The following is a 109,714-nucleotide window of genomic DNA, read 5'->3' as shown; positions in this document are numbered from 1 at the left end:
GAGCGCCTCGCGGGTGTTGGGCCCTAGGAGCCCGTCGATCCGGCCCGGCGCATGGCCGAGCCGCGCCAGCACCGCTTGGCCGGCCGCGATTCGCTGCCGGCGCGAGGGCCAGCCGCGCCAGGGCATCGGCTCTCCCTCGAGCGCAGCCTGTGTGGCCGTCTGGGTCAGCGGCCCCGCATCGCCGTCGATGGCGCCGCGGTAGAGCCCCGCGGCCGACAAGAGCCGCTGGATGTCGGAAGTCGTCACGTCTTTCTCCATATGCAAAAGCCCCGCGCGAGGGCGGGGCGTGGGTGGTCGGCCTGGTGGGATTTTCAGAGGAGGGTCGCGATCCGCTCGCGGTTCGAGACGAGGAGCTCCTGCGCCTCGGTGCTGCCCGAAGCGGAGACCGAATAGCTTAGCCGCACCGGCTCGAGGTGGAACCGGCCGAAGAGCGCCCGGATCTCGGGCGTGTCATTGATGGACATGAGGAAGGCGCCCTTCAGGCCGCCGAGGATCTCGGCGATCCGCGCGAACTGCGCCCGGTCGAAGATCCCGCGACCGTAGTCGTTCTCGCCGCCGAAGTAGGGCGGGTCGAGATAGAAGAGCGTCTCGGCCGTGTCATAGCGCGGGATGAGATCCGCCCAGTCGAGGCTCTCGAAGACCACGCCGTCGAGCCGCTCGTGGGCGGCGTCGAGCACCGGCTCGAGGCGCGCCAGCGAGAAGCGCGGCCCGTGCCCGGCCGAGACGCCGAAGACCCCGTCGAGCTTGCCGCCGAAGCTCAGCCGCTGGAGGTAGAGGAACCGGGCGGCCCGCTCGAGGTCGGTGAGCGTGGCGGGGTCGGTGACCCGCAGCCGATCGAACTCGCGCCGGCTGCAGATCTGGAAGCGCATGATCTCGAGAAGCTGCGGGTAATGGCGCTGCAGAATCCGGAAGAGGTTGATGATCTCGCCGTTGCGGTCGTTCATCACCTCGAGGCGCGGCCGGAAGCGGCGGCGGAGGAAGATCCCGCCCATGCCGACAAAGGGCTCGACATAGGCGCGGTGGGGGATGGCCTCGATCCGCTCGAGGATGAGCGGGTGGAGACGTTTCTTGCCGCCGAGCCACGGGGCCACCGGGGCGGCGGGAGGTACTTGTTTCATTTGGTGATTCTGCCTCACAAGGCGCCTGCCCTCGCGAGGGGTGGCAGGCAGTCTGAAAGGCGACGGACAGGCTGGCGCGGTTGTAGGTGAGACTTTGGCCGCGTGGTTCGGGCTGTTCGCGCAGCCCGGCCCCTGCCAGAGGGGCGCTGCGGGCGCGCTGTCGCGCGACCGTATTTTCACTACACACCTATATTGATTGCTGCCTTTTGCGTGTGTATATTTAATCGCGTGAGCGACGGCATCGAACTCGAATGGGACGAAGACAAACGGCAGGCCACGCTGGCAGACCGTGGCCTCGATTTCGCCGACGTCGCTCTGATCGACTGGGATGCCGCGCTGACCCTCGAGGACACGCGGCGGCCCTACCCGGAGACCCGCTACATCACCGTCGCGCCCATCCGCGACCGTCTTTGCGTTGTGGCCTGGTGCTGGCGGGGCGACGTGCTTCGCGTGATCAGCCTGCGCAAGGCGAACGCCCGAGAGGAGAGGAAGTATGGCTAAGGTGACACCCTACATCGGCGACGACGACGAAGTCCGCGAGCTGGACGACCACTTCTTCGCCAACGCGCGCCGCGGCCGGCCGCCGAAGCCGAGCGAGCAGAAGAAGGTGCGCATGAACCTGATGATCGATCCCGAGCTCGCCTCCAGGCTGGACGGGATGCCGAACAAGAGCGCCTTCGTGAATGAGGCGCTGCGGAAGGCGCTCGCGCCCTGATCGTGGTGAGGGGCAGCCTCGGATCGCCTCCGTTACCCCGCACTCCTTCCCCGCCAGAGCCGCTCCAGCATCGCCGTCGTCCCGCGCGGGCCGAGATAGGCCAGCATCGCCACGAGCCCCATGGCGGCGCGGCCGTCTAGGTTGAGGTACGAGCTCAGCGCTTCGCCCACGAAGGCCATGGCGACGAGGGCGGGGATCTCCCAGAGGAGCTCGCGGCCGAAGAAGGCGCGGCGGCGGGCGCGGACCTCGCCCGTGTGATACATGAGCCGCCCCATGGCGGCCGCGATCAGCGTGGCGATGGCCCCGCCCCAGAGCGCCGTGATGGTGTCGATCAGTCCCTTTTCCGGCATCGCGCCGCTCCTGTTCTGCGCGCCTCGCGCGGGTCTCGGCCCGGCCGGGGGTGGCCGGGTCGTGTCATGATGATCGGGAGGGCGGGAGCGCCTTAGGCAGGCGGGCCTGCGGGCCTGACGATCCCGGCGGGGGCGCCCAGCCGCCTCAGCACGTCGCGCAACGGCCGACGACAGGCGGCCCAGGCGGCGCGGTCGGCCGGCGTGTCAGCGACTCGCGTTGAACCGGACCGGGCTCACAGCGTCACCTGCGCGGCTTCGATGAACAGCCGATCGGTCTCCTCCGGCGAGAGGCCGAGGAGAAAGGCGAGCGTGTCCATCGTCTCCGATCCCCGGACGAGCACCGTCGCGCCGCGCAGCGCCGCCCGCATCGCCCATGGGTAGGCGGCGTCCTCCGCGATGGCCATCGCACGGGCCCACTTCTCCTCGCCGACCACGATCATGACCTGCAGCAGGCTGATCTCGGCCGGCCCCCGCGCGCGGGCCTCGGCCTGCGCCTTGATGTCCCGGGCCTTCATGAGCCTGCTGTAATCGATGGTTGCGGTCGTCATCATTGCTCTCCTCCTGCTCATGGATCAGCCCTCCGCGGACGGCGGGAGATAGGGCGGGATCGGGATATCCTGATCCTCGACCTCGATCGTGCCCGGGTTCGGCAAGGAGATGTCCCCGTAATAGCCGTGGGGGAACACCACCTCGAACTCGAGCACGCCGTTGACGCGGGTGACGTTGCTGGTCACCCAGGTGTTGTCCATCGCGTCCCAGGGGAGCACGTCTCCCTCCTCGACGTCGCTGAAGTCGTAGACCATGTCATTGCAGGTCAGGGTGTCTCCCTGAACCCGGAACAGGGTCAGCTCATACATCCGCCGAAGCGGGACCATGCGAATGCGCATCATGGCGGGTTACCTCCAGCGACCGGTGACGAGAAGATCGACGACCTGCGTCGCGGCGTAGGACGTCGGCGACAGAAGCATGTAGGCGGCGACGTTCGAGGCCCCCGGCCGGCCGAGCAGCGAGATCACGGAGCCGCCCCGGCAGCCGCCCGTCACGCAATGCCCGTTCAGGGCCCCACTCGCGAACTCGACGGGAAGCGTCACCGTCTGCCATTCGGTGCGATAGAGGGGCCCATGCGGAGTGGTCGGACCCGGAACCCCGGTCTGGACCAGGCGGCAAAGCTGCGTCCCATCCGCAAAGCGAACATACTCGGCGCCAGCCGTCTCGCCCTTTTCGATGATGCCGCCGCGCGGAAGTCCGGAAGACCAGCTCACGGCGCCCACGATATTGCGCTGGTCGTAGGTCAGGAACCAGTCTCCCCAAGTGGTGTCCTTGGAGCGGCACCAGTGCCCGGTGTCGCTGGCCGTCTGCGGGTAGGCGATCTGCACCGCGCGGCTGGCCCCGTGCTGGATGTGCTGCAGGGTGCCCACGGTCATGCCGCCGGGGCGGTTCAGCGTGGTCCCTGTGACCCGATAGAAGCCGGTGGTCGTGATCTGGTCCACGTCGTTTCCGGGCGCGGTGCGCGCCGTGCCGCCGAGGCCATAGTCCCCGACCTTGAGGAGGCGCCCCGGCGTGGTGTCGAGATCGGTCTGGGTCACGGCCGTGCCGGACATGAGCCCCTGCAGCTCCATGCCGGAGGGCGTGAACCGCGCCCGTTCCGTCCCCTGACAGGTGACGCCGAGCTCGTTCTCGGCCGCGAGGAAGAAGCCCGTGTTCGAGCCCACCTCCCCGTTGAAGGTGAGGCCCGGGAAGGTCTGCGTCCCGTCCGGAACGCTGAACGGCACCAGCGCGGCCGCGCGGCCGGAGCCGACCCGGAACCGCTCCTCGCCCCCGGCCGCGATCCCGAGGAGGTCCGCCGAGGCCCGGAAGATCCCGGTGTCGAGGTCGCCCGCGAAGGTGAGGCCGGGGGTGGCCGCCGCCCCGCCGGGCAGCACGGCCGGGAGGGTGGACTGGAAGTGGGAGGTGGAGAAGAAGCCGCGCGTGGCCCCGCCCGTGACGAACTGCAGGACATCCGCCCCGTCGCTGCGGATCCCGGTGTTCGGATCGGTCTCGAACGAGATCCCCGGGGCGGCCGCCGTCCCGAGCGGCGCCCGGAGCGGCACGGTCGAAGTGAGCGCGAGGGCCGAGACCGTGAGCCGGAGGACGCCGCCGGCCGCGATCCCCAGCGCATTGCTGCCCGGCCGGAAGAGCCCGGTGTCGCGATCGTCCCGCCAGAAGAGGCCGGGGGCTGCGGCGGTGCCGTCGCCGAAGCCCGCGCCGGTGAGATAGGGCAGAAGTTCGTTCAGCTCGGCCACGAAGGCGGGGAACCAGCCCAGGAAGGCGTCGGCATTGTCGTTGAAGGTGCCGGGGTTGCCGCTGTTCGGCGGCGTCGGCGGGGGAGAGAAGAAGTCCATGGGATGCTCCCTTGCGTCAGGCGAGGCTCTCGACCTCGGCGCGGCCGTCGCAGATGGCATGGCCGAGGGTAAGGTCGTAATCGCGGAGGATGCCGGCGACGGTGGTGCCCCAGACGTCGGCCCCTTCGCCCGCGTAGAAGACGGCGAGCCGGCTCGAGACCCGCTCCATGATCGACTGGACGCGGGCCGCGCCCTCGAGCGGGACCTGGAAGGCGAGCGAGACGGTGCGGGTGACGGGGCGCGGCACGATATAGAGCCCGCCCCATTCGTCGCGCTGCTTCACGGAATAGTCGACGAGACCGAGGCCGGTGCCGGCCACCGTGGTGCCGACCGGCGTGTCGCGGCCCATCACGATCTCGCCCACGCGGGTGACGGCGCCCCCCGTTACCGTGATGTCGAGCGTGGCCCCGGCCGGCAGCGGAGCCGCGACGATCACGTTCGGCGTGAAGGCGAACTCGGTGAAGACATATTCCCAGAAGGTGCCCACCGGATCGCGCGCCACGAGATCGACCGTCCGGTCGTGGATCGTGGCCCCTGCGGGCGTGGTGACCGTCACCCGGATCGAAGCCGCATCGAGGTTGAAGAAGGCGATGCGGTTCAGCGTGCGCGGCAGCCGGATGGAATAGGTGATCGTGGGGCCGCCGACCGTCTGGCCGCCGATCCGCTCGTCGAAGGCGCGCCAGCGGTTGGTGGCCCCGATCCGGAGCCACCAGCTGCCGAGCGCATCCCCCGCCGGATCGTGGCCCTGGTTGCCGTCGGCCACGCTCTCCCAGACGCCGTGATCCGCCACCACGCGCGCGCCCCGGGCGTAGGTCTGGCCTGCGCTCCAGGCGGGATGGTCGTCCTCGGGGATATTGCTCGCGAGAAGCGCCGCCGGCGTCACCGGGGTCGGCAGGATGATCCGCATCAGACGGCCTCCGTCGGGTCGATCCGCACCCCCACCGTGCCGATCCGGCGCAGGTCCTTGGCGGTGGCGGTGGAGGCCTCGGCGCCCTTGCGGGCCCAGACCTTCATCTCGGCCAGCTCGCGCGCCATCTCGGCATTCTGGGCGCGCAGCTGCACCAATTCCGCCTGCAGGTCGCGCACCGCCCCGGCCACCTCGGAGGCGCCCATGGCGGCGCCGCCGAGGATGTCGGCGGTCCGCCCCGCACTATGGATGCGGCTCGGGCCGGTGGCCTCGAGCTCAGGCCCGAGTTCGCCCACGAGACGCAGGCCCCCCGCATGCAGGCCGCCCGCGGCGAAGCCGGGGACATCGAGGCCGATGGCCGACCAGTCGAACACCTCCGGCTTGAAGGGCCGCAGGCCCGCGAGGATCGCCTCGCGGCCGTGGTTGCGGTAGTGGATGGTCGGATCGTAGCCGAACTCATCGGCCGCCACGTCCGGATAGAGCCGCAGGTAGTCGGCGGTATCGAGCGGGATCCGGCCCTTCCGCTGCTGGAAGATGCCCCAGAGGTAGTCCTTCAGGCTCCCCGGCAGCCGGCGGATCGTCTCGATCCCGTCGGTGGTCGAGAAGCCCTCAATGGCCCGCATCACCTGCCCGATTGTCTTGCCGTCGGTCGAGATCCCGGCCTTGGCGGCCATCGCCATGATCTGCTTGTCCGTGGCGAGGATGTCGCCGGCCGCATTGGTCGCGAGGCCTCCGGCGAAGGCCGAGAGAGCCGCCCCCTGTCCCCTCTTCGTCGCGGCGGCCGTCTCTGCCCGCACGGCGGACGCCAGATCGCCGAGCGCGGTGCGCAGCGCCGACATGGGGGCCGTGATCGCCCCCCGCGTGGTGGTCTCGAACCAGCTCGAGAAGCCGGTCGAGGGATCGAAGGCGAAGCTCCCGCCCAGCGTGATCCGGCCGCCCTTGGCGCCGAGGGCCTTGAGGAGTTCCGCCATGCCGAGATCGGAGGCGGGCCGGTCCATCACCAGCGCGAGCCGGCGCACCGACTGCGCCACGCGGACGGCGGCGAGCGTGCGCAGATCCTCGGGCAGCGCGTCGGCCTTCGCCAGATAGGTGATGCGCGCGAGATGGTCGGAAGACTGCTTCGCCGCGATCCAGACCAGATCGGGCGAGAGATCCATCCGCCGCAGCACCATGTCGAGCGAGACCTCGACCCCGCTCGTGGCACTCTTCAGGATGCGGCGCAGGTCGGCCGGAATGTCCGCCGTCGCCGTCAGCCCCACGGTCACATCGATCCGCTCGCGGAGCGCGGCGAAGGAGATCTCCTTCGCCGCAGCGATGGCGCTCTCGAGCGAGCCCAGCTGCGCATTCAGCGCCGTAATCTGCTCGGGCTTCAGCGCCTCGCCGCCGGTCAGATAGTCCCGCACCTCGGTCAGGAGATCGACCTGCTCCTGATAGAGCGTGGCCAGCACATCCTCCTTCGCCCCCTCGAGGCCGGTCACGCCCTGCAGGAGCTGCAGGTCCGAAAGGACCCGCGCCTGCGCGCGCGCCACATCCACCGCGGACCTGGCCTGCCCGCGCACCGCTTCGATATAGGCCGAGGCCGCGCCGGAGACGGCTTTGGCGGCGTCCTGATCGCCCGCCATCGCGCTCGCGAGCATCGTCTGATAGCGCGCCTGCGACTGGGCCGCGGCCACCGCGGGCGAGATCAGCTCAGACGCGGCCGAGCGCAGGTCGCCGATAGTGTCGCGCAGAGACAGCGTGACCTGATACCAGCCCTTCGCCGCCGCGGCCGCCGCCCGCTGCGCCTCGGCCGCGCCGGAGATCATCCCGTCGAGATCCGTGGCGATGGTGCCCACGAGCCCCGCCAGCCCGGCCGAGAGGCTCGCCACGCTCGGCAGGATCTGATCCATGACGCCGGCCATGCTCACGAGGGCCGCGTAAAGCTCCCGACCCCGCTCGGTGGTAAGATCCTGCGCCTCGACCAGCCGGCGATACTCCGCCCGGGTCTGCGGAAGGGCCACACCCATCCGGGCCAGCGCCTCGGTCGCCTGCCGGGTCGCGGTCTCCATCCGCTCGGCCTCGCTGTAAAAGGCCTGATAATAGGAGGAGGTGGCGGAGACGAGCCCGTCGAGCCCGCCGAAGAGCGCGGCCAGATCCGAGGCCATGCCGGCCGTCACCATGTCCACCGCCCGGAAGCTGTGCCCCAGCGTGTCCATGACGCCGTTGACGCCGGACATGGCCGCGCTCAGCCGCTGCAGGGCCTCGACGAAGCTCTCGCCCTCCTTCACCAGAGCGGCGAGCTCGGGGCGGGTCGAGACCAGTGTATTGCCCGCGATCAGGTCGGCCAGGTCGCCCTGCTGCTTCCGACCCAAGAACGCGGAGAGAATCTTGTCGCCGAGGGATCCCTTGAGCCCGCTCACCACCGCATAGGACGTGCCCTCCGCGATCCGCTTCTCGAGGTCCTTGATCGCCTGGTCGTTCCGGCCGACATAGCCGAAGGCGCGCGCCGCGAAGTCGTCGCCGAGCTCGGTCAGCTTCTCCTGCAGCTTCGCCCCGATCTCCTCGTCGGAGAGGCCCTTGGTCGAGAACCTGACCGAGGCCGCAAAGCCCTTGAAGGCCTCGGCCCCGATGCCCAGCGTGTCCGCCACATCCATGACCGAGGCCTGCATCTGGCTCACGGCCTTGACGATGGGGCCGGCCACCGCGCCATCCGCGAGGCCGTAGCTCGTGCTCCGCGACTTCGACAGCCCGCCGAACCGGGACTTCTCGACCTTCCGGTAGCTCTCGACCATCGCATTCAGCTCGCGCACGGTGACGCGCAGCCCTGCATCGAGGAGCTTCGTCTTCGAGCCGAAGAAGGAGAAGGCCGCTGCCACGGCGGCAATGGGGCCCAGAATGGCGCCCGCCGCCTGCGCGAACCCGACGAGGCCGCTCGTGGCCATGCTCAGAGACTGGCCGATATAGGCAAAGCCCCCCGACAAGCCGCCCGAGAAGAAGTTCCCGAGCGAGCCCAGAGCCCCGCTGCCGAAGGCGCTGAACGCATTGCCAATGCTGCCCAGGAACCGGCCCCCGCCGCCGAAGAGGCTGCCCAGCATCCCGAGGCCGCCGCCCATGCCCGGCACCCCCGCCGCCGCGGCCGCGGTGCCGGCGAGGCCGCCGGAGCCGAGCCCCATCCCGATGATAATCCGGTTGCGCGCCGCCGTGGCGATCATCTCGGCCAGCATGCCCTTGAAACTCCCGAGGACGCTGCCCACGAAGCCCTTGAAGTCCTTGAACCCGCCGGCGACGAAGTCGCCCCAGGCCGTGGCCACGTCGCCGATGAGCGGGATGCCGTCGCCGAGCTCCTTGTTCAGCTCGCCGATGGCGCGCCGATGCTCGTCCGCCGAGAGCAGGCCCTTCTTCGAGAGCTCTCCGAGCTTCGCGATCTCCTCGCGGTACTTCTGCACCGGCGTCTTCAGCCGCTCCTTCCACGCCTTTGCGGCCGTGACGAGATCGGAGAGCTTCTGCTTGGCACCGCCCGCTGCGCCGCCGAGGTCCGACACGCCCTCGCCGAGGTCGGAGACGGAAGGCGCCGCCCCGTCCGCGGCCTCCCCGGTGCCCGTCACCGCGGAGCGCAGCTCGGCCGCGGCAGCGGCGGCGGCGTCGAAGCCCTCCGAGGCGAGCGCTTGGGCCTCCTCCTTCAGCGCCTTCGCCTCGTCGCGCGCGGCCTCGGCCGCCGAGGTCAGGGCATGGACCCCGGAGCCCGCCATGATCGCCATGTTGCCCACATCGAGCGCCGCGTCGCCCATGCCGGGGATCGCGGCCATCCCCTGCGACAGGTCGCGCAGGAAGTCGGTCCATTTGCGGGCGACGGCGGCGATCATGGTCAGAAAGCCCCCCTCGACCGTCTTCCAGACCGCGTCGAGCGCCGGGCCGAGGGCGGAGGCGCTGGTCTTGATGCCCTCCCAGACGCCGCGGGCGACCCGGCCCATGATCTCCATGGCGCTCCCGAGGCCGCCCACCGCCTTGACCACGCGCAGCGTCTGGTACGCGAGCTCGCCCACGGCCACGACGGCGATCCCGAGGCCGGTGCGGATCAGGGCCGCGCGGGTGGCGACGAGGCCCGCGACGAACGCCCAGGCCGCGCGGGTGGCGACGATGAGGGCCGGGGTCATCGAGACAGCCAGCGCCGCCGCAGCCGTCGCGGTATAGACCGCCAGCCGGTCGATGTTGCCGGCCACCGCGCCCGCGACCGAACCGATCCCGTCGATCACGCCGCGCAGGAGACCGCCCTCGCGCATGGAGGTGGTGAAGGCCACAGCCATGGCCTCGACCGCGGGGGCGAGCTCGGCCGCGATCCGGTCGCGGGCGGCCGAGACCGCCGTGGCCATCTGCCCGAGCGCCAGGTGCGCATCGCGGAGCGCCGCCACCGCGTCGTCGCTGAGGATCGCGCCGAGGTCGGCCGCCTGGTCCCCGAGCCGCTCCATCTCGGCGCCGTTGTTCCGCAGGAGCGGCAGGAGGAGGGTCGCGTCGTTCGCGATGGCCTCCATGTAGAAGGTCATCTGCGCCTGCGAGACGCCCGCCTTCTCGAGGCTCGAGACATAGAGCTGCAGCGCCTGCGGCCCGGAGAGGTTGCGGAACTCCTTCGCCGTGACGCCGACCTTCGGGGCGATCTTCTCGAAGAAGTCCTTCATCTCGCCGCCGCCGGTCGAGAGGAAGTCGCCCACCTTGTCGTTCACGTCCTTCAGGATGTCGGCGAGCTTCTCCTGCTCGATGCCGACGCTCTTCGAGGCCGCAGACCAGCGCTGCAGCATCTGCGGCGTGGTGTTCGCGACCTGCGCCAGCCGCGAGATCTCGTTCGCCGCCCGGGCGGTCGGCACGACGATGCCCGTCATGGCGGCGCCGACCGTGGCGCCGATGGCCGAGAGCGCGCCGAACGCCTTCGCCGCCGCCCCGAGCGAGGACTGCGCCTTCTTCAGGCCCTTCTGGAACTCTGCGCTGTCGAGGCCGAGGTTGACCCGGAGTGCGCCGATGACTGCCGACATGGGAAGCCTCCTCATGGAGAAGGCCGCCCGGAGGCGGCCTGGTCAGTTGCGATTGCGGGCGCTGGTCCGGCGGCGGGCCGCGCCATGCTGGGGTCAACCCGGGGATCACCCGCGCCCTCTGAGTGCCATCCCGATGAGCAAGCCGCGCACCCGCTCGTGGTCGGTATCCCAGCCGGCGTCCGACTGCTGCGGGGGAGGCGCTGACGCCTCTGCCGGCGGCTTGTAGTCCGGCATCCTGCCCGGCTGGTGGAAGGCGAAGGCCACGAGGGTCGCGAGCTCGTGCTGCAGCACGCGCCGGTCCTCGATCTCGCGCCGGCGCCGTTTATAGTCGCCCTCGAGCACCCCCAGGACCTCGCGCGGGGTGAGCCGCCAGAACGGCTCATACTCCTGCCCGGCAGCGAGCCACCGGGCGAGGAGGGCCTCGATCAGGCCGCGGCCGGCTTTGCTTTGGGCTTTGCCGGCGCTTGGGCGTTTCCCTCGGCGTCCCCGGTCTCGGCCTCGGCCTTGGCCGCCTCGGGGAAGGCGGCGCGGATCGCATCGCCCAGGAGCCGCGAGGCCTCGGCCAGCCCGATCTCGTCGATCAGGTCGCCCGCTGCATCCTCGCTCAGCCCCTCGTGGCCCAGGCCGGCCCAGATCAGGCGCCGGAGCCGCAGCATGTCGCCCTGCGACGCCTCGCCCTGCATCGCCACGATGGCATCGACGAGGGTCTCCCCGGCCCGCTCCTGATAGCGGACCTGGGCGTTGGTGGTGAGCCGGAGGAAGCGCGCGCGCCCCTCGGCCTCGAACGGGATCGCGCCACGGATCATGTTCATGCCTCCGTCCCCCGCGTCCAGGTCGGGGCGCCGGTCCCGCGGATGTTGAGGTTGATGCCGACCGGCGCGCCGAGATCGCCCGCCTCGAGCTGCGGCACCGGGAAGCCGCGGAACTCGAACACGTCGCCCGTGCTCTGGTCCGGGGCGGGCTTCATCGTCACGCGGTAGTAAATCGGGTGCGCGGCCTCCTGATCGGCGATCATGGCGGCATAGCCCGCCGAGGTGTAGCCCATCGGGATGGTGATCTGGCCGATGTCCTTCAGCCCCTTGATATACTCGCGGTAGCCGCCCTCGCTGTCGAGCGAGGTCACATCCTGATAATCCTGCTCGACGGCAGGCACGGCGATCCCCTTGGCTTCCGGGATCGCGCTCCATGTGGCGCCATCGGTGGAGCGCTCCACCTCGGCCCCGTAGGCGATGATCTGTTTCGAGGCCATCCGGCCCTCCTATGCTGAGTAGATGGTGAGAAAGTCGAGCGAGACCCGGAAGGGCCGCCCGGTGTCGTCGCCCGGCTCGCGGAGATCGCGCGCGCCGTCGAGGAAGACACCCTGGAACCCGCCGCCGCTGTGGCCGTGGAGCACGGCGCGCACGGCGCGGGAAAGCTGTTTGGCTGCGCCGTAGCTCCCGGCGTAGCAGTCGATCTGGACGCGGGCCTGCTGCAGCCCGTCCGGCCCGCGGAGGGTCAGCCCCTCGCGGTCGCTCACCGTGCTGAGCACCAGCGCCGGCAGCGGCTCGCCCTGCGGATGGCGGCCGAAGTTCACGCGGGTCTGCACATGCGCCGTCACCCCGCCGGAGGCCAGCAGGAGCGCACGGAGGGCTTCTTCCATGTCAGCCTCCTGCGGCTTTCGCAGCGGCCCGGGCCGCGCGCTTCTCGGCGCGGACGACGGCCTTCGAGACCTGCTGCCAGAGATCGGCGCGGAGGCGCTCGAGGAGGGCCTCGCGGTCCTGATCCCAGGCCGGGCGGAGAAAGGGCTGCGGCGCCATGTGGATGTTGCCGAACTCCTGATTGTGCGCGCTCGGCAGCGGCCCCGCGCCCACGAACATCTCGACGCTGGCCCGGTCGTCGCGGAACATGCGGCGGTGCCGCTTCGCCTGCCGCCTGCTGAGGCGCGTCCCGACCGTGATCGACGGCGCCAGCGTGCGGGTGTCGCCGACCGGGGCCTTGCTCTGAGCCAGATCGGCCAAGGGCTGGGCCGCCGTCTTGAGCGCCCGCCGCAGGGCCGCCTTGCCCGCGGCCTTCGACAGCTTCGCAAGCTGGGCCTCAAGCTGGCGGAGGCCTGTGACGGAGACGGTGACGCTCATCGGTCGGTCCTCGCGAAACAGGTCAGTTCGAGAAAGCGGCGGCCGGCGCCGCCTTCCTTGATGCCGGAGATCTCGAAGCTGCGGCCTTCGGAGAGGAGCCGGTCCTTCGGCGTGAGGCTCCTCGCGAAGGCGGTGCGGTGGAGCGTGAAGCGGGTGGTGACGCTGGCCGCCACCTCGCCGGCGCTCCAGCGCTCGCCGTCGCTCAGGTCTGCCTTCGCCGCCCAGATCGGGGTGCCATGGTCGGCCCAGACCTCGACCGAGGCGAAGCCGTCGTCGGCGAGCGTGGCGCGCTGGATCTGCACCCGGCGGTCGAAGCGCGGGGCTCTCATTCCGACACCATCGGCCGGGCGTAGCGGGCCTGACGGATCAGGCGCTGGATGCCGAAGGAGAGCGGCGGGGCGCTCTCGGCTGGGCCGATCCCGGCGTCGTGCCATTCCTTGGCGAGCAGGATCACCGCCTGGCAGAGGCCGCGCGGGATCCGGGCCGGATCCTCGTGGCCGCAGAGCGCGGTGAGGCTGACGGCCCCGTCCGCCGCGGGCCGCTCGAGCACGGGCTCGGTGGCGCCGCGCACGAGGCGGGCGGCGGCGGGGTCGGAGATCTCCACAAGCTCGATCACCGGCGCGATGGGCAGATACCAGCGCGACCAGCGCCCGGCCGGGGTCTCGAAAGCCACGAGCCGGGGCATGAGGGGGCGGCGGGCGGCGGTCTCGACCACCTCGGTGGCGGCGGCGAGGAGCTCGGCGATCAGGAGATCGTCGTCGGGCCCGTCGAGATGGACCGCCCGCTTGAAGGCCTCGACCGGGACCGCGAGCGCCGGGGGCTCGATCACGCGCATGGGGTCACTTCCGCCGGCCCTGCACCGGCAGGTCGGCTGCGGGGGCCTTCGGCGCGGTGTCCACCGGGGTCTCGAGCGCGGCCACGGCGGCCTCGAAGCTCGGGGCAGGGGTCGCCGGTTCAACAGGCGGCGCGGCCGACGCGATAGGTGCCGCGTCTGCCGGCCGATACGGCACGGCATGGACGCCGATCAGGCCCGCGGCCGTTGCGGGGTCGAAGCCCGCGGTCTCGCCGCGGTTGTAGCGGTTCCAGGGGCGGATGAAGGTCACGATGGTCTTCATGGATCTCTCCGGGGGAAAGGGGGGATGCGCCGGCCCGCGCTCGGGCCGGCTGTGTGTCAGAGCGTCCAGCCGGAGGCATTGAAGCCGGCGAAGGCCTCGTCATGCGCCGGCGCGAAGTCGTGCTCCGAGATCGCCCGCATGAGGGTCAGGTCGTTCTGGAAGGCCGAGACGGTCGCTCCGTTGCCGTCGACGAAGGAGGCGTCGGTCGAGGAGCCCACCACCAGCGCCATGCTGTCGCCGATCATCGCCTCGTCGAAGTCCCCGAAGTAGATCTCGGTCTCGTCGCCGCCCGCGCCGAGGTTGTCGGGGATCTGCGAGCTCGTCCGGATCGGGAAGCCCATGAGCTGGGCCGAGGCCCCGATGGAGGGAAAGAGCGGGTTCCCGTTCGCGTCCTTCAGGCTCGCGAGCCAGTTCTTCGTCGAGGCCCGCATGATCCAGCCCGGCGAGACCATGCCCACGTCGGCATCCTCGACGAGCGAGACCGCGCGCCGGATCGCCGCCTCCGCCGCGGCCGGCGTGGCCGCCACCGGAGCGGCGGACCAGTTCGCGGGCAGCATCCAGTGCCGCAGCCCCTTCGGCGTGTCGGCGCTGCCGTCGCCGCGCAGGAACGCGAGATCCTCGCGCAGCGCCATCACCTTCAGGAGGTCGTCGCGCACGAGCTGCGCCATCGCCACGCCCGAGTGCCGCAGGAGCGAGTTGCCGATGGGGACCATGCCCACGAGTTTCTTGAAGCTCTGGTCGATCTTGTCGAAGCTGGGCTGGCTCGGCGCGATGGCGGCATTCTCGGCGGCATAGGCGGCGACGGCCGAGCCCACCTGCTTGGCGTGTCGCATCTCGCCCGCGGGCATCGGCAGGGTGCGGGCGCCCGAGGCGCGCACGACGACGCGGGCACGCAGCATCTCGATCAGCTCGGCCGCCTGCGGCCGCGGGATGGTGACGCCGCCCGCGCCTTCGCTCGCCCCCGAGAGAGCGGCCGAGATCGCGCCATGGCCCTCGGCCTCGAGGAGGCGGGCGGCCTTGTCCCGGTCGCCCTTGGTGCGGGCGAGGGCCTGGACCATGAAGCCCGCCGCCACGCCGCGATGCGCCGGATCGGTGGCAACGGCCGGCACGGCCTCGGCGCCGGCGGCACTTGCCCCGCTCCCGGCGCCCGCGCCGTCGCCCTGCGCCGCTGCGGCCTGCGCGGCCTCGACGGCCGCCGCGCGCGTCACGGCGGCATCGGCCCGGGCAAAGGCGGCTTCCGCGGCAGCAAAGGCCGCGGTCTCGGCCTCGAGCGCGGCCGCGTCCGGTGCCTCGGCCGCCTCGAGCGCACCGATGCGGGCGGCCACCGCGGCCATCGTGTCGGCCGCGGCCTTCCGGGCGCGGCGCAGGTCGTCGAGGTTCTGTCGTGCCATGGGATCCTCTCTTGGCAGGGCTGCATCCGCGCAGCCGAACGGCCCCGCCACGGGCGGGGGATGGGAAGGGGTGAAGGGGCTGGCCGCAGCCGGCCTGTTCCGGCTGGTTCGGCTCAGTTCAGAGGTGGCGTGAGGTGCCGACCGTTGCCGGTGAATGGTGTGAGCGGCGACTGGCTCGGGTGACCGCCGGCCCGAGACGCCATGCCTTTCTTCGGCTGCGACACGTTTGGAGCATAACCTATGGACGCGAACAGCAAGGAATCGATCATGAGCGTGCCTGTGTCCAAAGCAGAACTTCTGGACGCCATTTCAGTGACATTCGATAAGCTGATGCTCGAGCTTGGCCGAGTGCCGGCGGAACGCAGCCGCGTGGCTTCGCTGGAGGGACATGCCGCCGGGACATGGATGAGCCCCGCCGATCTGGTAGCCTATCTGCTGGGCTGGAACGAACTCGTCATGAAGTGGCTGGATCGGGATGATCGTGGCGAGACGGTGGAGTTTCCCGAAAGCGGCTTCAAATGGAACGAGCTCGGCTTGCTGGCCCAGAAGTTCTACGCGGACTATCGGCATCTCGAGTGGCAAGATCTGCTGAGCCGTCTCCAGGCGGTAAATGTTCGATTGGTCGAGACCATTTCGTCCCGAACCGACGCTGAGCTCTATGGCGGCGCCTGGTATGGCAAATGGACCAAGGGGCGGATGATCCAGTTCAACACTTCAGCACCCTATGCCAACGCGCGAGGGCGTATCAGAAAGTGGTTGAAGGCCGGATGTTGAGCGATGCCGCCACGCCCCTACGGCAGTCCCGGAGTTCGTTGCACGCGGTTCTGTCTGCCGGTCAGCTCCGGGCGAGCGCTGCCGCCGCCGCGGCACGGGCGGCGAAGGCGCGGCCGGGGCTGCGGGGCTTCGGCGCGGTACGGGCGGTGAGGCGGGCGTAGAAGGCGGCGCGGGTCTCGGTGCGGTCGACGAGGCCACGGCGGATGGCCTCGGGCGCGCGGAAGGTGGCGCCGCCGTCCTGCGGATCGTCGGTGACGCTGAGCCGCGCCGCGAGCTCGGCCGCGGGAATGGCGCGGCCGGCGGAGACGGCGGCGTGGAAGGCGGCCTCGGCCTCGTCGAGGCTGCGCTGGAGCTCGGCGCGGCCGGCCTCGGTCGAGGCGTCCGGGCGCTTGGCGCGGGCGTGGCGGGAGCTCATCTCGAAGATCTGCGCACCGTTGGCACCCGGCTGGACATGGGCCGCAGCGGTCAGCGCCACGCCGATGGAACCCGCGACGGCGCCGGGCGTCATCACGATCTCCGAGGCTTGGGAGGCGAGCCAATAGGCGGCGGAGGCCGCGAGCGGCGAGACGAGCGCATGGACCGGCTTCACGGTGGCCGCCGCGGCGATGGCCTCGGCCGCGGCCTCGATCCCGCAGACGAGGCCGCCCGGGCTGTCGATCTCGAGCACGATGGCGGCGGCATCCTCGCTGGCGGCGAGGTGGGTCAGCGTCTCGGCCAGACCGTGGTAGGTGGCCCAGCCGAACCAGCGCTCGTACTGCGCCATGTTCGGCGTGAGGATCCCGCGCACCGGCACCACGGCGAGACCGCGCGCGACGGTAAAGCGGTCGGGGACGCTCGGGCCGGCCGTTGGAGCACGGGCCGCCGCGGCGGGATCGGCCGCAGATTCCGGGATCGTGAGGGCGAGGAGGGGCGCCGCGAGATCCTCGGCCAGCGCCATGGGCTGCAGGGGGCCGAAGAGGCTGGCGAGCATGCGGGTCATGGGTCTCTCTCCTCGCTGCGGGTCATGTTCGGGGCCGGGTTCAGCCGGTCGCCGCCCTCGATGGGGTCGTAGCCGTCGATGCGCCGGGCCTCGTTCGGGGTCAGGATCGGGCCGCCCACCGCCTTGGCGAGGGCCTCGTAGCGCTCGCGCGTCGTGGGGCGCAGGAGGGCCCCGAAGTCATGTTTCAGGTAGAATCCGGCCCGGCGCTCGGCCTCGGTGAGGACGCCGAGTGCGAGCTGGTCCTCGACCTGCTTCGCCCAATGCAGGAGGCAGTCGGTCAGGTAATCGATGGCCTGCTGCTCGCCGTTTGCCTTCACGCCATATTCCATCATCTGCAGCTTCGCCGGCGGCACCCGGTAGATCGCCGCGATCTGCTCGCGGTCGAACTTGCGGCTCCCGAGGAGCTCCTGATCGGCCGCCTTCATGTCGAGCGTCTGCACATCCTCGCCCTCGCCGAGGATCGGGAAGCCCTCGACCTCCGGCGCGCGGAGGGCCGCGGCCACCCGGCGGGCGCTTCGGACGCGGGCCTCGTCATCCTCGTAATCGTCGCGGAGCCGGATCACGGCGCGGGCGGTCACGCCCGAGGCCGCGCGGGCCGCCGACTCCTGGCCCGCCAGCGCGAGGCCCACGCTCTCGGCCGCGACCTCGAGCGGGCTGCGCCCGGTCCAGCCGTCCTCGGCCATGTAGCGCAGATGGATCATGGCGCGGGCGGGCGCGCGGCGGCGGAGGCCCGCGCCGTCCTCGAAGTCGTAGAACCGGTCTCGGCCGGCGCGGAGCACGCTGCAGCCGGACTGGCGCACCAGATCGATCAGCTCGAGCTCGCCGGCCCCGTCGCGCGGCGCCCAGGCGAAGGCGTTGCCGCGGAGCGTGAAGGCATAGCCGAGCGCAAACCGCACCACCGAGGCCGCCACGCCCGGCGCCGCCTCGACATTCAGGAGATAGGGCGCCGCATGGTCCCGCACCCGGACCTCGCGGCCGTCGCCGGTGCGCTGGAAGAGCTTCAGCGGGACCTTGGCGAGATCGCCCGCGATGACGGCGCAGCAGGCATAGACCGTGGCATGGCGCTGCGCGACCTCGGCCGAGACGCGGGGCAGGGTGCGGATCCGGCTCGCCCCGCCCGAGCTCCAGCCCACTTCCTGCAGCCACGGCTTCGGCGCCGCCGTGCCGCTCACTTCGGCCGAGGCCTGCGGCGCCGTCACCGGCGGCTCGGTGCGGACGGAGGCGCCCGCCATTCGCGAAGCGCCAAATCGGGGCCATCTGCTCATGCCGGTCCTTCCTTCCGCCCGGCGATCCCGCGGGGAGCGCCTGCTCTTTGCTTTCGTGATGTTGGTGACCGCCGCAGGGGCTCGAAACGCACTGTCCGCTCCGAGCCTCATTGCAGGCGGTCACCCGGTCATTCTCCGCGAAGCCAAGCCCTGTTTTCAGGAACGGTCTCGAACCTCAGCGCATCGTCCGGTATGACTACCCACGTCTGGGCACTTCGCAGGAAGACGTGATGGCTGGGTCGCAGCCAGGATGAATTGTCCAATGTTCCGGGCTTAAGACTGATCTGGCCGGGGCTTCGGTCTGCCTGATGATGGATACGGGTCCCACAATCCGGACAGAACGAATTGGTGAAGACCTGCCCGCTGTCCGCCACACGCCTGAAGGTTTTGAGTGTTCCCTTCGTCAGCGAGAAACTCTCAGCAGGAATTCGCATCGCCATGCCAAAGGCGCTTCCCGACTGGGTCTGGCAGATCGTGCAGTGACACGCATAAACAACTATCGGCGCGGCGCTGACCGTATATCGGATTGCGCCACATTCGCAGCCGCCGTGATAGGGAGGGTTCAACCGTTTACTCCTCGATACCTTGTTCAAGGCATGCTCACATAGGCAGTCAACGGCAGCAATGTCCGCAACACCGATCCCGGGAAGAGTGATCCCGGAGATGTCGCCAGAAGTCGTGGCCGTCACTTCCGTCCCGAGGGCCGCCCTCCACGCAGCGCGAGCGGATCGCCCGCTCACGCCGTCTCCACTTCCCGGGCGCGGCGGCGGCCTTCGGCGGCTTCGGCGCGGCCGAGGGCCATGATCGCGGCCACCGCCGGGTCAATCCGGCCCTTCGAGCGCGCCTTGTTCGGCTTGATGTTCTCGGCCGCATCCTCGTCGCGGTGGACGTTCCCCACCGCCCAGGCCAGCACCGGATTGCCCGCGTGGCGGATCCGGCCCTTCGCCACCGCCTCCTCGAAGCGCTTCATCGGCGAGGACATCGAGCCGTAGCCCTGCCCGTGCTCGACCAGCGGAAAGCGCCGCTTCAGGAGCTCCTTCGCCATGTACTTCATGCCCCAGCGGTCGTAGGCGAGCTCGCGCAGGTCGAACCGGGCGCGGATCGTCTCGAGCCGCTCGATCACCTGATCCTCGTCGATCACCCCGCCCGAATGGACCTCGAGCCAGCCCGCATCGCGCCAGGCGACATACTCGCGCTTCTCCTTCTGCGCCCGCGCGATGAAGCCCTTCGGCCCCTCGGGCAGGAAGGAATAGGCCAGCAGGTAGATCTGGCCGTCCTTCGGCACCGCGACCGAGATCGCGGTGAGGTCGGTGGTCTTCGAGAGATCGAGGCCGACCCAGGCCGGCAGGCCGTAGAGCGACCGCGGATCGAAGGGCTCGGCGCCCTGGTCCCAGACGTCGCGCGCGATCCAGGTCTGGGCGCCTTCGGTCCAGAGGTTCATGTGCAGCCGGCGGAAGTTCGGCATCTTGCCCGAGATCACCGTGGCCTCGCGGTACATCTCGCCGAACCGCTCCTCGGAGAAGGCCACGCCGAGGTTCGGGTTCGCCATCTTCCAGAACCGGGGATCGCCCACGTCGCACTCCTGCGGGGGCTCGGCCACATAGGCGAAGAAGCTGTCGTCGCTGACGGTGCCGCGCACCACCTCCTCGGCATAGTCTCGCATCTCGCCGCAGAGGCTCGCGCGGTCGGCGCCGGCGGTGGTGATCGCCCAGTCGATGGGCTGGGCGCGGGCGATCATCGAGTTCGTCAGCACCTCGGCGAGCTCGCGGTCGGTCCAGCGGTGGACCTCGTCGCGGGCGGCGAAGTGCGGGTTGATCCCGTCCGAGCTGTTGCCGTCGCGCGAGAGGCAGGCGATCAGCCCCTCGGTCGCCGGCACCTCGATGGAGGTCCGCCAGACCTGCATCAGCGCCGAGAGATGCGGCGAGGCGCGGATCATGCGCTTGAGCTCGCGGAAGAGGAGCCCGGCCTGGTCGCGCGTGGTGGCGGCGCAGTAGCCCTGCGGCGCGGCCTCGCGGTCGAAGAGCGCGGTGAAGAGGGCGGGCACCGCCGTGTCGGTGGTCTTGCCGTTCTTCTTGGCCACCTGATGATAGGTGGTGCGGAAGCGCCGGAGGCCCCCCTCCTTCTTCCAGCCGAAGACCGAACCGTGGCGGAAGGCCTGCCAGGGGCGGAGCGTGAGCGGGCGCCCGGCGAGCGGCCCCGTGGTGTGCTGGATCAGCTCGGCGAAGTTGAGGATCCGGCTCGCAGCCTTGCAGTCGAACCAGAGGCCGCGGTCGCGCCCGGTCTCGAGGTCGGTCAGATGGCGCAGGCAGGCGAGGCGCACGAGCTCGCCTGCGGTCTCGCGGCCCTCGACCACATCGAGCGCATAGCGCGAGACCGGATGGTCAATCGGCTCCATCGAGGGTCTTCAGGATCTCGTCGAAGAGGTCGCCCTGTCCGGTGACGCGGACGCGGGCCTCGTCGACGGGGGTGAGGCCGAAGCGGGCGGCGAGCTGGTTCATGACGGCGATGGCATCCTGACGCTGGCCCCAGACGGCGCGCTTCTTCTGCTGGCGGCCGTTGCGGGTCTCGACCTCGTACCAGCTGCCGAAGGCCGCGATGTCGCCGGTGAAGCGGATGACATCGGCTACGGCCTCGCAATAGACCGCGAACGGATCCTCGAAGGCAGGCTCGAGGCGTTTCTTCGTGACGAGCACCGGGGCAAGACGCTCCCAGACGTCGCGCCCTTCCGCGCTCATCCACTCCGGCGCCTCCGGCACGGGCGCCGCGAGGTCGCCCTTCATCGGGATGACGTTCGAGACCTTCGGCTTCTGCCCGCGCATCGTGACTGTCCTCGTTTCAAGGGACCGCGCCCGCGCCGGCCCGATCACCGCCGCAACCGCGGCCGGATCGGGGGCGCCGGGATCGGCGGTCCATCATGTCTGTTGTGCGCCGCGCGGAGCGGGGGCTCGCGGCCATCGGCTCGTCGTGGATCCGCCGGGGCGAGGGCAGGGCGCCGGTCTCCCGGTGCCTCTCACCCCTCTGCCCGGTGGGCTTTTTTTTGCCAATTCGCCGTGCACGAAAAGGAAGGTTCGAGCGCCGGTTACCTGGCCGACCCCTCCGATTTTGCGATGCCCCCCGGTGGGTGGAAGACCTCGCGCGCGGTCTTGCGGCTGTGGCAGGGTCGGCAGAGCGGCTGCCAGTTCGCCCGGTCCCACATCAGCCCGGGATCGCCGCGGTGCGGCCGGATGTGGTCGACCTCGGCCGCCGCCACCACGAGCCCGAGCCCGGCGCAGTCGGCGCAGAGCGGATGGGCCGCGAGGAACCGCGCCCGCGCCCGCCGCCAGCGGCCGGTGGCATAGAAGGCCGCACCCGCCTGCGCGGCCGCGCCGGCCTTGGCTCGAGCCTTGCGCGCCCGTGCCTTCGCCTCCGCCTCGGCGGCATGGTCGGGGCAGTGCGCCTGGCCGGTCGGCGCGAGCTCCTCGCAGCCCGGTGCGCAGCAGAGTTTGCGGATCAAGGGGAGGCTCCAAAGCGAAGCGCCCGGAGAGCTGGGTGCTCGCCGGGCGCTTGTCTTCGATGATGGCAATCTGCCGACTTGAACGTGACAGGTCAAGCTCTTCTCAGCGCCATGCCTCAGAGAGCGCGTCCAGGCCTCGCTGAAGGCGGTCGAGGTGGCGTGCCTCCTCCCGCGCATTGCTCCATGAGCCGAGGCTGCGGAGCGACTGGTCGTCCAGAACGACATGCTGGATGACCGGCCGTGCGAAGGTCGGGATCTCCTCCCACATGCGGAAGAACTTGCGGCGCCGGTCCACCTGGGCCACCTGCGGATCCTGATCTCCGCTCGTATCGACGCGGACGATGGCCGCCAGCGGATCGCGCGCGGGCAGGCCCGAGGCCGCTTCGAAGAGCTCGGCCGCGATGTTCGCCTGCTCCACCGAAAGCTTGCCCTGCCGGTGATAGCGCCCGACCCAGGTCTCCCGCCGCGTGCGGATCACCCGGTTCGGGTTGCTCGCCTTGCCGGTCCTCGGATCGACCTCGGCCGCCTCCTCGATCCGCTTGCCCGCGATCTGCGCGGGCGTCAGCGGCCCCAGATCCCACGGCGCGAGCTTCAGGCTCACCAGCTTCGCCTTCATCGCCTTCCGGCCCTTCGCGCCCCTCATGCGGCACCCCTGTCCTTGTTCTTGTTGCTTTTGCTGTCCGCTCGTCCGCACCGGCTCTGCCCGCCGCATGTCCACCGCGCCACCGATCATGCCGCCGCCCCTTCCTTGCGGCCGCGCCCGGCATCCACCAGCGCGCGGGCCTGGGCCCGGTCGCGGAGATAGAGCTCGAGCCAGTCGCGATCCTCCCGGCTCGCGGTCTCCCGGTCGATCCGGTCGCGGATGAGCTCGCAGCGCCGGGCATTGTCCTGCGCCTGATCCCGGATCTCGCGCAGATCCATCGCGAGCGGCGGCCTCGGGTGCTTCAGCAGCCAGCGGTAGAGCTCCACCAGATGCCCGCCGGCCTCGGCCTTCGGTCCCTCGACCGAGGCGAGCCAGCTCGAGACCAGCCGCCGCTCCGCCGGCGGCGGCTCCTCGATGGCGCGCGCGAACTGCCGGATGAGCACCTCGGACGGCCAGACCCCGTCCGCCGCGCTGTCGATCAGCACCTCGGCGAGCGTCATCAGGTTCTCCGCGCCCATGTAGCCCAGCTGCTCGCAGAGCCGCGCCATCGCCGCCTCATGCGCCGCGGCGGCCGTGCCGCGCCGCCTCACCATCCCGGCCTGCTCCAGCCGGTCCACCACCAGCGCCTTCACCCGCGCCCGCTCCTCTGCCTTCGTCATGGCCATCCCTTTCTCAGCCAGCCACGCCTGCCGTCTCGCCACCGCCCGATCTTCTCACCCCTGCAGAAGGGATGTTTTGTCAGGTTCTGTTTTGTCGGGTCCGGTCCTGTTCTGTCCTGTGGGGCAATTACAGTTCCGGCCCTGAAAATTGCTGTAAATGACTGTAAGGATTGCAGTCGATTACAGTCGGTTACAGCTGTAACTCATTGGACCTGCACGAGCTTGGGCCCCCCGCGCGTGGCCTCGAAGGCCGCGCGCACATTGTCCGTCGTGATGTAGAGATCGCGCTCGCCGAGCCAGTCCGCGATGGCGATCACCACGTCCGGGCTCTCGGCCGCGCGCGAGCATTTGATCTCGATGAGCTTCTTCTTCACCCGCGTCCGCGCCACGGCCTTCGAGCCCTCGGTCCGCGCCTGATCGCGCCCGCGCTTTCGGCGGTGCATGTCGCGGGCGATGCCTGCGATCATCACATGGCCGAGCCGGCGGTTGCCGGGCGCCTCCTCCTGGTTCGAGATATGCGTCTCGCGCCAGCCGTAGAGCGCGCCCTCGCGCGCCGCGCGCCAGCTCTCGAGATCCGCGCCGTAGCCCGCGAGGCGGGCGAGCTCGAGATCGTCGTCGGGCAGGGTCCCGGCAGGGTCCTGCCGGAAGGCCTCGCACCAGAGGAGGAGCGCCGTGCCGATGTCGGCGCGCCGGTTCTCGGCCAGCGCCCGGGCGACGAAGCGGGAGGTGAGGAGGCGGTTGATGTGGAGCGGCACCCATTCGTGGCTCGAGAGCGTGTCGCCGAAGGCCAGCGGATATTCCCAGAAGTCGCCGACGATCACGGTCGCAGGCTCGGTCTCGGTCTCGGTCAGTCGTTCATGCGGCACGGGCACCTCCCGCGCGGCATTCGAAGCGCTCGGGCTTCGTCATGGCAGGCCTCCATAGATGAAGACGGGCACCTGGGCGGCGAGGGCGCTCTGGACCTCGTGGCGGATGCCGGTGGATTGCGCCCAGCCGCGGATCTCGGGGACCACGACGGCGGCGCAGACGGTGAGAAGGGGGCGGCACCAGTCCTCCCAGAGGACGGGAGCGAATGGGTCGATCCGGAGCCGGGGGAACATGGTGGCGTGGAGCGCGGCCGCCGACAGCACCACCGGCGAGATCGCCGTGACGCCGACCTCCAGGAGCCGCGCGACCTCGCGCGCCGCCTCAGCCATGGCCGCTTCGGACTGATCCCGCGACCAGCGCCCGTCCGGGCCGACTGCACGCAAGCTGTACGGTGAGGCGAGATACACCGGCCGGCCCCAGCGCGCGTGCCGCGCGACGAGGGCCGGGGTCGCGCCCCAGCGCAGGAGATCCGCACGGCCCGCGGGATGGCGCCGCAGCGCGGCCCACCCGTTCGATCGAAAAGCGCCGGAGGCCGCAGCCCCCGGCGAAGTGGCCGCGTCCTGTACAGGCAAGGGCGCGGCGGCGGTCACAGAAGGCTCCCGAGGGCCGTCGCGAGGATCGCAGATCCGGCGAGGGCGGAGGGCACGAGCCACCAGCCCGAAGGCATCCGATAAGGGCCGTGGGCGCGGGGCGTGCCATCGTCGCGATAGGTTTCCTCCGCCTCGTCGCAAGGGGCGTCCTGCGGAAAGTGTTGGGAAAGTTTTCCCAAGCGCTTCCGGGCGTGAGCCGCCCAGAAGTCCGCCACCGCACCGAGGTGGATGGCTGCGGTGATTTCGGCCACGAGGACCTTGCGCATGATCGTGATCATTCCTGTGCCTGTAGGGTTGTCGCCGCCTCTGCGGGGAAGTTCTGGTAGGCGAGGCCGACGACGAACCCGCTGGGGGAATGGCTGCCGTCCCACCATTTGCGGGCCGTCGATCCATCGACACCGAAGGTCATGGCCGCATGCTCGGGACTGTCGAAGTTCTCGCGCACGAAGCGAGACCAGCGCGCCGCGAAGAAGGCGCGATAGGTCATCGCCTCCCGTTTGGCGGAAGACTTTCCGGGGGACTTTCCTGACATGGTTGCTCCATCCTGAACCCGACCAAAGGCTTTCGATGACGAAGCGATTTCATGAAGGGGAAGGGGGGAGGCGGAATACATCACGCCGCGTCCCCTTCGATTTGCAGGAGGGCTTGGTCATGATCGGCGACACAAACGTCCGAGTTCGCAGCCATGAAGGCGCGCAGGCGATCCACGACCTTCATGGTCGGGCTGGACTTGCCGTCCTTCCAATCCTGCCATTGTCCCCACTTCGCGTTGATGGCCTCGCGCAACAGCTTCTGCGGACTGATCCCGCACGCCGTGCAATGGGCTTCGATGTCTGAGATGAGCTGTTCCATGGCGGCGAATATGGGGGAACTCCCCCACATAATCAAGGGGAACTTCCCCATGGATCGGAGCGAGGGTATGGGGCACTTTCCCCATATGCAGAAGAAGACCCTGGACGCCTTCGTGCGTGGCCTGCAGATCGTCATGGAGGCTGAGGGCATCAAGATGAAGCCGCTCTCGGTGGCTGCAGGCATGGGCGAGTCCGGAGTGCGAGATCTGATCCGCAACGAGTCGTCGCCCAAGGTCGCCAACGCCTACGCCTTGGCCAGAGAGCTTGGGCGAACGGTGGATGAGATCATCCAGATCGGCATGACGGGAGATCTGAATGCGCGCCCGGATCGCGCGCCCATTGCGGTCGCCGGGTGCGTGGGTGCGGGTGCGCGGGTCGATCTCCTGGACGCCTACGAGAAGGGCGATGGCATGTATCACGTCGCCCGCCCCCCGCAGCTGAAGCCGCACGGCATAGTCGCGGTGGAGGTTAAGGGCGATAGCATGATGCCGCTTTACCGCCCTGGGTCCGTGCTTTTCTACACGCGTGCCGCTGCCGAGGGCGTGCCGATCGAGGCACTCAACACGCCTTGTGTCTGCGAGGATACGGACGGAAGGGCTTGGCTCAAGGTAGTCAAGGTGGGCAGTCAGGAGGGCACTTTCAGCCTCCTGTCGCTCAACCCGGATGCGGACAACATGCATGGCGTCCGGTTGAAGTGGGCAGCGCCAGTGCTCATGACGCTATCGCCCGACTATGTGGAGCGGGTTTACGTCTGACGGCGCTTAGTCGTCATGCTGTCTGCTTCGCTCAGTGGTAAGGCGCACTTAACTGCCCGCCCCGCCTCCGCGGGTTTCCGGAGTGCTGGAGTTTCGCTGCGTCCTGTATCCCCCGGTGGTGCGGCCGAGGGCGAGACCCACACGATTCTGCTCGCATGTGGGGGTAAATCCCCACATCAGCGTTGACATGGGGAAACTCCCCCAATAGCTTCTCGTCAGACGGTCGATCCTTGGCCGTTCATTTGATGGGAGACTGCCCATGATCCTCCAGCCGCTGGCCTGGACCGGCCCGCTCACCAACGCCAGTGCGCGCCTATCCCCCTCTGGCAACCAATGCCATATCGCGGAGGCCCGGCCATGACCGCCACCGCCATCCGCTACCCGGCCTCTGCGCCGGTTGCCCGTTTCGCCCTTCTCGACCTGACCGAGCCCCAGCTGCGCCTGCTGCTCTCCGCGGCCGAGGCGGGGCTCCCGCAACTCGACACTGCCGATGACGAGACCGCGGCCGAGGTCAATACCATCCTCGGCCAGGCGCGGGAGGCGCTCGAAGCATGAGCCAGATCCTGCCCCTCACGCCCCGCGATCTGAATGCCGCGCGCCATCGTGCCGAGTACGCGCCCACGCCCGAGATGCGCGAGGCCGCCAGCCGCCTGCTGACGGATCACGAGCTGGCCGTCGCCATGGGCCGCACGCTCGCGAGGGCCCGGCCGCGACCCGCCTTCCGGACGAGCAGGCCAAGCCCGCTCGGGCCGAACCTGACCGGCTTCCTCGTCGGGGCGCTCGCGCTCCTGGGCTTCCTGTTTGTCGCCACCGTGCTCTGGGCCCATGTCACCGACGTGACCGAGGCCATGCGCCAGCAGGCCAGCGCCATGCGGAGCATGTGATGGAGGCCGCCCCGCAACCCGCGCCGCGCTCCGGGCCCGTTCCGGTCGAGAGCCTCGGCGCGGCCGATCTCGACCGCATGGCGGCCGCCATCGACAGCGGCCGCATCCGGAAACCGCCGATGAAGGAGACGCCCGCCGACCGCGCCGTGGCCGAGGCCGCCTATCAGGTCGCGGCCGACGAGCTGCGCCAGTTCATCGAACGCTTCGAGCAGCTCGAGGCCGAGAAGAAGGAGATCGGCGGCCAGCAGAAGGAGCTGATGGCCGAGGCCAAGGGCAGGGGCTACGCGCCGAAGATCCTCAGGATGATCGTGGCGCTCCGCAAGCGCACCCCCGACGACCTCGCCGAGGAGGAGACGCTCCTCGATCTCTACAAGGCCGCGCTCGGCATGGCCTGACCCATCCCGGCGCGGCGGGCGATCCGCGCAGCTTCCGTTCAACTTGCCCGCCGCCTCTGCGGCTTGGGCCCTTTCTCCCGAACCTGCGGAGCAGTCCCATGAAGAGCAAATCCTCCATCCTGTCCGCATGGCGGCAGGTCCTGTCGGAGACGGCGCGGTATCTTCCGTTCGGCGGTGCCATGCCCGAGGACCGGCCGGGCCTCTATCGCCGTGTCGCGCGAGATTGCGGCGTGCCCATCGAGGCAGTGCGCCGGGCCGTGGAGGCCTCCGGTGGCTGAGCCCCTGCGCATCCTGATCGGCTGCGAGACCTCGGGCGTGATGCGCCGGGCCTTTGCTGCCCGCGGGCATGACGTCTGGTCCTGCGACCTCCTGGCGGCAGAGGACCGCTCGAACCGCCACATCGTCGGCGATGTGCGCGACCATCTGACCGACGGCTGGGATCTGCTGATCGTGGCGCACCCGCCCTGCACGCGGCTCTGCAACAGCGGCGTCCGGTGGCTGCATGAGCCCTCGAAGCGCCTCCCCGAGACCTATGCTGCGGCAGAGCGGGAGGCTTTCGCCCGGATGGGTCGCGAGGAGCGGCTGGCCTTCCTGTGGGCTGACCTCGACCGCGGGGCTGCGCTGTTTGCGGCCTGCTGGCAGGCGCCGGCGCCGCGCGTGGCCGTCGAGAACCCGGTGATGAACCCGCACGCCCGGGCCCGCCTGCCTGCCGACCTGCCACGGCCGCAGACGGTGCAACCCTGGTGGTTCGGCGAGCCCTTCTTCAAGGCGACGAGCTTCTATCTGCGCGGCCTGCCGCGGCTCGCCGCCACCAACCGGCTGACGCCGCCCCGGCCCGGGACGCCCGAGCACAAGAGCTGGTCGGCCGTCCACCGCGCGCCGCCGGGGCCCGACCGCTGGAAATTCCGCAGCCGCACCTTCGAGGGCGTGGCCGAAGCCTGCGCCGACCAGTGGGGCGGGTGGGCCGAGGGGGAGGCTGCGGCATGTGGGTGAGACTGCCGAACGCGAACGAGGAACACGAGGAGGTCTAGGACATGCGATCAGCCACCGTCACGAAGACCGCGATCAGCCGGGCCATTGCCGCTTGGAAGGAATGCGGGCTGAAGGTCGGGGGGATGGAGATCACCAAGGACGGCACCATCCGCATCACGGCGGCAATGGACGAACCGGCGCCCGTGGCTCAGCGTGGTGGGCCGAAGCAGTGGCCGACCAGGTGATCGACGTGAAGCACAACTTCCCGGGCCTCCTGCGCGAGAAGCTCCCGTCCGGGGCCATCCGTTTCCGTGTCCGGGCCGAGGGCAACAAGCGGCTCCGCACCGCCATTCCGGTGGGGCCCGACCATGCTGACTTCTATCACCACTATACGGCCGCCCGAGAGGGGCGGCGCTGGGAGGGGCCGCCGCCCGAGAGCAGCGCAGTCGCCCATTCCATCCAGTGGCTGGTGGACAAGTATCTCGCGCACCTCGGGCGGCTGGTTGACGCCGGACAGGCCTCGAAGCTGACGCTCCAGCAGCGGCGATCCCAGCTGCGCAGGCTCTGCGCCATGACCACCGACGACGGCGGCGGGATCTACGGCGAATATGACATGTGCGCGCCGCGGAGCGCCTTCATCGCTGCCCGGGACCAGTGGCGCGACAAGCCCGGCGAGGCGAACAACCTCATCAAGTCCGTCTCGGCCATGTATCGCTGGGCGATCGAGGAGGCGGAGCTCCTCGCCGAGAACCCGGTCAAGGGCATCAAGAAGCTCGCCATGAAGGGGGAGGGGGCGGCCCCCTGGACGCCCGAGGATCTGAAGAAGTTCCGGGACAGGCATCCTCTTGGCACCAAGGCGCATCTGTGGCTCACGCTGCAGATGTTCACGGCCTGCCGGATCGACGACGCGCGCAAGCTCGGCCGCCGGCACGAGGTTGAGAGGGCAGGGGAGCTGTGGCTGGACTTCCAGCCCAGCAAGAAGGGAAGCGCGCCGGTGTCGATCCCGATGATGGCGCCCCTTTTGCGGGCCGTCCGGGCGCAGAAGGTGCAGGGGGCGACCTATCTTCTCACAGACTACGGCAAGCCCTTCAGCACGGCCGAGAGCCTGCGCAACCGCGTCCGGAAATGGTGCGCGGCGGCCGGCATTGAAGGGAAGTCCTCGCACGGCATCCGGAAGGCCGTGGCCGAGCTCCTGGCGGAGGCCGGCTGCAGCCAGCACCAGATCATGGCGATCATGGCGCACACCCAGGCGAAGACGTCGGAGATCTACACTAAGGGCGCGCAGCGGCGGGTACTGGCGGCCGATGCCTTGGCCGCTCTCAGCGACATGGAGTGGTGATCGGGGAGACGACCCGGCCCCTTGCGCCAGGCGATGGTGCTGCTTGGAGACCATGGCCCTGTGGGCACAATGTGACCTGTTGAACAGCTGCCCCCGAAGGACTGCTGTCTGCTAAGCGCAGGGAGCGGACGTCGCGGATTGGAAGGCCGCCCTGTGCGACCCGATGCACCCGGCCCGGACCGGTCGTTCGCCGAACAGGGCGTCGCTGCGGCGCGGCTACCCGGAAGCGGCCTTTGGTCGATGCTTCCGCCAGCGACTTATGGCGAGCCGGTCGTAGACAATAGAACCTGATCGTATAGGCTTGAACAGGGAGCATCGATTAAAGGATGATCAACTTTGGCCAAAAGTTTGCTAAGCGTCACGTTGAGGGCTATGAAGGCCGCGGAGAGAAACCGTGTTCGTCACGCAAAAGCTGCCGAGCGTCGTGACCTCGCCGAGCGGAGAGAGGTGGCACGACAGGCGAAGGATTATGCAGCCAAGGTTCGCAAAGCAGAGATCGCGGATGAGCGCGATCGGAAAGCTTACGAGAAGGCCGTAAGGGCTGCGCATGCCGCAGCCCAGCAAGCCGAGGTCGACCGAATGAATTCGGAGATCGACGCGGTCTTCGACGAGCTGGAAGGGCTTCTGGCTGCCACGATCAACGTTGACGACCATATAGATCTCGAGAAGCTTCGAAAGCCTTTGGATACGCCATTCGACATGCCCGACTTGGAGATTCCGTTAGTCGCGCCGAGACGGCCAAATTATCCACCCGAGCCTAAATATGTTGAACCGGCTAAGCCTAAAGGTTTCTTCGGCAAGAAGCGGAAGCTTGAGGAGGCGCGCGCAATAGCGCAGCAAGCTTACGAGATGCAAAAGGCGGAATGGGGCCGACGGATTTCGGCCTTAGAAGACCGATATGCAAACGAGTTGGCTGCCCATGAACAGGCAGAGGCCAGAAGAGTTGAGACCCTGGCCGCAGAGAAACATCGGTTTCGACAAGAACTGGAGGACCACAATAAGTCTATCGACCAGTTCATTACGAACCTATCATATGGAGACGCTGAGGCGGTTCAGGAGTACATCTCGCTGGTCGTAGAGAATTCCACCTATCCGATCACTTCATAGTCACGCATGAATTCTCGTTCGCGCCTGAGACAGCCGAGCTTCGGATGCGCGTGACGATCCCGGCCCCAGACAGCTTCCCAGCAATTAAGGCGTACAAATACGTAAGGACGTCCGATGAGATACGCGATGTCCCGATGTCCCAAGCTGAGATCAATAAAAGGTACTCCAGCGTCTTACATCAGGTCGCGATCAGGTCGCTCCACGAGGTGTTCGAGGCGGACAGGCGCGGGCTTATCCGAACGATCTCGCTCGAGGTCGGCACGAAGGCACGGCATCCTGCGACGGGACGGCTCGATTTCCTTCCTTTCGTGGGCGTCAGCGCCGAGCGTGACAGTTTCACGGAGTTCGATCTTTCTGGCCTCGTCCCGCTCGCAACTTTGAAACATCTCGGTGCTGCGATCTCCAGAGACCCCGTCGCCCTCGTCGCCGCCGACGTGACTGGCGTGCGCAAGTCATGACGGACGGGCGGACGTTCAATCCACCGCCGGGGTGGCCCAAGCCGCCTAAGGGGTGGACGCCACCCAAGGACTGGAAGCCCGACCCAAACTGGCCTGCCATGCCTGAGGGATGGGTACTCTGGGTATCCGACGCTGGCGACACGCCTCAGGCGGCGCCAGTGATGGAGAGGATTAATGATTCGACTGAACCGGAAGCTCCACACGACGAACTCTTCGCATTGAAGGCCGAGTTGGCGAGGCTACGGGCGCAATTGGCGGCCAATCCATCGACGGAAACCATCTCTTTCGATGACCAGAAGATCCTGCAGGATATCGGTATTTACCGATACCATCATCCCCTCGAGAACGCCGCAGGATATAGAGCCGAACTCGAACGGATCGAGATTGAGGTGGCCAAGGTCGTGCGGGAGCAAGAGGCCATCGAGGTCTCGTCTACGTTTACGTTCGAGAACTCACTGGCGGCGGGCCGGAAGCTGTCGAACGACCTCGGGAAGCTGATGCTTCGTGCCTACAACGCCGAATGCGATAACTGCATCCGTTCACTTCGTACCGGGAATGCCGAAGTCGCCAAAAAGCGGATAGAAGCGTCGCGCCAGGCGATCGCGAAGCTGGGCAAGATCATGGAGATGCAGATCAGCGCGCGATACCACGATCTCCGAGTGCGGGAGATCGAACTGACGGCCGACTGGCTAATGAAGAAGCAGGAAGAGAAGGAAGCGGAAAGGGAAAACAGGGCTAGACTTCGCGAGGAGAAACGCGTGGAAAGGGAGTTCGCTGAGGAGAGAGAGAGGCTGGCCAAGGAGAAGCAGCACCTCGAGAACGCCATTGAGGCCCTTCGGGAAAAGGGAGAGAGAAACCCTGACCTAGAGGCGAACCTTTTGGCGTTGGAGGAAGCCATAAAGCAAAACGAATATCGGCTGGCAAATATCAGGTCCGGCTATGTTTACGTCATCTCGAACCGGGGGGCATTCGGCACCAACGTCGTCAAGATCGGTTTAACAAGACGGCTTGAACCGAATGATCGCATCTCGGAGCTCGGCGGCGCATCCGTTCCCTTTCGATTCGATGTTCATGCCCTTTTCTTTTCCGAAGACGCCGTGTCATTAGAGAATGAGCTTCATAACCACTTTCGCGACAGAGCTCTGAATGCAGTGAATGCCCGCAAGGAGTTCTTCTTTGCGACACCTGCCGAGGTTCGTGACGTCCTCATGGACAAGGTCGGAAGTCTTCTCGAGTTCTCGGAGGTAGGAGAAGCGCTGGAATTTCATCAGTCAAGAAAATATTGGCCGGAACGACCGGAAGAACTGAAATAGATAATGGCTCTGGGCTGAAAGTCCTGGAAGGCATGAATCTAAATCATATGGCCGCTCGTGCCGTGTATGGTAGTCTGCATGTATGTAAACCCTAAAAAGTGGCGCCTTCGAATGGCTGCTTCTGCGCTTGGCGCACCTCAAGTGCCGGATGCCGCGAATGTCAGGTCTCCGCCCGGTCATGCCTACACCGGACCTCGCGCTGCGCTCCGCACGACCGACTGCTCAGGGCTGAAGCGGTCATCATGCTTCGAGCCTCATGGATCTCCCGAGCCCTGTACGCTGCGCGGGGCGGCCGAAGAGGCGCCGCCTTCTCGACCTGCGCATGGTCCGGTCTCGCCCACCTTGAGGGTGCGGACCGTGTCCTCAAGGGAGCCGCTCGATTGGCCGGAACCTCGCGTCTGCCGCTACAAGTGTCCCACGGTCCCGAAAAATGGGACACCCTCCGTTGTTTTGGCAGGACAGAATGCTGGAATGGTAGGCCCGGAGGGACTCGAACCCCCAACCAAGGCGTTATGAGCGCCCTGCTCTGACCATTGAGCTACAGGCCCGGATGGAGTCCGGTTAAGGCCTCGCCGCAGGCGGGTCAAGCGTGCTTCGCGTTGCGAAGCCAGCGGAGATCGTCTAGAGCGGCCGCAGGCAGCTGCAGGGATGAAAGATGGCCGAACAGCAGAAGGGTCTGACCTACGCAGACGCAGGCGTGGACATCGACGCCGGCAACGCGCTCGTCGAGCGGATCAAGCCCGCCGCACGGCGCACGGCGCGTCCCGGCACAGTCTCGGGCCTGGGTGGGTTCGGCGCGCTCTTCGACCTGAAGGCCGCGGGCTACCGTGACCCGGTGCTGGTGGCGGCCACGGACGGGGTGGGAACCAAGCTGCGCATCGCCATCGACACGGGCGAAGTGGATACGATCGGCATCGACCTCGTGGCCATGTGCGTGAACGACCTCGTCTGCCAAGGGGCAGAGCCGCTTTTCTTCCTCGACTATTTCGCCACGGGCAAGCTCGAGCTGGATCAGGCGGCCCGCATCATCGAAGGCATTGCCGAAGGATGCGCGGCCTCGGGATGCGCCCTCATCGGGGGGGAGACCGCCGAGATGCCGGGCATGTACCACAAGGGGGACTTCGACCTTGCGGGCTTCGCCGTGGGCGCAATGGAGCGTGGCGCGGACCTGCCGCGAGGGGTCGCGGCGGGCGACGTGCTGCTCGGGCTCGCATCCAACGGGGTCCATTCCAACGGCTATTCCTTCGTGCGCAAGGTCGTCGAACTCTCGGGGCTCGCCTGGGATGCGCCGTCGCCGTTCGGCGGGGACAGCCTGGGGCGGGCGCTGCTGGCGCCGACGCGGCTCTATGTGACGCAGGCTCTGGCCGCCGTCCGCGCGGGCGGCGTCCATGCGCTGGCCCACATCACGGGCGGCGGGCTCACCGAGAACCTGCCGCGGGTGCTGCCCGAGGGGCTGGGCGCGCGCATCGACCTCGGCGCGTGGGACCTGCCGCCGGTGTTCCGCTGGCTCGCCGAGACCGCCGCGATGGCCGAGCCGGAGCTTCTCAAGACGTTCAACTGCGGCATCGGCATGATTGTGGTGGTTGCCGCCGACCGCGCCGACGCGATCGCGGCCCTGCTTGAGGCCGAGGGCGAGACCGTCACGCGCATCGGCGAAGTGATCCCCGGCCAGGGTGTGAGCTACGACGGCCGCCTGCTGTGAAACGTGTCGCCGTCCTGATCTCGGGCGGAGGCTCGAACATGCTGGCTCTCGTGCGCAGCATGGTGGGGGATCATCCGGCGCGGCCGGTTCTGGTGGCCTCGAACGACCCCGAGGCGGGGGGGCTTGCCCGGGCCGCGGCACTCGGCGTGCCGGTTGCGGCGGTGGATCACCGGCCGTTCCGGGGCGACCGCGCCGCCTTCGAGGCGGCCCTGCTCGAGCCGATCCTCGCGGCCGACGCGGACATTCTGTGTCTTGCCGGCTTCATGCGCGTGCTGACGGCCGATTTCGTCGCGCGTTTCGAGGGGCGGATGCTGAACATCCATCCCTCGTTGCTGCCCAAGTATCAGGGGTTGCACACGCACCGGCGGGCGCTCGAGGCCGGCGACACCGAGGCGGGCTGCACCGTGCATGAGGTGACGGCCGCGCTGGACGACGGGCCGATCCTCGGACAGGCGCGGGTGCCGGTGCTGGCCGGGGATACGCCCGACAGCCTGGCCGCCCGGGTGCTTGCGCGCGAACATGTGCTTTATCCGGCCGTTCTGCGCCGTTTTGCATCGGGCGACCGCACGCCGATCTGGCTGGCCTGACCCAAGCGCCCATCGGTCTTTCCTTTTCTCCTCACGGCGCCTATAGCGGAAGGCGCGGGACGAACCCGTGTGAACCCCGAGACGCGGGATCTGGATGAAGACGATCACCACCACCGAGGCGCTGGCCGCCTTCTGCGAGGCCGCCAAGGCCGCCCCCTATGTCACGATCGACACGGAGTTCCTGCGCGAACGCACCTACTGGTCCAAGCTCTGCCTGATCCAGATGGCGCTTCCCGGCAAGACTGGCGAGGCGGTTCTCGTCGATCCGGTCGAGGCGCCCGACATGTCGCTCGAACCGCTCTACGACCTGTTCCGGCACGAGCCGACGGTCAAGGTGTTCCACGCAGCCCGGCAGGATCTCGAGATCTTCTTCGTCGAAGGCAGGGTTTTCCCCACGCCGCTGTTCGATACGCAGGTGGCCGCGATGGTCTGCGGCTTTGGCGAGCAGGTGGGCTATGAGACGCTGGTCAAGAAGATCGCGCGCGAGCAGCTGGACAAGACCTCGCGCTTCACCGACTGGTCGCGCCGGCCGCTGAGCGACGCGCAGAAGACCTATGCCATTGCCGACGTGACGCATCTGCGGGTGATCTACGAGTGGCTCTCGGCCCAGATCGAGAAGAACGGCCGGCAGCGGTGGGTCGAGGAAGAGCTGGCGATCCTCACCGACCCCGAGACCTACACCGTCCGCCCCGAGGAAGCCTGGCTGCGGATCAAGACCCGCACCACCTCGGGCCGCTTCCTTGCGGTGGTCAAGGAGCTTGCGCGCTTCCGCGAGGAATATGCGCAGAAGAACAACGTTCCGCGCTCGCGGGTGCTCAAGGACGATGCCCTTCTCGAGATCGCCTCGACGCGGCCGACGAATGTCGAGGAACTGGGTCGCTCGCGGCTCTTGCTGCGCGAGGGCCGGCGGGGGGATATCGCGGACGGGATCCTCGCTGCGGTCAAGGCGGGGATGGAGGTGAAGGCCGAGGATCTTCCCAAGCCCGACCTGTCCCGCGAGCAGCTTCAGGTGAACCCGGCCCTGGCCGATCTGCTGCGGGTGCTGCTGAAGGCCAAGTCGGAGAGCCTTGGTGTGGCGGCCCGGCTGATTGCCTCGGCCTCGGATCTCGACGCCATCGCGGCGGGCGAGCGCGACCTGCCGACGCTCAAGGGTTGGCGGCTGGAAGCCTTCGGCGCCGATGCGCTGCGGCTCTGCCGGGGTGAGATCGCGCTTTCGGCCAAGGGCAACGATGTGCGGGTGGTCAAGCTCTGACAGGTTGCGCGGCGGCCGGGTGGCCGCCGCGGCACCTCAGCGGCGGCTGGTGAGGGCGTTGCCGGCGGCCACGACCGTTATCTGGTTGATCGAGCGGAGCTGGTAGGCCGACAGGAACGCGCCCACCGTCACCTCGCGCGAGGCCTGGGTCGAGACGGCCGCGGGGCCCGGCGGGGGCAGGGCTCGGAACTCGTAGGTGATCACGCCATCCTGAACCGGCCGCGCGACAAGCTCGGCGTCCCAGTAGCCCTGGGTGGGCGGCAGACCCACCGCACGGATCACGGCGCCGCCCCGGTTCGGCTCCACATCAAGCGAGACGACCTGCGCCATCAGCGGGCGCGCGTCCTGCGCCGGACCCGAAGGGGCCGCGGGGGCCAGGGTCGCGGGTGCGGCCTCGGAACCGCCGAACCAGTTCAGCGGATTGAGCCGCGAGCCGCAGGCCCCGAGTGCCAGGACCAGCGCGAGCCCCACGAGCAGCGGTCGTCTCATTCCTTCATCCCCCGCATCTTTTCCTGCCCATTGGCTAGCCTATGCGGCGGGCTTTGAAAAGCACGGGCGCACAGGGCTGGACCTGACGCGGCTCGGTGATTACCTCTGGCGGCAGGAACGGAGAAGACCATGGCCACGCAAGCCTTCGAAGACATCGCCGAGACGTTCGACTTCCTGGACGACTGGGAGGATCGATACCGCCATGTGATCGAGCTTGGGAAGGCGATGCCCCCGCTGGACGAGGCGTTCAAGGTGCCCTCGACCAAGGTGGAGGGGTGCGCGAGCCAGGTCTGGATCCGGCCGGTGATCAAGGGAGAGGGCGGGGCGGCGCGCTTCGACTTTCACGGCGACAGCGATGCGATGATCGTGCGCGGCCTGATCGCCGTGCTGCACGCGCTTTATTCCGGTCTCACGGTGGCCGAGGTGGGGAAGGTCGATGCCGCGCACGAATTGACGCGGCTCGGGCTCGACCAGCATCTTTCGTCGCAACGGTCCAATGGACTGCGCGCGATGGTCGAGCGGATCCGCCGCGTCTCGGCCGAGGCGGCGGCGGCCTGACGGTGCCCGCCGCCCTGCGCCGTCAGTACTGGCCGACCTTGGTGACGTCCGGCGCGAAGGCGAGATAACCCGCAATCGCCTCGAGCCCTTCCCTGGGCGATTCGTAGGACCAGGCCGCGTCCTTCAGCGTGCCGTTGACGCCCACGATCGAGTAATAGCTCGCCTCGCCCTTGAAGGGGCAGGCGGTGGTCTTGTCGCTCTTGTCGAACATGACCATCGCCACATCCTCGCGCGGGAAATAGATCACCGGGTCGCGGCTGCCCTCGGTCAGTTCGATCGCGTTGAGGGTTTCGCCCAGAACAGCCGAGTCCGTCCGAATGACCCACTTGCCCTCGGCCTTGCGCAGGTGAATGTGATCGTTCATCGGAAAGTCCCTCACTGTGCTGCAATGCAGCAAATCATGCCGCCGCGTCAGCCGCGGGGCAAGAGGTCAAAGAGGCGCAGCCGCCGCCCCCAGCCACGCCCGCGCCGGGGGTGAGAGGCGCGATCCGATCCTTTCGAGAACATCCGCATGGTAGGCATCCAGCCATTCCCGCTCGGGCAGCGAGAGACGGTGGGGCAGGATCAGCCGCCGGTCGAACGGCACGAAGGTCAGGGTTTCGAACGACAGCTGCCGGCGATGATCGCCAAGCGCCGGCGCTTCCTCGACGACGATCAGGTTTTCCAGCCGGATGCCGAAGGCGCCCTCGCGGTAGTAGCCCGGCTCGTTCGAGAGGATCATGCCCGGCTCGAGCGGCACCTCCGAGATGCGGGCAATCCGCTGCGGTCCCTCGTGGACCGAGAGGAAGGCGCCGACGCCGTGGCCGGTGCCATGATCGTAGTCCTGTCCCGCAAGCCACAGCGGGTAACGCGCCAGCGCATCAAGGTCGCGCCCGGCGAGACCTTTCGGCCAGCGCGCGCGGCTGATGGCGATCAGGCCCTGCAGCACCCGCGTGTAGCACTCGCGCGCCTCCTCGCCGGGGTCGCCCACGGCAATGGTGCGGGTGATGTCGGTCGTGCCATCGGCATATTGCGCACCCGAATCGACGAGCAGCAGCTCGTCCCGCTGCACGGGGCGGTTCGAGCCCTCGGTCACGCGGTAATGCATGATCGCGCCGTTGGGCCCTGCGCCGCAGATCGTGTCGAAGCTGATGTCGTGGAGCGCGTTGGTTGCCCGGCGGAAGCCCTCGAGCGCGGTCACCACGGCGATTTCCGTGAGGCCGCCCTTTGGCGCCTCGGCGTCGAGCCAGCAGAGGAACTCGACCATCGCGGCCCCGTCGCGCAGGTGGGCGTCGCGCATGCCGGCAATCTCGGCCGGGGTCTTGCAGGCCTTTGGCAGCCGGCAGGGATCGTCGCCGTCGGCCACCTCGATCCCGGCATCCTGCAGCTCGAGCGTCACGGCCAGCGGGGCGGTCTTGCGATCCACCTGAACCGGGCCGCCGAGCGTGCGCAGGGCCGGCACGAAGGCCTGCGGCGGGCGCAGGGTCACACCCTGGCCCAGATGCACGAGGGTTGCCTCGTCGAACTTCGCGGCGTCGGCAAAGAGCGTCACGCGGGCGTCGTCATGCAGCACGGCAAAGGCGTGCAGCACCGGATTGCGCGGCACATCGGCGCCCCGGATGTTCAGCAGCCAGCAGATCGAGTCCGGCAGCGTCAGGACCGCGGCCTTGCGCCCGGCGAGGCCAAGCGCAGCCGCGAGGCGTTGGCGCTTGGCCTCGCCCGTCTCGCCTGCGAGGGCGTCGGGATGGGCAAAGGCGCGCCCCATCGGTGCCTCGGGCTGGTCGGCCCAGAGCCGGTCGAGCGGGTTCTCCACCGCGCGCAGGCTGATGTCGGAGCCCGCCAGCGCCGCCTCGAGCCGCGAGATCTCATCGGCCGTATGGAGCCAGGGATCGAAGCCGATCGTGCCTTGGGAAAGATTTTCACGCAGCCAGTCACCCGGCTGCACCTCGGGCCAGGGAACGGGCGTGAAATGGCCGGGATCCACCTGATGCTTCACCTGAACCCGGTAGCGGCCGTCGATGAAGACGCCCGCGAGGTCGGGCAGCACGATGCAGAAGCCGGCCGATCCGGTAAAGCCCGTCAGCCACTGGAGACGCTCGTCCCGGGCGGCCACATATTCGCCCTGATGGGCATCCGAGCGTGGAACGATGAACCCCGTCAGCCCGTCGGCCGCCAGCGCCGCGCGCAGCGCCGCAAGCCGGGCCGGCCCCTGGGCCGGGGAGGAAGTCGCATGGAACGTCTGGAACATCAGGCCACCCGCCGTTTGCCGATGCGCTTCTTCGGATCGGCGTCGAAAAGGGAGGCGAGCTGCTCGGTCATGGCGCCCGCCAGTTGCTCCACATCCGTGATCGTGACGGCGTGGGCATAGTAGCGCGTCACGTCATGGCCGATGCCGATGGCGATAAGCTCTACCTGCCGCTTGCGCTCGACCATCGAGATCACGTCGCGGAGGTGTTTTTCAAGATAGCTCGCCGGGTTCACCGACAGGGTGGAATCATCCACCGGCGCCCCGTCCGAGATCACCATCAGGATCTTGCGCGCCTCGGGGCGGTGGCTCAGGCGGCGGTGCGCCCATTCCAGCGCCTCGCCGTCGATGTTCTCCTTGAGGAGCCCTTCCTTCATCATCAATCCGAGATTTTCCCGCGCACGCCGCCAGGGCGCGTCGGCGCCCTTGTAGATGATGTGGCGCAGATCGTTGAGCCGACCGGGCTGCTGCGGCCTTGCGGCGGCGAGCCACTTCTCGCGGCTCTGCCCGCCCTTCCAGGCGCGGGTGGTGAAGCCCAGGATCTCGACCTTGACCTGACAGCGTTCCAGCGTCCGCGCCAGCACATCGGCGCAGATCGCGGCGATCGAGATCGGCCGGCCGCGCATCGAGCCCGAGTTGTCCAGCAGCAGCGTCACGCAGGTGTCGCGGAACTCGGTGTCCTTCTCGACCTTGAAGGAGAGCGGCGTGGTGGGGTTGGCCACCACCCGCGCAAGGCGGCCGGCGTCGAGGATGCCCTCCTCGCGGTCGAACTCCCAGCTGCGGTTCTGCTGCGCCTGCAACCGGCGCTGGAGCTTGTTGGCAAGGCGGCTGACCGCGCCCTTCAGCGGTTCGAGCTGCTGGTCGAGATAGGCGCGCAGCCGCTCGAGTTCGGCGGGCTCGGCCAGATCCTCGGCGCGGATCTCCTCGTCGAAGTCGGTGGCGAAGACCGTATAGGCGGGGTCGGCCTCGGAGTGCGGGGCAGGGGGAGGCGGCTCGAGCGGCGCCTCGCCGTCGGGCATCTCCACCTCTTCGCCCTGATCGGCGTCGGGCTGGTCCTCCATCGAGACCTGCGCCTGACTGGGATCCTGCTGTTCCTCCTGGCTCCGCTCGGGCTGCGCTTCCTGCGACTCGTCGGAGTCGTCCTCGCCCTGGCTCTGCGACTCGTCCTCGTCGGTCTCCGCGTCCTCGCCCGCGTCGTCCTGCTCGTCCGTGTCCGGATCGTCGCCGAGTTGGTCGCCGTAGCCCAGATCGGAGATCACCTTGCGGGCCAGTCGTGCAAAGGCCGCCTGATCGGCCAGCACCTCGTCGAGGTTCTGGAGCGTCCCGCCCGCCTGCTGCTCGATGAAGCCGCGCCACAGCTCCATCACATTGTCGGCGCCGCCGGGCAGGGTGCGCCCCGTCGCCAGATGGCGCACAAGATAGCCCGCCGCCGTGGCGAGCGGCGCATCCGCGGCCTGCGTGATCTGGCCATAGCCCTTGCGCTCGGCCTCGTGGCCGATCCGGGCGTCGATGTTGCCCGCGGTGCCCGGCATGGTGCGGGCGCCCACCGCCTCGCAACGGGCCGCCTCCATCGCCTCGTAGATCTCGCGCGCCATCTGGCCCTGCGGCAGGTAGCGGGCCGAGATTGCATCATCATGATACCGGCGGCGCAGCGCGAAGGCGTCGGCCGTGCCGCGGGCGAGCATCACCTCGTCGCGCGTCATCCGGCGGCTGACCTGCGGCAGGCGCATCCCCTCGCGGTTCATCCCCGCGGGATCGACCGAGAAGGTCACCGTCATGTCCGGGTCGTCGGCGAGCGTCTTGGTCGCCTCGGCGAGGGCCTTCTTGAACGGATCGGCGGGATTGTCGGTGGGCTTGCTCATGCCTCAGATAAAGCACCCGCGCGGGATGCCGACAAGGGGAGTCAGCGGAAGAGCTTCCACCGCTCGGCCCGTTCGAGCGCAAGCGTCAGGCGGTAGCGGTCCATGGCGAGGGCGACGGCCTCGGGATGCTCGCGCTCGAGCCGGGCCAGTGCGCGCAGCGGAGCCGTGGCCCGCATCCGCGCCAGCAGGCCCGCGACAAGAGCCGCAAGCAGCCCCGCGGCCAGCGCCATCAGGGCCGAGCCCGCCGCCATCCACAGGGCGGCCGCGGCCACGATGCCGGCCGCTGCCGCCAGAAGGCGCGCCTGCCGGCGCAGGGTTTCCAGGCGGCCGTGAAGCTCGGCCAGGCGTGCGGCGACCGCGGCCTGATCCATGTCAGCAGAAGAGCTTGTAGCGGGAGGCGCGCTCGGTCGCCATCACCATCCGGTATCGTTCGAGCGCCGCCGGATAAAGGTCTGGCTGCTCGGCCGCAAGGCGCGTCAGCCGCCGGCGGGCCGCGATCAGCGCGATGCCGGCGCTGGCCGATCCAAGGGAGGTGCCGACAAGTGCCAGCGCAAGCGCAGTGCCGACGCCTCCGAAGAGGAGAAGCCCCAGCCCCGCACCGGCCAGAGCCAGCAGCGGAACGAGCGTCAGGATCTGGCGCCTGGCGCGCGCGCGCGCCGCCTCGCCGTCCGCGATGCGCCCGGCCAGCGCCGCAACGCTCATTTCATCGCCATCGAGGCGGCGCTTTCCGGCAGTTCCTCGTTGAAGCAGCGCTGGTAGAACTCGGCCACGGTCTGCCGCTCGAGCTCATCGCACTTGTTGAGGAAGGTCAGCCGGAAGGCGTAGCCCATGTTGCGGAAGATCTCGGCGTTCTGCGCCCAGGAGATCACGGTCCGCGGGCTCATCACCGTCGAGAGGTCGCCGTTCATGAAGGCGGTGCGCGTGAGGTCGGCCACCGTCACCATCTGGCTGATCTGCCGGCGGCCCTTCTCGGTGTTGTAATGGGGGTTCTTCGACAGGACGATCGCCACCTCGGCGTCGTGGCTGAGGTAGTTCAGCGTGGCCACCAGCGACCAGCGGTCCATCTGGCCCTGGTTGATCTGCTGGGTGCCGTGATAGAGGCCGGTCGTGTCGCCGAGGCCGACCGTGTTGGCGGTCGCGAACAGCCGGAAGGACGGGTGAGGGGTGATCACCTCGTTCTGGTCCAGCAGCGTCAGCTTGCCGTCGGTTTCCAGCACCCGCTGGATCACGAACATCACGTCGGCGCGGCCGGCGTCATATTCGTCGAAGACGATGGCGCAGGGGTTGCGCAGCGCCCAGGGGAGGATGCCCTCCTGGAAGGTGGTGACCTGCTTGCCGTCCACCAGCTTGATCGCGTCCTTGCCGATCAGGTCGATGCGGCTGACGTGGCTGTCGAGGTTCACCCGCACGCAGGGCCAGTTCAGCCGGCTCGCCACCTGCTCGATGTGGGTGGATTTTCCGGTGCCGTGGTAGCCCTGGATCATCACCCGGCGGTTGTAGGCAAAGCCCGCAAGGATCGCGAGCGTGGTGTCGGGATCGAACTTGTAGGTGGGGTCCAGATCCGGCACGCGGTCGGCGCGCTCGGCGAAGCCCTTCACCTTCATGTCGGTGTCGATGCCGAAGGTCTCGCGAACGGAAATTTCCTCAGTGGGTTTCACAGTCATGTCCAGCATTCCGTCCGCCTTGTTTCCACTTCGGGCGCCCGCTCGCGGCGCACCCGGCCTTTGATGAAACATATCGAGAGGGCCTGCAAGGGGAAGGGCCCGCCGCGCAGGGCCTTCGGCCGGCAGCGGCGCCAGGCCGATGGTTGCCGGTGCGGCTGCGGGCAGGCATCGCGTCATCCTGCCCGCGCCGCGAATGGCCGCCTCACTCGCGGAAGTAGCGGCTGTCCTTGATCTGGTCCCACGCCCAGACGACTTCCTGCAGCCGCTCCTCGTCGGCGCGGTTGCCGCCGTTCATGTCGGGGTGCAGGTCCTTGACGAGGCTCTTGTATTGCTTGCGGATCTCGAGCTTGGTCCAGGTATCGCGCGCATCGAGGATCTCGAGCGCCTTGCGCTCGGTCGGCGGCAGCTTGCGCGTCGCGGTGCTGGCGACCTTGCCGGGGTTCTGCGTGGCCTTCTCGCCAAGGATCTCCATCGGGTCGTTCACGCCGAGCCGCGACCAGACGCGGCCCTCGTCGGGGCGCTTGCCGAAGGGCTGGGTCTCGCGCCCCCAGAGCCGGTCCTTCTCGAGGATGCGATTGATCTCTTCTTCGCCCGAACCCTGGAAGAAGTTCCACTTGAGGTTGTATTCGCGGACGTGGTCCTTGCAGAACCAGAAGAACTCGTCGAGCAGGTCGGGCGACTTGGGCGCGCGGTAGATGCCCGCTTCGGAACAGCCGGGATATTCGCACTGCCGGTTCGAGGTCTCGAAGGCACCCGACATGCCCCGCCGCCCGGTCTTGCGCCGCTTCTTGTCCGAGGAGACCCGGATGTCGAATTCGAAGGGGGGGCGGTTCGTCATTTCTTCTGCCTTTCCGACTCGGAGGCGTGAGTTTAGGGCTTTGTGCGCCGGATTGAAGAGGGGAAGGCACAGGATGGGCGTCGTCGAGGAAATTCGTGATCGGCTGGAGGCGGCCTTCGCCCCGCATGAGCTTGAGGTGACGGACGAAAGCGAGAAGCATCGGGGGCACGCCGGCTGGCGCGAGGGTGGCGAGACACACTTTCACGTGAGGATGCGCGCGGGCGCGATGGCGGCCAGGAGCCGGCTTGAACGGCACCGGGCGGTGCATGCGGCGCTCGGGCAGGATCTGGTCGGGCGCATTCATGCGCTGGCGCTCGATCTGGACGGCTGACAAAGCCGTCCTCGGGCGGCGCACGCCTGTCAGGCGGCCCGCGCGGGGCCGCCGTGGCATGGATATTTGAGCCAGAGTGAATGGAGGAGGGCGCGCCCGCCCGGAAAGGGAGCGCGCCCTGCCGGTCAGGCGCGGCTCACCTGCGGCGTGCGCTCGGCCTTCACCTGGAGGCGGCGGTCGTGAAGCACGGGCTCGGTGTAGCCCGAAGGCTGCTCGCGGCCCTTGAAGACCAGATCGCAGGCCGCCTGGAAGGCCGCACCGTCGAAATCCGGCGCCATGGGGCGATAGGCGGGGTCTCCGGCGTTCTGCGCATCCACGACGGCCGCCATCTTTTTCAGCGCCGCCAGTACCTGCTCTTCCGAGACAACCCCGTGGTGCAGCCAGTTCACCAGCGCCTGGCTCGAGATCCGGCAGGTCGCGCGGTCTTCCATCAGGCCCACGTCGTTGATGTCGGGCACTTTCGAGCAGCCCACGCCCTGATCGACCCAGCGGACGACATAGCCCAGGATGCCCTGGGCGTTGTTCTCGATCTCCTGCCGCAGCTCGGCATCCGACCAGTTCACGCCCTCGGCCACGGGCAGGGTGAGCAGGTCGGCGAGGCTGCCGCGGGGGCCACCGGCCGCGATCTCCTCTTGCCGCGCCTTCACATCCACGCGGTGATAGTGGGTGGCGTGGAGCGTCGCCGCCGTGGGCGAGGGCACCCAGGCGCAATTGGCGCCCGCACGGGGATGAGCGATCTTGGTCGCGAGCATCTCGGCCATCCGGTCGGGCATGGCCCACATGCCCTTGCCGATCTGAGCCCGGCCGCGCAGCCCGCAGGCAAGGCCGATGTCCACGTTCCGGTCCTCGTAGGACGCGATCCAGCGCGAGGCCTTCATGTCGCCCTTCTTCACCATCGGGCCCGCCTCCATGCCGGTCACGATCTCGTCCCCGGTCCGGTCGAGGAAGCCCGTGTTGATGAAGGCCACCCGGTGCCTCGCCGCGCGGATGCATTCCTTGAGGTTGACCGACGTCCGGCGTTCCTCATCCATGATGCCGAGCTTGACGCTGTAGCGCGGCAGGCCGAGCGCCTCCTCGACCCGGGTGAAGATCTCGTCGGCGAAGGCCACTTCCTCAGGCCCGTGCATCTTGGGCTTCACCACATAGACAGAGCCGGTCACCGAGTTTCGCGGCCCTGCGGTCTTGCGCAGGTCATGGATGGCGCAGAGGGTCGTGGCGAAGGCGTCGAGCATCCCCTCGAAGATCTCCTCGCCCGCCTCGTCCAGCACGGCGGGCGTGGTCATCAGATGGCCCACGTTCCGCACCAGCATCAGCGCCCGGCCCTTGAGCGTGATCGTGCCGCCATCGGGCGCCGTGAAGGACAGGTCCGGCGCCAGCTCCCGCACGAACATGCGCCCGGCCTTCGAGATCGCCTCGCGCAGGTCGCCGCGCATCAGGCCCAGCCAGTTGCCGTAGGCCAGTGCCTTGTCCTCGCCATCGACGGCCGCGACGGAATCCTCGCAATCCATGATGGCCGACAGCGCGGACTCCATCCGGATGTCGGCCACACCCGCCCGGTCCGTCGCCCCGATCCGGTGCCCACGGTCGATGTCGAGGATCAGATGCAGCCCGTTGTTCGCGAGGAGGATCGCGCTCGGTGCCCCGGCCGGCCCCGCGTAGCCGGCGAATTGCGCAGGCTCCTTCAGCGCGGGCACGAGAGCCCCGTTCGCGATCCGGTAGCTCTCGACCTCGGCATGACTGTCCTCGGCGAGCGGCGCCACCTCGTCCAGGAACTGCCGCCCCCAGGCGATCACGCGCGCGCCCTGCTCGGCATCGAACTCACCGGCAGGCGGCGCATCCCCAAGCGCGTCCGTGCCGTAGAGCGCATCATAGAGCGAGCCCCAGCGCGCGTTGGCCGCATTCAGCGCGTAGCGGGCGTTCATCACCGGCACGACCAGCTGCGGACCTGCAACCTCGGCGATCTCGGGATCGACGTTGCCGGTCTCGATCGTGAAATCCGGTCCCTCCGGCACCAGATAGCCGATGTTGCGCAGGAAGGCCGTGTAGTCCTCGAGGCTCGTGCGCTGGCCACGCCGATCCCGATGCCAGGCATCGATCCGCGCCTGCAGATCGGCCCGACGGTCAAGAAGCGCGCGGTTTCCGGGCCCCAGTTCGCGCACCATCCGGGCGAGCCCCCCCCAGAAGGCGTCCTCGCCGACACCCGTGCCCGGCAGGGCCTCGCGCGCCACGAACTCGGCAAGGCGCGTGTCCACCTGCAACCCGTGCTTCTCGATCCGGTCGGTCAAGGCCCTGCTCCCGCTGTTGACAATCTGTCGCAGCATTACGGACAAAGCTGCCGGCATTCAACCATCTGGTCATGAAAGATGACCAATCTTCCCGGCGGCCTCAAAGATCCAGATAAAGCTGCCCCGGGTCGGTTCCGCGCCGCCCGCGTGTGCCTCGAACCGCCCGCATGTCCGACGGTTCCAGCCGATCCGGCATAGACAGGACGAGGCGGCGACGAGCCTCGCGGATGGCCGTCGCCGGATCGACAAGCGGCTCGGGGTAGCGCCGCCCGAGAAGCTGCCGCGCGCCTTCCCAGCGCCAGGGCGCCTGCAGGAACAGGTCGGGCACGTCGGCCAGCTCCGGCAGCCAGCGGCGGGTGAAGGCACCCTCCGGGTCGAGCGCCGCGGCCAGTCCCAGGGGATCCACGGGACGGGCACGCGCCGCCCGCCGCACCCGCGCCCAGTGGACGGCAGGGGCATGGTCCGTCAGGCCCGCTGCAATGACCACACCCGCCGTCCGCTCGCACAGACGCAGATGGTGCATCGCGGCCGAGACCAGCAGGCCGCGTAGCCGCGCCGGCAGCCAGCCGGTCGCCGAGAGGGCCCGGGCGGCCGCATCCACAAACGGCAGCCCGGTCTCACCCAGACGAAGCGCCTCCCGCCGCGCCGCTCCCGAGGCGATCCCGTCCTTCATTCTGGCGAAAATATCCTCGGGGGGAGCCGCCCCTTCCGGGGCGGCCGGGGGGCAGACAGCCCCCCGCGCGACATCGGCCTGCGCAAGCGCCGCCCGAAAGGCGCCGAGACTGCGCGTCCAATCCGGCCCGGCCTCTTCCATCCGCGCCGTCACGGCCGCGCGCACTTCGACTCTCGACAGCGTGCCGGTCGCGAGATGCGGCGACAGGCGCGAGCAGATCCGCTCGGCCCCCAGCGGCCGGTCGCGCCCGTCCCGGTAGTGCTCGCCCCGCCGTTCGAGGAAACTCTGCAACAACAGCCGTCCCTGCATCCGCCCGCCCGGCTGGCGGTGCGGACAGCGGTCCTCGGCGATCCTGAGGGCCCGGGCCGGGGGGATCGGCCCCGGCTCGACCCCCGGCAGCGGAGTGAGCGTTGCAGGCGCACCGGGCCCCGGTGCGAGGGCCGTGAACTCCACCCCCGCGGCCGCCGCCCAGGCCTGAGCCCGTCGATCAAGCGCATGGCAGGCGGGATCCTCGATGCAGAGAATGCGTCCGATCCGGTGCAGACGGCAGAGCGTCTCGAGCACGGTCAGGGGATCGCCCACACGCAGGGCGAGGGGCGCGCCAAGCGCCGCAAGCGCCTCGCGCAGGTCCTGCAGGCACTCGGCCCGAAAGGCCCATTGCCGCCCCGATCGAGCCGGATCCGCCCATTCCGCCGGATCGACGATGACGAGGGGCAGCGCAGGCCCGTCCGCACGGGCCAGCGCCGGGTGATCCGTCACCCGCAGGTCGTTGCGAAACCATACCAGAACATTCATGGAACATGGCTTAGCGGATCGGGCGGGAAGGGCAAGGGGCTCGTGGTCTCAGGCTTCGTGGCGTGACGGGCGGCCATCCTGTGCGGTGCCGCCCACCGCACCTTCCCGGAGCGTCATCGCCCTGATACCAGGCTTTGCGATGAAGGTGCGACCTCCCGCGATCCGGCGCGGCGGGCCTTGCGCGCGGCGCGGCGCGGGCTAGGCTGAAGGTCCAGGAGAAGATCATGACCGACACGCCGATCCGCCTCGCCGACTACCGCCCCCCCAGCCATCTCGTCGACTCCGTCTCGCTCGTCTTCCGTCTCGCGCCGGGCGAGACGCGCGTCCTGTCCGAGATCCGGTTCCGGCCGAACCCCGCCCTGCCGGGGCGGCACGACCTGCGCCTCGATGGCGAAGGGCTGAAGCTCGTCTCGGCTGCGGTCGATGGCGCGCCCGTCACGGCCTCTCCCGACGCAACCGGCCTCACCCTGCCTGCCGGCAGCCTGCCCGGGGGCGCCTTCACCTTCACGGCCGAGGTCGAGATCGACCCGGCCGCCAATACCGCGCTCGAAGGGCTCTACATGTCGAACGGCATGTATTGCACGCAATGCGAGGCCGAGGGCTTTCGCAAGATCACCTTCTATCCCGACCGGCCCGACGTGATGGCGCCGTTCCGCGTGCGGATCGAGAGCGACCTGCCGGTGCTGCTGTCGAACGGCAACGAGGTGGCCTCGGGTCCCGGCTGGGCGGAGTGGCACGATCCCTGGCCAAAACCCTCCTATCTCTTCGCGCTCGTGGCGGGCGATCTGGTGGCCCACAGCGCGGGCTATACCACCATGTCGGGCCGTGACGTGGCCCTGAACATCTGGGTCCGGCCGGGCGACGAGGCCCGCTGCGGCTATGCGATGGACAGCCTGATCCGCTCGATGACATGGGACGAGGAGGTCTATGGCCGCGAATACGACCTCGACGTGTTCAACATCGTGGCGGTCGATGATTTCAACATGGGCGCGATGGAGAACAAGGGGCTCAACATCTTCAACTCGAAGTATGTGCTGGCCCTGCCCGAGACCGCGACCGACGACGATTTCGCCCGGATCGAGGCGATCATCGCGCACGAATATTTCCACAACTGGACGGGCAACCGGGTCACCTGCCGCGACTGGTTCCAGCTGTGCCTGAAGGAAGGCCTGACGGTCTTCCGCGACCAGCAGTTCAGTTCGGACATGCGCTCGGCCGCCGTGAAGCGGATCGAGGATGTGCTGACGCTGCGCGCGCGCCAGTTCCGTGAGGATGACGGGCCGCTCGCCCACCCCGTCCGCCCCGAGGACTATATCGAGATCAACAACTTCTACACCGCCACCGTCTATGAGAAGGGCGCCGAGGTGATCGGGATGCTCAAGCGCCTCGTGGGCGATGAGGCCTATGACCGCGCGCTCGACCTCTATTTCCAGCGGCACGACGGGCAGGCGGCCACCATCGAGGACTGGCTGACGGTGTTCGAGGATGCCACGGGCCGGGATCTCTCGCAGTTCAAGCTCTGGTATTCCGAGGCCGGGACGCCGCGCCTCAAGGTCTCGGACCGGTTCGAGGCGGGCCGCTACACGCTGGAGTTCGAGCAGGTGAACCCGCCGACCCCGGACCAGCCGGTGAAGCGCCCCAAGGTCATCCCGATCGCGGTGGGCCTTCTGAACCCGAACGGCGACGAGGTGGTGCCGACGACCGTTCTCGAGATGACCGAGCCGCGCCAGAGCTTCACCTTCGACGGGCTCGCGAGCCGCCCCGTTCCGTCGATCCTGCGCGGTTTCTCGGCGCCCGTGGTGCTGGAGCGCGAGACCTCGCCCGAGGAGCGCGCCTTCCTGCTCGCGCATGACACCGACCCGTTCAACAAGTGGGAGGCCGGCCGCGCGCTCGCCAAGGACGTGCTGGCGCGCATGGTGACCGAGGGGGCGCAGCCGGGGCCGGACTGGCTCGATGCGCTGGCGCGGGTGGCGGTGGATGATGCGCTCGACCCCGCCTTCCGGGCTCTGTCCCTGCGTCTGCCGGGCGAGGATGACATGGCGCACACGCTCCATTCGGCCGGTCATGTGCCCGATCCGGCGCGCATCCATGCCGCGCGCGAGCGGATGGCCGAGGCGCTGGCCCAGCGGCTCGAGCCGCAGTTGGGGGCGTTGATCGACGCGCTGGCCGAACCCGGACCCTTCTCGCCCGAGGCGCGGGCGGCGGGACGGCGGGCGCTGCGGCTGGCGGCGCTGGGGCTCGTGACCCGGCGCGACGGGGGGGCGCGCGCCGAGGCCGCCTTCCGTGCGGCCAACAACATGACCGAAGAGGTCGGCGCGCTGGCCTGCCTGCTCGAGATCGGCCGGGGGCAGGAGGAGCTGGGCCTTTTCGAGACGCGGTGGAGCCGTGACCGTCTGGTGATGGACAAGTGGTTCGCCCTGCAGATCCTCCATGCGGCGCCCGACCAGACGGGCGCGACGGTCGAGCGGCTGACGACCCATCCCGCCTTCGAATGGAAGAATCCGAACCGCTTCCGCTCGGTCATCGGGGCGCTTTCGGCCAATCACGCGGGCTTTCACCATGCGTCGGGCGCCGGATACCGGCTGCTTGCGGACTGGCTGATCCGGCTCGATCCGCTGAACCCGCAGACGGCGGCACGCATGTCCACCGCCTTCGAGACGCGGGCGCGCTACGATGCGGATCGGCAGGCCATGATGGTGGCCGAACTCGACCGCATTCTTGCCGCGCCCAGCCTCAGCCGGGATCTGGGCGAGATGGCCGGGCGGATGAGGCGCGGGTGAGGAGGGGAACCTTGGCCCGAAACAGGCGTTCTGACCGGCGGATGACTGCCGAGTGCGAAGGCGCGCAAAGGCCGGCGCTTGCCGGTCAGAACGACTCAGCCTCATGTCATGCGAGAGCAGGAGGCCATTGGTATCGCTCATGATGCAGTCCCGAATCGATCCGCTCATCGAGGAGCGTGCGCCGTGGCTCTTTTCCGGCCGCCCGCACCATGACTTGTGCCGGCGTCTGCTGACGCGGGTCCTGAGCTACGATCGCACCGTCCAGATCGGCGAGACGTTGAAGGACGACCCCGCACCCGAGATCATGCGCCGCGTGGCCGCGATGATCGCGCGCGATGTCGAGGTGTCCGGGCTCGAGAACCTGCCGCGCAACGGGCCGGCGCTGGTGGTCTGCAACCATCCCACGGGGATTGCCGACGGGATCATCCTGCACCGCGCACTGGCGCCCCTGCGGCCTGACCTCTTCTTCTACGCCAACCGCGACATCCTCCGCGTGCTGCCGCAGATGGAGGAGATGATCTGCCCGGTCGAATGGCGTCCCGAAAAGCGCAGCCACCAGAAGACGCGCGAGACGATGGATTACACCCGCCGCGCCATCGAGACGGGGCGACTCGGGGTGATCTTTCCGTCGGGGCGGCTGGCGAAGCGCACCGGACTCAAGCTGATGGAGCGGCCGTGGATGGCCTCGGCCGCGATGATCGCGCGCAAGTTCGACCTGCCCGTGGTGCCGGTGAACATCCGGGCCCGCAACTCGACGCTCTTCTACCTCTTTGACCTGATCCACCCGACGCTGCGCGACATCACGCTGTTCCATGAGGTGCTGAACAAGCACCGCCAGCCGTTCCGCATCACCATGGGCCGCCCCATCCCCGCCGAGCGTCTGCCGGCGAAGTCCGAGGACGGGATCGAGATGCTGCGCGAGGCGACGCTGGCGCTGGGCGGGCAGCATTCGCCCGCGGTCAGCATCCTGCAGATGACCAGCCTGCGCGGCGCCCTGCGCTACGCACGGGGCTAGGCACCGCTGCGGCATCCCCTTGCGCGGCGGCGCGGGATGGCGTTCAACTCGGCGCCATGACCGCACCGCGCTACACCCCGCTCGTCGAGAGCCTGCCCTCCACCGTCCCCTTCGTTGGCCCCGAAACGCAGGAGCGTGCGCGCGGCCGGCCCTTCCGCGCCCGGCTCGGCGCGAACGAGAGCCTCTTCGGGCCGTCCCCGCGGGCCGTGGCGGCGATGACGCTCGCCGCGTCCGAGGTCTGGATGTATGGCGACCCCGAGATGCATGAGTTGCGGGGCGCGATCGCGGCGCATCATGGGGTGGCGCCGGATCAGGTGATGGTGGGCGAGGGGATCGACGGCCTCCTTGGCCTGCTGGTCCGGCTGATCGTGGCGCCCGGAGATGCGGTGGTGACCTCTGACGGGGCCTATCCGACCTTCGCCTTCCACGTCACGGGCTTTGGCGGGAGGCTGCACAAGGTTCCCTATCGCGGCGATCACGAGGATCCCGAGGCTCTCGTGGCCCGCGCCCGTGAGGTCGGGGCGAAGATCCTCTACCTTGCGAACCCGGACAATCCGATGGGCTCGCACCATCCCGCCGCCGCCATCCGCGCGATGATCGACAACCTGCCCGAGGGGACGCTCCTTGCGCTCGACGAAGCCTATGTGGAGCTTGCGCCCGACGGGACGGCCCCGGACATCGACCCCGAGGATCCGCGGGTCATCCGGTTCCGCACCTTCTCGAAAGGATATGGGCTGGCGGGCCTGCGGGTGGGCTATGCGATCGGCGCGCGCAGCCTGATCGCCGCCTTCGACAAGGTGCGCAACCATTTCGGTGTTGGGCGGATCGCCCAGGCCGGTGCGCTGGCCGCCATCACCGATCAGGACTGGCTGGTGCAGGTGAGGACGCAGGTAGCCCTCTCACGCGACGAGATCGGCCGGATCGCACGGTCCTGCGGGCTGGCGCCGCTGCCCTCGGCCACGAACTTCGTCACGATCGATTGCGGACGGGACGGAGCCCACGCGCGTGCCATTCTCCGCGCATTGGCGGATCGGGACATCTTCGTGCGGATGCCCTTCGTGGCACCCCACGACCGCTGCATCCGCGTGAGTTGCGGCCAGCCCGAGGATCTGGCCGCCCTGGCCGAGGCCCTGCCGGAAGCGCTCAGCGCGGCAGGATGAGGACGCCGGGCGCCTATTCGGCCGCCAGCCCGCCGCGTGCCGGGCCAAGCGAAGGCGCATGTCCCTCCGGGGCCTGAGCGGTCAGCCCTCGCTGGCCCTCGTCCGCGCCGGGCCGGAGGCTCGAGGCGAGCGCGGACGGGGCCGGCGTTCCTTCGGGGCGGAAGAAGGCCGGCAGGTCCGCCGGAAGCCGGTCCGTTGTCTGGGCCTCCTCGACCACCCGGCGGAAGATGAGCAGGTTCTGGTAGGTGGTCGTCTTGCCCGTGAAGCCGACCCGTTCCTCGCAGGGGAGCGTCTCGGCGCGCAGATAGTCCCAGCCGTCGCGGCCAAGCTCGTTCATCATCTGCGTGAGCGCATGGGCAAAGCGGTCGGTGGGCGTCCTGGCCCCCTTCACCTTCTCGCCTTTGCGCGGCGCGGGGACGACCTTGTATTCGAATCGGGGCATGATCTGGAATCTCGCTTGCTGGGGCGAGAATCTAGGGCGGATCCGGCGAGCGCCAAGAGGCAGGGCAGGCGGGGCCACCCTGCCGCGCGGGGAACAGCCGATCCGCCTCGGTCAACCCGCGTCGCCCCGCCGAATCCCTTACAGGCCGAGCTTCTGCGCCACGATCTGATTGACGGCCGCGGGATTGGCCTTGCCGCCGGTGGCCTTGATGACCTGGCCGACGAACCAGCCCGCCAGCTTGGGGTTGGCCTTGGCCTTCTCGACCTGCGCGGGATTGGCCGCGATGATCTCGTCCACCGCGGTTTCGATGGCGCCGGTGTCGGTCACCTGCTTCATGCCGCGGGCCGCCGCCACCTCGGCCGGATCGCCGCCTTCGGTCCAGAGGATCTCGAACAGGTCCTTGGCCATCTTGCCCGAGATTTCGCCCGTGGCGATCAGGTCCAGCACGCCGCCGAGCTGTGCGGCACTCACCGGCGCCTCGGCAATCGTCAGGCCCTGCTTGTTCAGCCGGCCGAACAGTTCGTTGATGACCCAGTTCGCCGCCTGCTTGCCGTCGCGCCCCTTCGCCACCGCCTCGAAGAAGGCGGCCGCTTCCAGTTCGGAGGTCAGCACGTTGGCGTCGTAATCCGTCACGCCGTAATCGCTCATGAAGCGGGCCTTCTTGGCGTCCGGCAGCTCGGGCATCGAGGTCGCGATCTCGTCCACCCACGCCTGCTCGATCTCGAGCGGCAGGAGGTCCGGGTCGGGGAAATAGCGGTAATCGTGCGCCTCTTCCTTCGAGCGCATCGAGCGCGTCTCGCCCTTGTCGGGATCGTAGAGGCGGGTTTCCTGCACCACCTTGCCGCCGTCCTCGAGAATGGCGATCTGGCGCCGCGCCTCATACTCGATCGCCTGCTGGATGAACCGCATCGAGTTCATGTTCTTGATCTCGCAGCGGGTTCCCAGATGCGAGAAGTCCTGCGTCGCCTGATAGCGCTCGTAGTCGCCGGGGCGGCAGACCGAGACGTTCACGTCCGCCCGCAGGTTGCCGTTCTGCATGTTGCCGTCGCAGGTGCCGAGGTAGCGCAGGATCTGGCGGAGTTTCGCCACATAGGCCGCCGCCTCTTCGGGGCCGCGGATGTCGGGGCGGCTGACGATCTCCATCAGGGCCACGCCCGTGCGGTTGAAGTCCACGAAGGAGAGATTCGGGTCCATGTCGTGGATCGACTTGCCGGCGTCCTGCTCGAGGTGGATGCGCTCGATCCGCACGAGGCGGGCGACGCCCGGGCCCATCTCGACCAGCACCTCGCCCTCGCCCACGATCGGGTGGTAGAGCTGGCTGATCTGGTAGCCCTGCGGCAGGTCGGGGTAGAAGTAGTTCTTGCGGTCGAAGGCCGAGACCAGGTTGATCTGCGCCTTGAGGCCGAGGCCGGTGCGCACCGCCTGCGCCACGCAGAAGTCGTTGATCACCGGCAGCATCCCCGGCATCGCGCAATCGACGAAGGACACGTTCGAGTTCGGCTCGGCCCCGAAGGTGGTCGAGGCGCCCGAGAAGAGCTTGGCGTTCGACGAGACCTGGGCATGGATCTCCATGCCGATCACCAGTTCCCAGTCGTGCTTGGCCCCGGCGATCACCTTGGGCTTCGGGGTCTCATAGGTCAGGTCGAGCATGGGGCACCTCCGGTCGCTGGGCGTTTCTAGGCGGGGAACTGCCAGAGGGCAAGGGAGGGGGTGGCGAAGTCTCGCCGACATCAATTGGGCTGGGTTGCCCGAATCCGCTGGTGCCGGGCACAAACCGCGGGCCGCAACGTGAGGCGGTGCAACTCTGAGGTTGACGGATGAAGATCCGGATGGTCCTGATCGGTCTGCTGCTCGCCCTGCCGGTTTCCTGTGGCGAAGCGCGGCCCACTTCGGAAGCGCGGAACTTCCTGCCCGCCATGCGGTGGGACCACCGCCCCGAAGCGAAGATCTGGACCGAGCGGACGCTGCTCGCCGTCGAACAGCGCGACGACTTCCTGACCGACATCGTGCCGCAGGACATCGGAACCTGGTGCCCCGGCTATCCCGATGCCACGCCCGAGGAGCGTCGCGCCTTCTGGACCGGCATCCTCTCGGCGCTGGCCAAGCATGAGAGCACCTGGAACCCCGTGGCCTCGGGCGGGGGCGGGCGCTGGATCGGCCTGACGCAGATCGCGCCCCAGACCGCCCGCGCCTACGGCTGCCGGGCCCAGAGCGCGGGCGAGTTGAAGGACGGGGCGCTGAACCTGTCCTGCGCGGTGCGGATCGCGGCCAGGCAGGTGGGACGCGACGGAATGGTGGCGGGGAATGGCCGCAAGGGCCTTGGGCGCGACTGGGCGCCGTTCCGCAGCGCCTCGAAGCGGGCCGAGATGGCCGCATGGACGCGCTCGCAGCCCTACTGCCAGGTGCGGAGCTGAGGTCCGGCGGCGGGGGGCTGTCTGCCCCCCGGGCCGCGGCATGCCGCGGCCTCCCCCCGAGGATATTTCTTCCAGAGCGAAAGCAGGGGCGGCGCGGGCCGTTCCTGCCGTAGAGGGTGGCGCCCGGAGGCGCCAACGGTCAGTCGATTTCGGACAGGCGGGCGAGGGCCGCGGACAGTTTCGCCGCCTCTTCCTCGCCCTGTTCAAGCCGGGTGCGGGCCTCGTCCACCACCTCTTCCGGCGCGGAGGCGACGAAGGCGGGATTGCCGAGGCGCCCACGCAGGCCGCCGAGATCCTTCTCGAGCTTTTCGAGCGTCCTGGCGAGGCGGGTGCGTTCGGCGGCGATGTCGATCACGCCCTCGAGCGGAATGGCGAAGCTGCCGCCTTCGACGGCAATGGTCAGTGCCCCTTTGGGTGCCGTCGCAGTCTCGGTGAAACCCTCGAGGCGGGCAAGGCGCAGGATGAGGGCTTCGTTGCGGGCCAGGGCCGCATGTCCGGCCTCGTCCAGCGCCAGTTGCAGCACCGGCAGCTTGAGCCCCGCCGGCACGCGCACCTGCGCCCGGGCCGAGCGGATCTCTTCGATGAGCGAGATCACCCAGCTCATCTCGCGATCGGCCGCGGGATCGACCAGTTCGGCGCCGAAGGACGGCCAGTCGGTGTGGACCAGCATCTTCGAGCGGCTGCCGGTGGTGGCCCACAGCTCCTCGGTCACGAAGGGCATGATCGGGTGCAGCAGGATCATGCACTGGTCGAGCACCCAGGCCATCGTGGCGCGTGTCTCGGCGGCCGCCTCGGTGTCGAAGAGCGGCTTGGAAAACTCGACATACCAGTCGCAGACCTTGCCCCAGACGAAGGCATAGAGCGCATTGGCCGCCACGTCGAACCGATAGGCCGCCAGTGCCGCGTCCACGTCTTCGCGCACGCGCCCCGTTTCGCCGATGATCCAGCGGTTCACGGTGGCGGTGGCCTGCGGCGGGGCGGCCTGGGTTGCGTGACCCTCCCACACGCCGTTCATCTCGGCGAAGCGGCAGGCGTTCCAGAGCTTGGTGCCGAAGTTGCGGTAGCCCTGGATGCGCGCGGTGGACAGCTTGAGGTCGCGGCCCATGGCGGCCATCGCCGTCAGGGTAAAGCGCACGGCATCGGCGCCGAACTCGTCGATCAGTTCCAGCGGGTCAAGCACGTTGCCGAGCGACTTCGACATCTTCTTGCCCTTCTCGTCCCGCACGAGGGCGTGGACATAGACGGTCTTGAAGGGGACCTCGTTCACCACGGCAAGCTGCATCATCATCATCCGGGCGACCCAGAAGAAGATGATGTCAAAGCCGGTGATCAGCACGTTGGTCGGGAAATAGCGGCGGAGTTCGTCCGTATCCTCGGGCCAGCCCAGCGTGCCGATCGGCCAGAGGCCGGAGGAGAACCAGGTGTCGAGCACGTCCGGGTCGCGCCAGACCGGATAGACGAGATGCGTCGGGTCCTCGCTCACGTTGTAGTCGGCGAGCGCCTGCGCCAGCCGGTCGACGGCCTCGGCGCGGCTCGCGACCTCGACCACGCGCGCATGGTTCAGCGGCGCCGGCAGCGAGGCGAGATCGTCGAGGAACTTCTCGGACACCGCGTCGAAGTCGAAGGCGCAATGATGCGTGGGCTCGGCATGGTTGAAGGCGCCGTCTTCCAGCAGTTCGAAGATCTCGACCTCGTCGAGCGTGTCATCGCCGTCGTCGTCGAAGCGGGCGGGCCAGATGTCGAGGCCATACCAGACCGGGATCTGGTGGCCCCACCAGAGCTGGCGCGAGATGCACCAGGGCTCGATGTTCTCGAGCCAGTGGAAGTAGGTCTTGGCGTCGCGCTCGGGCAGGATCTCGGTCCGGCCGTCGCGCACGGCGTCGATGGCGGGCTGGACGATCCTGGCCGTGTCCACGAACCACTGGTCGGTCAGCATCGGCTCGATCGCGACCTTCGAGCGGTCGCCGTGCGGGACCATGTGCTTGTCCTGGTCGATGCCGTCGAGCCAGCCCTGCTCCTCGGCCAGCGCCACGATGCGCTTGCGCGCCTCGTAACGGTCGAGGCCATCCAGCGCCAGCGCCTCCTCGGACGGCGTGCAGCCTTCGAGGAAGTCGGCGTTCTCGGCGAGGAACATGGCCGCGCGGCCGCTCATCACGTTGATCGCGCGCAGCCCGGTGCGGCTTCCCACGCCCCAGTCGTTGAAGTCGTGCGCGGGCGTGATCTTTACCGCGCCGGTGCCCTTGGAGGGATCGGCGTAATCGTCGGCCACGATCGGGATGCGGCGGCCGACCAGCGGCAGGATGACCTCCTTGCCGATCAGGTGGGCGTAACGTTCGTCGGCGGGGTTCACCGCGATGCCGGTGTCGCCCAGCATCGTCTCGGGGCGGGTGGTGGCGACGGTCAGATAGTCGCGCTCCTCCCACTCGGTCGCGCGGCCCTCCTCGTCGAAGGCGACCGGGTGGCGGTAGGTCGCGCCATCGGCCAGCGGGTAGCGCAGGCGCCACATGCTGCCGTTCACCTCGACCTGCTCGACTTCCAGATCCGAAATCGCCGTCTCGAAGTGGGGATCCCAGTTCACCAGCCGCTTGCCGCGGTAGATGAAGCCCTTTTCGTAGAGGTCCACGAACACCTTCAGCACGGCGCGCTGGAAGTTGGCATCCATCGTGAAGGCGTTGCGCGACCAGTCGCACGAGGCGCCGAGGCGCTTGAGCTGGTTGACGATCGTGCCGCCCGACTGCTCCTTCCACTCCCAGACCTTCGACAGGAACGCCTCGCGGCCCATCTCGCGGCGGCCCGGCTGGCCGGCTTTCGCGAGTTCCCGCTCGACCACCATCTGGGTGGCGATGCCGGCATGGTCCTGCCCCGGCTGCCAGAGCGTGTCGAAGCCACGCATCCGGTGCCAGCGCGTCAGGATGTCCTGCAGCGTGTTGTTGAAGGCGTGACCCATGTGCAGCGACCCCGTCACGTTCGGCGGCGGGATCATGATGCAGAAGGTCTCGGGCCGCGAGGCATTGGCGCCCGCGCGGAAGGCGCCCGCCTTCTCCCACGTGTCGTAAAGCCGGGCCTCGGCCTCGGCGGCGTTGAAGGTCTTGTCCATCGGCATGTCGGGCCTCGCAATTCGTTGCGCCCGGTCTATCCAAGCCGCGGCCCGAGGCCAAGCCTCATCGCACCCGCGCTCACACCGCGCGGTCGATCCGGGTCGAGAGGTGGATCAGGCTCTCCGAGCTTCGGACCCCCGTCATCGCCCCCACCTCGTCGAGCACCTGATCGAGGACCTGCGTCGAGGGCGCCGCGATCTGGAGGAGGAGGTCGAACCGGCCGGAGGTGGTGAAGACGCGCTCGACCTCGGCGATGGCCTTGAGCCGGGTCAGGATCGCGGCCTGTGTCCGCGGCTCGATCGTGAGCAGGACCGAGGCCCGCAGCCGCCCCTGCCGGGCCTGTTCGCCCAGCTTGAGCGTGTAGCCCGCGATCACGCCCGAGGTCTCGAGCCGCTCCAGCCGGGCCTGAATGGTCGAGCGGGCGACCTTCAACCGGCGGGCGAGAGTCGCCACCGAGGTCCGTGCGTCGGCACCGAGGATGCCGAGAATGTTGCGGTCCAGCTCGTCCATGCATAATGCCCGAAGTTTTCGTCATTATGCCGACATATCGCTGCATATCAACACTTTTGATCGGTGGATTTGTGCCCCAAATGAGGCATCCTTTGTTGCAGGAAAAGGGCGGCTCATACGCACCTGGCCTGGTTTGTCGAAACCGCGCAGGTGCCTCCCACTCCCCCCATGTAACGCGGGCAGAGGGCTTGCGTCTTGTTGGCCGAAAGGAACGCCGATGGGACTCTCGAAGACGATCTGGACAAACCCCGCCGAATATCTCCGCGCGATCTCTCCCGAGGCGCCGGTGCTGTTCTTCTCGCCGTCGATCCTGCAGGCGACGGCGCGGCGTTTCATCGACGGCTTTCCGGGCATGGTGACCTATGCCGTCAAGTCGAACCCGGAAGAGGTGGTGATCGAGAACCTCGCCGCGGCCGGGATCCGCGGCTATGATGTGGCGTCGCCGCACGAGATCCGCATGATCCGCCGGATCGCCCCGGATGCGGCGCTGCATTACAACAACCCGGTCCGGTCGCGCGCGGAAATCGCCGTGGCCGTCGAGATGGGCGTGAAAAGCTGGTCGGTCGACTCGAAGTCCGAGCTGGCCAAGCTGATCGAGCTGGTTCCGGCCGAGGGCTGCGAGATCTCGGTGCGCTTCAAGTTGCCGGTCTCGGGTGCGGCCTACAATTTCGGCGCCAAGTTCGGCGCCACGGTGGAGCTGGCGATCGAGCTGCTGAAGACGGTGGCCGAGGCGGGCTTCATCCCCTCGATGACCTTCCATCCGGGCACGCAATGCACCGATCCGGCGGCGTGGGAGACCTATATCCGCACGGCGGCCGAGATCGCGCGTGAGGCCGGCGTCACCATCGCCCGGCTGAACGTGGGCGGGGGCTTCCCCTCGCACCGGCTGAACGGGGTCGAGCCCGAGCTTGAGGCGATCTTCCACCTGATCGACCGCGTGGCCGACGAGGCCTTCGGCGCCGACCGTCCGCTCCTTGTGTGCGAGCCGGGCCGGGGCATCTGCGCTGACGCCTTCACCCTCGCCACGCGCATCAAGGCGGTGCGGGACGATGCCCATGTGTTCCTCAATGACGGGGTCTATGGCTCGCTCACCGAACTGCCGCTGATCGGCGTGATCGACCGGGTGTCGGTGCTGACCCCCGAGGGCCGCCGCCGCGAGGGCGAGACGCGCGACCGCATCATCTTCGGGCCGACCTGTGACTCGGTGGACCGTCTGCCGGGCGAACTGCCGCTGTCGGTCGATGTCGCGGAAGGCGACTTTCTGGTGTTCCAGGGCATGGGCGCCTACTCCACGGCCACCAACACCCGGTTCAACGGCTTCGGCGAACTGAGTATGGCGACCGTCCTTTCGCTCAAATTGTAAATCATTCACCCCTCGGTGATATTTTGAGGCCCGGTCGGAACCTTCCGCCCGGGCTTTTTCTTCATCCTCCATGTAACAGTGGGTGGGCTACATGTCGGCGCTCGACCAGTTGACTCAGTGCGAGGGCGGAACCGCGGTCGAACCGGAGGTTGCGGCATGTCGCTGATCAAGAGTATCCGTCACTGGCTGCGGACCCATCCAACCGTCACGACAGAGCCGGCCACACCGCCTGGGCGCGGTGCCCGCAGGGGGCCGGTGGATCATGTGATCCTGCTTGACGGCACCTGTTCCTCGCTCGAGCCGGGCCACGAGACCAACGTCGGACTGATCTTCAAACTGCTGCGCCAGGGACGTCGCTCGGTCCATCGCACGATCTATTACGAGCCCGGCCTGCAATGGTGCGGCTGGCTCAGGATCGGCGACCTCGTGCAGGGCAGGGGTCTCAACCGCCAGATCCGCCGCGCCTATGGCTATCTCGCCTCGCACTATCAGCCGGGCGATCGGATCTTCCTCTTCGGCTATTCGCGCGGGGCCTATGCCGTGCGCTCGCTGGCGGGCGTGATCGACCGGGTCGGGCTGCTGCGCCGCGAAGAGGCGACCGAGCGCAATGTCCAGCTGGCCTGGCGCCATTACGAGCAGGGCAGCATCCGACCCCATGCCCGAGCCTTTTCGCGCCGCTACTGTCATCCGCGGGTCGAGATCGAGGTGGTGGGCATCTTCGACACCGTGAAGGCCCTCGGGTTGCGGCTGCCGCTGCTGTGGCGGCTGACCGAGGACCGGCACGCCTTCCACAGCCACAGGCTGGGCCGGACGGTGCGCCACGGCTTTCACGCGCTGGCCATGGACGAGACCCGCACGGTCTTCGAGCCGGTGCTCTGGGACTATCCCTACCACGGCCAGATCGTCGAGCAGGCCTGGTTCCGCGGTGGCCACGGTGACATCGGCGGCCAGCTCAACGGCGGTCGGCATGGCTCGCGCCTGCTGTCCAACATCCCGCTGGTCTGGATGCTCGAGCGTGCCGCCCATTGTGGATTGCAACTTCCGGAGAGCTGGCGCGCCGAGTTTCCCTGCGACGCCAGCGCCCCTATGACGAGCCTCTATGCCGGCTGGGGCAAGCTCTTCCTGTGGCGGCAGCGCCGGTCGCAGTTGTGCTGTCCGACGGAATATCTCCACCCGACAGCCCTGCGGCCCGATTGCGCCCCCCGCAAGTGGCGGCTCCGGCTGGGCCCGGCCGAGGCGGGAGAGCCGACGCAGGGATAGGCGCCCGGCAAAGCGGAACGGCGGCCCCCGAGGAGCCGCCGTTCGTTCATGTCCCGATCAGCGGTGGCGCAGATCGACGTAGTCGCGGGTCTTCTCGCCCTTGTAGAGCTGGCGCGGGCGGCCGATCTTCTGCGTGGGATCGCCGATCATCTCCTTCCACTGCGAGATCCAGCCAACCGTCCGCGAGATCGCGAAGATCGGCGTGAACATCGAGGTCGGGAAGCCCATCGCGTCGAGGATGATCCCCGAGTAGAAATCCACGTTCGGATAGAGCTTCTTCGAGACGAAATACTCGTCCTCCAGCGCGATGCGCTCGAGTTCCTTGGCGACCTGCAGCGTCGGGTTGTTCTCGATGCCCAGCAGACCCAGCACCTCGTCGGCGCTTTCCTTCATCACCTTGGCGCGCGGGTCGAAGTTCTTGTAGACCCGGTGGCCGAAGCCCATCAGGCGGAACGGATCGTCCTTGTCCTTGGCGCGCCGGATGTATTCCGGGATTCGGTCCACAGTGCCAATCTCGCGCAGCATTTCAAGGCAGGCCTGGTTCGCGCCGCCATGCGCGGGCCCCCAGAGGCAGGCGATGCCGGCCGCGATGCAGGCGAAGGGGTTCGCACCCGACGAGCCCGCCAGACGCACCGTCGAGGTCGAGGCGTTCTGCTCGTGATCGGCATGGAGCATCATGATCCGGTCCATCGCCTTGGCGAGGACGGGGTTCACCGTGTAGGACTCGGCCGGCACCGCAAAGCACATATGCAGGAAGTTGCCGGCGTAATCGAGATGGTTCTGCGGGTAGTTGAAGGGCTGGCCGATCGAATATTTGTAGGCCATCGCCGCGATCGTCGGCAGCTTGGCGATCATGCGGATCGCCGCGACCTCACGCTGCCACGGATCGTTGATGTCGAGCGAGTCGTGATAGAAGGCCGACATGGCGCCCACCACGCCCACCATCGTCGCCATCGGGTGGCTGTCGCGACGGAAGCCGCGGAAGAAGTAGTGGATCTGCTCGTGCAGCATCGTGTGCCGCGTGATCCGGTATTCGAAGTCGGCCGCCTGTGCGGCGTTCGGCAGCTCTCCGTAGAGAAGGAGGTAGCAGACTTCCAGATAGTGCGACCGCTCGGCCAGCTGCTCGATCGGGTAGCCGCGATAGAGAAGCTCGCCCTTGTCGCCGTCGATGTAGGTGATCGTGCTTTCGCAGGCCGCCGTCGAGGTGAAGCCCGGATCGTAGGTGAAAACGTCAGCTTCCGCGTAGAGCTTGCGGATGTCGAGAACGTCCGGCCCAAGGGTGGGCGAGTGGATCGGCAGGTCGATGACCTTCTCTCCGATCGTGAGCTTTGCGGATTTCGTCATGCTTCTCCCTCTCTCGTTCGGGCCGGCGTCGCGCGGAATGGCGCGAGGCCGATAGGATCCGGTTCCGTTGAGGACCGGGATGCGGCGAAGAGGGGAGGGCGGCTCCGTCAGGCCGCCGCGGCATCCTCCAGCCGCGCAATCGTCTCGTCCCGACCGATGACCAGCATCATGTCGAAGACGCTGGGCGTCACCGTGCGCCCGGCAAGGGCGGCGCGCAAGGGGCCGGCCAGTTTGCCGAAGCCCATTCCCTTCTCGCCCGCGAAGGCGGTCAGGGCGGCCTCCAGCTCCTGCTTCGACCAGCTAGCAGTTTGCAGGATCGGCGTCAATTCGCGCAGTATACCACGGGATACCGCATCGAGCGCCTTTGCCGCAGCGTCATCCGCCGCGATCGGCCGCGACTCGAGGGCGAATCGGGCCTTTTCAAGCAGTTCCGGGAAGGTCTTGGCCCGGTCCTTCAGCGCGTAAAGAGCCGCCGAAAGCCGCCCTGCCTGCAGGTCGGTCAAGGCGGGTTTCCGCGCCGCAGCAAGATATGCCTCTATTTCATGCATCGCAGCCGCATCATCCATGACCGCGATATGCTGGCCGCAGACATTCTCCAGCTTCTTGAAGTCGAGTCGGGCGGGCGAACGTCCGATTCCCTCCAGGTCGAACCACGCCATCGCCTGCTCGGAGGTGAAGAACTCGTCGTCGCCATGCGCCCAGCCGAGACGGGTCAGGTAGTTGCGCATCCCGGCGGCGGGATAGCCCATCGCCTGATATTCCTCGACGCCGAGCGCCCCGTGCCGCTTCGACAGCTTCTTGCCGTCCGGCCCGTGGATCAGCGGGATATGGGCCCAGATCGGCACCTCCCAGCCCATCGCCTCATAGACCATTGTCTGCCGCGCGGCGTTGTTCAGGTGGTCGTCGCCCCGGATCACATGGGTCACGCCCATGTCGTGATCGTCCACCACCACCGCCAGCATGTAGGTCGGCGTCCCGTCCGAGCGCAGCACCACCATGTCGTCGAGCGTCTCGTTCTGGAAGCGCACCGTGCCCTGCACCCGATCCGCGATGACCGTCTCGCCGGTCCGCGGCGCCTTCATGCGGATCACATAGGGCGCATCGGGATGGGTGGAGGGATCGGCCTCCCGCCAGGGGCTGCGGAACAGGGTCGAACGGCCCTCGGCCCGCGCGGCCTCGCGGAAGGCCTCGATCTCGTCCTGGGTCGAGAAGCACTTGTAGGCCGCGCCCCGTGCCAGCATCTCGCGCGCCACCTCGGCGTGGCGATCCTTGCGGGCGAACTGGCTGACCACCTCGCCGTCCCAGTCGAGGCCCAGCCAGGTCAGCCCGCGCAGGATCGCGTCCGTCGCCTCCGGGGTCGAGCGTTCGCGGTCGGTGTCCTCGATGCGCAGCAGGAAGGTGCCCTTGCGACCGCGGGCGAAGAGCCAGTTGAACAGCGCCGTCCGGGCGCCGCCGATGTGCAGATAGCCGGTCGGCGACGGGGCGAAACGGGTGACGACAGGCTTTTCGGACGCGGCGGACATGGGTGGATTAACCTTTCTGAAACCATCAGGCGCTCAGGATCGGGCCTGTCTAGGCAATCACGGATCGGGAAACAAGGTGCGCGCATTGGCGCTTCCGCTCGTGGCTCTGGCCGAAGCGCGGGGCTTCCTGTTCCCCTTCGTGCCGGTGTTCCTCGGGATCGGGATCGGGATCTGGTTCGTGCCGTCGGCCGAGCCGGGATGGCCCGCCTATGCGCTGGCGCTGGCCTTGGCCCTCCTTGGCCTCCTCGGCCGCTGGAAGGCGCCCGAACTCCTCCATCCTCCGATCGTGGCGCTGGCCTGTATCGCGGCGGGGTTCCTCGCGGCCGGCCTCAGGGCCGCTGTGCTGGCGGCACCGATCCTCGGCTTTCACTATTACGGCGCGATCGAGGGGCGGGTGCTGTCCATCGACCGCTCGCAGACCGACGCGCTGCGCCTGACGCTCGACCGTCTGGTGCTGGAACGGACCCCGCCCGAGCGCACGCCCGAGCGGGTGAGGGTGACCGTTCATGGCCTGCAGCCCTTCGAGCCGAAGCCCGGCATGGTCGTGATGATGACCGGCCATCTCGACGCGCCGCTGCCCCCGGCCGAGCCCGGCGGCTTCGACTTCCGCCGCATGGCCTTCTTCGACCGGCTGGGTGCGGTGGGCTACACGCGGACGCCCGTCGTGATGCTCGAGCCGGCGGCGCGCGGCGACAGCCTCGTGAACCGGCTGCGTGTGGCGGTCCGCATCGGCGTGCAGGATCGCTTTCCGGGCGAGGCCGGCGCCTTTTCCGCCGCGGTGCTGACCGGCGACTACGCCGGCATCAGCGCCGCCACGATGGAGGATCTGCGGCTGTCGGGGCTGGCGCATATCCTCGCGATCTCGGGCCTGAACATGAGCCTTCTCGCGGGCTTTGTCTTCGGGCTCGTGCGGCACGGGCTGGCCCTTGTTCCGCCGCTCGCCCTGCGCCTGCCGACGAAGAAGATCGCGGCGTGCGTGGCCTTCCTCGCCACCGGCTTCTACCTGCTGATGTCGGGGGGGAACGTGCCCACGCTGCGCGCCTTCGTGATGATTGCCGTCATGCTGGCGGCGATCCTTGCCGACCGGAGGGCGCTGTCGATGCGCAGTTTTGCCCTGGCGGCCAGCGTGATCCTGCTCTGGCAGCCCGAGGCCCTGCTCGAGGCCGGCTTCCAGATGTCCTTCGCCGCCACGGCGGGCCTGATCTGGGGCTTCAACGCGCTGCGCGAACGGGTCCATCCCCGCACGATGTCGCGCTTCGTGGCGCCGGTGTTCCTGCTGTTCGTCTCGTCGGTGATCGGCGGTGTCACGACCGGCCCCTACGCGGCGGCCCACTTCAACCGGATCGCGACCTACGGGCTGATGGGCAACCTGATCGCCGTGCCGATGATGGAGCTGCTGGTGATGCCCGCGGCCGGGGTTGCGGCGCTGCTTGCCCCCTTCGGCGCGTCGTTCCCGGCGCTCTGGGCGATGGAGCTTGGCGCGCGCTGGATCCTCTGGGTGGCGCATTGGGTGGCGGCGCTGCCCGGCTCGGTCGGGGCAGTGGCCTCGCCGGGGCCGTGGGTGCTGCCGATCCTGACGCTCGGAGGGCTCTGGCTCATGCTCTGGCGGGGGAGGGCGCGCCATGCAGGGCTGGTCGGCATGGCGGGGGCCTTCCTGCTCTGGGCGCAGGCGGACCGGCCGCCGCTCCTCGTCTCGTCGGATGGGGCGCTGGTCGGCCTTCTGGGCCCCGAGGGCCGGGCGCTGTCGTCGGCACGGGGGGGGGGCTTTGCCGCGCGAAGCTGGCTTGAGAACGACGGCGATCTGGCGGATCAGCCGGCCGCCGCCGCGCGACCGGGATTTGACGGACCTCGCGGCGCGCGGCGCTTCTCGATGGCCGGGATCGAGGGGGTGGCCCTCAAGGGAAAGGGAGCGGCCGATCGGATGCCCGAGGCCTGCGCCACGGCGCAGCTGGTGATCCTCGCGGCGCGGCACGAGGGGCCGGTTCCTCCGGGCTGTCAGCTGATCGACCAGTCCGTGCTGGCCCGCACCGGCGCGCTGGCCATCTGGCCGGAGGCCGAGGGGCTGCGCATGGTGCCCGCGCGCGCCGACCGGAGGCTCTGGAGCGGCCGCCCCTGAGCCGCGGTGCGCCGTCAGTAGCTGCGGATCAGCCCCACGAGCCTGCCCTGAACCTTGACCATGTGGTCGGGATAGACCTGCGTCTCGTAGGAGGCGTTGGCGGGCTCGAGCGCGATCATGCCGCCGCGGCGACGGAAGCGTTTCAGCGTCGCCTCATGATCCGCGACCAGCGCCACCACGATGTCGCCATTGTCCGCCGTCTGCTGCTCGCGGATCACGACGATGTCGCCGTCGTTGATCCCGGCCTCGATCATCGAATCGCCGCGGACTTCCAGCGCGTAGTGCTGCCCGCGGCCCGACAGCATCATGCTCGGCACCGTGACCGACTGCGCCCCGTCCGTGATGGCCTCGATCGGCAGGCCCGCCGCGATCCGGCCCATCAGGGGCAGATCGAGCGCGTTCGCCGTTTCCACCGGGCGCGCGCCCCGAGGAGGCTCCGTCCGGTCGCCCTCGATCACACGGGGGGCAAAGCCCGCCCGCTCCATCGCCTCGGGCAGCTTCACGATCTCGATCGCGCGGGCGCGGTGGGCAAGGCGGCGGATGAAGCCACGCTCTTCCAGCGCGGTGATCAGCCGATGGATGCCGGACTTCGACCGCAGGTCGAGCGCATCCTTCATCTCGTCGAACGAGGGCGGCACGCCGTCGCGGTCCATCCGTGTCTTGATGAAGTCCAGCAGTTCCATCTGCTTGCGTGTCAGCACGGCGGCAACCTCCGTCGAAGGGTTCACCGCATGTTCTGCCCGCGTTCCCGCTTTGTGTCAAGCGTTCAGGGAAATGTAATCCATCGCCTCGCCCGGCTCGCGCGCCGGGTCATCCACCGGCCGCACGAGCAGCGCATCCGCCTGGGCCAGCAGCCGCAGCAGCGCGCTGTCCTGCGAGCCGAAGGGCTCGATCAGCGGCAGCCCCTCGCGCGGGGTCAGGCGCGCGCGCATGTAATGCGCGCGGGCGGGATTTGGCGGCAAGGCAACCGCAAGTTCCGCCCTTCGCATGGGTGCCGGACCAGCCGGCAGCCCCAGCATCGCGCGCAGCATCGGCAACAGGAAGAGATGCGCGCAGACGATGGACGAGACCGGATTGCCCGGCAGCCCCAGCATCGGCACGTCCCGCAGGCGGCCCGCCATCAGCGGCTTTCCGGGGCGCATGGCGATCTTGTAGAAGGCGCGCTCCAGCCCCATCTCGGCCGCCACCTTGCCCACGAGATCGTGGTCGCCCACCGAGGCGCCGCCGATCGTCACGATCAGGTCGGCGTCCGAGGCGAGATCCAGCACGGTGCGCAGCTCGTCCTCGGTGTCGCGCGCGATGGGCAGAAGCCGCCCCTCGGCGCCCTCGGCTTCGACCAGGGCCTTCAGCGCGAAGCTGTTCGAGGCGATGATCTGATCGGGGCGCGGCACCTCGCCGGGCATCACCAGCTCGTCGCCGGTGGCGATCAGGGCCACCACCGGGCGGCGCGTCACCGTGACCTCGGGAATGTTCATCGCGGCCAGAAGCGCCAGGTCGTTCGGCCGCAGGCGCCGGGGCGACAGGCTGTCACCGGCGCGGAAGTCCTGACCCTTCGGCCGGATATGCGCGCCGCCCGTGGCCGCCGAGGCCAGACGGATCACGCCCGCCTCGACCGTCACATCCTCCTGCAACACCACGCGGGTCGCCTCGGGTGGAACGGGCGCGCCCGTGAAGATCCGCACCGCCTGTCCGGGCTCGAGCCCGCCCTGCCAACCGTGGCCCGCCGCGGCCTCGCCCACCACGGCGAAGGTCGCGCCCGCCGGCGGATCGCCGATCACCGCATATCCGTCCATGGCCGAGGCATCGAAGGGCGGCTGATCGCGCGTCGCCACCGCCGGCCGCGCCATCACGCGCCCCGAGGCCGAGGCCAGCGGCACCTTCTCGACCGGCAACGGAGAGGCGAGCGCCAGCGCCCGCTCGAGGGCCTCCTCGACCCGGATCATGGCGTGGCCTCGAACCGGCCCGACTTGCCGCCATCCTTGAGCAGCAGGCGGATGCCGGTGATCTCCATGCCCTTCTCGACCGCCTTCACCATGTCGTAGATCGTGAGGCAGGCGACCGAGACGGCGGTCAGGGCCTCCATCTCGACGCCGGTCTGGCCGCCGGTCCGGACGGTGGCCTCGACCACGATGCCCGGAAGGCCCGGGTCGGGCGTCAGGTCCAGCGCAACCTTGGTGATCGGCAGCGGGTGGCAGAGCGGGATCAGGTCGGCGGTGCGCTTCGCCGCCATGATCCCGGCAAGCCGTGCGACACCCAGCACATCGCCCTTGTCCGCCCGGCCCTCGGTCACGAGGGCGAGCGTCGCCGCGCTCATCCGCACTTCGCCGCGGGCCACGGCCACGCGGGCCGTCACCGGCTTGTCGGACACATCCACCATATGCGCGCGGCCGGCCTCATCGAAGTGGCTCAGCCCGGCCATCAGATGCCGCCTTGCGAGGTGAGCGGCGCCGCGAGGATGGCGCGGGTGGCCGCCTCGACATCCTGTTGCCGCATCAGGCTTTCCCCGATCAGGAAGCAGCGGGCGCCGTAGCGGGCGAGGTCGGCAAGGTCGTCGGGCGTGTAAAGCCCGCTCTCGGAGACGATCAGCCGGTCCTCGGGCACGCGTCGCGCCAGATCGCGCGTCACGTCAAGCGAGACCTCGAACGTGTCGAGGTTGCGGTTGTTGATGCCGATGAGCCGCGATTTCAGATGTTCCGCCCGCGCGAGTTCCTCGCGCGAATGAACTTCGACCAGCACATCCATGCCCCACTGGCTCGCCGCCGCCTCGAGTTCGAGCGCCTGGCTGTCGCTGACGCTTGCCATGATGATGAGGATGCAGTCGGCCCCGAGCGCGCGGGCCTCCGCCACCTGATAGGTGTCGTAGATGAAGTCCTTGCGCAGGCAGGGCAGCTTGACCGCGTCATGGGCCTGACGCAGGAACTCGTCCGCTCCCTGGAACGACGGGCCGTCGGTTAGGACCGAGAGGCAGGTGGCGCCGCCCGCCTCATAGGCGCGGGCCAGCGCGGGCACGTCGAAATCCTCGCGGATGAGGCCCTTCGAGGGGCTGGCCTTCTTGATCTCGGCGATCAGCCCGTAGCCGGTCGCGGCGGCCGCCGAGAGGGCCCGGGCGAAGCCTCGGGGCGCAGGCGCGGCGCGGGCCGCATCCTCGACCGCGACCAGCGGCCTTTCGGCCTTGCGGGCCTCGATCTCTTCCAGTTTGTAAGCCTTGATGCGGTCGAGAATGGTGCTCATCGCCGGCCGGTCCCCCTTTGTCTCTTGGCCGTCAGGCGGCGTTCGTCAGCCGGACCAGCAGGGCGACCTTCGCCTTGGCGGCACCGGACAGGATGCTTTCGGTGGCGATCTCTACCCCTTCCACGAGGGTAGCGGCCCGATCAGCCACCACGAGCGCCGCCGCCGCGTTCAGCAGCACCGCGTCGCGATAGGCGCCGGGCGCGCCCTCGAGCAGCGCGCGGAAGGCCTGCGCATTCTCGGCCGGCGTGCCGCCCACGATCTCCTCGAACGGGTGGACGGGAACGCCCGCCTCCTCGGGGTGCAGATCGAACTCGCGGATCTGCCCGCCCTCGAGCGCGGCCACCTTCGAGGCGGCCGAGATCGCCAGCTCGTCCGTGCCGTCGCCGCCATGCACGAGCCACGCCTTCTCGGATCCGAGCGCGGCCAGAACCTCGGCCATGGGCCGGATGAGGTCGGGGGAGAAGGCGCCGGTCAGCTGCCGCTTCACGCCCGCCGGATTGGTCAGCGGCCCGAGGATGTTGAAGATCGTCCGCGTGCCCAGCTCAGCCCGCACCGGCCCCACATGGCGCATCGCCGGATGGTGCATCGGCGCCATCATGAAGCCGATCCCGGCCTCCATCAGGCATTCTTCGACCCGCTCGGGGCCGATCATCACATTGAGCCCCATCTCGGTCAGCGCATCCGCGGCGCCCGACTTGGACGAGAGGTTGCGGTTGCCGTGCTTGGCGACCGGCACGCCCGCGCCCGCCACGACGAAGGCGGTCGCGGTGGAGATGTTCAGCGTGCCCTTGCCGTCGCCCCCGGTGCCCACGATGTCGATGGCCCCGTGGGGCGCGCGGACCTTGTGGCACTTGGCGCGCATGACGGTGGCCGCTGCGGCATATTCATCCACCGTCTCGCCGCGGGTGCGCAGCGCCATCAGAAGGCCCCCCATCTGCGCGGGGGTGGCCTCGCCCTCGAACAGGCATTCGAAGGCGAACTCCGCCTCCTCGCGGGTGAGGGGGCGGGTGGCCGCGGTGCCGATCAGCGGCTTCAGCCGGTCGCTCATGCCGCCACCCGGGCGCTGTCGAGGAAGGTGCGCAGCATCTGGTGGCCATGCTCGGACGCGATGCTTTCGGGGTGGAACTGCACGCCCTCGATCGGCAGGGTCTTGTGGCGAAGCCCCATGATCGTGCCATCCTCGAGCCATGCGGTGACCTCGAGGCAGTCGGGCAGGCTGTCGCGCTCGACGATCAGGCTGTGGTAGCGCGTGGCGAGGAAGGGCGAAGGCAGGCCGGCGAAGACGCCTTTGCCCTCGTGGTGCATCGCGCCCATCTTGCCGTGCACGATCTCGTGGCAGCGCACCACCTTGCCGCCGAAGGCCTGGCCGATGGTCTGGTGTCCGAGACAGACGCCCAGGAGCGGGATCTTCGCCTCGGCCGCGGCGGCGGTCAGCGGCAGGCAGATCCCCGCGGCCTCGGGGTCGCACGGGCCGGGGGAGAGCACGATGGCCTCGGGCCGGAGCGCCATGACGGCCTGCACGTCGAGCGCATCGTTGCGCCGCACATCGACCTCGGCCCCGAGTTCCCCCAGATAATGCACGAGGTTGTAGGTGAAGCTGTCGTAGTTGTCGATGAGAAGCAGCATCTTGCGGCACCCCGAGGCGATGTGGAGGATAGGGGGTGAACCCTTGCGACGGTCGCGTTATACATGGGACGACGGGCGCAGGGGCGTCAAGGGGATGAACGGCGCGGGAAACGCGCGAAATGCCCCATGAAGGCCCGGAACGGGCCGGCGCGAGGGGCAGTGGGCAGGAGTGGCCAGATGAGCCGGGGTTTCCTTTCGGGCGTGTTGATGGGCGGCATCGTGGGCAGCGTGGGCCTCGCCGTCGCCTCGCAGATGGCGCGGCCTCCGGGCACGACCTGGCCCTCCGTCAAGGCCGAGCCCGCGACGGTGGCCGCGGATGTCTCCTCCTCCTCGGATCGCGCCGCCGTGGCGGACGCCGCCGGAGGAGCCGATCCGGCTTCCGTGCCGATGGCGGCCGGGGCCGTGCCCGCGGGCCCCGCCACGGATCTCGTGCCGCCCGCCGGATCCGAGTTCGCCCGGCCTCTGCCCGACGCGCCGCCGGTCCTGCCGGCGGCCGACCGGGCACCGTCGCGCAGCGAGATGTTGCCCGTGGCCGTCCCGGACGTGCCCGACACCTCGTCGCCCGACACCCGCACCGCTTCCCGGCCGCAGTCGGTGCCGCTCGAACCCGCGGTTCCGGTCGCCCCGGCGGGCGAGGCCGCAGCGCCCGCGCGTCCCGCCACGAGCCTTGCCGCTCCGGTCCGCCTCGAGGGGACGGCGCAGCCGGGCGTGCCCGCCGCCGAGGCCGATCCCGCCGCGGCCGAGTTGCCGCCGCCTCCGCCCCTGACGCCGGAAGAGGAGGCGATGCTGGCGGAAGCCGCAGGGATCACCGATCCCGCGCGCCCGCGGATGATCGAGGCCGACCCGCCGCGCACGACCGCAGACGGCTCGCGCCTGCCGCGCATCGGCGACCCCGATCCCACGACCCAGGCGACGGTTGCGCCCGAGACCGACCTGCCGCCGATCCGGCGCTACGCGCGGCCCTTCGAGAACCCGATGCAGAAGCCGCTGTTCGCGGTTCTCCTGCGCGACACGGGCGGGCCTGCCCTGGACCGCGAGGCGCTGGCCGGCCTGCCGTTCCCGGTGACCTTCGTCATCGACCCGCAGGAGCCCGGCGCGACCACCGCGGCCGCCATGTATCGCGCGGCCGGGCACGAGGTGCTGATGCTCGCCACGGGCCTGCCCGAGGGCGCGACGGCTGCGGATGCCGAGGTGATGCTCGAATCCGCCGCGCTTGCGGTGCCGGAGGCGGTCGGGATGATCGACCTGCCTTCGGGCGGCTTTCAGGAGGCCCGGACGCTGGCGACGCAGGTCGTCGGCATCCTCGAGGCGCAGGGCCGGGGGCTCGTGACCCACGACCGCGGCCTCAACGCCGCCGATCAGGTGGCCCGGCGCCAGAGCCTCCCGGCGGCGGTCGTGTTCCGCAGCCTCGATGCCGAGGGGGCGAACGCGGCCGAGATCCGCCGCGTGCTCGACCGTGCCGCCTTCAAGGCGGCGCAGGAGGGCCGGGTGGCGGTCTATGGCGACACAAGGCCCGAGACGGTGCAGGGCCTGCTGGAATGGACGGTCGAGGGGCGGGCGGATGCGGTGGCGCTGGCGCCGGTCACCGCCCTGATGCGGTAAGCGCGCTGCGCGGGCCCAGTAAGCTCTTGAGCAGACTGCGGGAACGGCCCTGAAGGCCGCCCCCGCATGGTCTCAGCCGTTGCCGTGTCGGCGGGCGAAGAGGCCCGCATCCTCGGCGGCGCGCCGCAGCGCCATGGCCTTGTTCACCGTCTCCTGATACTCGGCCTCGGGGTCGCTGTCATAGACCACGCCGCCGCCCGACTGGATGTAGAGCGTCTCGTCCTTCAGAACGGCGGTGCGCAGCGCGATGCAGAAATCCATCTCGCCATTGGCCGCGAAATAGCCGACGCCCCCGCCATAGACGCCGCGCTTTTCCGGCTCCAGCTCGTCGATGATCTCCATCGCGCGGACCTTCGGCGCGCCCGAGACGGTGCCCGCGGGAAGGCCCGCCAGCAGCGCCGACAGCGCGTCCTGCCCCTCGGCGATCTCGCCCACCACGTTCGAGACAATGTGCATGACGTGGCTGTAGCGCTCGATGATGAACTTTTCGGTCGGCCGCACCGTGCCCACCTTCGCCACACGGCCGACGTCGTTGCGGCCCAGATCCAGCAGCATCAGATGCTCGGCCAGCTCCTTCTGGTCGGCGAGCAGGTCGGCCTCCAGCGCGCGATCCTCTTCGGGGGTCGCGCCGCGCTTGCGGGTGCCGGCGATCGGGCGGATCGTCACCTCGCCGTCGCGCAGCCGCACGAGGATCTCGGGGCTGGCGCCCACCACCTGGAAGCCGCCGAAGTTGAAGAAGAACATGAAGGGCGAGGGGTTGGTCTTGCGCAAGGAGCGGTAGAGCGCGAAGGGCGGCAGGCGGAACTCCTGCGCCCAGCGTTGCGAGGGGACCACCTGGAAGATGTCGCCCGCGCGGATGTAGTCCTTGGCGGTCTCGACGGCGGCCTTGTAGCCCTCGTGCGTGAAGTTCGACCGCATCTCGCCGACCTGCGCCACCTCGCCGAAGTCGCGCTGCGTGGGCGGCGCGCGGTCGAGATCGCGCAGCGCATCCATCACCCGCTCGGCCGCCTGCGCATAGGCCGCCCGCGCCGACAGGCCCGACGAGACCCAGGCGGGCGCCACCACCGTCACCTCGCCCTTCACCCCGTCCAGCACCGCCACGACCGAGGGCCGCATCAGCACCGCATCGGGCAGGCCCAGCGGATCGGGGTTCACCCCCGGCAGATGCTCGACCAGCCGGATCATGTCATAGCCGAGATAGCCGAAGAGGCCGGCGGCGATCGGCGGCAGGTCGGCCGGCATGTCGATGCGGCTTTCGGCGATCAGCGCCCGCAGCGTGTCGAGCGGATGGCCCTCGAGCGGCTGGAACGCCTGCCGGTCAAAGCGCGCCTCGCGGTTGATGCGGCTGTGCTGCCCGTGGCACTGCCAGATCAGGTCGGGCTTCATGCCGACCACCGAATAGCGGCCGCGGATCTCGCCGCCGGTCACGGATTCCAGCATGAAGGTGTCCGTCCGCGCCTCGGCCAGCTTCAGCATCAGTGACACCGGCGTGTCGAGATCCGCCGTCAGCCGCGCATGGACAAGCTGGTTCTGCCCGGCGTTCCAGCCGCGCTCGAAGGTTTCGAAGGAGGTCACGAGCGGCACGGGGGCACCTTACTGGAACTGGGCCTGAACCGCCGAGATCGCGGCGTCATTCAGCGTGATGCCGGCCTCCTGCATCAGGCTGTTGGAAAAGAGCGCAAGCGCATCCTGCGACAGCGCCTGTTCGATCTGGGCCGACAGCGAGGCCTTGAGCGCCCGGGCCGCCTCGTCGTCGCCGGCGGCGGGCTCGACCGTGTCGAGCCGGAGGACGCCGGCAAAGCCCGGCCCGTCGATGGCCCGCAGCGCGCCCTCCTCCATCCCGAAGGCGGTGGTGACGAGGGTGTCGGGCACGTTCTCGACAAAGCCGTCGCGCGTCATCGGGCCCAGATCCTCGACCGGACCGAAGCTGCCGAGGTCCGTGCCTTCCTCGGCCGCCGTGGCGATCTCGGCGGCACGGGCGGCCAGCGCCTTGTCGAGGGCGTCGGCGCGCACGGCCTCGGCCACCTCGTCGCGCACCTCCTCGAAGGGTTTCAGCTGCGGCGGCACCACCTCGTCGAGGCGCATGGCCAGAAGCCCGCCGTCGTTGAGCTGGACCGTCTCGGGGAAGTCGTCCGGCTGCAGCGCATCGGCGGCGGTGCGGAACGCCTCGTAGCCCGCGATGTCCGAATCGAGCCCCGGCGCATATTCGACGGTGGCGATCTTCATCCCGGCCTCGGTGCCCAGCTCTTCCAGCGTGGCACCGGCGGCGAGCAGGTCGTCGATCTGGTCGCGGCGGCCCGAGATGGCGCGGGCGGCGGCGTCCTGCTGATATTCGGCGAGAAGGTCGTCGCGCACCGCCTCGAACGGGGTCTCCTGCGCCGCGATCACCCCGTTCACCCGAAAGAGGGCGGGGCCCAGCCCGGTCTCGACCGGGCCCGCGACCCCCGGCTCGGTGAGGGCGAAGACCGCCTCCGCTGCCGCGCCCAGCTCGTCGCGGGTGACATCGCCCATGTCGATGTCGATCAATTCGAGCCCCCGTTCGGAAACGAGGGTCTCGAACGACGTTCCCTCGTCGATCCGGGCGCGGGCCTCGGCCGCGGCCTCGGGCGTGGAGAAGGCCAGCCGTTCGACCAGCCGGCGCTCGGGTTGCACGAATTCGCCCAGACGCTGGTCATAGAGCCGGCGCAGCGCCTCTTCCTCGACCGGAAGGGTCGGGGCCACCTCCTGCGGCAGCAGGGCGGCGTAGGTGATGCGCTTGCGTTCCGGGGCGGTGAAATCGGCCGGATGCGCCTCATACCACGCCTGAAGCTCGTCCTCGGTGGGTTCGGGCAGCGGCGCGCCGAGGTTGGCCTCCTGCACCCGCAGCAGGCTGAAGCTGCGCCGCTCGGCGATGTAGGCGTGCAGCGTGTCAACCAGCGCCGCGGGCGCCACGAAGCCGCCCCCCACCGCGCCCTGCAGAAGCGAGCGCGAGATATCCTCGCGCAGGCCGTTCTCGAACTCGGATTCGGAAAGGTTGTTCTGGCGCAGCACCAGCCGGTAGGTCTCGCGGTCGAACTGCCCCGAGGGACCGTGGAAGGAGTCCGAGCCGGTGATCTCCTCGGCCACCCGCGCATCGCCCACCGACAGGCCGACACGGTCGGCTTCGTTGGACAGCGCGGCCTGCGTCACGAGGCGGCGGCGCACCTGCTGGTCGAGCCCGAACGCCCGCGCCATTTCCATCGTGACCGGCTGGTTGATCTGCGCCCCGAGGGCCCGCATCTCCTGCTGAAGCGCGCGGGCATAGTCGGCGGTGGTGATGTCGCGGTCGCCGACGCTGCCGACGGTGCTGAGCCCGCCGCCGAAATTGGTCACGCCAAAGCCGCCGAGGCCCACGGCCATCAGGGCGACGAGGCCCCAGAACACGATCTGCGTGCCCTTCTTCTTCGGCTTGTGGTGCTCGATCGACGTCAGTCTCGACATGGCATTCTTCCGGTTTGGGCGGTTGCGACTGTCTAGGGCCTGGGCGGCGCCGGGGCAAGGTGCAGAGGGCCGCACGAGGCGGGCCCGCGCGACGCGCTTCACGCAATCCTGACCGTTCGGCCGGCCCTGCGCCGGAGCGATGCTTGCTGCGGCCCATGGCGGCGGCTAGGCTTTCGGCGGAACGATCGGAGGTGTCGATGCGCTGGCTGATCCGTCTGGTGGCTGTGCTCTTCGGGCTCGTGGCCCTGTTTCTCGTGGCGCTGGTGCTCGTGCCGCGCGACCGGCTGGCCGAGCTGGCCGCCCGCCAGTTCGAGGCCGCGACCGGCCGCGCCATGACCATCTCCGGCGAGGTGCGCCCCTCGGTCTGGCCGAAGCTCGGCGTGCGCACCGGCCCGGTGACCATTGCGAATGCCCCCTGGGCTGCGGGCGAGCCGTTGCTCGAGGCGCGCGCGCTCGAGATCGGGCTCGATACGCTCGCCCTGATGGGCGGCAGCTGGCGGATCAGCCGGGTCGCGCTGGACGAGCCGGTGATCCGTCTCGAGCGCGATGCGGAGGGGCGGGCGAACTGGGACCTGTCGCGCCCGGCGGCGGCCGATCCTGCGCCCGAGGCCGATCCCGCGCCCGCCACTGCCGCGGGATCGGCCGTGTCCCCCTTCACGCTCGACGAGGGCATCGTGACGGGCGGGCGGGTTCTCTGGATCGATCACGGCACCGGGCGACGGGGGGACATCTCCGGCGTGCAGGCGCGGGTGACCCTGCCGGAATCGGGCGGACCGGCCGATCTCACCCTCTCGGGGCAGGCGAATGGCCGGGGCTTTGCCGTCGAAGGCCGGCTCGAGGAGGCGGGCAGCGCACTGGCCGGCCGGGTGGCGCCGTTGCGCCTGTCGCTCGCCACGGGCAGCGCCCGGATCACCTTCGAGGGCGAGGCCGGCAGCGCGCCGCCGATGGCCGACGGGCGGATCGACGCGGCCCTGGGCGATCTGGGCGATCTGGCGGCCCTCTTCGGCCGGCCCCGCCCCGAGCTGCCGGAAGGGCTGGGCCGCCGTCAGCTCGATATCGCGGGCCGGCTCACGCTGGCCGAGGGAGGGACGCTTCATCTGCGCGATGGCCGGGTGACCGCGGACGGCAACCGGCTGGCCGTCGAAGCCGACATGACCCCCGGCGGCGATCGCCCGAAGCTCGAGGCGAATGTGCGGGCCGAGGCGCTCGAGCTTGCCGGCCTCTCGACACCGGCCGCAGCCGCGGGCCCGCCCGGCGACGACCGGCAAGGCTGGTCGCGCACCCCGATCGACGCGAGCGCGCTGTCGGCGGTGGATCTCGGTCTGGCCCTCTCGGCGGGCAGCATCGACCTCGGCCGGCTCAGGCTGGGCGCCACCAAGGCGATCCTGACGCTCGACCGGGCGCGGCTGGTGGTGGATCTGCGCGAGGTGGCCGCCTACGGCGGCAGTCTCGCGGGCGAACTGGTGGTGAACGGGCGCCAAGGCCTCTCGCTCGCGGCCGACCTGACGCTGTCGGGCCTGCAGACCGAGCCCCTCCTGGCCGATCTGGCGGAGTTCGATCGGCTGGCGACGCAAGGGGACGTGCGGCTGAAGCTGCTCGCCGCGGGCCCGCATCAGGAGGCCCTGATGCAGAGCCTGTCGGGCACCGGCTCGATCCGCTTCGGCAAGGGCGAGTTCCGCGGGCTCGATGTGGCGCGGATGGTGCGCACGCTCGATGCGGGCTCGGTGGGCGAGGGGACGCGCACGATCTTCGACAAGCTCGGCGCGAGCTTCACCGTGGAAAAGGGCGTGCTGCGCAATGAGGATCTGGCCCTCGAGGCGCCGCTGATGCGGGCAACGGGCGCGGGATCGGTGGGGATCGGCGACCGGACGCTTGACTACCGGCTGCTTCCGACGCTCCTGCCGCGCGAGGACGGAACGGGCGGGGTGAGCGTTCCGGTGATCATCGCCGGGCCCTGGGCGGGCCCGCGCACCCGGCTCGACCTCGATGCGCTGGTGCGCCAGCCGGTCGGGCAGCAGGTGAAGGAGCGGATGTCCGAGGAGGCGGCCGAGCGTCTGGGCGTCGTTCCGCAGGACGGCGAGAGCCTCGAGGAGGCCGCCAAGCGCCGCGCCCGCGAGTCGCTCCAGAACGAGGCCGGGCGGGCGCTGAACAGGTTGCTCGGCGGGAACTGAGGCCGGTGTCGCGTGCCGTGGGCGGACAGGCTGCTCACGGCGCGGGGCCGGGCTCTCAGCGCCGACGGTCGCGGCGGGCGCTCATCGGCTGGAACGCGACGCCGACATGGGCTTCGCAATAGGGCTTGCCGGGCGAGGAGGGCAGGCCGCAGAACCAGAAGTCCTCGGTGGCCGGGTCGCCGATCGGCCATTTGCAGGTCCGCTCGGTCAGCTCCATCAGCGTGAGCCGGCGGGCGCGCTTTTCCACCTCGCGGACCGAAGCCAGCGCCTCGGGGCTGATCTCGTTGGCCGAAGGCTGCGGCGGCAGGGGCTGGCCCGCGGTCACCAGAGGCTTGCGCAGCGGCACCGGGGCCACCGGCGCAACCGGAGCCGGGCGTTCCGGCGCCGGGCGCGGGTCGGCGCTGCGGGGCGGATCGGCCGGACGTGCCGGTTCGGGGCGCGGGGCCGCCGGGGCCGGGCTCGCGGCGGTCGTGCCGGTGGCGGGCGCGACCTCCTCCTCGATCTCGTCGCGGCTTCCGTTGCCGCCCACACGGTTCGACAGGCCCAGCCGGTGCACCTTGCCGATCACCGCGTTGCGCGTGACGCCCCCGAGCTCCTTGGCGATCTGGCTGGCGCTCTGGCCCTCGGCCCACATTCGCTTCAGGGTCTCGACGCGCTCGTCGGTCCAGGACATGCCGCAACTCCGCTTGAGGGTGGACCCGACGCCGGGCGCCGGGCTTCCGCCGCTCCCCGCCTGTGGGGAGGAAGGGCGAGATTTACACCCGCCCCGGCCGTGTTTCAAGCCGCTCCGGCGCCGCGGCGGGCAGGGCCGGGCCCGCGCCCATCCAGCAGGCGTGCGCGAGGGATGGACAGCCGGCACGGATCGCGATAGGAGCACGGCCATGACAAGCCGGACCTGCACCCCCGCCGCCCGACGTTGACGCTTTCAAGCGTCCGGTCGCGCCTGCGCGCAGCCTCTGCCTGTCCTGCCTTCCTTCCTGACACATCACGTTGACTTGGGGCGCCTCCTCTGGCACCCCTGTGGCTTTCCTGGGGACCCTTGCCGATGATCTCTGCCGTCCTGCCGACCTACAACCGTGCGCCCCTCGCATTCGTGACGGGCGAGGGCTCGTGGCTCACCGCCGAGGACGGCAGCCGATATCTGGATCTCGGCGCAGGGATCGCGGTGAACGCGCTGGGCCACGCCCATCCCGCGCTGGTCGAGACGCTCACGGCGCAGGCCGGCAGGCTCTGGCATGTCTCGAACCTCTACCGCATCCCCGAGCAGGAGCGGCTGGCCGAGAAGCTGGTCGAGGCCACCTTCGCCGACACGGTCTTCTTCACCAACTCGGGCACCGAGGCCGCGGAACTCGCGATCAAGATGGTGCGCAAATACTGGTCCGCAAAGGGCCAGCCCGACCGGATCGAGATCCTCTGCTTCGAGGGCGCCTTCCATGGCCGCTCGACCGGCGCCATCGCGGCGGCGGGCTCCGAGAAGATGACCAAGGGATACGGGCCGCTGATGCCGGGTTTCCGGCAACTGCCCTTCGGCGACCATGAGGCGCTGCGCGCGGCGATCTCGGACAAGACGGCGGCCGTGATGATCGAGCCGGTGCAGGGCGAGGGCGGCATCCGCGTCCTGCCCGACGTCTGCCTGAAAGGCCTGCGCGACGCCTGCGATTCCGTGGGCGCGCTTCTGGTGTTCGACGAGGTGCAGTGCGGCATGGGGCGCACCGGCAAGCTCTTCGCCCACGAATGGGCAGGGATCGAGCCCGACATCATGATGGTGGCCAAGGGCATCGGCGGCGGCTTTCCGCTGGGGGCCGTGCTGGCCAAGGAAGAAGCCGCCGCGCCCATGACGGTAGGCACCCACGGCTCGACCTACGGGGGCAATCCGCTCGGCTGCGCGGTGGGCGCCAAGGTGATGGAGATCATCGCCGACCCGGCCTTCCTCGCCGAGGTGAACCGCAAGGGCGCGCTCTTCCGCCAGAAGCTCGAGGGGCTGGTGGCGGCCCATCCTCAGATCTTCGAAGAGGTGCGGGGCGCGGGCCTGATGCTCGGCCTGAAGTGCCGGGCGCCGAACACGGATCTGGTGCAGGCGGCCTATGGCCAGCATCTGCTGACCGTGCCCGCGGCCGACAACGTGGTGCGGCTGTTGCCGGCGCTGACCATCCCCGACGAGGACATCGCCGAAGCGGTGGCGCGTCTCGACCGGGCCGCGGGGGCACTGGAAGCCGATGCGGCCTGACCCCTGCCTCAGGGCCGATCCGCGCCGACGAGGCGGCTTGCTCTTCGGTCGCGCATGAACATCCGGCGGGAGGCGGTGCCCGAGGCCCGCACCCGAGACAGAAGGCCCTTTCCCGTGAACCACTTCCTCGACATCCACAAGACCGACACCGACGCCCTCCGGCAGATGATGGACAGCGCCCACGCGATGAAGGCGGCGCGTCAGGGCCGGCCCAAGGGCCAGCTCGACGACGACCAGCCGCTCGCCGGCCGCATGGTGGCGCTGATCTTCGAGAAGCCCTCGACCCGCACCCGCGTCTCGTTCGACGTGGGCGTGCGGCAGATGGGCGGGCAGACCATGGTGCTCTCGGGCAAGGAGATGCAGCTCGGCCACGGTGAGACCATCGCCGACACGGCGCGCGTGCTCTCGCGCTATGTCGATCTCATCATGATCCGCACCTTCGAGGAGGCGACGCTGCTCGAGATGGCCGAGCACGCCACGGTGCCGGTGATCAACGGGCTCACGAACCGCACGCACCCCTGCCAGATCATGGCCGACGTGATGACCTACGAGGAGCACCGCGGCTCGATCTCGGGGCGCAAGGTGGTCTGGGCGGGCGACGGCAACAATGTCTGCGCCTCGTTCCTGCATGCGGCGGGCCAGTTCGGCTTCGACTTCACCTTCACCGGCCCGCCCACGCTCGACCCCGAGGCCGAGTTCGTGGGCTATGCCCGCGAGAAGGGCCGGCGCGTCTCGATCGAGCGCGATCCGGCACGCGCGGTCGAGGGGGCCGATCTCGTGGTGACGGACACCTGGGTGTCGATGCACGATCCGCAGTCCGCGCGCGAGCGGCGGCACAACCAGCTCAGGCCCTATCAGGTGAACGAGGCGCTGATGGCGAAGGCGCGGCCCGATGCGCTGTTCATGCACTGCCTGCCCGCGCATCGCGACGACGAGGCCACGAGCGCGGTGATGGATGGGCCGCATTCGGTGATCTTCGACGAGGCCGAGAACCGGCTTCATGCGCAGAAGGCCATCATGCGCTGGTGCCTCGGAACCTGATGCGGGGGGGCTGGCCTGGCCATGGCCGGGCCTCGCCCGAAAACCGGGCCCCGGCTCGTGTCGGGACGGACGGTCCTTCGCCATCCCCCGCGGTCTTGCGCGGGCGTGCCGTTCAGGCGTCCTGTTCGGTGGCGGGCCGGACGCGACACCTCCAGCTCGAGACGCGGTATTTCGGGTGGTCGAGCACCCATTTCGCAAGCTCGGGCGGCGCGCGCAGCAGGCAGGCCCGCGGGCTGAGATCATCGCTGTAATAGAGGCTGCGCTTCTCGCAGGCCTCGGGGGCGGCACTGAGGCAGGCCACGAAGGCAAGTTCGATCATGTTGACCTCTTCACAAGGTTGGCAGGGTCCTCCCTGAACACCGCTGATACCGCATGAACCCCTTCGAACCGCTCAAGCGCAGTGCTTTGCGAGACTGCAAGACGGACTTCGGGCGAACAACGTGCAGAAACCTGCATGGTTGCCACATTCTTTCGTATCGGGAGATCCGCCAGAGCCGCGCCCGCGCGAATCCCTCGGGCCGAAGGTGAGGGCGGGCGGATCGCGCGTCCAGTCCCCTTTCCGCTCGGGCAGGCGAATATGCTTCGGACGGGTGGACCTCACGGCGCGGGCCGTCCCCGCCTGCCGCAGCGCGGCGATTGACACGCCCCGGAGGGTCCGCCACAAATTCCTGCGAGAATTTTCGGGAGGTCTCCATGAAGAAGGTCTATGACAGCGCGTCCGCCGCGCTGGACGGGCTGCTGTTCGACGGGATGCTGATCGCGGCCGGCGGGTTCGGTCTGTGTGGCATTCCCGAGCTGCTGATCCAGGCGATCCGCGACGCGGGCACCCGGGATCTGACCATCGCGTCGAACAATGCGGGCGTGGACGGCTTCGGTCTGGGCGTGCTGCTCGAGACGCGGCAGGTGAAGAAGATGATCTCCTCCTACGTCGGCGAGAATGCCGAGTTCATGCGCCAGTATCTCTCGGGCGAGCTGGAACTGGAGTTCAACCCGCAGGGCACGCTCGCCGAGCGGATGCGGGCCGGCGGCGCGGGCATTCCGGGCTTCTACACGAAGACGGGCGTGGGCACCGTGATCGCCGAGGGCAAGGAGCACAAGGAGTTCGACGGCGAGACCTACATCCTGGAACGCGGGATCGTGGCGGACCTGTCGATCGTGAAGGCCTGGAAGGCCGACCCGTCGGGCAACCTCGTCTTCCGCAAGACGGCGCGCAACTTCAACCCGCCGGCGGCCACCTGCGGCAAGGTCTGCGTGGTCGAGGTCGAGGAGATCGTCCCGCTGGGCAGCCTCGAGCCGGACTCGATCCATCTGCCGGGGATCTATGTGCACCGCCTGATCCAGGGGCAGCACGAGAAACGCATCGAACAGCGCACCGTCCGCAAGCGCGCCTGAGGGGGAGAGAGATCATGGGCTGGGACCGCAACCAGATGGCGGCACGCGCCGCGCAGGAGCTTCAGGACGGCTGGTATGTCAACCTCGGGATCGGCATCCCGACGCTGGTGGCCAACTACATCCCCGAAGGGATCGAGGTGACGCTGCAATCCGAGAACGGTATGCTCGGCATGGGCCCCTTCCCCTTCGAGGGCGAGGAGGATGCCGACCTGATCAACGCCGGCAAGCAGACCATCACCGAACTGCCGAAGACCGCCTATTTCGACAGCGCCCAGAGCTTCGCGATGATCCGCGGCGGCAAGATCGCCATGGCGATTCTCGGCGCGATGGAGGTGGCCGAGAACGGAGACCTTGCGAACTGGATGATCCCCGGCAAGCTCGTGAAGGGCATGGGTGGGGCGATGGACCTTGTGGCGGGCGTGCAGCGCGTGGTGGTGGTCATGGACCACACCTCCAAGCACGGCGAGTCGAAGGTGCTGAAGCAATGCACCCTGCCGCTCACCGGCAAGGGCGTCGTGAACCGCATCGTGACGAACCTCGGCGTGCTCGACGTGGTGCCGGGTGGGCTGCGGATCGTGGAATGTGCCGACGGCGTGACGGAAGACGAAATCCGCGCGGCGACGGAAGCCACCATCGTCGCCTGACGGCGCGGCTCCTCCGTCCGCGCGGCCGGAGGGGCGGCACCTCTTGTCGTGCGGTTGGGGAGGGACCGCGCATCCAGCGGCGCATGGCCTGCGGCATCTTCTCCCTACCTCCGGGCGAGGGGGCAGGTTAGGATTTCTCCATGCAACTCATCGATCCAAACCACCCGTTCTTCCGCCCCGCCTGGCGTCGCTGGGTCACCGGGATCTTCCCCATCGCCTGGTCGGCCGTCGAGCTGTTCGCGCTGGGAAGCCCCGTGTGGGCCGTGATCTTCCTCCTCCTCGGGATCTACGCCTTCTGGGTTCTGGTCATCAAGGGGCCGGACGCCGCCTGATCCGGCGGCTCGGTTCCCTGGGCGCAGCGGCCGGGCTGTTCCTGGCCCATGACCGCTGTCCGCAGGCGTGTGCCTCCCCGGTCTGAGCCGTCGCGTCGGCCCGGATCATGCCCGCTCGGCGCGTCTCAGGTGCCGCGCGGCTTGGCCCGCAGCGTAGGCTCGGCCACCGTCGGGTCCTCGGGCCAGGGATGGCGCGGGTAGCGACCGCGCATGTCGCGGCGGACATCCGCATAGGAACTTGCCCAGAAGCCCGGAAGATCCATCGTCACCTGCACCGGCCGCTGGCCCGGTGACAGCAGGGTGATCCGCAAGGGCAGCCTTCTGGGGCCCACCGTCGGGTGCACCGTCACGCCGAACATCTCCTGCAGCCGGATCTCGATTCCCGGCGCCTCTCCCTCGTAGTCGATCGGCACCTTGCGCCCGAGCGGTGTCTCGAAATGCGCGGGCGCCAGCCGGTCGAGAAGCTGCACCCCCTCCCAGCCGAGGAGGGCGCGCAGCGGCTCGGTCAGGTCAAGGGCGCGAAGCTCGGCCTCGGTGCGGCGGGTGCCGAGGTAGGGCAGCAGCCACTCGGGGTCGGCCAGCAGCGCCGCGTCCGACGTGTCGGGCATTTCGGCCCCCTCGGCGCGCAGGAGGGCGATGCGGGCGCGCAGCCTGCGGGCGGGCTCGCTCCAGGGCAGGCCGATCTGGCGCAGCCCCTCGAAGGCCGCGCGGGCCAGCGCCTCGGGGGGCACTTCGGGCCAGGTCCGGTCGTCGAGCACCAGCGCGCCGAAGGTTTCCTGCCGCCGCGCCACGACGCGGCCTTCGCGGCGCGACCAGTCGCAGACCGTGCGCCAGCGGATCTGTGGCGCAAAGAGCTGGCGCAGCTCGGATTCCGGGATCGGCGCCGCCTGCCGCACCTTCGCCTCGCGCGCGTCGCCGTCGAGATCGGTCGCCACGATCAGCCGCGCGCCCGAGAGCGGCAGGCCCGGTTCCATCGCCGCGCCCTTGCCGCCCGATAGCACCCAGCGCGGCGCCTCGCCCTTGCGCCTCAGGCCGACCCGGTCGGGATAGGCCAGCGCCGCCATCTGCCCCACAGACAGACCCGCGTCGGGCGTCGCCACCGCGCGGGAGAGCCGGCGGGCCTCGTCCCGGACGCGGGCGAGGGCCGTGCGGTTCACCTCGTGCGGATGCTCGTCCGGGAACCGCTTCGGATCGGCCAGCGCCGCCAGACGCAGCGCAAGATCGGGCGGCCCCTTCACCGGGTCACGGTCGGCCATCAGCGCGGCAAGCGGCGCGGCGGAGGGCCCCGCCACCGTCAGCATGTGGCCCAGCCGGGGATGGAGCGGCAGACGCGCCAGCCGCTTGCCATGGGCGGTGATCCGGCCATCCTCCAGCGCGCCCAGCCGCTCGAGCAGCCCGCGCGCCTCGGCCAGCACGCCGGGATGGGGCGGCGTCAGGAACGGCAGGTCGGCGCTGCCCCAGACCGCCAGCTCGAGCGCAAGCCCGGTCAGATCCGCCGCCTCGATCTCGGCCGGCGGGAAGGCCGCCAGTGCCCCTTCCTCGCCCCGCGTCCACATCCGGTAGCAGATGCCCTCGGCCACACGGCCCGCGCGGCCGCGGCGCTGGTCGGCCTCGGCCCGCGTCACCCGCTCGGTCACCAGCCGCGACATGCCGGAACTCGGATCGAACCGCGCCCGCCGCGCGCGGCCGGCATCGACCACCACCCGCACGCCGGGAATGGTCAGCGAGGTCTCGGCGATCGAGGTGGCCAGCACGATCCGACGCTCCGGGCCTGGCTCGAGCGCCGCGCGCTGGGCCGCGAAGTCGAGCGCACCAAAGAGCGGCGCCACGCGCACCCCCGGCAGGTCGAGCATGCCCTGCACGCGCCGGATCTCGCCCTCGCCCGGCAGGAAGACGAGGATGTCGCCCTCGGTCTCGACTGCGGCCCGTCGCACCAGGGCCGCCACCTCGGGCTCGAGCCGCGCACCGGGGGCGAGGGGGCGCGCCAGCCACCGCGTCTCGACCGGAAAGGCGCGCCCCTCCGACGTCACGACGGGCGCCCCTCCCATCAGATCGGCCACCGGCCCCGCGTCAAGCGTTGCAGACATCGCGACCAGCAGCAGGTCCTCGCGCAGCGCGCCCCGCACCTCGAGCGCCAGCGCAAGTCCCAGATCCGCGTTCAGACTGCGCTCGTGGAACTCGTCGAAGATCAGCGCGCCGATCCCTTCGAGCGAGGGATCGTCCTGGATCATCCGGGTGAGGATGCCCTCGGTCACCACCTCGATGCGGCTGGCCGGCGAGACGCGCGCCTCGCCCCGGATGCGGTAGCCGACGGTCTGGCCCACCGGCTCGCCGAGCGTGGCCGCCATCCGCTCGGCGGCCGCCCGCGCCGCAAGACGCCGCGGCTCGAGCATGACGATCCGTTCCCCGGTCAACCCGGCATCCAGGATCGCAAGCGGCACGCGCGTGGTCTTGCCCGCACCGGGCGGCGCCTGGAGCACCACCATCCGGCGATTGGAGAGCGCCTCCACCAGGGCGGGCAGCGCAGAGTCGATCGGCAGCGTCTCGGTCATGCGCCCTTATGGCCGGACCTCGTGCCCCGCGCCAGAGGCGCCTAGCGCCGCCGCAGGGTGGCTTTGCCGTAGATCGTGTCCGTTGCCACCTGCATCACGCGCATCCGTCCGTCGGCGGTCGGCTGGTAGTAGAGCGTGAAGGGAAAGCGTGGCTTTTCGGCCATGTCCTCGGGCGAGTAGCCCGCCACGCGCCGGAACTCGCCCGCGCAGCTCACGCCGCCCTCGATCGCCTTCGGTGTGCCCAGCACCACCTGCGTCCGCCGACGCCCGTCGAAGATGTCCAGCGACAGCCGGCATTCCTGCCCCGGCTCGACATCCCGGAGAGCGGCATAGAGGGCCGTCATCGGGTCCACCGTGCCACGTTGCGCCGCCGGATCCACGTCATAGGGGCGGGGCTTGCGCGCGGGCGCGTACCGTTCGACCCTCGGCCTGCCCCGGTCCCAGGCCAGGACCACCTCGGACTGCCGCCGCCCGGTGTCGGCCTTCTCGCTGTAGCTGAGCGCCTCGGGGCGGCCCTGCACCATCCGCCCGCTCGCCTGCGCATCGTAGCGCATCCTGCGGACCAGCCCGAGCAGCCCCGCGCTCTGCAGCCGCCCGTTGACGCTGTAGCGTCCCGCCTCTTCGGCGCCACTGAACGAGAAGGTCCCAGCCCTCACGCCGCGGAGCACGAGATCGAACGCGGCCTCGTCCGTCCGTGCAGCGGCGGGCGCCGCCAGCAGCAGCGCCAGCGCCGCCATCCCGAGAGCCGTGCGCATGGAACCTCCATCTGCCGCATTCTCGCCTCTGGCATATCGCGGGAAGAGAGGGCACAACAGCCCCGCAGTCCGGTTCCGCCCTGACAATCGCGTCAGCGGCCGGAGAGGCTGCGCCCGATCTTGACGGAGCACCCGATGGACACAGCCGACCTCGCCCCCCGTATCGCCAGCGGCGACCGTCGCGCCCTCGCCCGCGCCATCACGCTCGTCGAGAGCCAGCGCGCCGACCACCGCGCACAGGCTCTGGCGCTTCTCGGCCAACTGGCCGGGACAGGCCGCGAGGCATTGAGGATCGGTCTGTCGGGAACGCCGGGCGTCGGCAAATCCACCTTCATCGAGAGCTTCGGGCTGATGCTGACCGGCCAGGGGCTCCGGGTGGCGGTTCTCGCGGTCGATCCCTCCTCCTCCCGCTCGGGCGGCTCGATCCTTGGCGACAAGACCCGGATGGAGCGGCTCTCGCGCGATCCGATGGCCTTCATCCGCCCGTCGCCGTCCCAGAGCCACCTGGGCGGCGTCGCGCGCCGCACCCGCGAGGCGGTGGCGCTCTGCGAGGCGGCGGGCTTCGACGTGATCCTGATCGAGACGGTGGGCGTCGGCCAGTCCGAGACCGTGGTGGCCCAGCTCTGCGACCTCTTCCTTCTGCTGCTCGCCCCCGCGGGCGGCGACGAGCTGCAGGGCGTCAAGCGCGGCATCATGGAGATGGCCGACATCATCCTTGTCAACAAGGCCGATGGCGACCTCAGGCCCGCCGCCATGCGGACCGTGGCGGACTATGCGGGCGCGCTGCGCCTCCTGCGCCGCCGGCCGCAGGATCCCGAGGGCTTTCCCAAGGCGATGCCGGTCTCGGCCATCGAAGAGCAGGGCCTCACCCATGCCTGGGCCGAGATGCAGGCGCTCGTCGGCTGGCGCCGCGAGACCGGCCATTTCGCCCGTCGCCGGTCCGAACAGTCCCGCCACTGGTTCGAGGAAGAGGTGCGCCAGGGCCTCCTGTCCGTCCTGAGCCGCCCCGGCCCCGCGCGCGAGACCATGAGCCGGCTGGGCGAGGCCGTCACCCGTGGCGATCTCACCCCCGAGGCCGCCGCCGCGCGGATGCTCGCCTCTCTCTGATCCTTCATTCTGGCCCAAATATCCCGCGGGGGTGCGGGGGCGCGAAGCCCCCGCCGCGGGTGGCCGTCCTCGACCCCATCGGCCGCTCGCTCCGCAGCGCCCTGAATCGCTTGACGCCGCTCCGCTTTGCCCCTAAACGGCCCCGATGGAATTCGGCGCGCTGCCTCTGGCGGTGCCCTTCATGCACAACCGTGCAGTCGATGCACAACCACGAGGATCACGACCATGTCGCGCGTCTGCGAACTTAGCGGTAAGGCTCCGATGACCGGCAACACGGTCAGCCACGCCAACAACAAGAGCCGTCGGCGCTTCCTGCCGAACCTGAACGACGTCACCCTGATCTCGGACGTCCTGGGCCAGTCCTTCAAGCTGCGCATCTCGGCCGCGGCCCTGCGCACCGTGGACCACCGCGGCGGGCTCGACGCCTTCCTCGCGAAGGCCCGCGACGAAGAGCTGTCGCTCAAGGCCCTCGCGATCAAGAAAGAGATCGAGAAGGTCCGCGCCACCGCCGCCTGATCCGGCTCGGTCCTCACCGGCCTCGGCCCCGCCAGTCGGCGGGGTCTTTGCGTTTAGGGCTCTGGCATGGCGATGGGACCGGCGCTGCACCGGCTGCCGGGGTGCGACCGGATCGGGCGTCTCGGGCGCGCCCCCTCAGCGCCACCACGACCTGTCTGCAAGACGTGAATCGCCAGCTGTTGAGCCAGCGCAAGCTTGTTGCCGATGCCCGCTTGTTGCGGGCGCGCGGGCCCGTATGATCCGGCCCATGATGCGCCCCGTGCTGGCCTTCCTTCTCTCTCTCGTTCTTGCGGCCGCCTCGCTGACGGTCTCGGCCGCGCATGGTCAGGCGGCGGCACGGCAGGTGGTGATCTGCACCGGTCACGGTGTCGCCACCATCGCGCTCGACCGCGAGGGCAGGCCGGTCGGGCCGCTTCACCCCTGCCCGGACTGTCTTGCGGGCCTTGGCACGGCGGTAGCCCCACCTTTCTGTCCGATGCCCCGCGCGCCGCTCTCGCGCGGCGAAGGGCTTCCGCGCTCTGCGCCCGTCGTGGCCGCAGGCCGTCCCTCTCCTGCCCCCTGTGCTCGCGATCCGCCGGCGCCTTCCGTCTGACGCATCCCCCAGCCCGTTTCACAGGAGAGACACATGACACCGTTCAAGACGCTTCTCGCGGCCGCCGCCGTCACCTTCGCCCTGCCCGCCTTCGCCGACAGCAACATTGCCGTGCGGGACGCCTATGCCCGCGTTTCAAGCCCCGCCGCGAAATCCGGCGGCATCTTCATGGTGATCGAGAATCACGGCAGCACCGCCGACCGGCTGGTGTCGGCCGCGTCCGAGGCCGCGGCCAAGGTCGAGCTGCACACCCATCTCGCGGGTGAGGACGGGATCATGCGGATGGTCGAGGTTCCCGAAGGCTTCGAGGTTCCCGCCCAGGGCAGCCATGCGCTCGCCCGCGGCGGCGACCATGTCATGCTGATGGGCCTCACGAGGCCGCTGAAGGAGGGCGACGAGGTGGCTCTGACGCTCACGTTCGAAAGCGGCGCGCGCGTGGATCTCGCCGTGCCCGTGGACCTCACCCGCGAGGATGCGGGCGCCCACCAGATGCAGGGCATGGATCACGCGCACTGACCGGGCGAAGGGGCAGGGCGCGCCGGAGGGTGCGCCCTTGCCGGATCAGCCGCAGTAGGCCTGAGCCGCCTCACCGAAGGATTTGTAACGCCGCCAGAAGGCCGAATCCGAGCTGCGCCCCGAGAAGCGCACTTCCTGCGCCTCGTCCGGGTTGGCAAAGAACTTCGCCGCGCGGCGCTGGTCTCCCGAACGCAGCGTCATGTCGGCCACCTGCTGGATGCAGTTGCAGGTGGACGCATTGGCCGCCTGCCGGTCAGAGCGCAGGCAGGCCCGCTCGATCGGGCCGCCGGCAGCGGCAAGGGACGGAAGGACAAGCACGGCGAGCGCCGCCGCAAGGGCCGGTTTCTTCATGATCTGCCTCGTTCACTGCTCCGGCAGGTTGATCCCGCCGATTTCGATGTCCGAAGACTATGCCGGAAAAGCGGCTTTTCTTCAAACCGATTCGAGGCTTGGCGGACGTTCCTCACAGATCACGCTCCCGCGAGGGGGCGCCGAGGCCGGTGGCGCGCGGCGCGCCCGGAGGGCTGCGGTGGCCCCTGGGGCGAGAATCGCGCGGCCATGCGGGCCCGGATCGCTCCCCCGCTGCCCCCGGTAATCCCCGGCGCGAAGAGGCTTCTCCGTCGGATCCTTCGAGCCGCCAATCGCGGCGGCGCGTGGCGTGGTTTCTGGCCTTGCTGGCCTCTTCCCGGCGGGGCCGGGACAGGATATACGCCGCGCATGACCCAGCTCGACCTCATCCGCAACTTTTCCATCGTGGCCCACATCGACCACGGCAAATCCACCCTCGCCGACCGGCTGATCCAGTTGACGGGGACGGTGGCCGAGCGGGACATGAAGGCCCAGATCCTCGACTCGATGGAGATCGAGCGCGAGCGCGGCATCACCATCAAGGCCAACACGGTGCGCATCGAATATCCGGCCAAGGATGGCAAGACCTACGTCCTGAACCTGATCGACACGCCCGGCCATGTGGACTTCGCCTACGAGGTCAGCCGCTCGATGCGCGCGGTCGAGGGCTCGCTCCTGGTGGTGGATGCGTCGCAGGGGGTCGAGGCGCAGACGCTGGCCAACGTCTATCAGGCGCTGGATGCAGGGCACGAGATCGTCCCCGTCCTGAACAAGATCGACCTCCCCGCGGCCGAGCCCGACCGGGTCAGGACGCAGATCGAGGACGTGATCGGGCTCGACGCCTCGGATGCGGTGCTGATCTCGGCCAAGTCGGGCCTCGGGATCCCCGACGTGCTCGAGGCGATCGTCACGCGCCTGCCGCCGCCCAAGGGCAACCGCGAGGCGCCGCTCAAGGCGATGCTGGTGGACAGCTGGTACGACGCCTACCTCGGCGTGGTCGTGATGATCCGCGTGATGGACGGCGTGATCCGCAAGGGCGACCGGGTGAAGATGATGCAGACCGGCGCGGTCTATGGCATCGACCGGCTGGCCGTGCTCAAGCCGCAGATGGTGGACATCGCGGAACTGGGGCCGGGCGAGATCGGCGTGCTGACCGCCTCGATCAAGCAGGTGCGCGACACGCGGGTGGGCGACACGATCACCCACGAGAAGAAGGGCTGCGAGGCGCCGCTGCCCGGCTTCAAGCCGGCACAGCCGGTGGTGTTCTGCGGCCTCTTCCCGGTGGACGCCAACGATTTCGAGGGCTTGCGTGAAGCGATCGAGAAGCTCGCCCTGAACGACGCCTCCTTCACCTACGAGATGGAGACCTCGGCGGCGCTCGGCTTCGGCTTCCGCTGCGGTTTCCTCGGCCTTCTGCATCTGGAGGTCGTGCGCGACCGGCTGGAACGGGAATATGACCTCGATCTGATCACCACGGCGCCCTCGGTGGTCTACCAGATCTACATGCGCGACGGCACGGTGCAGGAGTTGCACAACCCCACCGACATGCCCGACCTGACCCTGGTGGACCATATCGAGGAGCCGCGCATCCGCGCCACGATCATGGTGCCCGACGAGTATCTCGGCGACGTGCTCAAGCTGTGTCAGGACCGCCGCGGCATCCAGCTCGACCTGAGCTATGCCGGGTCCCGCGCGATGGTGGTCTATGACCTGCCGCTGAACGAGGTGGTCTTCGACTTCTACGACCGGCTGAAGTCGGTGACGAAGGGCTACGCCAGCTTCGATTATCAGATCACCGGCTACCGCGAGGATTTCCTCGTGAAGATGTCGATCCTCGTGAACGACGAGCCGGTGGATGCGCTGTCGATGATGGTGCACCGCGACCGGGCCGACCTGCGTGGCCGGGCGATGGTCGAGAAGCTGAAGGAGCTGATCCCGCGGCACATGTTCAAGATCCCGATCCAGGCGGCGATCGGCGGACGGGTGATCGCGCGCGAGACGATTTCTGCGATGCGCAAGGACGTGACGGCCAAGTGCTACGGCGGCGACGCCACCCGCAAGCGCAAGCTGCTGGACAAGCAGAAGGCCGGCAAGAAGAAGATGCGCCAGTTCGGCAAGGTCGAGATCCCGCAGCAGGCCTTCATCAACGCGCTGAAGATGGACAGCTGAGGTGCAGGAAGCGGCGCCTTCCGGCGCCGCTTCGGGCCGTTACATGCCGGACTGAGCCTCGCGCGACTCCTGGCTGATCGCGCTGCCGGCCGCCGAGAGATCCTGCCCCGCGCCTTCGACGGTTTCGCAGGCCGCCAGACCCATGACGGCGAGAAGCGGCAGGAGAAGGAAAGACTTCTTCATGGTGTAACTCCGTGGTTGCTCGCCTTCGAACGCGCGGCGGCGCCCCGGCGTTCCCGACGCGGTGCGGGCTTAAGGCGTCCTTAGGGATTCTGTGGCTCACTGCGCCCATGATCCAGCTTGTTCTCGCCCTCTTCCTGACGGTCCTTGCGGTTCTTGCCGCGGGGCCCCCTCTCACGGACCGGGAGCTTTCGGTGCCGGCCCGCGGGCGGCGGCGGGACGATCGTCAACCGATGCGTCGGGCTGTGCCTGCTCGCATCCGCGACGGGCCGCGCGGACCCTTGCCGCCGTGGATCCTCATCCAGCGGCCGCGAGCGACCTGAAGCGACGGTGCCTCTGATCCTGTTCGAGAGGTCGGGACATCCGCAGCCTTCCCCTTTTCCCTGGCGCACTAGGTTTGACGGGGCACAGGATGGTGGATTGATGGACGGCGCGGCGGGCGGAGCGACATGGCGGGGCGGGGTGGTGCCGCTCGGTGCAGGCCTGGCGGCGCTTCTGGCGCTTTGGGGAGGCCCGCTGCCTGACCTCGCCCGGATTTCCTTCGCGTGGCACATGATCCTGCATCTGGGCGTGATCCTCGGAGCGGCGCCGCTGGTCGCAATCGGGCTCTCGCAGATGGCGCCGCTGCGCGTGCAGTGGCCAATCGCTCTTGCTGTGGCGGTTTCGCTGGTCGAGCTTGCCGTCGTCTGGGGCTGGCACGCGCCGCGGCTGCATGAGGCGGCCGCGCTCGATCCCCTGCTGTTTCGCGTGCAGCAGGCCAGCTTCCTGGTGGCGGGCGTCCTCGTCTGGCTGCCGGGCCTTGCACCGGGCAAGGCCGCGGCTGCGGCGGGCCTTCTCGCCATGCTCTTCTCGCTCATGCACATGACGATGCTGGGCGTGCTTCTGACGCTCGCGCCGCGGCTGCTTTATGCGCCCGAGATCTGCGGCACGGCCTTCGGGCTCGATCCGCTGGGAAACCAGCGCCTCGGAGGCGCGATGATGGCGGTGGCGGGACTTCTCCCCTATCTCGGCGGCGCCGCCCTCTTCACGCGGCGCCTCACGCGGGCGGGCTGAGGCTCAGCGCAGGCGCCACATGGCGGCAATGTAAGCCGCCGTCATCAGGTCAAGATGCGCCCCGCCCCCGTTCTTGGCCAGTGTGATCTCCTCGTCGGACCGGCGCGCATAGAGGCCCGAGGCCAGATCGTAGTAATCCGCGCGGATGTCGGCCTCGGTGATGATGCCGCGGTCGAGCGGATCCTGGATCTCGCCGATATGCCCGATCGTCGTCTTTCGCGAGTCGACAAAGAGGGTGGCGCGCCGGATCGCCTCGTCATCAACCTCGCGCATGTCGGGCCGGTAGGCGCCGATCAGGTCGAGATGGGTGCCGGGCTTCAGCCATGCGCCCTTTACCACCGGCTCGTGGCTCATGGTGGCGGTGCAGATGATGTCGGCCGCCCGGACCGCGCCCTCGAGGTCCTCGGTCGCCCGCACCCGCGGCCCCTCCATCGCGCGGGCCTTCTCGGGCGAGCGATTCCAGACCGTGAAGCGCGCGTCGGGGAAATGGCTCGAATAGGCCTCGATCATCGAGCGCGCCACGTTGCCCGCACCCACCAGCAGGATCTCGCGGCTGTCGCGCCGGGCGAGGGTCTTTGCCGCCAGGAGGCTGTCGCCCGCCGTCTTCCATCTGGTCACGAGATGGAAATCGACCAGCGCCTCGAGCGTTCCGTCCCGGTCGGAATAGAGGGTCACCGCGCCATTGACCGTTGGCTTGCCCGCGGCCCCGTTGCCCGGAAAGATGGTCGCCGTCTTCACGAGCTGTCCCAGCCCGTCAATCCAGGCCGCACGCGACAGCAGCGTGTCCTTGCCGCGGTAGAGGAAGATGTCGGACACCTCGGCCCGCGGCAGCTTGTGGCCCTGTGCGAGCGCGGTGGTCAGCCCGTCCCAGCTCAGATGCGCCTCGGCTTCGGGGCCGATGATCTCGATGCTCATGTTCCTGCCTCTTTCTGTCCTGCGTGGCGCGCCGCTTCCGCGGCCTTGCGCATCGCACGTTCCAGTGCGTCGAGAAAGCGCGACCGGTCGGCCCTGGAAAACGGCCGACCGCCGCCCTGCCGGAACGGGTCGGCCGAGCGCAGATCGGCCATCAGGTCGCGCGTGGCCAGCGCATTGCCGATATTTGCCGTGGTCAGCGTCTCGCCGTTCGGCTTGACCACCAGGGCCCCCGCCGCCACGGCCTTCGCGGCGAGCGGGATGTCCGAGGTCACCACGACATCGCCCGTGCCCGCACGGTCGGCGATCCACTTGTCGGCGGCATCCGGCCCTTCGGGCACGAAGACGCTCTCGACCAGCGGATGGGCCGGAGGCCGGATGCCACCGTTCGACACGAGATACATCCGCGCCCCGTGCCGCACGGCCACACGCTCTGCCTCGGCCTTCACCGGGCAGGCATCGGCGTCGATGTAGAGCTCAGCCATAGAGCGCTTCGGCGTGGAACTGGATATGGTCCTCCATGAAGGTCGAGACGAAGAAGTAGCTGTGGTCGTAGCCCGGCTGCATGCGGAAGATGCCCTGCTGGCGCCGCGCCATCATCGCCTCGGCCAGCGCCTCGGGCCTGAGCGACTCGAGGAACTGGTCCGAGGCGCCCTGGTCGATCAGGATCGGCCCGTCGAAGCCGCGCTTCTTCATCAGCAGGACCGAATCGTGCGGCGCCCACTTGCTCTCATCCCCTCCGAGGTAGGCCGTGAGCTGCTTGCGTCCCCAGTCCGACGCCGTCGGGTTGGTGATCGGCGCGAAGGCCGAGACCGAGCGGAACCGCCCCGGAAAGCTCATGGCGATGGTCAGCGCGCCGTGCCCGCCCATCGAATGGCCCATGATCGACTGCCGGCTCTCGTCGAGCGGAAAGGCCGAAAACAGGACGCGCGGCAGATCCTCGGTGATGTAGTCCCACATGCGGAAGTTCGTGGACCAGGGCGCCTCGGTGGCGTTGACATAGAAGCCGGCGCCCTGACCGAGCGCGTAATTGTCGTCATCCGGCACACCCTCGCCGCGCGGCGACGTGTCGGGGAACACCAGCGCCAGCCCCTCCAGTGCCGCCCATTTCTGCGCACCGGCCTTCACCATCGCATTCTCATGCGTGCAGGTCAGGCCCGAGAGATACCAGACCAGCGGCACCGCCTCGTTCTCGGCCTCGGGCGGCAGGAACAGGCCGAAGGTCATGTCGCAGCCCGTGATCTGCGACGTATGGCTGTAGACGCCCTGCGTTCCGCCAAAGCAACGGCTCTCAGAGATGGTCTTCATGGTGGTCTCCTCTCCTCAGAAGGTCGTGACCCAGGCGATCACGCCGGTGATGGTCAGGATGCTGACCGCGGTGGATATCAGGATCGAGGCCGAGACGCGCTGCGGCGCGACCCCATAGTGCTGCGCAAGGATATAGACGTTGCCCGCCACCGGCAGGGCGGCCGCGGCGATCATCACGCCCGCCGCCTGCCGCTCGACCGGAAAGACCAGGAGCGCCGCGACCGCCACGGCCAGCGGATGCAGCACGAGCTTGCAGAACGACAGCCAGGCCGCGACCTCGATCCGCTCGGCCGAGCGTGTGGCGAGCGAGGCGCCGATGGCAAAGAGCGCGCCCGGCGTGGCCGCGCCCCCCAGCAGCGCGAGGAACTCGTTGACCGGCCCCGGAACGGGTGCGCCCGTGGCCGACCAGCCGAGCCCCGCCACCATCGAGACGATCATCGGGTTCTTCAGCAGTCCCACGCCCAGCACCCGGATGATGCGCAGGCTCATGTGCCCCTCGCGCACGCCGGTGATGATGAGGGTGATGAGCGAGGAGAAGACGATGAGATCGATCGCCAGCACCATCAGCACCGGCCCGGCCGCTTCGGGCCCCAGCAGCAGGACCAGCATCGGCACCCCGAGAAAGCCCGTGTTGCCGATCACGGCGCACTGCCCCTCGATCGCGGCCTCCTCGGTGCTTACCCGCCGCAGCCGCGCCACCGCCACGGCCAGCAGATAGACGAGGGTGCATCCCGACAGATAGGCCATCACGAAGGGCAGCGACCAGATCTCGGCCAGCGACAGGTTCGCCGCAAAGCGGAAGAGCATGGCCGACAGGGCGAAGTAGAACACGAACTTCGTCAGCCACGAGGTCGCCTCCGGGGTGAAGAACCGCGCCCGCCCGGCGAGATAGCCCATGCCGATCAGAGCGAAGAAGGGCAGGGTCTCGAGAAGGACGGGCAGCATCTCAGGCTTTCGGCTCGGGTTGGCGCCAAGGTTTCACGCCGCCCGGCCGGATGCAAGCTCGGCCAATCGTCGGATCCCCGAAGGACCCGCCGCGCACGGGCAGGGGCCCCCGTTCGCCGCCTCCGCGCCCGGCCCACCGTGTGCCGGAACAGCCCTCTGCGGATGCCGCCCCGGGTTCGCCCGCCTGCGCTTTCACTCTGTCCAAATATCCTCGGGGGAGTCTCCGGCTCTGCCGGAGACGGGGGCAGACAGCCCTCTTCTTCGCTCCCCGTCCCGCCCGCACGTCCGATGGGGATCCCCGATCCTGACGGCGGGATCTGCCGCAGGGCGACAAGATGCCCAAGGTGAACCGTTCGGTTCGTTTTCCGCTTGCCTCTCGTGGCGACTCGCGCCACCTTCGAACTGAACCGATCGGTTCACAAGGAGATCGAGATGAAACGTCTGACCCTGACAGTTGCGACCCTGACGCTGGTGCTGGGTCTGGCGGCTCCGTCCTTCGCGCTGCCGCTGGACATTCCCCACCTTACCTGGCCGAAGGCCTGCACGACCTGCGGCGGTTGAACCGCGGGTTCTTGCGGCTCCTCCTGCGGCGCGCGTAAGGTCGGCGGCAGGAGGAGCCCGATGCCAGCCGACACGATCCCGCTTCGCAAGGGCCGCAAGATGCCACAGGTGCTCGAGGGCGCCCGGAAGGTGTTCCTGCGCGACGGGTTCGAGGGGGCGAGCGTCGATGACATCGCGCGCGAGGCGGGCGTGTCCAAGGCGACGCTCTACAGCTACTTTCCCGACAAGCGGCTTCTGTTTCTGGAGGTCGCCAAGGCCGAGTGCCTGCGGCAGGCCGAAGAGGCCGTGGCGCTGATCACCTCCGACCTCGGCCCGCGCGAGGTTCTGACGATGGCGGCCACTCGCATCGTCGATTTCGTGCTGTCCGACTTCGGGATTCGCACCTACCGGATCTGCGTGGCCGAGGCCGACAGGTTCCCGGAGCTCGGGCACGAGTTCTACGAGAGCGGGCCGGCCCTCGTCCGCCAGAGGATCGTGGATTACCTGCGGCAGGCCGTGGCGCGGCATGAATTGATCATCGAAGATCTCGAGCTTGCCGCCGACCAGTTCGCCGAGCTGTGCAAGGCCGACCTCTTCAACCGCATCGTCTTCGGCGTGGGCGCGGCGGTGAGTGCCGGGGAGCGGCGCCGGGTGGTGGCCGGAGTGGTCGAGATGTTCCTCGCCCGCTACGCGCCGAAGGGCTGACGCTGCGCCGCAGGGCTGAACCTGCGCCGCCGTGCGCCGTGGGGCTCACACGGAGCCGCTGCGCGCCACGGGCCGGACACGGCCCTCAGAGATCGAAGGTCGCGAACACCGGCGCATGGTCGGAGGGTTGCAGCCAGCCTCGGGCCGCGCGGAGAATGCGGCTGCCGTGGGCTGCGTTCGCAATGTCGGGTGTGGCCCAGATGTGGTCGAGCCGCCGGCCCTTGTCGGCCGCCTCCCAATCCGGCGAACGGTAGGACCACCAGGAATAGAGCCGCCCTTCAGGCAGGTCCTTGCGGGTCACGTCGATCCAGGCGCCGGCCTCCATCAGCGCGTTCAGATGGTCCACCTCGATCGGCGTGTGGCTCACGATCTTCAGGAGCGCCTTGTGATTCCAGACATCATCCTCGCGCGGGGCGATGTTGAGGTCGCCCACTAGGATGGCCTTGCGCGGCGTGTCGGACCGGCACCAGTCGCGCATCCGGGTGAGGTAGTCGAGCTTCTGCCCGAACTTCACGTTCTGCTCGCGGTCGGGGATGTCGCCGCCGGCGGGCACATAGCAGTTGTGGATCGTGACCCCGTTCCCGAGCGTCGCCGAGACATGGCGCGCATGGCCGAGATCGGCAAAGTCGTGATCGCCCGCATCGACCAGCGGCAGCTTCGACAGGATCGCCACGCCGTTGTAGCTCTTCTGCCCGCGCGCCACGCACCAGTTGTAGCCGAGCGCCCGGAACGCCTCGAGCGGCATCTTCTCGACCGGGCTCTTGCATTCCTGCAGGCAGAGGATGTCGGGCATCTCCTCGGTCAGCAGCCGCGAGACCAGCGCCTCGCGCAGGCGGACCGAATTGATGTTCCAGGTGGCGAGGGTGAAGGTCATGGCAGGCTCCGGTCTCAGGGCCTTCTTCCTAGCCCGCGCGGCCGGGCGGGTCCATCGCCCCGCCGCAGCGCGGTCCTTCACGAAGCGTGAAAAAAGGCCGGGCACGAGGCCCGGCCAGATCCAACAGGGAGGGTCCGTGTCTCTAACCCCGACACGGGAGGGAACTCTCGCGGCAGGCGAGCCCGCCGCTTCACATGCAGTCTATACAGAAGAGTGTGATCGTTAAATTGATCTCACGCAACCAGCCTGTACCCGCCGGACTCGGTGACGAGAAGACGGGCATTGGACGGATCGGGCTCGATCTTCTGGCGCAACCGGTAGATGTGCGTCTCTAACGTGTGGGTTGTGACGCCGGCGTTATAGCCCCAAACCTCGTGGAGAAGGACCTCTCGGGCCACAACACCTTGTGAGGCCCGGTAAAGGAACTTCAAGATGTTGGTTTCCTTCTCGGTCAGGCGGATCTTGCGGTCCTTCTCATCCACCAGCATCTTCTGCGCCGGGCGGAAGCTGTAGGGACCAAGCTGGAAGATTGCATCCTCTGATTGTTCGTGCGCACGAAGTTGCGCCCTGATGCGCGCAAGCAACACCGGGAACTTGAAGGGCTTGGTCACATAGTCGTTTGCGCCCGCGTCGAGCCCCAGAATGGTGTCGCTGTCCGAATCATGTCCCGTCAGCATCATCACCGGGCACTTGACCCCGGCCTTGCGCATCCGGCGGCAGAGTTCGCGCCCGTCGGTGTCCGGCAGACCCACGTCGAGGATCACGAGATCATAGAGACCCGCCTTGGCCTTCTCCATGCCTTCCGCGCCCGAGGCGGCCTCGAAGACGTCGAAATCCTCGGTCATCACGAGCTGTTCGCTCAGGGCCTCGCGAAGGTCGTCGTCATCGTCCACCAAGAGAATCTTCTTCAGGGAAGCCATCCGTCACTCCTTCGTTCGTGGTGATCACATGTGCGTGCGCCCCGCAGACGGCAAGATTTGCGGCCGATTTCTCACGCGCTCGTGTCGCTGGGCGGCGGAATGTTTCAATTTCCTTCAGGGCTGGCTAGGAAGATGCGGAAAGGATCCGTCATGCCGCTTTCCCTCAGCATCGTCGAACGCCTGAACCGTGCCCGAGGCGACCTGCGGATGGGCGTGCCTGTCGTGTTGACCGAAACCGGCCAGGGCGTGCTTGCCGTGGCCGTCGAGGCGCTGGAGCCCGCGCGGCTGGCCGAGCTGCGTCTGCTGGGGCAGCCGGTGCTGGCCATCACCGCGCGCCGGGCCGAGACGCTCAAGGCGCGCGTCTATGACGGGGATCTTGCACGGATCGAGTTGCCGGACGCGGCGGGCGAGGACTGGCTGAAGGCGGTGGCGGATCCGGCCGACGATCTGCGGCTGCCGATGAAGGGGCCGCTGCGCGCCCTGCGCGGCGGTGGGGCGGGGCTGGCGCGGGCCGCCCTGGCGCTGGCGAAGTCGGCGCATCTGTTGCCTGCGGCGGTTCTGGTCGCGGTGCCGGATCCGATGACGCTCGCCGCCGAGCATTCCCTGACCCTCCTGCCGCTGTCCGAGGTCGAGCCGGAACTCAGCCGCGGGTCGCCTCTCCATCCGGTCGTCTCGGCGCGGGTGCCGATGGTCGCCTCGCAGGCGGGGCGCGTGCATGTCTTCCGTCCCGAGGACGGCGGCGAAGAGCATTACGCCATCGAGATCGGCAAGCCCGACAGGGCCGAGCCCGTACTTGCCCGGCTCCATTCGGCCTGCTTCACCGGCGACGTTCTGGGCAGCCTCAAGTGCGACTGCGGCCCGCAGCTCCGTTCGGCTCTGGCGCGGATGGGCGAGGAGGGGGCGGGCGTGCTGCTTTACCTCAACCAGGAGGGGCGGGGGATCGGGCTGGCCAACAAGATGCGCGCCTATTCGTTGCAGGATCAGGGTTTTGACACGGTCGAGGCCAACCACCGGCTGGGCTTTGAGGATGACGAGCGCGATTTCCGCATCGGGGCGGGCATCCTGCGGCAGATGGGCTTTGCGGCGGTGCGGCTCCTGACCAACAACCCGGCAAAGATCCGCATGATGGAGGCGCACGGCATCCGCGTGACCGAGCGCGTGCCGCTGCATGTGGGGAGGAACGAGTTCAACGCGGCCTATCTTGCCACGAAGGCCGCCAAGTCGGGGCATCTCGCATGACGGATCTGGTGGTCACTCGCCGGGGCGCGCACTTCGGGCGCCGGTTCCTACCCTGCTCGATCGGGCGGGGCGGCATCACCGACGAGAAGCGCGAGGGAGACGGGGCCACGCCGCGCGGCACGCACCGCATCGCCGGGCTGCTCTATCGCCCGGACCGGGTCGCGGCCTCGGAGCTGCCCGACTGGGCACAGCCCTTCGGGCCGTCAGACCTGTGGTCGGATGATCCGCGCGACGTGGATTACAACCAGCTGGTGCGCGCGCCCCACCGCTACGGGCACGAACGGCTGAGCCGCGCCGACCCGCTCTATGACGTGATCCTGCTCACCGACTGGAACTGGCCCGAGGCGGTGCCGGGCCGCGGCTCGGCAATCTTCCTGCACACATGGCGGCGGCCGCGCCATCCGACGGCGGGCTGCGTGGCCTTTTCCCGCCCCGACCTGCTGTGGCTCGCGCACCGCCTGACGCCCGAGAGCCGGCTGGTCGTGCGCTGACCGCTCAGGCCCGGCCGGCGGCCGTGTAGTCGCGCGCGCCGAAGATGGCCGATCCCACGCGGACATGGGTCGCGCCCGCGGCGATGGCCGCCTCGAAGTCGCCGCTCATGCCCATCGACAGGCCGCCGAGCCCGTTCCGATCGGCGATCGCGGCCAGCTGGGCGAAGTGGGGCGCGCTGTCCTCGCCCTCGGGCGGGATGCACATGAGGCCGCGGACCGGCAGATCCATGCTGCGGCAGGTGGCGATGAAGCCGTCGGCGTCGGCGGGCAGGACGCCGGCCTTCTGCGGCTCTTCGCCCGTGTTTACCTGCACGAACAGTTCGGGCGAGGCGCCGCGCTCCTGCGCGAGACGGGCCAGCTTGTCGGCGAGCGACGGCCGGTCGAGCGTGTGGATCGCGTCGAAAAGCCCGACGGCGGCCTTGGCCTTGTTGGTCTGCAACGGCCCGATCATGTGGATCGAGAGGCGCCCGAACCGCGCCCTCAGCTCGGGCCACTTGCCCTGCGCCTCCTGGACGTAGTTCTCGCCGAAGATCCGGTGGCCCGCCTCGAGCACCGCCACCACGCGGTCGAGCGGCTGCACCTTCGAGACCGCGATCAGCTCGACCGAGCCGGGCGCGCGGCCCGCGGCCTTCTCGGCCTCGGCGATGCGGTTCAGGATCGTCTCAAGCATTCGTGCCCTCCAGCGCGTCGATGAACTCCTTGAGGTCCGCGGCATGGCGCTCCCACGCCCGGGTCGAGCTGCGGTAGATCGGCTGGCGCACCTGATAGAGGCTCAGCGTCTGCACGCGGCGCGTGTTCTCGTGGAAATTGAGGCAGGCATCCTCCCACGGCAGGCCGCAGGCGGCGATCAGGCGGCGCGACTCCTCTTCGGGATGGGCCACCAGATCCTCATACTGGATCTCGTGGAAGCCCCCCGGCAGCTTTTCGCGCCAGAAGTCGATCAGCTCCTCGAACATGCGGAAGTAGAGGCCGAGGTCGCGCAGGTCATAGGCGTAGAGATGCGTGTTCTCGGCAAAGACATTCCGATAGATCGAAAGCGCGGTATCGCGCGGGTCGCGGCGCACGACCACGAACTTCGCCTTGGGCAGGGCCGAGGCGATGAAGCCCATCCAGGCGTGGGTCTGGATCGACTTGTCGGTGACCTGAGCCGCGTCGGGAAAGCGGCGGCGCATCTCGGCCTCGTAGCGGTGGCCCATGGCGGCGACCTCTTCGGGCGGGATGTCGCCCCAGCGGCGGTGGCGGCCCTCGGCGTCGAGCACGACCTTCTGCACCTCGCGCGCGGCAACGCCGGCCTCACCCGCGCCGGTCATGCGGCTGTGGCTGGCGATGATCTGCTCGACAAGGGTCGTGCCCGAGCGCGGCATGCCGGTCACGAAGACGGGGGCGTAGTCCGTGGCACCGGGCGCCGGCGCGGGGGTGAAATCGGCGAAGGTCCTGAAGATCCCGTCAAGCTCCGCCCGGCGGGTGGCGATGTCATAGGGGTGGGCCTTGCGCATCAGCCGGTTGGCCGGGTGCAGATAGGCGAATAGGCTCTCGGGGCGCTTGAGGTCGTCCATCGCCTTGGCCAGCGCAAAGCCGAGATGCATCCGGTCGGCCTCGGGCGTGGCGGGGTCGTCGAAGCGGCGCTGCATGTCGGCCAGAAGCGGGTCGTCGGGCGTCATCTTCAGGCTCGCCGACAGGATGCGGTAGAACTCTCCCCGATCCGGCGCGAGGGCGATCGCCCGGCGCAGCAGCGCCTCGGCCTCGGCGAAGGCGCCGCGGCCCTGCAGCAGCAGCCCCTTGCGCGAGAGCAGCATCGCATGGTCGGGCTCGCGCGCGAGCCCCTTGTCGTAGGCGGCGTCCGCCCCCGCCTCGTCGCCCCGCAACAGCCGCACCTGCCCGAGCCGCAGCTGCAGATCGGCCGAGCGGTTGCCGGCCGCCTCGGCGGCGCGGAAGGCGGCTTCGGCCTCGGCCAGATTGCGCAGGTCGGTCTGCAGGATCCCGAGCTGGAGGTGCGCCTCGGCATGGTCCGGTTCGGCGGCCACCGCGCGCTTGAGAGCCGCCAGCGCCTGCGCGGGTCGGCCCAGCCGGGCCAGCGTCACCGCAAGCAGGATGAGCGCGCGGGCGGGCTTGCGGGACAGGCTCGCGGCGCGACCCAGCGGATCGAGCGCTTCGGCCGGGCGTCCGAGTGCGAGAAGCGCCTGCGCCAGATGGAGATGCCCATCCGGCCAGCCCGGTTCGAGCGCCGTGGCGCGCTGGAAGGCGGCGAGGGCGGTTGCGGGCTGGCCGAGCGCCATCCGCGCATTGCCCAGCACATCCGCGGCGAGTGCGCAGTCGGGAGCGGCCTTGAGGATCGCGAGGGCCCGCCGCTCGGCGGCCGGCATCCGCCCCGCCTGATAGTCGGTCAGGAGCGCCTTCACCTCGGCGGGTGCCGCGCGCCCGATGCGGGGCTGCGCCACGGGCTTCGCCTGCCCGGCCGAGAGCCGCCCCTCGATCTGCTGCAGGAGCAGAGCAGGCAGGCGGGCCTCGCGCGCGGTCTCGATCACGGACTGGCGGGCGGCGCTGTCGCCAAAGGTGGCTGCGGCGGTGCTCCAGGCCTGCCAGACGGCGGCCTCCTGCGGGCGGGTCCGGGCGGCGCGGCCGAGACGGTCCAGCGCCTCGGGCGCACGGCGGGTGGCGAGCAGGCGGCCGAGGTGGAAGCTCGCCGCCGCGTCGTCGGGCGCGAGGGCCAGCATCGAGCGGTAACGCTCCTCGGCCTCGGGCAGGCGGCCGGCCTCGTGCAGGCGCAGCGCCTCGGTCAGAAGCCGTGGGAGGTGGGCAGGGTTCAGGGGCAGCATGGGATCCATCCGCAGGGTCTGCCGCGCGATTACCACGGCGGGGCGCCGCTGTCGATTTGGGCCGAAGCTCTGCGCCGGAGCTGTCGGTCCGCCGCCTGATGGTGGGCACTCCCTGCGCCGAGGCGGTCCCTCTCTGGCGCGGCAAGAGGCGAGGCTTGCAGGCGGTGAAAATGAAAAGAGCGGGCACAAGGCCCGCTCTTTCCGTTCAGGATCGGAGATCCGATCAGAACGACATCGAGACGCCGACCGAGTAGGTCTCGTTGTCGTCGTCATCGCCGCCGCCGAAGTCGGAGTCGCCGTAGCCGCCGTGCAGCTTCAGACCGCCGCCGAGGTCATAGGCCGCGGCGATGCCGTAGCCCTTCACCTTGTCCTGCGCGTCCATGTCGAACACACCGTAGTTCGCGCCGATCTGGAAGGCGCCGGTGGTGAAGCCGGCCGACAGGCCGAGGTGGTTGCCGTCCTGCAGGTCCGAGCTGATGTCGGTGTAGGCGATGCCAGCCACGAAGCCGTTGTTGAAGTCGCCGGTCAGCGAGACGCCGAGCAGTTCAACATCGCCACCAACGAGGGCGGCGCCTTGGCTGCCGAGCCCGGTGCCAGCGGTTTCAAACGACTGGTAAGCGATGCCGGCGCCCATGCCGAAGCCGCCGAAGTCGCCGTTCCATTTCGCGCCGACCGCGTAGTTGGTGCTCGCGCCGTCTTCGTCGTCGTCGAGTTCAGCCGACACGGCCACGCCGAAGTCGCCGAAGCTGTAGTCGTAGCGGGCGATCTGGTTGTCGTACTTGCCGTCGCCGAAGGCGCCGAAGTAGCCGGCGTGGGTGGTTTCGTCGTCACCGATCGAACCCGGGTTGCCGATGTTCTCGGTCATCGCCCAGTCCATGGCGCCGTCGATTTCGCCCATGGTCAGGGTGCCGAAGGCGCCCGAGATGAAGGCGGCTTCGTTGTCGGCGGTGAAGTTGCCGTTCGAGTCGCCTTCGTCCTTCGAGATTTCGACGCTCACGCCGAACGCGAGGCCGGTGTCGGTCTCGCTGGTCGCGGTGACCTTGAGGTTGAAGTCGTTGTGGAACTGGGTCTCGTTGGTGTCACGGCCAGCCGGGAGCGGCGCGTTGTCGCCGCCGCCGACGACGCCCATCTCGGCGTAGCCCGAGAAGCTGATTTCGGCCGCAGCCACGCCCGCGGTCATGACCAGAGCCGTGGTCGCAAGAAGAATCTGTTTCATAGTTTCCCTCGTTTGTCTCGTCTGCGCCCCAGCTCAGGGGAATCCGAGTGGGCCTGCCTCTGTTTCCCCCCGGATGGCCTCGATTGCAAACGGAACGGGCCTGTTGCGGGGAAAGACGTTGATGATGGTGCAGTCTTGCCACAGTCCGCGAGGGTGCCCGCGGAACCGTCCAAGGGTCGGTAAAACAGTCGCTTTCCCGCCGCCCGGACCGCGGCGCCGGAAAAACCTTGGCACGGTCCGGAGCCTCGGATAGACAGCACGGGACGTCACACACGGGGGACTTCATGAGCTTCCATCGCCTCGCGCGCGCCGCCCTTCCGGTCGGGCTTGCGCTTTCGCTCTCGGCCTGCGGCGGCATGACGGGCGGGGGAAACAGCGGCTTCACGGGCGGCGGGGCCGAGCGGCAGGTGGAGGCGGCGGCGGCCCAGCGGCAGGCGGAGTTCGCCGAGCGCAACCGCGGCGCCACGGTGGCCGGCGCCAACAGCGGAAGCCGTTCGAGCCTGTGGGACCTGTTCGGCACCAAGGACGATCCCGACACCACCGTCGAGGTGAACAAGTATATCTGGAACGCCGCGCTCGAGGTGCTGAACTTCCTGCCGGTGCAGTCGGTCGATCCCTTCACCGGGGTGATCTCGACCGGCTATGGCGTGCCGCCGGGCGGCGGGCGGGCCTACCGCGCGACCGTCTATGTGCAGGATCCGGCGCTCGATGCGCGCTCGCTCAAGGTGGCGTTGCAGGGGCAGGGCGGCGGTCCGGTCTCGGCCGAGACCCAGCGTGCGGTCGAGGATGCGATCCTGACCCGGGCTCGGCAGCTCCGCCTGCGCGACTCGCGTCTCTGACGGAGCGGACGCAGGGGCGGCTCTGGACCTCGGCCGCCGCCTCGGTGTAACTGCGGGCGATCCCTGTTCCGAAGAGGCCGCCATGTCGCGTTACGACCCCGCTGCAACCGAAAGCCGTTGGCAGGCCGCCTGGGATGAGGCGGGCGTCTTCACGGCGCGGCACGACCCCTCGCGGCCGAAATATTATGTGCTCGAGATGTTCCCCTATCCGTCGGGGCGCATCCACATGGGGCATGTGCGCAACTACACGATGGGCGATGTGGTGGCGCGGCAGAAGGCGGCTGCGGGCTATTCGGTTCTGCATCCGATGGGCTGGGACGCCTTCGGGATGCCCGCCGAGAACGCCGCGATGGAGCGCGGCGGCCACCCCAAGGACTGGACCTACGGCAACATCGCCGACATGCGGGCGCAGATGAAGCCCCTGGGCCTCTCGATCGACTGGAGCCGCGAGTTCGCGACCTGCGATCCGGAATATTACGGCCAGCAGCAGGCGATGTTCATCGACATGCTCGAGGCGGGCCTGATCTACCGCAAGAACGCCGTGGTGAACTGGGACCCGGTGGACATGACGGTGCTCGCCAACGAGCAGGTGATCGACGGCAAGGGCTGGCGCTCGAACGCGCCGGTCGAGCGGCGGGAACTCACGCAGTGGTTCTTCCGCATCTCGGACTATGCGGGTGAACTGCTGGAGGCGCTGGACAGGCTGAAGGACTGGCCCGAGAAGGTGCGGCTGATGCAGGCCAACTGGATCGGCCAGTCGCGCGGGCTGCAGTTCGCCTTCTCGACGGTGAATGCGCCGGAAGGATTCGACCGGCTCGAGGTTTACACCACGCGCCCCGACACGCTGCTGGGGGCGTCCTTCGCCGCGATCTCGCCGGATCATCCGCTGGCGAAACATCTGGAGCGGCACGATGCGGGCGCGGCCGAGTTCGTCGCCGAATGCCGCCGTGTCGGCACCTCGGAAGAGGCGCTGGAGAAGGCGGAGAAAAAGGGTTTCGACACCGGCATCCGGGTGCGGCATCCCTTTGACACCGCTTGGGAACTGCCGGTCTATATCGCGAACTTCATCCTGATGGATTACGGCACGGGGGCGATTTTCGGCTGCCCGGCGCATGACCAGCGCGATTTCGAGTTCGCCTCGAAATACGGGCTGCCGATCCCGCCGGTGTTCGTCGCCGAAGGAACCGAAGAGGCGCCGCTGACCGAGGCCTTCGTTCCGATGAAGTCCGAGCGCGTGGCTTATGTCCGCGGCTTTGCGGGCGCCGAGATCCAGACCGGCGAGGAGGCCGTCGCCGCCGCCATCGACTTCTGCGAATCGAAGGGTGTCGGCCGCGGCGTCACCAACTATCGCCTGCGCGACTGGGGCATCAGCCGCCAGCGCTACTGGGGCTGCCCGATCCCGGTCATCCACTGCGAAACCTGCGGTGTGGTGCCGGAGGCGAAGGAGAACCTGCCGGTGCGCCTGCCCGACGACGTGACCTTCGACGTGCCGGGCAACCCGCTCGATCGCCATCCGACGTGGCGCGACTGCACCTGCCCGAAATGCGGCGCCAAGGCCCGGCGCGAGACCGACACGATGGACACGTTTGTCGATTCGAGCTGGTACTACGCGCGCTTCACCGCGCCCCGTGCGACGACGCCCACCGACCCCGAGGAAGCCGACTACTGGATGAACGTCGATCAATATATCGGCGGCATCGAGCACGCGATCCTGCACCTGCTCTACTCGCGCTTCTTCGCGCGGGCGATGCAGAAGACCGGCCACCTGCCCGCGAAGGCGATCGAGCCGTTCAACGCGCTCTTCACGCAAGGAATGGTGACGCACGAGATCTACCTGACCCGCGATGCTGCGGGCCGGCCGGTCTATCACCTGCCCGAGGACGTCACCGACGGAAAGCTCGCCGATGGCACGCCGGTCGAGATCATCCCCTCGGCCAAGATGTCGAAATCCAAGAAGAACGTCGTCGATCCGATGAACATCATCAGCCAGTTCGGCGCCGATACGGCGCGCTGGTTCGTGATGTCGGACAGCCCGCCCGAGCGCGACGTGGAATGGACGGCCTCGGGCGCCGAGGCGGCGTTCAAGCATCTGGGCCGCGTCTGGCGGCTGGCTGACGAGATTGCGCGCGCCGAAGGCGCCCCCACGGCCGAGGATGTGGCGCTCGATCGTGCCACCGCCAAGGCCATCGCCGAGGTGACGCAGGGCATCGAGGGCTTTGCCTTCAACAAGGCCATCGCCAAGCTCTACGAATTCACCAACACGCTGTCGCGCTCGGGCGCGGGGGCCGAGGCGAAGCGGCGGGCGATGCGGACCATGGCGCAGCTGATGTCGCCGATGGTGCCGCACCTTGCGGAAGAGGTCTGGTCGATGCTCGGCGGCGAGGGGCTGGTTGCGCAGGCGCCCTGGCCCAAGGCGGACCCTGCGCTTCTGGTCGATGACATGGTGACCCTGCCGATCCAGATCAACGGCAAGCGCCGGGCCGAAGTCACGGTGCCGAAGGACATGGCCGCTTCCGAGGTTGAAAAGCTGGTGCTGGCGGACGAAGCTGTGCAGCGTGCGCTGTCGGGAGGCGCTCCGAAGAAGCTGATCGTCGTGCCGGGCCGCATCGTCAATGTCGTCATCTGACCGCCGCTCCTTCCTGCTCGCCGCGCTGGCACTGGCCGGCTGCGGCT

The 109,714-nt window shown here is 69.1% G+C and carries 115 protein-coding genes, 1 tRNA gene and 1 pseudogene (2 of these 117 only partly in view); 46 read left to right on the top strand and 71 right to left on the bottom strand.

The features are described from left to right. Both LV780_RS12520 and LV780_RS12515 read right to left on the bottom strand, forming a co-directional pair. On the bottom strand, positions 1-258 hold the 5' end (the start) of the coding sequence (locus tag LV780_RS12520) for a M15 family metallopeptidase (protein ID WP_108221517.1). It extends 552 nt beyond the left edge of the window; 258 of the gene's 810 nt are visible here — the first part of the coding sequence; it begins with the start codon at positions 256-258; its stop codon lies beyond the left edge, outside the window. Positions 259-311: 53 nt separating this feature from the next. Further along, positions 312-1,118 (bottom strand): DNA adenine methylase, encoded by an 807-nt coding sequence (locus LV780_RS12515; RefSeq protein WP_108221515.1) that lies wholly within the window; start codon positions 1,116-1,118, stop codon positions 312-314. A 228-nt stretch (positions 1,119-1,346) separates the two neighbouring features. On the opposite strand from LV780_RS12515, the gene LV780_RS12510 reads away from it, so the two are divergent. Together LV780_RS12510 and LV780_RS12505 are read left to right on the top strand one after the other, a co-directional pair. Next, positions 1,347-1,619 carry a BrnT family toxin gene (locus LV780_RS12510; protein ID WP_108221513.1) on the top strand — a complete coding sequence of 91 codons (273 nt, stop codon included), beginning with the start codon at positions 1,347-1,349 and terminating at the stop codon, positions 1,617-1,619. Then, positions 1,612-1,833, top strand: a complete 222-nt coding sequence (locus tag LV780_RS12505) for a hypothetical protein (protein ID WP_108221511.1) — start codon at positions 1,612-1,614, stop codon at positions 1,831-1,833. The genes LV780_RS12510 and LV780_RS12505 overlap by 8 nt, the downstream gene beginning before the upstream one ends. A gap of 32 nt (positions 1,834-1,865) precedes the next feature. On the opposite strand, the gene LV780_RS12500 is transcribed toward LV780_RS12505, so the two are convergent. From LV780_RS12500 to LV780_RS12430, 16 genes and pseudogenes are all read right to left on the bottom strand, one after another. Continuing rightward, the gene (locus LV780_RS12500; protein WP_069331184.1) at positions 1,866-2,183 is read right to left on the bottom strand and encodes a phage holin family protein; all 318 of its coding nucleotides are present in this window, start codon (positions 2,181-2,183) and stop codon (positions 1,866-1,868) included. A 92-nt stretch (positions 2,184-2,275) separates the two neighbouring features. Next, positions 2,276-2,350 (bottom strand): annotated as a pseudogene (locus LV780_RS22090) (hypothetical protein); the annotation flags it as partial. A 66-nt stretch (positions 2,351-2,416) separates the two neighbouring features. Continuing rightward, positions 2,417-2,734, bottom strand: a complete 318-nt coding sequence (locus tag LV780_RS12495) for a hypothetical protein (RefSeq protein ID WP_407647899.1) — start codon at positions 2,732-2,734, stop codon at positions 2,417-2,419. 21 nt (positions 2,735-2,755) lie between these two features. After that, positions 2,756-3,073 carry a hypothetical protein gene (locus LV780_RS12490; RefSeq protein ID WP_108221507.1) on the bottom strand — a complete coding sequence of 106 codons (318 nt, stop codon included), beginning with the start codon at positions 3,071-3,073 and terminating at the stop codon, positions 2,756-2,758. A gap of 6 nt (positions 3,074-3,079) precedes the next feature. Next, positions 3,080-4,564, bottom strand: a complete 1,485-nt coding sequence (locus LV780_RS12485; RefSeq protein ID WP_108221505.1) for a pyocin knob domain-containing protein — start codon at positions 4,562-4,564, stop codon at positions 3,080-3,082. Positions 4,565-4,580: 16 nt separating this feature from the next. Beyond that, the gene (locus LV780_RS12480) at positions 4,581-5,471 is read right to left on the bottom strand and encodes a hypothetical protein (protein WP_117345031.1); all 891 of its coding nucleotides are present in this window, start codon (positions 5,469-5,471) and stop codon (positions 4,581-4,583) included. Further along, the gene (locus LV780_RS12475) at positions 5,471-10,474 is read right to left on the bottom strand and encodes a tail tape measure protein (protein WP_181318520.1); all 5,004 of its coding nucleotides are present in this window, start codon (positions 10,472-10,474) and stop codon (positions 5,471-5,473) included. Before LV780_RS12475 ends, LV780_RS12480 begins: the two co-directional genes overlap by 1 nt. Positions 10,475-10,579: 105 nt before the next feature. Further along, complete coding sequence (locus tag LV780_RS12470) at positions 10,580-10,816, bottom strand: hypothetical protein (RefSeq protein WP_108221500.1); 237 nt, start codon at positions 10,814-10,816, stop codon at positions 10,580-10,582. Positions 10,817-10,899: 83 nt separating this feature from the next. Next, complete coding sequence (locus LV780_RS12465) at positions 10,900-11,286, bottom strand: hypothetical protein (protein ID WP_108221498.1); 387 nt, start codon at positions 11,284-11,286, stop codon at positions 10,900-10,902. After that, a complete protein-coding gene (locus LV780_RS12460) occupies positions 11,283-11,723 on the bottom strand; it encodes a phage tail protein (protein WP_009567156.1) in 441 nt (146 codons plus the stop codon). Before LV780_RS12460 ends, LV780_RS12465 begins: the two co-directional genes overlap by 4 nt. Before the next feature lie 9 nt (positions 11,724-11,732). Then, positions 11,733-12,113, bottom strand: a complete 381-nt coding sequence (locus LV780_RS12455; RefSeq protein ID WP_108221496.1) for a DUF3168 domain-containing protein — start codon at positions 12,111-12,113, stop codon at positions 11,733-11,735. A gap of 1 nt (position 12,114) precedes the next feature. Continuing rightward, positions 12,115-12,588 (bottom strand): HK97-gp10 family putative phage morphogenesis protein, encoded by a 474-nt coding sequence (locus tag LV780_RS12450; protein ID WP_108221495.1) that lies wholly within the window; start codon positions 12,586-12,588, stop codon positions 12,115-12,117. After that, a complete protein-coding gene (locus tag LV780_RS12445; protein WP_108221493.1) occupies positions 12,585-12,917 on the bottom strand; it encodes a head-tail adaptor protein in 333 nt (110 codons plus the stop codon). The genes LV780_RS12450 and LV780_RS12445 overlap by 4 nt, the downstream gene beginning before the upstream one ends. Then, on the bottom strand, positions 12,914-13,423 hold the full coding sequence (locus tag LV780_RS12440) for a hypothetical protein (RefSeq protein ID WP_108221491.1): 510 nt from the start codon (positions 13,421-13,423) through the stop codon (positions 12,914-12,916). The genes LV780_RS12445 and LV780_RS12440 overlap by 4 nt, the downstream gene beginning before the upstream one ends. A 4-nt stretch (positions 13,424-13,427) precedes the next feature. Beyond that, on the bottom strand, positions 13,428-13,703 hold the full coding sequence (locus LV780_RS12435; RefSeq protein WP_101341962.1) for a hypothetical protein: 276 nt from the start codon (positions 13,701-13,703) through the stop codon (positions 13,428-13,430). A gap of 56 nt (positions 13,704-13,759) precedes the next feature. Beyond that, a complete protein-coding gene (locus LV780_RS12430; protein ID WP_108221489.1) occupies positions 13,760-15,094 on the bottom strand; it encodes a phage major capsid protein in 1,335 nt (444 codons plus the stop codon). A gap of 240 nt (positions 15,095-15,334) precedes the next feature. Here LV780_RS12430 and LV780_RS12425 point away from each other — a divergent pair, with 240 nt between their 5' ends. Beyond that, entirely contained in the window at positions 15,335-15,868 is a 534-nt protein-coding gene (locus LV780_RS12425) for a ClbS/DfsB family four-helix bundle protein (protein WP_280523340.1), read from the top strand. 61 nt (positions 15,869-15,929) lie between these two features. Here the strand turns inward: LV780_RS12425 and LV780_RS12420 are convergent, their stop codons facing one another. The 13 genes from LV780_RS12420 to LV780_RS12360 all read right to left on the bottom strand — a co-directional run bounded on the left by LV780_RS12420 (position 15,930) and on the right by LV780_RS12360 (position 25,216). Next, on the bottom strand, positions 15,930-16,847 hold the full coding sequence (locus LV780_RS12420; RefSeq protein ID WP_108221486.1) for a S49 family peptidase: 918 nt from the start codon (positions 16,845-16,847) through the stop codon (positions 15,930-15,932). Next, positions 16,844-18,112, bottom strand: a complete 1,269-nt coding sequence (locus tag LV780_RS12415; protein ID WP_108221484.1) for a phage portal protein — start codon at positions 18,110-18,112, stop codon at positions 16,844-16,846. Before LV780_RS12415 ends, LV780_RS12420 begins: the two co-directional genes overlap by 4 nt. Before the next feature lie 128 nt (positions 18,113-18,240). After that, on the bottom strand, positions 18,241-18,801 hold the full coding sequence (locus LV780_RS22170; protein WP_456151797.1) for a GFA family protein: 561 nt from the start codon (positions 18,799-18,801) through the stop codon (positions 18,241-18,243). A 47-nt stretch (positions 18,802-18,848) separates the two neighbouring features. Further along, complete coding sequence (locus LV780_RS12405) at positions 18,849-20,507, bottom strand: terminase large subunit (RefSeq protein ID WP_108221481.1); 1,659 nt, start codon at positions 20,505-20,507, stop codon at positions 18,849-18,851. Further along, a complete protein-coding gene (locus LV780_RS12400) occupies positions 20,494-20,931 on the bottom strand; it encodes a phage terminase small subunit P27 family (protein WP_015921852.1) in 438 nt (145 codons plus the stop codon). Before LV780_RS12400 ends, LV780_RS12405 begins: the two co-directional genes overlap by 14 nt. Positions 20,932-21,191: 260 nt before the next feature. Then, positions 21,192-21,605 (bottom strand): HNH endonuclease, encoded by a 414-nt coding sequence (locus tag LV780_RS12395; protein WP_108221479.1) that lies wholly within the window; start codon positions 21,603-21,605, stop codon positions 21,192-21,194. 103 nt (positions 21,606-21,708) lie between these two features. Further along, positions 21,709-22,248 (bottom strand): hypothetical protein, encoded by a 540-nt coding sequence (locus LV780_RS12390; RefSeq protein ID WP_108221477.1) that lies wholly within the window; start codon positions 22,246-22,248, stop codon positions 21,709-21,711. Positions 22,249-22,334: 86 nt separating this feature from the next. After that, positions 22,335-22,913: a hypothetical protein gene (locus LV780_RS12385; RefSeq protein WP_002720775.1), complete on the bottom strand. Its 579-nt coding sequence runs from the start codon at positions 22,911-22,913 to the stop codon at positions 22,335-22,337. A gap of 197 nt (positions 22,914-23,110) precedes the next feature. After that, the gene (locus LV780_RS12380) at positions 23,111-23,773 is read right to left on the bottom strand and encodes a DUF1376 domain-containing protein (protein WP_108221475.1); all 663 of its coding nucleotides are present in this window, start codon (positions 23,771-23,773) and stop codon (positions 23,111-23,113) included. Between the two features lie 39 nt (positions 23,774-23,812). After that, positions 23,813-24,364, bottom strand: coding sequence for a DUF1937 family protein (locus LV780_RS12375; RefSeq protein ID WP_108221473.1), 552 nt, complete (start codon positions 24,362-24,364; stop codon positions 23,813-23,815). Then, positions 24,361-24,642 carry a hypothetical protein gene (locus tag LV780_RS12370; protein ID WP_108221471.1) on the bottom strand — a complete coding sequence of 94 codons (282 nt, stop codon included), beginning with the start codon at positions 24,640-24,642 and terminating at the stop codon, positions 24,361-24,363. Before LV780_RS12370 ends, LV780_RS12375 begins: the two co-directional genes overlap by 4 nt. Continuing rightward, on the bottom strand, positions 24,639-24,980 hold the full coding sequence (locus tag LV780_RS12365; protein ID WP_233863811.1) for a hypothetical protein: 342 nt from the start codon (positions 24,978-24,980) through the stop codon (positions 24,639-24,641). Before LV780_RS12365 ends, LV780_RS12370 begins: the two co-directional genes overlap by 4 nt. Then, positions 24,977-25,216, bottom strand: a complete 240-nt coding sequence (locus tag LV780_RS12360; RefSeq protein ID WP_108221468.1) for a hypothetical protein — start codon at positions 25,214-25,216, stop codon at positions 24,977-24,979. Before LV780_RS12360 ends, LV780_RS12365 begins: the two co-directional genes overlap by 4 nt. A 49-nt stretch (positions 25,217-25,265) precedes the next feature. Here LV780_RS12360 and LV780_RS12355 point away from each other — a divergent pair, with 49 nt between their 5' ends. The 11 genes from LV780_RS12355 (at position 25,266) to LV780_RS12305 (ending at position 32,438) form a co-directional block, all read left to right on the top strand. Beyond that, positions 25,266-25,970 (top strand): S24 family peptidase, encoded by a 705-nt coding sequence (locus LV780_RS12355; RefSeq protein ID WP_233863810.1) that lies wholly within the window; start codon positions 25,266-25,268, stop codon positions 25,968-25,970. Between the two features lie 357 nt (positions 25,971-26,327). After that, a complete protein-coding gene (locus tag LV780_RS12350; protein ID WP_108221466.1) occupies positions 26,328-26,525 on the top strand; it encodes a hypothetical protein in 198 nt (65 codons plus the stop codon). Next, positions 26,522-26,854, top strand: a complete 333-nt coding sequence (locus LV780_RS12345; protein ID WP_108221464.1) for a hypothetical protein — start codon at positions 26,522-26,524, stop codon at positions 26,852-26,854. The genes LV780_RS12350 and LV780_RS12345 overlap by 4 nt, the downstream gene beginning before the upstream one ends. Further along, positions 26,854-27,249 (top strand): DUF2312 domain-containing protein, encoded by a 396-nt coding sequence (locus LV780_RS12340; RefSeq protein WP_108221462.1) that lies wholly within the window; start codon positions 26,854-26,856, stop codon positions 27,247-27,249. The genes LV780_RS12345 and LV780_RS12340 overlap by 1 nt, the downstream gene beginning before the upstream one ends. A gap of 98 nt (positions 27,250-27,347) precedes the next feature. Further along, complete coding sequence (locus tag LV780_RS12335) at positions 27,348-27,527, top strand: Clp protease N-terminal domain-containing protein (protein ID WP_108221460.1); 180 nt, start codon at positions 27,348-27,350, stop codon at positions 27,525-27,527. Beyond that, positions 27,520-28,242, top strand: a complete 723-nt coding sequence (locus tag LV780_RS12330; protein WP_101341254.1) for a hypothetical protein — start codon at positions 27,520-27,522, stop codon at positions 28,240-28,242. The genes LV780_RS12335 and LV780_RS12330 overlap by 8 nt, the downstream gene beginning before the upstream one ends. Before the next feature lie 41 nt (positions 28,243-28,283). Beyond that, complete coding sequence (locus LV780_RS12325; RefSeq protein ID WP_101341255.1) at positions 28,284-28,466, top strand: hypothetical protein; 183 nt, start codon at positions 28,284-28,286, stop codon at positions 28,464-28,466. After that, positions 28,451-29,560, top strand: a complete 1,110-nt coding sequence (locus LV780_RS12320) for a tyrosine-type recombinase/integrase (RefSeq protein ID WP_233863807.1) — start codon at positions 28,451-28,453, stop codon at positions 29,558-29,560. The genes LV780_RS12325 and LV780_RS12320 overlap by 16 nt, the downstream gene beginning before the upstream one ends. 372 nt (positions 29,561-29,932) lie before the next feature. Next, positions 29,933-30,667 carry a hypothetical protein gene (locus tag LV780_RS12315; RefSeq protein WP_147326423.1) on the top strand — a complete coding sequence of 245 codons (735 nt, stop codon included), beginning with the start codon at positions 29,933-29,935 and terminating at the stop codon, positions 30,665-30,667. A gap of 44 nt (positions 30,668-30,711) precedes the next feature. Next, positions 30,712-31,125, top strand: coding sequence for a hypothetical protein (locus tag LV780_RS12310; RefSeq protein ID WP_117345029.1), 414 nt, complete (start codon positions 30,712-30,714; stop codon positions 31,123-31,125). Then, positions 31,122-32,438, top strand: coding sequence for a DUF4041 domain-containing protein (locus LV780_RS12305; protein ID WP_181318518.1), 1,317 nt, complete (start codon positions 31,122-31,124; stop codon positions 32,436-32,438). The genes LV780_RS12310 and LV780_RS12305 overlap by 4 nt, the downstream gene beginning before the upstream one ends. A 472-nt stretch (positions 32,439-32,910) precedes the next feature. Here LV780_RS12305 and LV780_RS12300 read toward each other — a convergent pair. Further along, positions 32,911-32,986 (bottom strand) — tRNA-Ile (locus LV780_RS12300). Between the two features lie 107 nt (positions 32,987-33,093). On the opposite strand from LV780_RS12300, the gene purM reads away from it, so the two are divergent. The 3 genes from purM (at position 33,094) to rnd (ending at position 35,979) form a co-directional block, all read left to right on the top strand. Further along, positions 33,094-34,140 (top strand): phosphoribosylformylglycinamidine cyclo-ligase, encoded by a 1,047-nt coding sequence (purM, locus tag LV780_RS12295; RefSeq protein WP_011910009.1) that lies wholly within the window; start codon positions 33,094-33,096, stop codon positions 34,138-34,140. Further along, positions 34,137-34,727, top strand: coding sequence for a phosphoribosylglycinamide formyltransferase (gene purN / locus LV780_RS12290; protein ID WP_108221456.1), 591 nt, complete (start codon positions 34,137-34,139; stop codon positions 34,725-34,727). Before purM ends, purN begins: the two co-directional genes overlap by 4 nt. A gap of 94 nt (positions 34,728-34,821) precedes the next feature. Next, on the top strand, positions 34,822-35,979 hold the full coding sequence (rnd, locus tag LV780_RS12285) for a ribonuclease D (RefSeq protein ID WP_011910011.1): 1,158 nt from the start codon (positions 34,822-34,824) through the stop codon (positions 35,977-35,979). Between the two features lie 36 nt (positions 35,980-36,015). On the opposite strand, the gene LV780_RS12280 is transcribed toward rnd, so the two are convergent. Beyond that, positions 36,016-36,468, bottom strand: coding sequence for a hypothetical protein (locus tag LV780_RS12280; protein WP_011910012.1), 453 nt, complete (start codon positions 36,466-36,468; stop codon positions 36,016-36,018). Between the two features lie 129 nt (positions 36,469-36,597). On the opposite strand from LV780_RS12280, the gene LV780_RS12275 reads away from it, so the two are divergent. Then, the gene (locus tag LV780_RS12275; RefSeq protein ID WP_108221455.1) at positions 36,598-37,026 is read left to right on the top strand and encodes a SufE family protein; all 429 of its coding nucleotides are present in this window, start codon (positions 36,598-36,600) and stop codon (positions 37,024-37,026) included. Between the two features lie 22 nt (positions 37,027-37,048). Here LV780_RS12275 and LV780_RS12270 read toward each other — a convergent pair whose 3' ends face one another. From LV780_RS12270 to LV780_RS12240, 7 genes are all read right to left on the bottom strand, one after another. Further along, complete coding sequence (locus LV780_RS12270) at positions 37,049-37,390, bottom strand: DUF427 domain-containing protein (protein ID WP_101341261.1); 342 nt, start codon at positions 37,388-37,390, stop codon at positions 37,049-37,051. Positions 37,391-37,456: 66 nt separating this feature from the next. Then, positions 37,457-39,253: an aminopeptidase P family protein gene (locus LV780_RS12265; protein ID WP_108221454.1), complete on the bottom strand. Its 1,797-nt coding sequence runs from the start codon at positions 39,251-39,253 to the stop codon at positions 37,457-37,459. Beyond that, a complete protein-coding gene (cobT, locus tag LV780_RS12260; RefSeq protein WP_011910016.1) occupies positions 39,253-41,112 on the bottom strand; it encodes a cobaltochelatase subunit CobT in 1,860 nt (619 codons plus the stop codon). Before cobT ends, LV780_RS12265 begins: the two co-directional genes overlap by 1 nt. A 41-nt stretch (positions 41,113-41,153) precedes the next feature. Beyond that, on the bottom strand, positions 41,154-41,483 hold the full coding sequence (locus LV780_RS12255; RefSeq protein ID WP_101341264.1) for a hypothetical protein: 330 nt from the start codon (positions 41,481-41,483) through the stop codon (positions 41,154-41,156). Between the two features lies 1 nt (position 41,484). Next, positions 41,485-41,814, bottom strand: a complete 330-nt coding sequence (locus LV780_RS12250; RefSeq protein WP_101341265.1) for a hypothetical protein — start codon at positions 41,812-41,814, stop codon at positions 41,485-41,487. Then, the gene (gene cobS, locus LV780_RS12245) at positions 41,811-42,848 is read right to left on the bottom strand and encodes a cobaltochelatase subunit CobS (RefSeq protein ID WP_011910019.1); all 1,038 of its coding nucleotides are present in this window, start codon (positions 42,846-42,848) and stop codon (positions 41,811-41,813) included. The genes LV780_RS12250 and cobS overlap by 4 nt, the downstream gene beginning before the upstream one ends. 130 nt (positions 42,849-42,978) lie before the next feature. Beyond that, positions 42,979-43,614, bottom strand: a complete 636-nt coding sequence (locus tag LV780_RS12240) for a J domain-containing protein (RefSeq protein WP_108221453.1) — start codon at positions 43,612-43,614, stop codon at positions 42,979-42,981. 73 nt (positions 43,615-43,687) lie between these two features. Here LV780_RS12240 and LV780_RS12235 point away from each other — a divergent pair, with 73 nt between their 5' ends. Then, positions 43,688-43,945: a BolA family protein gene (locus LV780_RS12235; RefSeq protein WP_011910021.1), complete on the top strand. Its 258-nt coding sequence runs from the start codon at positions 43,688-43,690 to the stop codon at positions 43,943-43,945. Positions 43,946-44,070: 125 nt separating this feature from the next. Here LV780_RS12235 and LV780_RS12230 read toward each other — a convergent pair whose 3' ends face one another. Next, entirely contained in the window at positions 44,071-46,230 is a 2,160-nt protein-coding gene (locus tag LV780_RS12230; RefSeq protein ID WP_108221452.1) for a malate synthase G, read from the bottom strand. 100 nt (positions 46,231-46,330) lie between these two features. Then, positions 46,331-47,698 (bottom strand): FAD-binding domain-containing protein, encoded by a 1,368-nt coding sequence (locus LV780_RS12225; protein ID WP_108221451.1) that lies wholly within the window; start codon positions 47,696-47,698, stop codon positions 46,331-46,333. A gap of 224 nt (positions 47,699-47,922) precedes the next feature. On the opposite strand from LV780_RS12225, the gene pepN reads away from it, so the two are divergent. The 3 genes from pepN to LV780_RS12210 all read left to right on the top strand — a co-directional run bounded on the left by pepN (position 47,923) and on the right by LV780_RS12210 (position 52,653). Beyond that, a complete protein-coding gene (pepN, locus tag LV780_RS12220; RefSeq protein ID WP_108221450.1) occupies positions 47,923-50,478 on the top strand; it encodes an aminopeptidase N in 2,556 nt (851 codons plus the stop codon). A 103-nt stretch (positions 50,479-50,581) separates the two neighbouring features. Continuing rightward, positions 50,582-51,493, top strand: a complete 912-nt coding sequence (locus LV780_RS12215) for a lysophospholipid acyltransferase family protein (RefSeq protein ID WP_011910025.1) — start codon at positions 50,582-50,584, stop codon at positions 51,491-51,493. Between the two features lie 56 nt (positions 51,494-51,549). After that, complete coding sequence (locus LV780_RS12210; protein ID WP_108221449.1) at positions 51,550-52,653, top strand: pyridoxal phosphate-dependent aminotransferase; 1,104 nt, start codon at positions 51,550-51,552, stop codon at positions 52,651-52,653. 13 nt (positions 52,654-52,666) lie between these two features. On the opposite strand, the gene LV780_RS12205 is transcribed toward LV780_RS12210, so the two are convergent. Both LV780_RS12205 and gatB read right to left on the bottom strand, forming a co-directional pair. Next, complete coding sequence (locus LV780_RS12205) at positions 52,667-53,095, bottom strand: DUF4177 domain-containing protein (RefSeq protein ID WP_101341433.1); 429 nt, start codon at positions 53,093-53,095, stop codon at positions 52,667-52,669. Between the two features lie 138 nt (positions 53,096-53,233). After that, a complete protein-coding gene (gatB, locus tag LV780_RS12200) occupies positions 53,234-54,745 on the bottom strand; it encodes an Asp-tRNA(Asn)/Glu-tRNA(Gln) amidotransferase subunit GatB (RefSeq protein ID WP_108221448.1) in 1,512 nt (503 codons plus the stop codon). A 167-nt stretch (positions 54,746-54,912) separates the two neighbouring features. Between gatB and LV780_RS12195 the strand changes: the two genes are divergently transcribed. After that, positions 54,913-55,509 carry a transglycosylase SLT domain-containing protein gene (locus tag LV780_RS12195; RefSeq protein ID WP_011910029.1) on the top strand — a complete coding sequence of 199 codons (597 nt, stop codon included), beginning with the start codon at positions 54,913-54,915 and terminating at the stop codon, positions 55,507-55,509. A 139-nt stretch (positions 55,510-55,648) separates the two neighbouring features. Here LV780_RS12195 and LV780_RS12190 read toward each other — a convergent pair whose 3' ends face one another. Together LV780_RS12190 and LV780_RS12185 are read right to left on the bottom strand one after the other, a co-directional pair. Next, positions 55,649-58,612: a valine--tRNA ligase gene (locus LV780_RS12190; protein WP_108221447.1), complete on the bottom strand. Its 2,964-nt coding sequence runs from the start codon at positions 58,610-58,612 to the stop codon at positions 55,649-55,651. A 73-nt stretch (positions 58,613-58,685) separates the two neighbouring features. Then, the gene (locus LV780_RS12185; protein WP_011910031.1) at positions 58,686-59,117 is read right to left on the bottom strand and encodes an Lrp/AsnC family transcriptional regulator; all 432 of its coding nucleotides are present in this window, start codon (positions 59,115-59,117) and stop codon (positions 58,686-58,688) included. A 217-nt stretch (positions 59,118-59,334) separates the two neighbouring features. On the opposite strand from LV780_RS12185, the gene LV780_RS12180 reads away from it, so the two are divergent. Both LV780_RS12180 and LV780_RS12175 read left to right on the top strand, forming a co-directional pair. Continuing rightward, complete coding sequence (locus LV780_RS12180) at positions 59,335-60,480, top strand: type III PLP-dependent enzyme (protein ID WP_011910032.1); 1,146 nt, start codon at positions 59,335-59,337, stop codon at positions 60,478-60,480. A 156-nt stretch (positions 60,481-60,636) separates the two neighbouring features. Beyond that, complete coding sequence (locus LV780_RS12175; protein WP_101341430.1) at positions 60,637-61,740, top strand: DUF2235 domain-containing protein; 1,104 nt, start codon at positions 60,637-60,639, stop codon at positions 61,738-61,740. Positions 61,741-61,797: 57 nt separating this feature from the next. On the opposite strand, the gene gltA is transcribed toward LV780_RS12175, so the two are convergent. After that, positions 61,798-63,084: a citrate synthase gene (gltA, locus tag LV780_RS12170; protein WP_011910034.1), complete on the bottom strand. Its 1,287-nt coding sequence runs from the start codon at positions 63,082-63,084 to the stop codon at positions 61,798-61,800. A 107-nt stretch (positions 63,085-63,191) separates the two neighbouring features. Next, entirely contained in the window at positions 63,192-64,607 is a 1,416-nt protein-coding gene (gene gltX / locus LV780_RS12165; protein WP_108221446.1) for a glutamate--tRNA ligase, read from the bottom strand. A gap of 76 nt (positions 64,608-64,683) precedes the next feature. On the opposite strand from gltX, the gene LV780_RS12160 reads away from it, so the two are divergent. Further along, positions 64,684-66,723 (top strand): ComEC/Rec2 family competence protein, encoded by a 2,040-nt coding sequence (locus LV780_RS12160; RefSeq protein ID WP_233863804.1) that lies wholly within the window; start codon positions 64,684-64,686, stop codon positions 66,721-66,723. A gap of 14 nt (positions 66,724-66,737) precedes the next feature. Here LV780_RS12160 and lexA read toward each other — a convergent pair whose 3' ends face one another. The 6 genes from lexA to LV780_RS12130 are packed head-to-tail and all read right to left on the bottom strand — an operon-like array spanning position 66,738 to position 71,580. Beyond that, the gene (gene lexA / locus LV780_RS12155) at positions 66,738-67,424 is read right to left on the bottom strand and encodes a transcriptional repressor LexA (RefSeq protein WP_011910037.1); all 687 of its coding nucleotides are present in this window, start codon (positions 67,422-67,424) and stop codon (positions 66,738-66,740) included. A gap of 57 nt (positions 67,425-67,481) precedes the next feature. Beyond that, positions 67,482-68,666: a molybdopterin molybdotransferase MoeA gene (locus LV780_RS12150; protein ID WP_108221445.1), complete on the bottom strand. Its 1,185-nt coding sequence runs from the start codon at positions 68,664-68,666 to the stop codon at positions 67,482-67,484. Next, positions 68,663-69,142, bottom strand: a complete 480-nt coding sequence (gene moaC / locus LV780_RS12145; protein WP_101341425.1) for a cyclic pyranopterin monophosphate synthase MoaC — start codon at positions 69,140-69,142, stop codon at positions 68,663-68,665. Before moaC ends, LV780_RS12150 begins: the two co-directional genes overlap by 4 nt. Beyond that, positions 69,142-69,954 carry an indole-3-glycerol phosphate synthase TrpC gene (gene trpC, locus LV780_RS12140; protein WP_011910040.1) on the bottom strand — a complete coding sequence of 271 codons (813 nt, stop codon included), beginning with the start codon at positions 69,952-69,954 and terminating at the stop codon, positions 69,142-69,144. The genes moaC and trpC overlap by 1 nt, the downstream gene beginning before the upstream one ends. Before the next feature lie 31 nt (positions 69,955-69,985). Then, positions 69,986-71,002 carry an anthranilate phosphoribosyltransferase gene (trpD, locus tag LV780_RS12135; RefSeq protein ID WP_233863803.1) on the bottom strand — a complete coding sequence of 339 codons (1,017 nt, stop codon included), beginning with the start codon at positions 71,000-71,002 and terminating at the stop codon, positions 69,986-69,988. Then, the gene (locus LV780_RS12130) at positions 70,999-71,580 is read right to left on the bottom strand and encodes an anthranilate synthase component II (RefSeq protein ID WP_101341423.1); all 582 of its coding nucleotides are present in this window, start codon (positions 71,578-71,580) and stop codon (positions 70,999-71,001) included. The genes trpD and LV780_RS12130 overlap by 4 nt, the downstream gene beginning before the upstream one ends. A gap of 177 nt (positions 71,581-71,757) precedes the next feature. Between LV780_RS12130 and LV780_RS12125 the strand changes: the two genes are divergently transcribed. Beyond that, the gene (locus LV780_RS12125) at positions 71,758-73,182 is read left to right on the top strand and encodes a divergent polysaccharide deacetylase family protein (protein WP_108221443.1); all 1,425 of its coding nucleotides are present in this window, start codon (positions 71,758-71,760) and stop codon (positions 73,180-73,182) included. A 72-nt stretch (positions 73,183-73,254) separates the two neighbouring features. On the opposite strand, the gene trpE is transcribed toward LV780_RS12125, so the two are convergent. Both trpE and LV780_RS12115 read right to left on the bottom strand, forming a co-directional pair. Further along, the gene (gene trpE / locus LV780_RS12120) at positions 73,255-74,766 is read right to left on the bottom strand and encodes an anthranilate synthase component I (RefSeq protein WP_101341783.1); all 1,512 of its coding nucleotides are present in this window, start codon (positions 74,764-74,766) and stop codon (positions 73,255-73,257) included. Positions 74,767-74,775: 9 nt separating this feature from the next. Beyond that, positions 74,776-76,641 carry a peptidyl-prolyl cis-trans isomerase gene (locus LV780_RS12115; protein ID WP_117345028.1) on the bottom strand — a complete coding sequence of 622 codons (1,866 nt, stop codon included), beginning with the start codon at positions 76,639-76,641 and terminating at the stop codon, positions 74,776-74,778. A 197-nt stretch (positions 76,642-76,838) separates the two neighbouring features. On the opposite strand from LV780_RS12115, the gene LV780_RS12110 reads away from it, so the two are divergent. Next, positions 76,839-78,812 (top strand): AsmA family protein, encoded by a 1,974-nt coding sequence (locus tag LV780_RS12110; RefSeq protein WP_108221441.1) that lies wholly within the window; start codon positions 76,839-76,841, stop codon positions 78,810-78,812. A 55-nt stretch (positions 78,813-78,867) separates the two neighbouring features. Here the strand turns inward: LV780_RS12110 and LV780_RS12105 are convergent, their stop codons facing one another. After that, positions 78,868-79,485 carry a GcrA family cell cycle regulator gene (locus LV780_RS12105; protein WP_108221440.1) on the bottom strand — a complete coding sequence of 206 codons (618 nt, stop codon included), beginning with the start codon at positions 79,483-79,485 and terminating at the stop codon, positions 78,868-78,870. 372 nt (positions 79,486-79,857) lie between these two features. On the opposite strand from LV780_RS12105, the gene LV780_RS12100 reads away from it, so the two are divergent. Together LV780_RS12100 and argF are read left to right on the top strand one after the other, a co-directional pair. Then, positions 79,858-81,039, top strand: coding sequence for an aspartate aminotransferase family protein (locus tag LV780_RS12100; RefSeq protein WP_108221439.1), 1,182 nt, complete (start codon positions 79,858-79,860; stop codon positions 81,037-81,039). 114 nt (positions 81,040-81,153) lie between these two features. After that, on the top strand, positions 81,154-82,080 hold the full coding sequence (gene argF, locus LV780_RS12095) for an ornithine carbamoyltransferase (RefSeq protein ID WP_044248949.1): 927 nt from the start codon (positions 81,154-81,156) through the stop codon (positions 82,078-82,080). A gap of 112 nt (positions 82,081-82,192) precedes the next feature. On the opposite strand, the gene LV780_RS12090 is transcribed toward argF, so the two are convergent. After that, the gene (locus LV780_RS12090) at positions 82,193-82,399 is read right to left on the bottom strand and encodes a hypothetical protein (RefSeq protein WP_011910050.1); all 207 of its coding nucleotides are present in this window, start codon (positions 82,397-82,399) and stop codon (positions 82,193-82,195) included. 374 nt (positions 82,400-82,773) lie between these two features. On the opposite strand from LV780_RS12090, the gene LV780_RS12085 reads away from it, so the two are divergent. The 3 genes from LV780_RS12085 (at position 82,774) to LV780_RS12075 (ending at position 84,448) form a co-directional block, all read left to right on the top strand. Continuing rightward, positions 82,774-83,472 carry a CoA transferase subunit A gene (locus LV780_RS12085; RefSeq protein WP_011910051.1) on the top strand — a complete coding sequence of 233 codons (699 nt, stop codon included), beginning with the start codon at positions 82,774-82,776 and terminating at the stop codon, positions 83,470-83,472. A gap of 14 nt (positions 83,473-83,486) precedes the next feature. Next, positions 83,487-84,116: a CoA transferase subunit B gene (locus LV780_RS12080; RefSeq protein ID WP_011910052.1), complete on the top strand. Its 630-nt coding sequence runs from the start codon at positions 83,487-83,489 to the stop codon at positions 84,114-84,116. Positions 84,117-84,256: 140 nt separating this feature from the next. Next, positions 84,257-84,448, top strand: coding sequence for a hypothetical protein (locus tag LV780_RS12075; RefSeq protein WP_011910053.1), 192 nt, complete (start codon positions 84,257-84,259; stop codon positions 84,446-84,448). Between the two features lie 125 nt (positions 84,449-84,573). Here the strand turns inward: LV780_RS12075 and hrpB are convergent, their stop codons facing one another. Together hrpB and LV780_RS12065 are read right to left on the bottom strand one after the other, a co-directional pair. Continuing rightward, positions 84,574-87,000 (bottom strand): ATP-dependent helicase HrpB, encoded by a 2,427-nt coding sequence (gene hrpB / locus LV780_RS12070; RefSeq protein WP_108221438.1) that lies wholly within the window; start codon positions 86,998-87,000, stop codon positions 84,574-84,576. A gap of 41 nt (positions 87,001-87,041) precedes the next feature. Continuing rightward, complete coding sequence (locus LV780_RS12065; RefSeq protein ID WP_108221437.1) at positions 87,042-87,755, bottom strand: DUF3108 domain-containing protein; 714 nt, start codon at positions 87,753-87,755, stop codon at positions 87,042-87,044. 135 nt (positions 87,756-87,890) lie between these two features. Between LV780_RS12065 and meaB the strand changes: the two genes are divergently transcribed. The 4 genes from meaB (at position 87,891) to LV780_RS12045 (ending at position 90,486) form a co-directional block, all read left to right on the top strand. Beyond that, positions 87,891-88,862: a methylmalonyl Co-A mutase-associated GTPase MeaB gene (meaB, locus tag LV780_RS12060; protein ID WP_108221436.1), complete on the top strand. Its 972-nt coding sequence runs from the start codon at positions 87,891-87,893 to the stop codon at positions 88,860-88,862. 225 nt (positions 88,863-89,087) lie between these two features. After that, positions 89,088-89,378: a 50S ribosomal protein L28 gene (rpmB, locus tag LV780_RS12055; protein WP_011910057.1), complete on the top strand. Its 291-nt coding sequence runs from the start codon at positions 89,088-89,090 to the stop codon at positions 89,376-89,378. Positions 89,379-89,625: 247 nt separating this feature from the next. Further along, a complete protein-coding gene (locus LV780_RS12050; protein WP_233863801.1) occupies positions 89,626-89,970 on the top strand; it encodes a hypothetical protein in 345 nt (114 codons plus the stop codon). Positions 89,971-90,003: 33 nt separating this feature from the next. Then, positions 90,004-90,486, top strand: coding sequence for a copper chaperone PCu(A)C (locus LV780_RS12045; protein WP_101341811.1), 483 nt, complete (start codon positions 90,004-90,006; stop codon positions 90,484-90,486). Positions 90,487-90,531: 45 nt separating this feature from the next. Here LV780_RS12045 and LV780_RS12040 read toward each other — a convergent pair whose 3' ends face one another. Further along, positions 90,532-90,837, bottom strand: a complete 306-nt coding sequence (locus LV780_RS12040; RefSeq protein ID WP_101341812.1) for a hypothetical protein — start codon at positions 90,835-90,837, stop codon at positions 90,532-90,534. A gap of 366 nt (positions 90,838-91,203) precedes the next feature. Here LV780_RS12040 and lepA point away from each other — a divergent pair, with 366 nt between their 5' ends. Continuing rightward, on the top strand, positions 91,204-93,003 hold the full coding sequence (gene lepA, locus LV780_RS12035) for a translation elongation factor 4 (RefSeq protein ID WP_011910061.1): 1,800 nt from the start codon (positions 91,204-91,206) through the stop codon (positions 93,001-93,003). Positions 93,004-93,042: 39 nt separating this feature from the next. On the opposite strand, the gene LV780_RS12030 is transcribed toward lepA, so the two are convergent. Next, on the bottom strand, positions 93,043-93,186 hold the full coding sequence (locus LV780_RS12030; RefSeq protein WP_011910062.1) for an entericidin A/B family lipoprotein: 144 nt from the start codon (positions 93,184-93,186) through the stop codon (positions 93,043-93,045). Between the two features lie 420 nt (positions 93,187-93,606). Here LV780_RS12030 and LV780_RS12025 point away from each other — a divergent pair, with 420 nt between their 5' ends. Next, the gene (locus LV780_RS12025) at positions 93,607-94,236 is read left to right on the top strand and encodes a cytochrome c oxidase assembly protein (RefSeq protein WP_108221435.1); all 630 of its coding nucleotides are present in this window, start codon (positions 93,607-93,609) and stop codon (positions 94,234-94,236) included. A gap of 3 nt (positions 94,237-94,239) precedes the next feature. Here the strand turns inward: LV780_RS12025 and LV780_RS12020 are convergent, their stop codons facing one another. The 4 genes from LV780_RS12020 to LV780_RS12005 are packed head-to-tail and all read right to left on the bottom strand — an operon-like array spanning position 94,240 to position 97,401. Beyond that, a complete protein-coding gene (locus tag LV780_RS12020) occupies positions 94,240-95,151 on the bottom strand; it encodes an ornithine cyclodeaminase family protein (RefSeq protein ID WP_108221434.1) in 912 nt (303 codons plus the stop codon). Beyond that, positions 95,148-95,633, bottom strand: a complete 486-nt coding sequence (locus LV780_RS12015; protein WP_108221433.1) for a YaiI/YqxD family protein — start codon at positions 95,631-95,633, stop codon at positions 95,148-95,150. Before LV780_RS12015 ends, LV780_RS12020 begins: the two co-directional genes overlap by 4 nt. After that, on the bottom strand, positions 95,626-96,456 hold the full coding sequence (gene fghA, locus LV780_RS12010) for an S-formylglutathione hydrolase (protein WP_108221432.1): 831 nt from the start codon (positions 96,454-96,456) through the stop codon (positions 95,626-95,628). The genes LV780_RS12015 and fghA overlap by 8 nt, the downstream gene beginning before the upstream one ends. Positions 96,457-96,471: 15 nt before the next feature. Next, positions 96,472-97,401, bottom strand: a complete 930-nt coding sequence (locus tag LV780_RS12005; protein ID WP_011910067.1) for an AEC family transporter — start codon at positions 97,399-97,401, stop codon at positions 96,472-96,474. Positions 97,402-97,833: 432 nt separating this feature from the next. Here LV780_RS12005 and LV780_RS21955 point away from each other — a divergent pair, with 432 nt between their 5' ends. Both LV780_RS21955 and LV780_RS12000 read left to right on the top strand, forming a co-directional pair. Further along, positions 97,834-97,962, top strand: coding sequence for a hypothetical protein (locus tag LV780_RS21955; RefSeq protein WP_101341817.1), 129 nt, complete (start codon positions 97,834-97,836; stop codon positions 97,960-97,962). 60 nt (positions 97,963-98,022) lie between these two features. Beyond that, positions 98,023-98,646: a TetR/AcrR family transcriptional regulator gene (locus LV780_RS12000; RefSeq protein WP_108221431.1), complete on the top strand. Its 624-nt coding sequence runs from the start codon at positions 98,023-98,025 to the stop codon at positions 98,644-98,646. 85 nt (positions 98,647-98,731) lie between these two features. On the opposite strand, the gene LV780_RS11995 is transcribed toward LV780_RS12000, so the two are convergent. Both LV780_RS11995 and LV780_RS11990 read right to left on the bottom strand, forming a co-directional pair. Then, a complete protein-coding gene (locus tag LV780_RS11995; protein WP_011910070.1) occupies positions 98,732-99,520 on the bottom strand; it encodes an exodeoxyribonuclease III in 789 nt (262 codons plus the stop codon). A 233-nt stretch (positions 99,521-99,753) separates the two neighbouring features. Next, positions 99,754-100,440: a response regulator transcription factor gene (locus tag LV780_RS11990; protein ID WP_011910071.1), complete on the bottom strand. Its 687-nt coding sequence runs from the start codon at positions 100,438-100,440 to the stop codon at positions 99,754-99,756. 150 nt (positions 100,441-100,590) lie between these two features. Here LV780_RS11990 and ribA point away from each other — a divergent pair, with 150 nt between their 5' ends. Then, positions 100,591-101,679: a GTP cyclohydrolase II gene (ribA, locus tag LV780_RS11985; protein WP_101341819.1), complete on the top strand. Its 1,089-nt coding sequence runs from the start codon at positions 100,591-100,593 to the stop codon at positions 101,677-101,679. Further along, the gene (locus LV780_RS11980; RefSeq protein ID WP_101341820.1) at positions 101,676-102,170 is read left to right on the top strand and encodes a L,D-transpeptidase family protein; all 495 of its coding nucleotides are present in this window, start codon (positions 101,676-101,678) and stop codon (positions 102,168-102,170) included. Before ribA ends, LV780_RS11980 begins: the two co-directional genes overlap by 4 nt. A gap of 4 nt (positions 102,171-102,174) precedes the next feature. Here LV780_RS11980 and LV780_RS11975 read toward each other — a convergent pair whose 3' ends face one another. The 3 genes from LV780_RS11975 to LV780_RS11965 form a co-directional block, all read right to left on the bottom strand. Continuing rightward, positions 102,175-102,840, bottom strand: coding sequence for a YggS family pyridoxal phosphate-dependent enzyme (locus LV780_RS11975; protein WP_101341821.1), 666 nt, complete (start codon positions 102,838-102,840; stop codon positions 102,175-102,177). Further along, a complete protein-coding gene (locus LV780_RS11970; protein ID WP_108221527.1) occupies positions 102,833-104,986 on the bottom strand; it encodes a tetratricopeptide repeat-containing sulfotransferase family protein in 2,154 nt (717 codons plus the stop codon). Before LV780_RS11970 ends, LV780_RS11975 begins: the two co-directional genes overlap by 8 nt. A 223-nt stretch (positions 104,987-105,209) precedes the next feature. Then, entirely contained in the window at positions 105,210-106,202 is a 993-nt protein-coding gene (locus LV780_RS11965) for a porin (RefSeq protein ID WP_108221430.1), read from the bottom strand. A 284-nt stretch (positions 106,203-106,486) separates the two neighbouring features. On the opposite strand from LV780_RS11965, the gene LV780_RS11960 reads away from it, so the two are divergent. The 3 genes from LV780_RS11960 to lptE all read left to right on the top strand — a co-directional run. Continuing rightward, positions 106,487-107,041: a DUF3576 domain-containing protein gene (locus LV780_RS11960; protein ID WP_108221429.1), complete on the top strand. Its 555-nt coding sequence runs from the start codon at positions 106,487-106,489 to the stop codon at positions 107,039-107,041. Between the two features lie 82 nt (positions 107,042-107,123). Then, entirely contained in the window at positions 107,124-109,667 is a 2,544-nt protein-coding gene (gene leuS, locus LV780_RS11955) for a leucine--tRNA ligase (RefSeq protein WP_108221428.1), read from the top strand. Beyond that, a protein-coding gene (gene lptE / locus LV780_RS11950) for an LPS assembly lipoprotein LptE (RefSeq protein ID WP_011910079.1) crosses the window boundary here: on the top strand, positions 109,654-109,714 show its 5' end (the start). It continues 428 nt past the right edge of the window; only the first 61 of its 489 coding nucleotides appear in the window; the start codon lies at positions 109,654-109,656; the stop codon falls past the right edge of the window. Before leuS ends, lptE begins: the two co-directional genes overlap by 14 nt.

It is taken from the genome of Cereibacter azotoformans (assembly GCF_021391315.1).
GTDB lineage: Bacteria > Pseudomonadota > Alphaproteobacteria > Rhodobacterales > Rhodobacteraceae > Cereibacter_A > Cereibacter_A azotoformans.
The sequence above is the reverse complement of the archived record's forward strand: the minus strand, read 5'-3'. Positions and strand labels throughout refer to the sequence as shown.

Bases quoted from the DNA above. Each gene is read 5' to 3' on its own strand.
- LV780_RS12190 (WP_108221447.1), bottom strand. From the start codon at position 58,612: ATGCCGATGGACAAGACCTTCAACGCCGCCGAGGCCGAGGCCCGGCTT.
- LV780_RS12345 (WP_108221464.1), top strand. From the start codon at position 26,522: ATGAGCCAGATCCTGCCCCTCACGCCCCGCGATCTGAATGCCGCGCGC.
- moaC (WP_101341425.1), bottom strand. From the start codon at position 69,142: ATGGCCGGGCTGAGCCACTTCGATGAGGCCGGCCGCGCGCATATGGTG.
- LV780_RS12340 (WP_108221462.1), top strand. From the start codon at position 26,854: ATGGAGGCCGCCCCGCAACCCGCGCCGCGCTCCGGGCCCGTTCCGGTC.
- LV780_RS12100 (WP_108221439.1), top strand. From the start codon at position 79,858: ATGATCTCTGCCGTCCTGCCGACCTACAACCGTGCGCCCCTCGCATTC.
- LV780_RS12105 (WP_108221440.1), bottom strand. From the start codon at position 79,485: ATGTCCTGGACCGACGAGCGCGTCGAGACCCTGAAGCGAATGTGGGCC.
- LV780_RS12515 (WP_108221515.1), bottom strand. From the start codon at position 1,118: ATGAAACAAGTACCTCCCGCCGCCCCGGTGGCCCCGTGGCTCGGCGGC.
- LV780_RS12505 (WP_108221511.1), top strand. From the start codon at position 1,612: ATGGCTAAGGTGACACCCTACATCGGCGACGACGACGAAGTCCGCGAG.
- cobT (WP_011910016.1), bottom strand. From the start codon at position 41,112: ATGAGCAAGCCCACCGACAATCCCGCCGATCCGTTCAAGAAGGCCCTC.
- LV780_RS12415 (WP_108221484.1), bottom strand. From the start codon at position 18,112: ATGAGCAGATGGCCCCGATTTGGCGCTTCGCGAATGGCGGGCGCCTCC.
- rpmB (WP_011910057.1), top strand. From the start codon at position 89,088: ATGTCGCGCGTCTGCGAACTTAGCGGTAAGGCTCCGATGACCGGCAAC.
- purM (WP_011910009.1), top strand. From the start codon at position 33,094: ATGGCCGAACAGCAGAAGGGTCTGACCTACGCAGACGCAGGCGTGGAC.
- LV780_RS12490 (WP_108221507.1), bottom strand. From the start codon at position 3,073: ATGATGCGCATTCGCATGGTCCCGCTTCGGCGGATGTATGAGCTGACC.
- rnd (WP_011910011.1), top strand. From the start codon at position 34,822: ATGAAGACGATCACCACCACCGAGGCGCTGGCCGCCTTCTGCGAGGCC.
- LV780_RS12175 (WP_101341430.1), top strand. From the start codon at position 60,637: ATGTCGCTGATCAAGAGTATCCGTCACTGGCTGCGGACCCATCCAACC.
- LV780_RS12460 (WP_009567156.1), bottom strand. From the start codon at position 11,723: ATGGCCTCGAAACAGATCATCGCCTACGGGGCCGAGGTGGAGCGCTCC.
- LV780_RS12450 (WP_108221495.1), bottom strand. From the start codon at position 12,588: ATGAGCGTCACCGTCTCCGTCACAGGCCTCCGCCAGCTTGAGGCCCAG.
- LV780_RS12195 (WP_011910029.1), top strand. From the start codon at position 54,913: ATGAAGATCCGGATGGTCCTGATCGGTCTGCTGCTCGCCCTGCCGGTT.
- LV780_RS12025 (WP_108221435.1), top strand. From the start codon at position 93,607: ATGGACGGCGCGGCGGGCGGAGCGACATGGCGGGGCGGGGTGGTGCCG.
- LV780_RS12310 (WP_117345029.1), top strand. From the start codon at position 30,712: ATGCGCGTGACGATCCCGGCCCCAGACAGCTTCCCAGCAATTAAGGCG.
- LV780_RS12210 (WP_108221449.1), top strand. From the start codon at position 51,550: ATGACCGCACCGCGCTACACCCCGCTCGTCGAGAGCCTGCCCTCCACC.
- gatB (WP_108221448.1), bottom strand. From the start codon at position 54,745: ATGCTCGACCTGACCTATGAGACCCCGAAGCCCAAGGTGATCGCCGGG.
- LV780_RS12225 (WP_108221451.1), bottom strand. From the start codon at position 47,698: ATGAATGTTCTGGTATGGTTTCGCAACGACCTGCGGGTGACGGATCAC.
- pepN (WP_108221450.1), top strand. From the start codon at position 47,923: ATGACCGACACGCCGATCCGCCTCGCCGACTACCGCCCCCCCAGCCAT.
- LV780_RS12400 (WP_015921852.1), bottom strand. From the start codon at position 20,931: ATGCGCGGGCAGAAGCCGAAGGTCTCGAACGTCATCCCGATGAAGGGC.
- LV780_RS12385 (WP_002720775.1), bottom strand. From the start codon at position 22,913: ATGGCCATGACGAAGGCAGAGGAGCGGGCGCGGGTGAAGGCGCTGGTG.
- LV780_RS21955 (WP_101341817.1), top strand. From the start codon at position 97,834: ATGAAACGTCTGACCCTGACAGTTGCGACCCTGACGCTGGTGCTGGGT.
- LV780_RS12480 (WP_117345031.1), bottom strand. From the start codon at position 5,471: ATGCGGATCATCCTGCCGACCCCGGTGACGCCGGCGGCGCTTCTCGCG.
- LV780_RS12110 (WP_108221441.1), top strand. From the start codon at position 76,839: ATGCGCTGGCTGATCCGTCTGGTGGCTGTGCTCTTCGGGCTCGTGGCC.
- LV780_RS12335 (WP_108221460.1), top strand. From the start codon at position 27,348: ATGAAGAGCAAATCCTCCATCCTGTCCGCATGGCGGCAGGTCCTGTCG.
- LV780_RS12065 (WP_108221437.1), bottom strand. From the start codon at position 87,755: ATGCGCACGGCTCTCGGGATGGCGGCGCTGGCGCTGCTGCTGGCGGCG.
- LV780_RS12420 (WP_108221486.1), bottom strand. From the start codon at position 16,847: ATGACCCGCATGCTCGCCAGCCTCTTCGGCCCCCTGCAGCCCATGGCG.
- LV780_RS12350 (WP_108221466.1), top strand. From the start codon at position 26,328: ATGACCGCCACCGCCATCCGCTACCCGGCCTCTGCGCCGGTTGCCCGT.
- LV780_RS12240 (WP_108221453.1), bottom strand. From the start codon at position 43,614: ATGACGAACCGCCCCCCCTTCGAATTCGACATCCGGGTCTCCTCGGAC.
- LV780_RS12280 (WP_011910012.1), bottom strand. From the start codon at position 36,468: ATGAGACGACCGCTGCTCGTGGGGCTCGCGCTGGTCCTGGCACTCGGG.
- LV780_RS12180 (WP_011910032.1), top strand. From the start codon at position 59,335: ATGGGACTCTCGAAGACGATCTGGACAAACCCCGCCGAATATCTCCGC.
- LV780_RS12495 (WP_407647899.1), bottom strand. From the start codon at position 2,734: ATGATGACGACCGCAACCATCGATTACAGCAGGCTCATGAAGGCCCGG.
- LV780_RS12050 (WP_233863801.1), top strand. From the start codon at position 89,626: ATGATGCGCCCCGTGCTGGCCTTCCTTCTCTCTCTCGTTCTTGCGGCC.
- trpD (WP_233863803.1), bottom strand. From the start codon at position 71,002: ATGAGCGACCGGCTGAAGCCGCTGATCGGCACCGCGGCCACCCGCCCC.
- LV780_RS12235 (WP_011910021.1), top strand. From the start codon at position 43,688: ATGGGCGTCGTCGAGGAAATTCGTGATCGGCTGGAGGCGGCCTTCGCC.
- gltA (WP_011910034.1), bottom strand. From the start codon at position 63,084: ATGACGAAATCCGCAAAGCTCACGATCGGAGAGAAGGTCATCGACCTG.
- LV780_RS12020 (WP_108221434.1), bottom strand. From the start codon at position 95,151: ATGAGCATCGAGATCATCGGCCCCGAAGCCGAGGCGCATCTGAGCTGG.
- LV780_RS12360 (WP_108221468.1), bottom strand. From the start codon at position 25,216: ATGGAACAGCTCATCTCAGACATCGAAGCCCATTGCACGGCGTGCGGG.
- cobS (WP_011910019.1), bottom strand. From the start codon at position 42,848: ATGTTTCATCAAAGGCCGGGTGCGCCGCGAGCGGGCGCCCGAAGTGGA.
- LV780_RS12215 (WP_011910025.1), top strand. From the start codon at position 50,582: ATGTCATGCGAGAGCAGGAGGCCATTGGTATCGCTCATGATGCAGTCC.
- ribA (WP_101341819.1), top strand. From the start codon at position 100,591: ATGCCGCTTTCCCTCAGCATCGTCGAACGCCTGAACCGTGCCCGAGGC.
- LV780_RS12085 (WP_011910051.1), top strand. From the start codon at position 82,774: ATGAAGAAGGTCTATGACAGCGCGTCCGCCGCGCTGGACGGGCTGCTG.
- LV780_RS12305 (WP_181318518.1), top strand. From the start codon at position 31,122: ATGACGGACGGGCGGACGTTCAATCCACCGCCGGGGTGGCCCAAGCCG.
- fghA (WP_108221432.1), bottom strand. From the start codon at position 96,456: ATGAAGACCATCTCTGAGAGCCGTTGCTTTGGCGGAACGCAGGGCGTC.
- LV780_RS12355 (WP_233863810.1), top strand. From the start codon at position 25,266: ATGGATCGGAGCGAGGGTATGGGGCACTTTCCCCATATGCAGAAGAAG.
- LV780_RS11990 (WP_011910071.1), bottom strand. From the start codon at position 100,440: ATGGCTTCCCTGAAGAAGATTCTCTTGGTGGACGATGACGACGACCTT.
- LV780_RS11970 (WP_108221527.1), bottom strand. From the start codon at position 104,986: ATGCTGCCCCTGAACCCTGCCCACCTCCCACGGCTTCTGACCGAGGCG.
- LV780_RS12030 (WP_011910062.1), bottom strand. From the start codon at position 93,186: ATGAAGAAGTCTTTCCTTCTCCTGCCGCTTCTCGCCGTCATGGGTCTG.
- LV780_RS12370 (WP_108221471.1), bottom strand. From the start codon at position 24,642: ATGATCACGATCATGCGCAAGGTCCTCGTGGCCGAAATCACCGCAGCC.
- LV780_RS12130 (WP_101341423.1), bottom strand. From the start codon at position 71,580: ATGCTGCTTCTCATCGACAACTACGACAGCTTCACCTACAACCTCGTG.
- LV780_RS12435 (WP_101341962.1), bottom strand. From the start codon at position 13,703: ATGAAGACCATCGTGACCTTCATCCGCCCCTGGAACCGCTACAACCGC.
- LV780_RS12265 (WP_108221454.1), bottom strand. From the start codon at position 39,253: ATGTTCCAGACGTTCCATGCGACTTCCTCCCCGGCCCAGGGGCCGGCC.
- LV780_RS12405 (WP_108221481.1), bottom strand. From the start codon at position 20,507: ATGGAGCCGATTGACCATCCGGTCTCGCGCTATGCGCTCGATGTGGTC.
- hrpB (WP_108221438.1), bottom strand. From the start codon at position 87,000: ATGACCGAGACGCTGCCGATCGACTCTGCGCTGCCCGCCCTGGTGGAG.
- LV780_RS12430 (WP_108221489.1), bottom strand. From the start codon at position 15,094: ATGGCACGACAGAACCTCGACGACCTGCGCCGCGCCCGGAAGGCCGCG.
- LV780_RS12150 (WP_108221445.1), bottom strand. From the start codon at position 68,666: ATGATCCGGGTCGAGGAGGCCCTCGAGCGGGCGCTGGCGCTCGCCTCT.
- LV780_RS12485 (WP_108221505.1), bottom strand. From the start codon at position 4,564: ATGGACTTCTTCTCTCCCCCGCCGACGCCGCCGAACAGCGGCAACCCC.
- LV780_RS12455 (WP_108221496.1), bottom strand. From the start codon at position 12,113: ATGGAAGAAGCCCTCCGTGCGCTCCTGCTGGCCTCCGGCGGGGTGACG.
- LV780_RS12500 (WP_069331184.1), bottom strand. From the start codon at position 2,183: ATGCCGGAAAAGGGACTGATCGACACCATCACGGCGCTCTGGGGCGGG.
- LV780_RS12390 (WP_108221477.1), bottom strand. From the start codon at position 22,248: ATGAGGGGCGCGAAGGGCCGGAAGGCGATGAAGGCGAAGCTGGTGAGC.
- trpC (WP_011910040.1), bottom strand. From the start codon at position 69,954: ATGAGCACCATTCTCGACCGCATCAAGGCTTACAAACTGGAAGAGATC.
- LV780_RS12075 (WP_011910053.1), top strand. From the start codon at position 84,257: ATGCAACTCATCGATCCAAACCACCCGTTCTTCCGCCCCGCCTGGCGT.
- LV780_RS12250 (WP_101341265.1), bottom strand. From the start codon at position 41,814: ATGAGCGTTGCGGCGCTGGCCGGGCGCATCGCGGACGGCGAGGCGGCG.
- LV780_RS12270 (WP_101341261.1), bottom strand. From the start codon at position 37,390: ATGAACGATCACATTCACCTGCGCAAGGCCGAGGGCAAGTGGGTCATT.
- LV780_RS12445 (WP_108221493.1), bottom strand. From the start codon at position 12,917: ATGAGAGCCCCGCGCTTCGACCGCCGGGTGCAGATCCAGCGCGCCACG.
- LV780_RS12315 (WP_147326423.1), top strand. From the start codon at position 29,933: ATGAAGGCCGCGGAGAGAAACCGTGTTCGTCACGCAAAAGCTGCCGAG.
- LV780_RS12440 (WP_108221491.1), bottom strand. From the start codon at position 13,423: ATGCGCGTGATCGAGCCCCCGGCGCTCGCGGTCCCGGTCGAGGCCTTC.
- LV780_RS12000 (WP_108221431.1), top strand. From the start codon at position 98,023: ATGCCAGCCGACACGATCCCGCTTCGCAAGGGCCGCAAGATGCCACAG.
- leuS (WP_108221428.1), top strand. From the start codon at position 107,124: ATGTCGCGTTACGACCCCGCTGCAACCGAAAGCCGTTGGCAGGCCGCC.
- LV780_RS12205 (WP_101341433.1), bottom strand. From the start codon at position 53,095: ATGCCCCGATTCGAATACAAGGTCGTCCCCGCGCCGCGCAAAGGCGAG.
- LV780_RS12040 (WP_101341812.1), bottom strand. From the start codon at position 90,837: ATGAAGAAACCGGCCCTTGCGGCGGCGCTCGCCGTGCTTGTCCTTCCG.
- LV780_RS12115 (WP_117345028.1), bottom strand. From the start codon at position 76,641: ATGTCGAGACTGACGTCGATCGAGCACCACAAGCCGAAGAAGAAGGGC.
- LV780_RS12325 (WP_101341255.1), top strand. From the start codon at position 28,284: ATGCGATCAGCCACCGTCACGAAGACCGCGATCAGCCGGGCCATTGCC.
- LV780_RS11975 (WP_101341821.1), bottom strand. From the start codon at position 102,840: ATGCTTGAGACGATCCTGAACCGCATCGCCGAGGCCGAGAAGGCCGCG.
- lepA (WP_011910061.1), top strand. From the start codon at position 91,204: ATGACCCAGCTCGACCTCATCCGCAACTTTTCCATCGTGGCCCACATC.
- gltX (WP_108221446.1), bottom strand. From the start codon at position 64,607: ATGTCCGCCGCGTCCGAAAAGCCTGTCGTCACCCGTTTCGCCCCGTCG.
- LV780_RS12255 (WP_101341264.1), bottom strand. From the start codon at position 41,483: ATGGATCAGGCCGCGGTCGCCGCACGCCTGGCCGAGCTTCACGGCCGC.
- LV780_RS12015 (WP_108221433.1), bottom strand. From the start codon at position 95,633: ATGGCTGAGCTCTACATCGACGCCGATGCCTGCCCGGTGAAGGCCGAG.
- LV780_RS12425 (WP_280523340.1), top strand. From the start codon at position 15,335: ATGGACGCGAACAGCAAGGAATCGATCATGAGCGTGCCTGTGTCCAAA.
- LV780_RS11960 (WP_108221429.1), top strand. From the start codon at position 106,487: ATGAGCTTCCATCGCCTCGCGCGCGCCGCCCTTCCGGTCGGGCTTGCG.
- LV780_RS12475 (WP_181318520.1), bottom strand. From the start codon at position 10,474: ATGTCGGCAGTCATCGGCGCACTCCGGGTCAACCTCGGCCTCGACAGC.
- LV780_RS12090 (WP_011910050.1), bottom strand. From the start codon at position 82,399: ATGATCGAACTTGCCTTCGTGGCCTGCCTCAGTGCCGCCCCCGAGGCC.
- LV780_RS12465 (WP_108221498.1), bottom strand. From the start codon at position 11,286: ATGAACATGATCCGTGGCGCGATCCCGTTCGAGGCCGAGGGGCGCGCG.
- LV780_RS12045 (WP_101341811.1), top strand. From the start codon at position 90,004: ATGACACCGTTCAAGACGCTTCTCGCGGCCGCCGCCGTCACCTTCGCC.
- LV780_RS12185 (WP_011910031.1), bottom strand. From the start codon at position 59,117: ATGGACGAGCTGGACCGCAACATTCTCGGCATCCTCGGTGCCGACGCA.
- LV780_RS11995 (WP_011910070.1), bottom strand. From the start codon at position 99,520: ATGACCTTCACCCTCGCCACCTGGAACATCAATTCGGTCCGCCTGCGC.
- LV780_RS12125 (WP_108221443.1), top strand. From the start codon at position 71,758: ATGAGCCGGGGTTTCCTTTCGGGCGTGTTGATGGGCGGCATCGTGGGC.
- LV780_RS11980 (WP_101341820.1), top strand. From the start codon at position 101,676: ATGACGGATCTGGTGGTCACTCGCCGGGGCGCGCACTTCGGGCGCCGG.
- LV780_RS12005 (WP_011910067.1), bottom strand. From the start codon at position 97,401: ATGCTGCCCGTCCTTCTCGAGACCCTGCCCTTCTTCGCTCTGATCGGC.
- LV780_RS11965 (WP_108221430.1), bottom strand. From the start codon at position 106,202: ATGAAACAGATTCTTCTTGCGACCACGGCTCTGGTCATGACCGCGGGC.
- LV780_RS12275 (WP_108221455.1), top strand. From the start codon at position 36,598: ATGGCCACGCAAGCCTTCGAAGACATCGCCGAGACGTTCGACTTCCTG.
- meaB (WP_108221436.1), top strand. From the start codon at position 87,891: ATGGACACAGCCGACCTCGCCCCCCGTATCGCCAGCGGCGACCGTCGC.
- LV780_RS12080 (WP_011910052.1), top strand. From the start codon at position 83,487: ATGGGCTGGGACCGCAACCAGATGGCGGCACGCGCCGCGCAGGAGCTT.